The organism is Azoarcus sp. KH32C, assembly GCF_000349945.1.
In the GTDB taxonomy this organism is placed as follows: Bacteria; Pseudomonadota; Gammaproteobacteria; order Burkholderiales; family Rhodocyclaceae; genus Aromatoleum.
Window position 1 is genome coordinate 4,792,292 of sequence record NC_020516.1, and the last position, 112,568, is coordinate 4,904,859.

A 112,568-nucleotide genomic window follows, 5' to 3' on the forward strand; every position below is an offset into this window, starting at 1 on the left:
GTAGAAGGTCGGTCCGCCGCCGATGTCGGTCAGGGCCGGCGACGTGACGGCGTTGGCGTTTTCGCCGTCACCCGAAAGCTTACGCCACCAGACCGACGGACACACGACGAGTCCCAGGCGCACGCGATCGGTGACGACCGCCCGAGCGTGGAAGGCGCCGCGGTCGTTGTAGATGCGCAGCCGGTCGCCTGCCGCGATGCCGCGGCGGGCGGCGTCGTCCGGATGGATCTCCAGCTTCGGGCTGCCTTCCTGTTCGAGGAAGCGCGGCAGGTTCGCGAAGCTGGTGTTGAGGAAGTTGCGCGCGGGCGGCGAGATCATCGCGAGCGGATAGCGCGCGGCGAGCTCCGGATTGCTGACCGGGGACTCATGCGGCGGCACCCAGCGCGGCAGCGGGTCGAAGCCCTGGGCGGCGAGGCTCCCGGAATAGAACTCGCACTTGCCGGACGGCGTCAGGAAATCGCCGTGCGCGAAGGGCGTGAAGGGCCGCGGCAGGTTGAGCCGCGCCCAGCCGCGCGCGGCGAGCGTTTCCGGATCGACGCCGAGCGCGCGCAGGTCGCGGCGCTTGAAGGCCTGCGCGGCGATCTCGTCGTCGGACTCGAACAGCGGCGCATCGGTGAAGCCCAGCCGCGCCGCGAGCAGGCGGAACACCTCGCTGTTCGGCTTCGCTTCGCCGAGCGGCGCGATCGCCGGCTCATTCGTCAGCGCGTAGAGATGGCCGTAGGACTTGTGCACGTCCCGATGTTCGAGCTGACTCGTCGCCGGCAGCAGGATGTCGGCGTAGTCGGCCGTATCGGTCTGAAAGAGCTCGTGCACTACGCAGAAGAGATCCTCCCGCGCGAAGCCTTCGCGCACGCGCGCCCCGTTCGGCGCGACCGCGACCGGGTTCGAGTTGTAGACGTAGAGCGCGCGGATCGGCGGATCGTTGGCAGTCAGCAGATCCTCGCCGATCGTCGACATGTTGATCGTGCGGGTCGGGCGCGCGTGATGCGCGGTGTAGAGATCGGGGCGTTCGAGGGCTTGCTGGTCGACGGGGAAGTTGCCCGAGGTGGACAGCAGCGCCCCGCCCGCCGGATGGCGCCACGCACCGATGAGTGCCGGCAGGCACGCGATGTTGCGCACCGCCATGCCGCCGCCGGCGCAGCGGTTGAGGCCGTAGTTGAGGCGGATCGCCGCCGGCTTCACGCTGCCGTATTCGCGCGCGAGATCGCGGATCGTCTCCGCCGGCAGGCCGGTGAGTGGCGACGCCCACTCCGGCGTACAGGTGCGAACGCGCTCGGCGAGGGCGTCAAAGCCGAGCGTGTGGGCGTCGATGTAGTCGCGGTCGATGAGCCCGTCGGCGATCAGCACCTGCATCATCGCCAGCGCGAGCGCGCCGTCGGTGCCCGGCCAGGGCGCGAGGTGCAGGTCGCACTTCTCGGCGGTCTGCGAGCGCCACGGATCAATGCACACGAGCTTCGCGCCGCGCCGTTTGGCTTCCAGGATGTAGCGCCAGCCGTGCAGGTTCGACACGATCGGGTTGCCGCCCCAGATCAGGATCAGCTTCGCATCGACGATCGCCTCCGGATCCATGCCGACCGAGGCGCCGATCGTCGCCTTCCAGCCCGCGGCACCCGCCGACGCACAGATCGTGCGGTCGAGCAAGGAGGCGCCGAGCCGATGGAAGAAGCGGCAGTCCATGCTGCTACCCTGCACGAGGCCCATCGTGCCGGCGTAGCTGTAGGGCAGGATCGCGAGGGGGTCGTCGGCGGCGATGTCGCGGAACTTTGCCGCGATGGTGTCGAGCGCCTCGTCCCAGGAAATGCGCTCGAAGCGCCCCTCGCCCTTCCTGCCGACGCGTTTCATCGGGTACTGCAGGCGCTGCGGGGAATACACGCGGTCGAGGTAATGCGCGACCTTCGTGCACAACGCGCCGTTCGTGAAGGGCAGGTCGTCCGCGCCGCGGACCTTCACTGCGCGGCCATTCTCGACCGTGATCTCCATCGCGCAGGTGTCCGGGCAATCGTGGGGGCAGGCCGCGCGGATAACTTTGGGAGTGGGAGCGTTCATGGTCGTACCTGCCAGGGGTTACTACCGGCCGCAAGCTGCGCGGTCGCGCAGTGCGGCAACGAAGGCGACGCTCAGCGCGCGGCCGAGCGGCCGGACTTCAGTTCGATGAAACGGGCCCGGTCGGCCTCGAAGCGGGCGCGCAACGCGTCGATTTCGATCCGCTTGGAGGCGAAGATCGTGTCGTAGGACGCGAGTTCCTTGTCGATCGCCTTGATTGCGTTATCGAGGTCACGAGGCAAGGGCTTGCCTTTGTAGAATTCCGCGTCCTTCTGCAGACGCTCACGGCGCGCGCGCAGTTCCGTCTGGTGCTCACGCGTGGATTCGATCCCGCGCTCGATCTCGCCGATCTCGCGATCGCGGCGGCGGTCGATCTCCTCGACGCTCGTGTACGAGCTGAGCAGCGCGTCGTCAAGGCGGCGCTGCTTGACCTGTGCCTGCTCGTCGGCCTTGCGCTTTTCCTCGTCGGCCTTGCGGCGCGCGATTTCCTCGCGCGTGAGCGGTGCCGACACCTGGCGCCTGACCGTCCCGTCGTTGCCCATCTCACGATAGGACTGGCCGTAGCAGGCCGCCGGCAGGATGTCCCCGCAGACGCGCCGGCCACCGTCGTCGCAGCAGTAGATCGCCGCGGAGGCGGCTCCGCTGGCGAGCAGGAGGACAGCCACGATCAGCGCATCAAGCTTGCGTTGCAATCCCATAGGTATCCCGATAAGCACGCACGGCATCGAGGTTCGCCGCGAGTTGCGGGCTGTCGCCCAGGTAGCCGATCAGATCGTCCAGCGTTGCCACGGCGATCACCGGCATGTTGTAGGTCTCGCGCACTTCCTGCACGGCCGACTGCACGCACTTGCCGCGCTCCATGCGGTCGAGGGCGATCACGACGCCCGCCGGTTCCGCACCCGTGGCGCGGATCATCTCGACGGATTCGCGTACCGAGGTGCCGGCGGAGATCACGTCGTCGAGGATCAGCACGCGGCCGGCCAGCGGCGCACCGACGAGCGTGCCGCCTTCGCCGTGGTCCTTCGCTTCCTTGCGGTTGAAGGCGAAGGGCATGTTCACGCCGGATTCGGCGAGGCGGATCGCGACGCCGGCGACCAGCGGGATGCCCTTGTAGGCCGGCCCGAACAGCATGTCGCAGGGCACGCCCGCGGCCATAATCGCGCGCGCGTAGAAGCCGCAGAGCTCGCGGAAGGAAGTGCCGTCGTTGAACAGCCCGGCGTTGAAGAAATACGGCGAATTGCGGCCCGCCTTGGTCACGAAGGAACCGAAGCGCAGCACGCCCTTGTCGCAGGCCAATGCGATGAAATCCCGGCTAAAATCCACGTCCTTGCATCCGATCTTGGGTTAACCCGCCGCATGTTACGCGTCATCACCCTCAACCTCAACGGCATCCGCTCGGCCGCCAGCAAAGGCTTTTACGACTGGCTCGCTGCGCAGGACGCCGACGTCGTGTGCCTGCAGGAACTGAAGGCGCAACACCCCGACCTGACCGACGTCATGCGCGCGCCGGGCGACTTCGCCGGCTACTTCCACCCCGCCGAGAAGAAGGGCTACAGCGGCGTCGGGCTATACACGCGGCGCACGCCGGACCGCGTCGTCGAGGGGCTGGGCATCGCCGACATCGACGCCGAGGGGCGCTTCCTGCAGCTCGATTTCGGGCCGCTGTCGATTGTGTCGCTGTACCTGCCGTCGGGCTCGAGCTCGGAGGAGCGGCTGCAGATCAAGTTCGGCTTCATGGAGCGCTTCCTGCCCCACATGGCGGCGCTGCGTGCGAGCGGACGCGAGGTGATCGTGTGCGGCGACTGGAACATCGCGCACAAGGAAGTCGACCTCAAGAACTGGAAGTCGAACCAGAAGAACTCGGGTTTCCTGCCCGAGGAGCGCGCCTGGCTCACACGCGTGATCGACGAACAGGGCTGGGTGGACGTCTATCGCCGCCTCCACCCGGACACGACCGACGCGTGCTACACGTGGTGGTCCAACCGCGGGCAGGCCTGGGCGAAGAACGTCGGCTGGCGCCTCGATTACCAGATCGCGACACCGGGCGTCGCGCACACCGCACGCGAGGCGTCGATCTACAAGGACCAGCGCTTCTCCGACCACGCGCCGCTCATCGTCGATTACGACTACGCTCACGCCGGCGCCTGATCCGGTAGGCGCAACCCGAGATGCTCCCCGGCTGTCGAATTCGAGAGCAAGAGCCGGAGTGCGCCCGTCCCCCTCGGTCGATACAGTGGAATCGACACACGGGCGCAAGGAGCGGACATGGACAACGGTAAGGCATTGCAGGCAGCCGCGATCGAAGGCGATCCGCGCTGGTCGGCCGTCGTGGGCCGCGCGGCGGATGCCGACGGAAGCTTCGTCTATGCGGTGAAGACGACCGGCGTGTACTGCCGGCCGAGCTGCGCGTCGCGGCGGGCGCGCCCCGAGAACGTCGCGTTCTTCGCGACACCAGCCGAGGCCGAGCGGGCGGGATTTCGCGCGTGCCGGCGCTGCCGACCGGACGAGGCCTTGGCGCCGGCCGCTCAGCAGTCAGCCCGCATCGTCGAACTGTGCCGACTGATCGAGACCGCGGAGCACATCCCCAGCCTCTCCGAGCTCGCCGCGCACAGCGGCCTGAGCCCCTACCACCTGCATCGCGAGTTCAAGCGCGTCACGGGCCTCACGCCGCGCGCCTACGCGACGGCGCATCGCGCAAGACGTGTCCGCCGTGAGCTGAGGCGCAGCGACAGCGTCACGGATGCGATCTACGAGGCGGGCTACGGGTCGAACGGCCGCTTCTATGCAGAATCGGACGCCGTCCTCGGCATGACGCCGGCTGCCTACCGCAAGGGGGGCACGGATACGGAGATCCGCTTCGCCGTCGGCGACTGCTCGCTCGGGGCGATCCTCGTCGCCCAAAGCGAGCGCGGCATCTGCGCGATCCTGCTCGGCGATGATCCGCAGGCGCTCGTCGACGACCTGCAAACGCGCTTCCCGGCGGCCCGGCTCGTCGCCGGGGATGCGGACTTCGACAGCCTCGTCGCGCAGGTCGTCGGTTTCGTCGAAGCGCCCGCGACCGGGCTCGAACTGCCGCTCGACATCCGCGGCACGGCCTTCCAGCAGCGCGTCTGGCAGGCGCTGCAGAAGATTCCGCCGGGCGAGCGGATCAGCTACACGGAACTCGCGCAGCGCATCGGCGCGCCCGCCGCGGTGCGCGCGGTCGCCGGCGCGTGCGCTGCGAATGCGATCGCGGTCGCAATCCCCTGTCATCGCGTGGTACGCAACGACGGCGGTTTGGCGGGCTATCGCTGGGGCGTCGAGCGCAAGCGCAGCCTGCTCGAACGGGAGACTGAAGGACGATGAGCGGTGACCTGTTCCAGCTCGACGACGAGGCGCCATGGCCCGAGCGGCTGGGGCCGGGAACGGTACATCTGCACGCTTTTGCGCGCGCCGAGGCGCCGGCCGTCCTTGCCGCCATCGCCGCGGTCGAGGGGCGCGCGCCCTTCCGCCACATGGTCACGCCAGGCGGATTCACGATGTCGGTGGCGATGACCAACTGCGGCGCGCAAGGCTGGGTCAGCGATGCGAACGGCTACCGCTACTCGCCGGTCGATCCGCTAAGCGGCGAGCCTTGGCCGGCAATGCCGGCGATGCTGCAGGCGCTCGCGCGCGAAGCCGCGGCGCAGGCGGGATTTCCCGGCTTCGCGCCGGACGCCTGCCTGATCAACCGTTACGCGCCGGGCGCCCGGATGTCGCTGCACCAGGACCGCGACGAGCGCAATCTCGCCGCGCCGATCGTGTCGGTATCGCTGGGCCTGCCGGCGGTTTTCCTGCTCGGCGGCATGAGCCGGCGCGACCCGCAGCGGCGCATCCTGCTCGAGCACGGCGACGCAATCGTGTGGGGCGGAGAGGATCGTCTGCGCTATCACGGGGTCCAACCGGTCAAGGACGGCCGCCATGGGCTGCTCGGCGCGCTGCGCATCAATCTGACGTTCCGCTGCTCGGTTTGAGCCCTGCGGGACGCCCGCCCTGCCCGCCGCCGGAGCTCCAGATCGCCGTTAACGGTGGATAGGTATTTGCGTTCGAGCGGCGATGGGACTAGCCTTTAGCGGGTGGCGCAATTTCGCGCTTGTCATGACAGCTAACGGAGGACTCAAAAATGCCCAATGCAACCGAGGTATCGCGAGAAAAGCTGGTCGCTGATCTGAAGGTCATGATAAGCGACGCCGATGAACTGCTTCGCCTGACTGCCGGGCAGGCCGGCGAGAAGGTCAGCGAAGTCCGGGCGCGACTCGGGGAACGTCTGACCTCCGCACGCAGCCGGGTCGGCGAACTGGAAACGAGCGTGGTCGAGCAGACGAAGAAGGTCGCCAACGCCACCGACGACTACGTGCATAAGAACCCCTGGCAATCGGTCGGGGTCGCGGCGGGCGTCGCCTTCCTGCTCGGCCTGCTCGCCGGGCGCCGCTGAGTGGCAGCGGACGAACCGGGCAAGGGACCGCTCGCGAGGGGTTTGCGCGGCTTCATCGACGGGCTGCTCGAAACCGCACAGACGCGGCTGGAACTGTTCGTCGTCGAGGCGCAGGAAGAAAAACTGCGCCTCGCGAGCCTGCTCTTCAACACGCTGCTCGCGGCGGTTTTCCTGGGCTTCGGCGTGGTATTCCTGGCGATCTTCCTGACCGTACTGTTCTGGGACGGCTACCGCCTGGTCGCGCTCGGTGCCGGCACCGTGGTGCTGATCGTCTGCGGACTGCTCGCGGCGCGCAATGCCGCGAGTGATGCCCGCAGCAGCCTCTTCACCGCGACGCTCGGCGAACTCGCCCGCGACCGCGACGCGCTGCAGCCGCGAGAATGAATCCCCAGGCGGTCGCGCACACCGTCGAGTTCGCGCTCCGAAAGCAGCGCTTGCAATTGCGCGCCGAACAACAGCGCGCCCAGCTGCTCCAAGGACTTGAAAGGGTCGAATCGGTCCTCGACCTCGTCGATCGGGCACGCGAGGGCGTAGAAGGCCTCGGCCGCCGGGCCCCCCTGCTCACCGCCGGGGCCGTGCTGCTGATCGCGTTGAAGCCGCGCCTCGCGCTGCGGATCGTGCGGCGGGCGTGGATCGGATGGATGCTGTACCGGAAGATCGGGCGCGGCGTCGCGCCGCTGCTCGACATCCTCAAGCGCTTCGCGGTTTGACGCAGCCGCGCGCCCGAGCCCCACTATCGGGGCAGTCCGGTACAATGCCACTGCTAAACCAACGCGAGAGTTCCGCCATGCAGGCCAATCTGGACGAAATCATCCGCGCCCGCGAAGAAGCCGATTGCATCGCCGATGCCGCCGTCGTCGAAGCGGCCCTCGACCGCATGGCTGCGGACATCACGGCGCAACTCGCCGACCGGAATCCGCTGATCTACGTCGTGATGAATGGCGGCATGATCCTCGCCGGCCAGTTGCTGCCGCGCCTGCCCTTCCCGCTCGAAGTTGCCTACCTGCATGCGACGCGCTACGGCCATGCGCTCAAGGGCGCGCACCTCGACTGGCGCATGCGGCCGACGCAGGACCTGCGCGGGCGCACGGTGCTGGTCCTCGACGACATCCTCGACGAGGGCCACACGCTGCTCGCGATCCTCGACTACCTGAAGAGCGACGGCGCGGCGGACGTTCGCTCGGCGGTGCTCACGCACAAGATTCACGACCGCAAGGCCTACCCTGGCATGCGTGCCGACTTCACGGGGCTCGAAGTCCCGGACCGCTTCGTGTTCGGTTGCGGGATGGACTACAAGGGCTATTGGCGTAATGCGCCGGGGATCTACGCGGTCAAGGGACTATAAGGAGGCCATCATGCTGCTCACCTTCAAATCCGCGGCCGACGCCGACGTGATCATGTTCGGCGACGTCGCGAAGAAGCTCGTCGAAATCCTGGGCAAGGACCCGCAGGACGCCAAGGGCATCATCACGGTCGAACAATTGCCGGGCGCGATTGCACGCCTGCGCGCCGCGATCGAAGCGGAGAAGGCAGGCCAAGGTGGGCAGGCTCAAGACGACGACGAGGAGGAAGACCCCGAACGCCGCGGCATGGCGGCGCCGGTCAACCTCGCCCAACGCGCCTGGCCGCTGTTGTCGATGCTGGAGCTGTCGCAGAAGGAAGGCGTGCCGGTGACATGGGGCGTGTGAACGCCACTTACGAAGGCTGCGCCGCGCCCGCGCTCCGCACCCACATCCAATAGCTCGCGAGGCTCGCGACCGCGCCGACGGCGATGACCAGCGCCATCGGCACGACGGTGCTGCCGAGCGCGTGGCCGACGAAGATGCCGGCCAGCGCCGCGAGCCCCATCTGCGAGAAGCCCATCAGCGACGCGGCCGAACCCGCCATCTGCGGATAGGGCGCCATGCCGATCGCCGCGGCGTTGGGCATCACGAGCCCGATCGCGGCCGCCGAGAACCACATCGGGATCATCACCGCAAGCGGATGATGGACGCCTCCGAGCGCGAGCCCGAGCATCGTCAGGCCGGCGACGACGCCCACCAGCGTGCCGCGGTACAGCAGCCGTTCCGGGCCGAAGCGGCGCGACAGCCGCCCGGAAATCGTCGAGCCGCTCATGTAGCCCGATACCATCACGCCGAACGCGAGGCCCATGCCCTGCGGCGAAAAACCGAACATGTTGATGAAGACGAAGGGCGAGGCCGAGATGAAGGCGAAGAGGCCGGAATAGGCGAGCGCATTGCACAGCAGCACGCCACGATAGCGCCGGTCGCTCAACAAGGTGCCGAAATTCTTCAGCAGCCGCCCGGGTGAGGCGGCAGCAAGGTCGCGATGGCCGTTGGTTTCTCCCAGCATGCGCCACACGGCGAGCGTCAGGATCACCGAATACACGGTCAGGAACACGAAGGTCGCGCGCCAGCCCAACCAGACCGTGAGCCAGCCGCCGATGACCGGACCCGCGAGCGGCGCCAGCGCCATCGCGGTGCCGATGTAGGAGAGCATGCGCGCCGAGTCCTGCGGGCCGTAGACATCGCGAACGATCGCGCGCCCCAGCACCGGACCTGCGCACGCGCCGAGCGCCTGCAGAAACCGCGCCGCGATCAGCGCCTCGATCGAGGTCGCGACCGTGCACACCACCGACGCGAGCACGTAGAGCACGATCCCGACGAGCAGCACGGGCCGGCGCCCGTAGCGGTCCGACAGTGGGCCGTAGGCGAGCTGGCCGACCGCGAAACCGAAGAGGAACACCGACAGCGTGAGCTGGGTGCTGGCGACATCTGCGCTGAGCGCCGCACCGATCGCGGGCAGTGCGGGCAGGTAGAAATCCGTCGATAAAGGCCCGAGGGCGACCAGCGACGTGATCAGGATGGCGAGCGGGAGCGTGGCGGCAGTCATCGTTGGGGGGCGCGGATGCTGATAGACGATGCGGCTAGTATCGCCGCACTCTTCGTCCTCGCATCATCTATTTTTAATTAAATTGTTTGATATCTATCTTTCAAGGCGCGACGTCATTCGGCATCCGGCTGGTTCGCCGGTGCCGCCGCACGGAAGGCATCGAGCGCTTCGCAAGCCTCGGTGATGCGCAGCACGGTCGGCATCCCGTCGAGCTTGCAGTCGAAGCGGCGCGCATTGAAGACTTGCGGCACGAGGCAGCAATCGGCGAGGCCCGGCGTGTCGCCGTGACAGAAGCGGCCGGTGCGCGGATCGCTCGCGAGCATCGCCTCGACCGCGGCGAGGCCGACTTCGCACCAGTGGCGGTACCACGCGTCCTTCTGCGCGTCGTCGACGCCGAACTCGTGCTTGAGGTACTTCAGCACGCGCAGATTGTTGATCGGGTGGATGTCGCATGCGATCGCCTGCGCGAGCGCCCGGACGCGCGCCCGGCCCAGCGCGTCGGCGGGCAGCAGCGGCGGCGCGGGATGTGTCTCGTCGAGGTATTCGATGATCGCGAGCGACTGCGTCACCAACTGGCCGTCGTCGTCGAGCGCCGGCACGAGGCCGGCCGGGTTCAGCGCGAGGTATTCCGGCTTGCGCTGCTGGCCGCCCTCCTTCAGGAGATGGATCGCCACGGGCTGGTAGGCGATGCCCTTGAGGTTGAGCGCGATGCGGACGCGGTAGGCGGCGGAGCTGCGGAAGTAGGTGTAGAGCTTCATGCGTTTCCTTAATCGACGGCGGTGCGGCAGGCGAGCGGCACGACCTGCTGGTCGATCGTGCCGAAAATGTCCTCGCCGCGCTCGTTGGTCATCTCGATGCGCACGCGGTCGCCGAAGCGCATGAAGGGCGTCTTTGGCGCACCGGTCTCGATCGTCTCGTACATCCGGACTTCGGCAAGACAGCAGTAGCCAACGCCGCCATTGGCGATGCTGGAGCCGAAGAGCCCGTCCTGCTTGTTGGAGACGGTACCGGAGCCGATGATCGAACCCGCTTCGAGTTCGCGCGTGACGGCGACGTGGGCGACGAGGCGCGGGAAGTTGAAGGTCATGTCGACGCCCGCATTCGGGCGACCGAAGGCTTGGCCGTTGAGCGTCACCTGCAGCGGCAGATGCACGCGGCCGTCGCGCCACGCCGCGCCGAGCTCGTCGGGCGTCACCGCGACCGGGCTGAACGCGGAGGCGGGCTTGGACTGGAAGAAGCCGAAGCCTTTCGCGAGTTCATTCGGGATCAGGTTGCGCAGGGACACGTCGTTCACGAGCATCACGAGGCGGATCGCCCGTGCGCAGTCGTCGGGCGTCGCCCCCATCGGCACGTCGCCGGTGACGACTGCGACCTCGGCCTCGAAGTCGATGCCCCAGTCCTCGCTCGCCGCGACGATCGCATCGCGCGGCCCGACGAAGCTGTCCGAACCGCCCTGGTACATCAACGGGTCGGTGTGGAAGGACGCGGGCAACTCGGCGCCGCGTGCCTTGCGCACAAGCTCGACGTGGTTGATGTAGGCCGAACCGTCCGCCCACTGGTAGGCGCGCGGCAGCGGCGAATGGCAGTGCGCCGGATCGAAGGGGATCGCGTGCCGGGCGTGACCGTGGTTGAGCATGTCGTAGACGAGCTCGAGCTCGGGCGCGACCGTGTCCCAGTCGTCAAGCGCCGCCTGCAACGTCTTCGCAATGCCGCCGACGGTCTGGCAGCGTGCGAGGTCGCGGCTGACGACGACCAGCGTGCCGTCGCGCCCGCCGTGCTTCAAGGTCGCGAGCTTCACTTGAACATCTCCTTGTAGCGTCCGTCGTGCATCCAGGCGGCATGCTTCGGCGCCTTCTTGGTCTGCGCCCACTCCTCGAGCATGTCCCACTTCACGCGGTCGAGCGCCTCCAGCATCTTCGGCGAGCCGGTGTTCGCCGCAAGTTCGAGACGATGGCCGTTCGGGTCGAAGAAGTAGATCGAATGGAAGAGCGCGTGGTCGGTCGGGCCGATCACGTCGATGCCTTCCGACTCCAGGCGTGCCTTGGTCGCGAGCAGGACGTCCATCGACTCGACCTGCAGCGCGAGGTGCTGCGTCCAGGCCGGCGTGTTCGGGTCGCGACCCATCGCCGGGCGGGTCGGCAGCTCGAAGAAGGCGAGCACGTTGCCCATGCCTGCATCGAGGAAGATGTGCATGTAGGGGTCCGGCTCGCCGGTCGAGGGCACGGCATCCTCGGCGATCGACAGGATCAGTTTCATGCCGAGGTGCTTCTCGTACCAGCGCGCCGTCTCCAACGCGTCGTGGCAGCGGTAGGCCACGTGGTGGATCTTCTGGATCAGCATCGCAAGCCTCCTATGCCGTTCAGGCGCCTTCGCGCGCGATCTTCATCGCTTCGCGCAGCACGTCGATATCGCCGATGTGATTCGCGAGCAGCAGGATCAGGCGCGCATTGACCATCGCGCTTTGCTCGTCAGTGAGCTCGCGGTGCATGTCGATCAGCGACTCGTAGAAGTCGTCGCCGGGCGAAAAAGCGCGAAAGTAGCGCTTTCCGGGGGTGAAGAAGTTCGGATCGGTATTGAGGCTCATGTCGGCATCCCTCAAGCGTTGCAGGTGGCGCGGGCGAGCGCGGCGCGGACGAGTTCGACGTCGAAGGCGCGCCAGCGAGCCGCGACGTGCTGATCCGGACGGATCAGGTAGCAGCTGTCGGGGCGCAGGTCGTAGCGCTCGCGGATGCGGCCTCGCACGTCGTAGAGCGTGCGCAGCCCCGCCGCTGCGTTGCCGCGCTCGGCGACGACGAGCACTTCGACCGGGATCGTTGCGTCGGCGAGCGCCGTGAAGCCCTCGGCCGTCTTCGCGTCGAGATCGGCGGCGTCGGCGATGTAGTACAGCAGCTGGAAGCGGTTGCCGGCCGCCTGCAGTAGCCATTGCTCGCCGCTCGCGGTCTCGACTGGTGCGTCGTCCATCGGCGCACCGGGCACCATATTGCCGGCAAAGACCTCGCTGTCCGGGGTGTTGAGCCGGGACGACGTGAGGAAACTCGGCACCGACAGCCGCCCGGAATTCACGAGCGCGCGGGCGAACGGATGGTCTTTCGCGAGGCCGAGCACCGCGTTGCGGAAGGTCTTGCTGACGGCGCTCTTCGGCGTGATGAAGTCCGTCGAGCGCGTCGAATTCATGATGTTCTCATCAGCCGCGAAGACGCGCTCCTCGGAGTAGGTATCGAGCAGGCTCGCGGGCGCCTTGCCGTCCATCACGAGCTTCAGCTTCCAGACCAGGTTGTCCGTGTCCTGGATGCCGGAGTTCGCGCCGCGCGCACCGAAGGGCGAGACCTGGTGCGCGGCATCCCCCGTGAAGAGGAGCCTCCCGTGCCGGAACTCGTGCATGCGCCGGCACTGGAAGGTGTAGACGCTGACCCATTCGAGCTCGAACTCGCGCTCGTCGCCGAGCATCGCCTTGATGCGCGGGATCACCTTCTCGGGCTTCTTCTCCTCCTCCGGATCGACGTTCCAGCCCAGCTGGAAATCGATGCGCCACACGTTGTCGGCCTGACGGTGCAGCAGCACCGACTGGTTCGGATGGAAGGGCGGATCGAACCAGAACCAGCGCTCGGTCGGGTAGTCCGCCTTCATCACGACGTCGGCGATCAGGAAGCGGTCCATGAAGATCTTGCCTTCGATGTCCAGCCCCATCATGTGGCGGATCGGGCTGCGCGCGCCGTCCGCGACGATCAGCCAGTCGGCGTCGATGCTATACGCGCCGTCGGGCGTCTCGACGCGCAGGCTGACGTGATCGCCATGGTCAGTGACGGCGATCACGTTGTTCTTCCAGCGCAGATCGATGTTCTCAAGCGACTGCGCGCGCCGCACGAGATATTCCTCGAGATAGTACTGCTGCAGGTTGATCATGCCCGGGCGGTGGTGGTCCGGTTCGGGGCAGAGGTTGAAGTTGAAGACTTCCTGCTCGCGGAAGAAGGTCCGGCCGACGTTCCACGACACGCCCTTCTGCACCATCTCCTCGGCACAGCCGAGGCGGTCCATGATCTCGAGCGCGCGCTTCGCGTAGCACACGCCACGCGAGCCGATCGACACCGTGTCGTCGTTGTCGAGCAGCACCACCGGCTTGCCCTGGATCGCGAGATCGATCGCCGCGGCCAGGCCGACCGGCCCCGCGCCGACGATCACCACCGGATAGCGCCCGTCGCGCTGCTCGGCGATCTCGGGCGGGCGCCGATATTCGAACTTCGGGTAAGTGTACGTGCTGAGCACGATGTCTCCTCCTCTTGCCTGTCGGTCGGCGGCGCCGCCTTCTTGCGGGCGTATCGCCGGGCTCTCTGCGCGATCGGGCTGCGGCCTCACTCCTGCAGCGCGTGCCACATCTCCTGGTCGCGCTCGGCGGTCCAGATGCGCGGGTCGCGGATGCCGGAGGCCTCATCGAAGGCGCGCGTGACGTCGAAGGGCAGACAGTGCTCGTAGATGAAGACCTGGCCGAAGTGCGGATCCATGTGCTTGCGCGTATGCGCCATCGCCGCCCTGAGGTCCATGCCCTGCGCCACCGCCTCCTGCGCGCTTCGGTACAGCGTCGTCACGAAGGCCTTGGTGTAGGCGAGCCCCTGCTCCACCGCTTCCGGCGTCTTCAGCGCGGGACCACGCCCGGGCACAAGCTTCGCGGCACCGAACTGCGCAAGCCGGTCCAGCGTCGCCGGCCAATCCGCAAGATACGCGTCGCCCGTGTAGCACGCCGCGTCATATTCCACGAGGTCGCCCGAGAACAGCGCATTGTCCTGCGGCACCCACACGACCGCGTCGCCCTTGGTATGGCCACGCCCGCATTGCATGATCTTCACTTCGAGCTTGCCGAGCAACAAGCTCATCTCGCCGGTGAAGGTCAGCGTCGGCCAGGTCAGTCCCGGCACGCTCTCGACCGCGTCGAAGAGCCGCGGAAAGCGCCCGATCTCGGAATCCATGTCCTGGCGGCCGCGCTCGACGATCAGGTCGTAGGTGTCGCGGCTCGCGATGACCTGCTGCAGCCCCTCGTCCTTGTAGCCGGAGGCGCCGAGCACGCGCACCGCATGGTAGTGCGTCAGCACGACGTACTTGATCGGCTTGTCGGTGATCTCGCGCACTTTCGCGATCACGCCCTGCGCCATCACGGGCGTGGCGGTCGCGTCGATGACCATCACCGCGTCGTCACCGACGACGATGCCGGTATTCGGGTCGCCTTCGGCGGTGTACGCCCAGGCGTGGGCAGAGAGTTGCTCGAAACTGATCCGCTTCTCTTCCAGGTCGGCCTGCGATGCAAAAACCTTGGTGTTCATCGACAACTCCTCGACGAAAGGCTGCATGATTGAGCCCATGCTATCCGACGATTTGTTAACCGTCAATTGATTTGCTATGGTTGAACTACGCGCAGAAACGAAGATGCGGGAATCATCGCGTGCGCAGTCTCCGGAGATAAGACCTTGAACAACGAGCACAGTGCGGAGCGACCTGCAGAGAAATCCGGCGACCGCCGCGGCATCCAGTCCATCGAGGTCGGCGGCGCGCTACTGCAGGCGCTGGTGCGCCATGGCGGGCCAATGATCCTCAAGGACCTCGCGCGCGACGCCGGCATGCCGCCGGCGAAGGCCCACCCCTACCTCGTGAGCTTCGGCAAACTCGGCCTCATCGAGCAGGACCCCGTCACCGGCCGCTACGGCCTCGGCGCCTTCACGCTGCAGATGGGCCTGTCGGCGCTGCACGAGCTCAATCCGCTGCGCGTGGCGACGCCCGAAGCCGCCAAACTTTCAGACGAGATCCAGCAGAACGTCGCCATTGCCGTGTGGGGCAACCAGGGCCCGACCATCGTCAGCATCGAGGAATGCAGCCGCCAGGTGCACGTGAACATGCGGGTCGGCACGGTGATGGACCTCCTCACCTCCGCGACCGGCCGCGTCTTCGCCGCCTTCCTGCCTGCGCGCATGACCGCCGCGCTGATCGAAGAGGACTTGGCGCGCCTCAAAGCCGACCGCGGCGCCCTCTCGCGCGAAGGGCTCGAAGCCGAACTCGAAGAGGTGCGCCGCGAACGCCTCGCCCGCGCCGTCGGCAAACCGATTCCCGGCATCAACGCCTTCACCGCCCCGATCTTCGACCACACCGGCCACCTCGCGCTGGCGATCACCGCGATGGGTCCTAGTGGCAGCTTCGATCCGGACTGGAAAGGGCCGATTGCGAAGAAATTGCGCGCGTGCGCGGCAGCGATTTCGGGAAGGCTGGGGAATACCGGGAGCTGAGTTCCGCTGCCCTACTTCAGGCTGGCAAGATATTGCACGACCGCCTCGATGTTCGCGTCGCCCAGCTCGGCGACGGCTGCGCTCATGTCGGGGTAGACGCGCTCGCCGGTCTTGTTGAGGTAGCGCTTGAGGCTCAGGCGCAGGTACTCGGGCTGCTGGCCCGCCAGCCGCGGGATGCCTTCGTTACCATGCGCGTCGGCCTGATGACAACGCACGCAGACGCGCTTGAAGTGCGATTCGCCCTGGGCGGCGGCCGCACCGCCCTTGCCTGCCGGCGTCGCCGCGGCATCGGAGAAGTAGACGGCGATCGCGGCCTTCTCGCGGTCGCTCAGCACCTTCATCAGGCCCTGCATGAATTCGTTGCGCCGCTTGCCGCTGACGAAGGCGGAAATCTGGTTGGCGATGTAGACGGGATTCTGGCCGGCGAGGTTGGGCACCTCGGGGTAACGGCTGGCGCCGCTTTCGCCGTGGCAGTTGGCACAGAAGAAGCTGGCGCTGCGCCCTTCCTTGACGAGCGCGGCATGGGTCGGGGAATCGCTCGCTGCCTTGCGGATCAGATCCTGGACGGCATCACTGGCCAAAACATTGCTGCACATGGCCATGACGGCCGCGACGACGGCCAAGCGGCCTCCAAACCCCATCGTGCACTCCCCGCGAGCGAGCCGAACCCGATTCGTACCGCGGGCGGCGTATGAATCGCGCATTCTAGCACTGCAAATAAGGGTATTGCGCTATACGAAAACCGGTTCAGGCTCCAATTGCACCCCGAATTTCGCCAGCACATCGGCTTGGATCGCCCGGGCGATGCGCTCGACGTCCGCCCCGCGGGCACCGCCGCGATTGACGAGCACCAGCGCCTGGTTCTCGTAGGCGCCGACGGGGCCCAGGTCGCGCCCTTTCCATCCGCTGCGGTCGATCAGCCAGCCGGCCGCCAGCTTGAAGCGACCGTCGGGCTGTGCGTACGAGGGCAGTTCCGGATGGGCTGCGGCGAGGCGCGCCCGCGTCCCGGCATCGACGACGGGGTTCTTGAAGAAGCTGCCGGCATTGCCGATGCGCGCCGGGTCGGGCAGCTTGCGCTGGCGCACGGCGATGACGGCGTCGGAGACCTGCTTCGGCGTGGGCTCGACGATGCCGCACGCGGCCAGTTCGCGCGCCACGTCGGCGTACCCGAGGACGGGTTGCCAGCGCCGCGGCAGGCGGAAGGTCACGGAGATGATCAGCACGCGGCCCGCGAGTTCCTGCTTGAAGACGCTGTCGCGGTACGCGAAGCGGCAGGCTGCGTTGTCGAGCTCGATCAGCTCGCCGCTATCGAGCTCGACCGCCCGCAGCGAGTGGAAGCGCTCGGCCATCTCCAGGCCATAGGCGCCAATATTCTGCACTGGCGCCGCGCCGACCGTGCCGGGGATCAGCGAGAGGTTTTCCAGGCCGGGCCGGCCCTGGTCGAGCGTCCACCGGACGAAATCGTGCCAGTTCTCGCCGGCGCCCGCCTCGACGTACCAAGCGTCGCGATCCTCGCCGACGAGCTTGCGGCCGGCGACCTCAACTTTCAGTACGAGACCGGGGATATCGCGCGTGAGCACAAGATTGCTGCCGCCGCCGAGCACGAGACTCGGCCCCGAAGCCCAGTCGGGGTCGGCGCGCAGCGCCGCCACGTCTTTCGCCTGGCGCACCACGGCAAAGCGGCTCGCACGCGCCGGCAGGCCGAAGGTATTGAAGGGCGTCAGGTCGACGTCGCAGCGGATCTGCGGCACCGCCAGGCCTGCATCGACCCTAGTCTGCACAATGCACCGCGTCGCGCCGGACCGGCTGGATCGGGAAAAGCCGATCGTAGGCGAGATTGAAGGCGAAAGCGTAGACGACGTAGGCCGCAGCGAGCGCGAGGTCGGCGACCAGCGCCTCGGCCCAGCCGAGTCCGGTCCACAGCACGATGACCGGCAGCGTCAGCAGGAGCAGCCCGCCCTCGAAACCGATGGCGTGCAACGCACGCAGGCGAGCCGGGCGGCGATCGGCGGTGCGGCCGGTGAGACGGCCTTCGATCCAGTCGAAGCCGGTATTGAACAGGGTGTTCCAGACGGCGGCGATTAGCGCCATCACCGCCATCAGGGCGCCCGATTCGACGAGCGGCGCACCAGTGGCCCACGCAAAGGGGGGCGTGATCAGTAGCAGTCCGCCGACCTCGAAGAGGACGATCTGGCGGGCGCGATCACGAAACGAGCGCAGTTGGGGGGAATGGGCGGACACGGCAGAAAAGTTGCTGGGGGCGACCGGCTAAGATAGGACCTCGCCCCGCCAAATGCAACCGCTGCGCCGCACCATCGCGGGCAGCGGTCGTTCGGCCGGAGGGGCTCAGTTGTCCGGACGGTTCTGGTTGTTGTCGTTCGGATTGTTCTGGCGCCGGCGCTGTTGTTGTGCGTGCGATTGGTCTTCGTCGCCGCGCCCTTGACGTTGCTGAGGCTGCGCCTCGCGGCGCTCCGGCTGGGCTGCGCGCTCGCGCTGACGTTCGAACTGCTCGCGCAGCTGGGCGTCGCGGCGGCGATCCTGCTCCTGGTCCTGCATCTGTCGTTCGCGCTGGCGCTGCTGTTCGAACTCCATCCGCTGCTGGCGAACCTGATCGCGCTGTTGTTGTTCGGCCTGGTCGCGCTGCTGCTGCATCTGACGACGACGATCTTCCTGATCCTGCTGCTGTTGCTGGCGTTCACGCTGACGTTGCTCGAACTCGGCACGCCGCGCCTGGTCGCGTTGCTGCTCAGCCTGGTCGCGTTGCTGCTGCATCTGGCGACGCCGGTCTTCCTGATCCTGTTGCTGTTGCTGCTGGCGCTGCTGCTCGGCTTGTTCGCGCTGCTGGAACTGGCGTCGGCGCTCGTCCTGGTCCTGCTGCAGTTGTTGCTGCCGCTCGCGCTGCCGCTGCTCGGCCTCGGCTCGACGCGCCTGGTCGCGCTGCTGCTCGGCCTGTTCGCGCTGCTGGAACTTGCGCCGGAGATCGTCCTGCTCCTGCTGCGGTTGCTGCTGCCGCTCGCGTTGCCGTTGCTCGGTCTGCTCGCGCTCGGTTCGCTCCCGGATCGCGGGAGCGATCAGCGGTCCGCCGGCGGGAACGGGTTGACCGGACTGGTCGCGCAGGCCTTCGCGCCGACGGTCCCCGTCGCGCCTGTCGTCACGCCGCTCGGCGCGGCGGCGCTCCCAGTCGGCCATGCGCTGCTCGCGGCGGCGATCCGGGTCGATGTTGACGACGCGCGGTGTTTGCACGAAGCGCTCCGACGCGGGCGTCACGGCGAACTGTTCCTGGCGGTACACGTGACGGACACGGTCCGGCGCTTGGACGACGCGCGTGATCTCGGTGACGTTCGTGACATGCGTGATGTTCACCTGCTGCACGTAGGTCGGCGAGTAGCGGTAACGCGGCACGAACACTTCGCGCGGCGCGAGCGGATACCAGCTGACGTTGCGGGGAATGCCCGACGACAAGGTGATGCTGACGCCCGGCGCGCCGATCCAGGCGACGAGCGCCGGTGCGTAGACCGGACGGGCCACATAGCGCCCCGGCACCCAGGCCCAGCGGTTACTGATCAGCACCCAACGGCCGTAATGGAAGGGCGCGAAGCCCCAAGGCTGGTCGTCGACCCAGGTCCATCCCCAGGGCTGGACGAACACCCAGTGGCCGTAGCGGTACGGCGCCCAGCCGGCCGGCACGGCGCGCGGATACCACACCGTGCCATAGTCGCCATAGTCGCCCCAGTCGCCGTACTCGTAGAGATCCTCGTAGCCGGTCATCTCGGGCGAGACGTGCCGCGGGCGGCCGATGCGCTCGTCACGCTCGTCACGCGCCTGCACCCAGTCGGAGAAATCGTCGTCCTCGGGCGAGCTCCAGTTCACGTCGGTCCGCCCACCGGTGTAAATCTCCATCCGGCGGTCGTCGGAAATGCCGATATTCCGATCAGGGGCACGGAAGTCGATGTGGCCGCGGTAGTTGGTGACGACCGTGCTGCGGTCGAGCTGGTCGATCCGGTAGCGGCCGGGATCCGTCGTCATCGCGCGCCCATCGCGCGTCTCGACTTCGATCTGGTCTTCGCGGTCGGAGCTTCTCACTCGCAGCGAGACGCTGCCGTCGTCGAGGCGGACCCGGATGCGCTCGTCGTCGAGACGACGGATCTGCACCGTAGTGTCTTCGTCGAGCCGCAGCACACTCGAACCGATGCGGATCTCGGCGCGGCTGTTGCGCTCGGTGGCGAGCGAGTCGTCGGTCGTGATCGGCCAGTTGACGCCGGCACTTTCCCACTTGCCGCCATCGCGGCGGACAGCGAGTTCGCCGTCGATTACGGAAATACGTCCGACCCGGCTCGGCGGGTCTTCCGCCCACGCCGCAGCGGACGAGGCGAACAGCAGCACCAACGGGACCAGTAGCACGCGCTGAAAGATGCGCATCAGGTCGCGGATCATCGCAATGTCACTCCATACAAACCGACGGGTTCCTGTATATACAACGTTGGATTGCAGGGAGCGCTGACTATCAGAACAAATCCTTGCAAATGTCGCGGGCCGCTCAGCGGGCGGCGGGTGCGGCCGGAGCTTCCTGTTTGGGATCGGGCACGGGAAGCGGCGCCTCGTGGATCTTCCCTGCTGCATTGCGGCCCTTGTCCGGCGCGTCGTCATTCTTCTCCGGAGCGGGCGCATCGCCCTCCGCCGCGTCGCTCGGCGGCGCGTCGCGGACGACGAGGGGCTGCGCGGGCATCTCGGGGACCGGCGGCCGCGCGAGGAGCGGCAGCAGCGTCGGCGCCATCGACTTCAGGATTTGCACCGGCAGACCCGACGTGAAGTGGAACGCCGCGGCATCCTTTCCGATCACGTAAGCCGTCAGCGTGCCGAAGTAGCGCGGCCCGAGGTAGAAGACGAAGGTCGCCGTACGATTGAGCGAGTAGCCGCCGCGGACCCCGCCATGGGCGCCGGAAACGATCACGCGGTTGTCGCCGGTGCCGGTCTTGCCGCCGACCGCCATCGGCTTGCCGTCGGCACCGACGAAGGCACCGGCGAGCCGCCGCGCGGTGCCGCCTTCGACGACCTCGGACAAGGCCTCCTTCAGTGCGGAGGCGACTTCCGAGCGCATCACGCGCTCGCCTTCGCCCGGCTTGCGCACGAGCTCGGTTTCGTAGGGCGTGCCGGCGGCGAAATGCAGTCGATCGATGCGCGAGGTGGGCAGGCGCACGCCGTCGTTGACGATGATCCCCATCAGTTCGGCGAGCGCCGCGGGGCGGTCGCCGGAGCTGCCGAGCGCGGTCGCGAGCGAGGGCACGAGCGTGTTGAACGGGTAGCCGAAGCGCACCCAGCGGCGGTGGATGTCGAGGAAGGCCTCGACTTCGAGGATCGTGTAGATGCGCGAGTCCTGCGCGCTCTTGAAGCGGCTGCGGAAGAGCCAGCGGTACACCGCCTGACGCTCGGCCTTGCTGGCCTGGACGGCCTCGGCGAACGTCGCGTCCGGCTTGCGCGCGAGGTAGGCGGCAAGCCACAGCTCGAGCGGATGCACACGGGCGATGTAGCCCTGGTCGGGCAGGTCGAAGGTGCCGGGGGCATAGCGCTTGTAGAGCGCTGCCGCGCGGCCGTGGCCAAGGTCGGCCTCGGGCAGGCGGGCCGCGATGAAGGCGGTGAAGGCCTGCAGGTCGGCGTCCGGGTTCAGGTAGCGGTAGGCCGCGGCGAGCCGGTCGACGGTCGGCCGCAGGCCCTGCATGAACTCCTCGCGGATCTCGTCCGGCGTCTGCCCCTGGTACTTGCGCCAGAAGCGGCGCATGAAGACCTGGCCTTCGCGGTCGGCGAACTTGGCGAGATACTCCTCGCGCCGGGGGTCGCTGTCGTCCTCGAGGAGCTTGGCAGTGCTGCCGGGCACCTGGTACATGGTGTGGCGCACGATGTCGCGCATCAAGCGCACGAAAGGCAGGTTGATGGACGCCTGCAGCGCCTCGCGAACCGTCGGCGAGCGGCCGTTGTCTTCCTTGCGGAAGTTGTTGAAGGTGTGGAGCCCCCCGCCGGTGAAGAAGGCTTCGCCGGGACTCGCCGAGTAGTGGCGTTCGAGCGCGGCGTTGAGCATCGAGGGCAGACTGCGGTCATTCGCCGCGATCAGGTAGTCGAGCGCCCAGCGCGTCAACACGTCGTGACGATCGACCGGGGTCGCGCGCAGTTCCTGCACGGTCTTGTCGGAGAATCGCTGGTGCAGCTCGGCGACGATTTCGAGATAGGTCGACAGCACGCGCAGCTTGGCAGTCGAGCCCAGTTCGAGCTTGCTGCCCTCGTTGATGTCGAGCGGCTGGTCCGTCGTGTCGGTCTGCACGCGTACGCGGTTGCCGCGCTCGGTGCGCTCGAAGAGGGTGAAGCTGTAATAGACCTTGTCGAGCTGGGTCGGCGTCAGAAGCTTGTCGCCGATGATTCCCGCCTTGGTCCCGAAGTCGGGTTCGGCAAGGCGATCCAGGTACTTCGTGACGGTCTGCTGCAGGTTGCGGTCGAGGGTGGAAGTCGCGCGCAGGTCGAGGCGGTCGAGATCGTACAGCGAGACGTCGAGCATCCCGGCCAGACGCGTGCGGATCAGGATCGCGCCCTTGTCAGCGTCGACCGGCACACGGGCGGGCTCGACGGCCGCGTCGCGGAACTTAAGCTCGCGGCGCAGGGCGGCGTCGCGCAGCGCCGGCGTGATCACGCCCGACTCGGCGAGCAGGCGCAGGTGGGCGTCCGCGAGCTTCACCAGGTCCTCGCGCCCGCGGCCGAGGTAATACGAGGGGCGGCGGTGCGCGATCATCAGCGCGAGCACCTGGCGCAGCGCGAGCCCCTGGTCGGCGAGCGCCTCGCCCGACGCGTCGGGCGCCGACAGCAACTGGTTCACGTGGTCGAAGTTGGCGCCGAACCAGACCCACAGGCCGTCGCCCAGGCCGTGGACCTCGCCGTACACGGGCGCCGCGGACAGCGGCACGGTATTGAGGTAGTCGAGCACCAGTCGCTGGCGGATCGGGAACGTCTCCGGGCCGTCGTGGTAGGCGCGTACGGTCGCCGACACCATCTGCCGGATCTTCTCGCGCGGCGAATGCGTGACGCCGTCCGGCGAGTGGCGGTACTTCTCGATCTGCGTCGCGAGCGTGCTGCCGCCCGGCGAGTTGAGGTCCTCGTCGACGACCTTCGCGACCTGGCCGAACACCGCGCGGCCGAAGCGCGCCCAGTCGACCGCCGGGTTCATGTTCGGGCGGTCGGTCGCGAGGAGGTCGCGGTTCTCGATGAAGAGCAGGCTCTGCACGACGCGCGGCGGAATCTGCTCGAAGGTCAGATAGCTGCGGATCGGGTAGTGCGACTCGTAGAGCATTTCGCCCTGCGCGCCATGCACCTCCAGTCCGGAGCGGGTCTTCTCGTGGTAGGGCGGGAAGTAGCCGCGGCCGGCATAGTCGTACAGCTTGTTGGAGAAGCGGACCTGGCTCGCGACGGCGAAATCGCGCGCGAGGAGCCGCTCGACGAAGCCGGGCAGCAGCGTATAACCGAGGCGCTGGTCGAAGGGGCCGTGTTCCGGGAAGCGGATCGCGTCGCTCGGCCCGGTCTGGAGCTGATAGTCGAGCTTGCGCGCGTATCGCGAGACCTCACGCGCCTCGAGCCAGGACGTGCGGCTTTCGTAATACCCGGCCACACCCCCCACGATGATCGCCAAGACGATCAACCAGAAGATCCACCGCCGCAGCGTTCTGAACCACCCGCGACGCGGGGCCTTGGCATTCGAATTCTGTCCGGACACGTTGCCGCCCGAGTGTTGAGATAAGCGAAATTATCCAGCACTCCGGACCGGACAGACATGGAAACATGCGCTTTCGTTACCGCGAAACGTTGCGGACTGTGTCATTGAACACACGCTGCGGAAAACAGGGCTGCTCCGTGGGGAAACCGTCCGGGTAAACGAATCCGGCCGAGGCATCTTCGAAGATGCCCCGGCCGCGTTCGGGAAGGGTTCGTCACAGCGCGCCGAAGAAGCCGATCCCCACGAGGACGAGCAACAGCAGGCCGAAGCCGATCAGCACCAGGCCTAGGAGCTTCGACGCCCACGTCATCGGCGCCGACGGCGCATCGACGAGATGCTTCTCTAGTTCGCCGCTCGCGAGCAAGCGCTCGTACTGCTCGCGATGATGGCGACGGAAGTCGTCGAGCGAGAGGGTGCCCGTGAACATCACGATATCCGGCGGCGGCAGCTTGTCGGGCCGGAAGTGGTTGTTGAAGAAGTGCACCGTGAAGAGGAAGACCGCGGCAAGGAAGGCCTCTTCACCGTGCGCGATCACCGCGACGTTGAACACCCAGCCCGGCAGGTAGGTCGCCACCTGCGTCGGGAACCACATCATGAAACCGCTGACGCCGACGATCGTGACGCCCCAGAACGGCGCCCAGTAGTCGAATTTCTCCCAGTACGTCCAGCGCTCGAAGCTCGGCTTCTCGCCCTTGCCGAAGAACCAGCGGAACATGCCGATCACGTCCTGAAGATCCTTCAGGTTCGGCACCACGGATTCTGGACCGAAGATCCTGAACGTCTTCCAGTTGCGCACGAGGTAGCCGAACACCCACAACACATGGATCACGAACACCACCGTGAAGACGACGGCATTAACACGGTGGATGATTGCGGTGACCTGCGGTCCGCCGAGCGCCCGCACGACGACAGGAGCCCAGGCGGTCTCGGCGTACATCAGCGTCATGCCGGTGAGGGTCAGGATCATCAGGCTGACGGCGAACAGCAGGTGGCCGAGGCGTTCCCACGGGCCGAAGCGGCGGAAATGCTTGCCCGCCGGCACGCCCAGTTCGGCAACGTTGACGCGCGTCTCGACGCGGCCGGCCGCGCGCTCCTTGAACTCGCGATAGAGCCACAGCAGCAGATGGACCCAGAAGAAGGCGAAGGTGCCGATCAGCAGCCCCGCCATGCCCTTGGTCGCGAGCCAGATCTGCGGGTACTTGCCGAAGTCGCCGCCATGACCGTGCGGCGCGAAGCTCGTGAAGCCCGACGCGGCCAGCACCGCCTTCTTGCCGTCGTGGCACTTCTTGCAGGTATCGAGCCGGTTGGCCTCCGAGACCTTCGACTTCGGATCGTCGACCTTCACGATGCCATGGCTGCCGTGGCAGTCGAAGCACTTCGCGGTGTTGGCGTAGCCGAGGCTATGCACCTGGCCGTGGTAGGTCGCACGATAAGTCTTGTACTGATCCTCATGGCAACCGCCGCAGTTGCTCGTGATCAGCAGTTTGGTCGGGTCCTTCGAGGTGTTCTCGATCTCATGCGTCGTGTGGCAGTCCACGCACACCGCCGCGTCGGTCTTGCCCTTCTCCAGCACGGCCACACCATGGATGGACGCGGAATAGTCCTCGAGCTGGTCTTCGTGACAGCTCTCGCCGCACAGCGCGGGCGTCGTCTTGCGCCACTCGGCATGCTGCGCCGTCCCTTTTGCCGGCACGTTGAAGGAGTGCGTGTCGTGGCACTGGTCGCAGCTCGCCTTCGGGCGATCCGGGTGATCGGTATCGGGCCGAGCATGGAAGGAGTCGCGATAGGCAGCGAGGTTGCGCACGACGTTTTCGAGCCGCGGCTTCGACTTGGCCGTGCCGTCCTTTTGCGCCGCCTGCCACAACGCCTCGTGGCAGCTTCCGCAATCGAGCTTCAGCGGCGCGGTGAGTTGGTGCGCCTTGCTGTTGTCGGCGACGTTGGTGTGACAGTCGACGCAGTTCATGCGCCCGTGGACGCCGGCGCGGAATGCGGCCTCGTCGACGGCGCGCAGCGTACGCGGCTTGCCGTCCGGCACGGGCACCTTGATCGCATCCGCATCTGCGCCGTGGCACTGGACACAGGAGCTCACCGTCAGTTCCGCCTTGGCCGACGGCGCTTCGTCCGCGGCACGGACACTCGAACTGACGAGCGCGGGTACCGCCATCAGCAGGGCGGCAGCGAAATTCAATACCGAGGCGCGCCACGTCCGCGGCGTCGCCTCTTCGAGAGCGGGTCTTCTCTTATGCATGCAGTCCTTCCTGTCGGGCTGCGGACGGCCCCATGCCGTCCGCAGCCTCATCACGCGCCGGCGGGCGTGGCGCTCACTGGAACCTGACGATGTAGCGCATGCCGATGAAGTTCGCGTTCTCCTTCGGCTTGATCGACACGCTCGTGCGATCGACGGTCGTGCCGTAGGTGAAGGGCGACCCGTCGGCAAAGCTCCAGGTCCAGTCGTCGGTCTTCCACTGCTCGTGGATGAGGTCGAGCCGGACGTCCGCGTCCTTGGTGACGGCGTACTTCGCGAACATCGAGATCCGCACCAGCTTGTTCTCGATGTCGGGCAGCGGCACGGCCGTGACGCCGGCCGAGGTCGGATAGATCGCCTGCAAGCCGCCCAGGCCGGAAAGCGTCGCCGTTTCGTCGTAGAAGCTGCGTGTGCGCGTCCATTGCACGTCGGCGCCGACCTTGACCTTCTCGCCGAAGCCGCCGCGCAAGCCGAGGCCGACCGAATCGCCCTTGTCCTTGAGGACGGCATCCTTCTCCATTTCGAAGACCAGCGTCGTGCGGTCCCAACGGCCGGCAAGTTGGCGCGCGCGCGTCATGTCATGCGACAGCCAGCCGGTCAGCTGCCAGACGTCGCTGAGCGAGTAACGGGCATCGACCGACACCAGCGTCGCGCGGCCGTCGCGCAGCCCGTAGGGGCGCTCGTCCTTGTGGCCATACTCGTCCTGGGCGTCCTCGACATTGAACTGCAGGTTGAAGGCATTGACCGGCGCCCAGTCGAGCGACAGCCGCCACTTGTTGCGCGTGCGGTCCGCGAGGTGCAGCGGGTTGATCAGGTTGAAGATGTCGGCTTCCTGCGGCGGCACGTAGCTCGAACCGTCGCGCTTGCTGTACAGGTAGGTGACCGAGCCGTTGAGCGTGTCCGACATCGAACGCCGCAGTTGCAGCCGGTAGGTCGTCTCGTCGATCTGTTCGCGGTAGGGCACGTAGCGCTCGTTGATGAACTTGTTCACCGAGCGGTCCTGGTCCTTCACGTCGACGCCGGCGATCAGCTTGAAGCGCTCGGGCAACCGGTAGGAGGCCTCGAATTTGCCGCTCTTCGTCGTGTAGGAAAACGGCGTGTCATGCACGGTCGCGACGTGGGTCGTGTTGCTGCCGACGAAGCCGGCGATCGGCGTGCGGTCGTCAGAGTCGTAATAGCGCAGCATGCCGTTCAGCGTCAGGTCGCTCGTCGCGCGCGAGGTCAGCCCGAGCTCGACCAGCGAGTTCACGATCTTGCCGTCCAGGCTGCGCGGCGCATCGACGAAGCGGTTGTTCGGCGCCGCCAGATTCCAGGTCGGCAGGTTCTCGTCCTGCGTCGCGACGCTGCGCTGGAGCTTCAGCGTCGCGCGGGTCGAGGGCGTAAAGGAGTAGCCCGCGTTGATGAAGAACTGGTGCGCCTCGTTGTCGAGCGGCAGCGTCAGCGGCGTCGGATTCGGGCTGCTGACGCTGCCCGGCTGGGCCGCGCCCTTGATCGTCGCCATCACCAACGAGTCGTGATTGCCATACCAGCTGCCCGCGTAGCCACCCGCGAGCTGCAGGCGTTCGCCCGTGTATTCGACCGTGACGTCGAGCTGGCGCGTCGTGCTGTCGATCGGCTCGACGAGGAAATAGGGGTTGCTGCCCATGCCCCAGTTGCGCGTGCCGTCCTTCTCCTCGTTCTTGAAGCTGACCTTGAGGTCGACGTCGCGCATCAGGTTCTTGTAGAAGCCCGCCTGGAGCAGGTCACGTTGGACGCCGAGCCCGACGTTGCGCAAGGGCAGCGCATTGGCGCCAGAACCGCTGATCGTCATGTTCTCGTGGCCGATTCCCTGCAATCCGGTATGGATCTGCAGCGGATTGTCGCGGTCGATGCGCGAATAGCTCACCGAAGCCCCGATATTGCCCTGCTGCAGCACCTCGCCCCGGAACCGGCGGGTGTCGAGACCGAGGCGCTCGCCTTCGAAGGTGTACCAGGTGCCGCTCGCTTCGTCGCGCTTGCGGATGTCGGCATCGATCAGACCGTAGAAGCCGCGGCTGCGCATACCGTCGTAGATGCCTTGCTGGAAGCGGTCGTCGTTCCAGTGGCCGAGGCCGACCGAAACGCTGCTGTCGGGCTGCGACAACTGCCGGATCTCGGCGTCGTCGGCGGCGGCCGGTCCGTAGATGGCGAGCAGGGCCGTGGCCAGCGCGCTCAACCTGAATGCACTGTTGATGTTGTTCATCACGATCTCCCTGATCCCGTCAGCGACGGAAACGTCCGGCGGTGGCGTTGTTGATAGTGCTGTTGCCGCCGTGGATGTTGGTGTGGCAGTTCATGCAGCCGCGACCCGCGGTCCCGAGCAGCGCGGTGTTCGTGGTCGGCCCGGTGGGCACTCCCGCAAGCTGGCCCGGATGGCTCTCGTGGCTGTGGCATTCCTGACACAGGTAGGGAGGACGCGCCTTCAGCAGGTTCGGGATGTTCGTGCCGTGCGCGTTGTGGCAGATGCTGCAGTCCTCGGCGACCGGCTGGTGGTTATGCACAAAGGGACCGCGCTTTTCCATGTGGCAGGAGAAGCAGGTCTCGTTGACGCTCGCCTTGACGAGTTGCGAGGGGTTGTCGCCGTGGACGTTGTGGCAGGACGAGCAGCTGATCGCGCCTTCCGGCACCGGGTGGTGTGTCGGACGGAGGAATTGCGCGCGCTGTTCCTTGTGGCAGCCCATGCACACTTCGGGCTGGGTCGAGGCCTGCCGCACCTTGTCGTGGCCGTCGTGGATCTTGTGGCAGGAGGTACAGGTAACATCGCGCCGGCTGTGCGTGCTGTTCTGCCAGAAAATGCGGGTACTGCCCTGGTGACAGGCGAGGCAGGCCGCGTCGCGCGCTTCGGCGCTCGCGGGATTCTTGCTGCTGAAGCCGACATCGACCGGCGGGGCCGCCTTCGAGCCGCGCCCGGCCTCCTTGACGTGCCGCTCGCTCTCGCCGTGACAGGACACGCAGCTCGGCGTGCGCTTGTCGGCGACGGTGCCGTGCTTGGTCTTGCCGATCGCGAGCTGCTCGGGCGCGTCCGATTCGTCATGGCATTCGGTACAGCGCTTGTCGCCGCGCAGCACCAGCCCCTTGTCCTGATCCGCCGCCCGCTCGGGTGCCGCCGCCACGGGCGAGGCCAGCATGAAGATGCCGCCCAGCACGGCACACAGGGCGGCGAGCCGCCCCCATTCCCTTGGTCTCATTGCATCCTCCCTGGTATGTCGAGACGCGTAAAGAAACGGCCCCTTCAGGGGCCGTTGCTACTTGCCTAGCGAGCGAGAATCCATTTGATGAGCTCGCTCTTCTCTTGCGGGGAATCGGTCTTCAAGACCTTGTGTTCTTCTTCTGTGCCGTCCTCGAGCTTGACCTTCGGGGAATCGGTGAGATTGTGGTTGAGCTTTTCGACGGCGTCGGGCTTACCCTTGTACTTGGCGGCGATCTTCTCGTAGGACGGACCTTTCTTGGTTTTGTCGAGCGCGTGGCACTTGAAGCAGTCGTTGCTCTTGAGCAGCTTCTTGGCCGCGTCGTCGCTCATGCCGGCCGAGGCGCCGGCAGCAAAGGTCAGCAGGGCGGCACCGGCGAGGGCGGCGACGAGGCGGTGGCACGAGCGGTTTCCTGATTGCAGCACGATTGTTCCTCCTTTGCATCGAGGCACGCAGGGCCTTCAGTCACCCCGCGCAGGGTAGCTAGAGCTGATGCTGATACATTGACACACTTCGATACGCCGTCTCGAGTATTTTCTGGGCATATCTTGATGGCCGTCAAGCTGCATAGCAGCAAGCTGGACGGTCATTTCGGACCGTCAATGCGTGTTTCCCCATGATTTCTAGGGTTTTGCCCCAGTTAAAAATTTTGCAACTTCGACACATTACCGGCCCGCTTTGGCTCGCGGCGGAACTCTTTGCGGCGCCCGGGCCGGTCTCGGCAGATGCGGCCGAACCGGCGCTCGTCGCGATCGACGTCGGCCACAGCCTTGCGGCGCCCGGCGCGACGAGCGCCCGCGGGCGCCGGGAGTTCGAGTTCAACCGGGAGTTGGCGCAGGCGGTCGCGGCGGCACTGACGCGACTCGAGCTGCGTACCGTGATCGTCAATGAAGACGGGAAGATCGGCTCGCTCGCCGAGCGTCCGGCGCAGGTGCCGCACGCGGATCTGCTGATCTCGATCCACCACGACTCGGTGGGCGAGGAGGAATTGTCGGACTGGATGTGGGAAGGCCAGCCGCAGCGCTACAGCGACCGCTGGAAGGGGCACTCGCTATTCGTGTCGCGCCGCAATCCGGACCCGGAACGCAGCCTGCTGTGCGCCTCGGCGATCGGCGCACGGCTGCAGCGCGCGGGTTTCGAGCCGACGGACAAGAACGCGCGCCGGCGCGAATACGCGGACCCGCAGCACGCGGTGCATTACTACGACGACCTGGTTGTGCTGTACCGGGCGCAGCAGCCGGCGCTGCTGTTCGAAGCCGGCGTGATCCGGCATCGGGAAGAGGAACTGGCGCTGCGCGATCCGCAGCATCAGGCCGCGATGGCGAGCGAGATCGCCACCGGGGTCGCCGCCTGCCTGATGGCGGGGCGCTGAGCGGGGGCGGCCGGGCGCCGCGCCCCGCGCGGGCTCAGTCGACCCTCAGCTGACTTTTTGCCCGTGCTCGCGCGTCGCGTGGAAGGCGACCTTGGGCCACTTTTCCATCGTGACTTCGAGGTTGTAGCGGCTGGTCGCGAGGTACACGGGGTTGCCATCGACGTCCTTGCCGATGCGCATCGCCTGCTCGCGCTCGAAGTTGCGGCGCGTGACCTCGTCCGGGAAGGACAGCCAGCGCGCGGTGTGGATGTCGCAGGGCTCGAAGATCGCGTCGACCTTGTACTCGTCCTTCAGGCGCTGCGCGACGACTTCGAACTGCAGCTGGCCGACCGCACCGAGCAGCATGTTGCCGCCTTCCTGCTCGAAGACCTGGATCGCGCCTTCCTCGCCGAGCTCCTGCAGGCCCTTCTGCAGTTGCTTGGACTTCAGCGGGTCGCGCAGGCGCGCGGCACTGAAGAGTTCCGGCGAGAAGTAGGGGATGCCCTTGTAGCCGAGGTTCTCGCCTTCGGTGAGCGTATCGCCGATGTGGAGCTGGCCATGGTTGTGGATGCCGATGATGTCGCCGGCCACGCCGTCGTCCATCAACACGCGCTCGTTGGCCATGAAGGTCAGCGCATTGGCGAGTTTCATGTCGCGGCCCGCGCGCACGTGCTTGACCTTCATGCCCGAGCTGTAGCGGCCCGAGCAGATGCGGAAGAAGGCGATGCGGTCGCGGTGCTTCGGGTCCATGTTCGCCTGGATCTTGAACACGAAGCCGGTGAACGGCGCCTCGGCCGGCTGCACCTGGCGGCTGCCCGCGTCGCGCGGTTGCGGCGGCGGCGCCCAGTCGAGCAGCGCCTGCAGGATTTCCTGCACGCCGAAGTTGTTGATACCCGAGCCGAAGAACACCGGCGTCTGCTTGCCGGCGAGGAAGTCGCCGAGCGAGAACGGGGGCGAAGCGCCCTGGATCAGGTCGACTTCCTCGCGCAACTTGCCGACTTCGAGCGGAAAGAGCTCGTCGAGCTGAGCGTTGGCGATGCCCTTGATGACTTCGGCCTCGGTGCGCTTTTCCTCGCCGGCGGCGAAGCGCAGCACGCGGTCTTCGAGCAGGTGATAGACGCCGCGGAAAGTCTTGCCCATGCCGATCGGCCAGGTGATCGGCGCGCAATCGATCTTCAGCACGGACTCGATCTCCTGCAGCAGATCGAAGGTCTCGCGCACTTCGCGGTCCATCTTGTTCACGAAGGTGATGATCGGCGTGTTGCGCAGGCGGCACACTTCGAGCAGCTTGATCGTCTGCGCCTCGACGCCCTTCGCCGCGTCGATGACCATCACGGCGGCATCGACCGCGGTCAGCACGCGGTAGGTGTCTTCGGAGAAGTCCTGGTGGCCCGGCGTGTCGAGCAGGTTGATGGTGTGCCCCTGGTACTCGAACTGCATCACCGAGCTGGTCACCGAGATGCCGCGCTGCTTTTCGACTTCCATCCAGTCGGAAGTGGCGTGGCGGGCGCTCTTTCGCGCCTTGACGGTGCCGGCGAGCTGGATCGCGCCGCCGAACAGCAGCAGCTTTTCGGTCAGCGTGGTCTTGCCCGCGTCGGGGTGGGAGATGATGCCGAAGGTGCGGCGCTTCTCGACGTCGCGCAGCAGTTCGGGCGGATAGGGGATGTCGGCCATGATCGGATCGCAAAAAAACAAAGCCGCCAGCCGGTGCCGGCCTGGCGGGGACAATCGCAATTCTATCAAGGAATTAGGGGCGCTCGCAGGAGAATGGCGCGGAGCTGCGGGCAAGCGGCGCAAAATCTGCGATGATTCAGGAATATTTTTCCCGCTCACCAAGACTTCGACGACATGCCCCGAGCCACGCCCACGCTGCGCCAGCGCAAGATCTTCGCCCTCACCCGCATCCTCGGCGGCTTCGTCGCCGGCTGTTATCTCGCCTACGTCGTGGTCGCGAACCTCGTCGCCGGCGCGGCCTTCGACGGAACACTCAAATTCACGGCGCTGATCGCGATGGCAGGCTTCGCCTATGCGGCCTGGTATCTGCGCGACCTCAGCGCGATTGCGCGCGAGGAACAGCAAGGCGGCGACGCGGACAAGTCCTGATCGCGCGTGCCGGGTCGTCCCGGCCCGCTGCCATCGTTCAGCGCTTCGTCTCCGCGGCTTGATCGGCGACGTAGGGCTCGTGCAGCACGACCGGATGGGCGGCACGCTTGCGCATCCGGATGTTAAGCATCTCGACGGTGACCGAGAAGGCCATCGCGAAATAGATGTAACCCTTCGACACGTGCTGCCCGAAGCCTTCGGCGACCAGCACGACGCCGACGACCATTAGGAAGGACAGCGCGAGCATTTTCACGGTCGGGTGGTTCGACACGAAGTTGCCGATCGGCGCCGAGGCGACCATCATCAGGCCGACCGAGGCGACGACTGCGGACATCATCACGCCGAGGTTGCTGACCATGCCGATCGCCGTGATGATCGAGTCGAGCGAGAACACCAGGTCGATGACGATGATCTGCATGATCACCGCACTGAAGGTCGCCTTCACGGCGCTCGAGGCCTCACCCTCCTCGCCTTCGAGCAGTTGGTGGATCTCGCCGGTGCTCTTCCACAGCAGGAACAGACCGCCGCCGACCAGGATCAGGTCGCGCGCCGAGAAGCCGTGGCCGAACAGTCCAAACAGCGCCGAATCGAGTCCGGCGAGCCATGCGAGGACCGACAGCAGCCCGAGGCGCATGAACATCGCGAGGAAGAGGCCCAGCCGGCGCGCCATCGCGCGGCGCTCGGGCGGCAGCTTGTCGACCAGGATCGAAATGAAGATGATGTTGTCGATCCCCAGCACCAGCTCCAGCATCGTAAGGGTGAAGAACGCGATGATGAGCTGAGGATCGGTCAGGAATTCGGGCATGGCGGGACAGGTACAGGTGACGGGCGAAGCCCCCTGTATAGCATGCCAAGCGGGAAAACGCCGAATCGCGCAAGCTTAGAGACAGTTCCGAAATTCGTGATTGACGCCACAGGCCGCATCGAAAAGGCAGAAGCACGCGCCCGGATGACTATTACCAATGGGATAGAATGCGGGTATCCTCGCGTCTTTACGTTTTCTTACTTTTCTCGCATCCCAGCGCTCACGTCCTCGTCATTGCCGATGCGCCGCCTGCCCCGCCTCCCCCTGCTGCTGCTCGCCGCGACCTGTGCCGCGTGCGAGGCGCACGCCGGCGACGATCCCTATTTCGAGGAGCTGCCGCAGGTGCTCAGCGCCTCGCGCATGCCGCAAGCGTTGAACGAGGCGCCCGGCGCGGTCACGGTGATCGACCGCGAACTGATCGCCGCGACCGGCTACCGCGACCTCGCGCGCCTGCTGCGCCTGGTGCCCGGCATGCAAGTCGGGCAGGAGCGCGGGCATGCGCAATGGGTGACCTACCACGGCCTGTCGAACGATTTCCCGACCGAGATGCAGGTGCTGATCGACGGCCGCTCGGTGATCACGCCGAGCGCCTTCGGCGGCGTCGACTGGAGCGCGCTGCCGCTGACGCTGGACGAGATCGACCGCATCGAGGTCGTGCGCGGCACCAACGCGAGCGGCTTCGGCGCGAACGCCTTTCTCGGCGTGATCAACATCATCACGCGCGACAGTGCCGAAGACCAGGGCACGCGCGTGACGGTTCGCGCCGGTGACGACCGCCTGGCCGACGCCGAGGCGCGCTGGAGCGGCGGCAGCGGGCCCCTGACTTTGCGCATGAATGCGGCGAGCCGGCATGACCAGGGTTTCCGCGGCCTGCACGACACGCTCAACCGCGAGACGCTGGCCTTGCGCGGCGACCTGCAGGTGTCGCCGCAGGATGCGGTACTGCTTCGTATCGCGGCGACCGACGCCCGGCGGGGCGAAGGCTACGCGGACTCCGTTTTCGGCAACAACGCGCCGCGCACGACCGACAGCCGGGACCACACGCTGCACCTGCAATGGCAGCACACGCCGGGCGCCGACAGCGAGTGGCTGGTGAACTACTACCGCAACCACGAGCGCATCCGCGACGCGTGGTTCGCCTCCGCACCGCCGTTCTTCCCGGCCGTGCCGCTCGACCGCAACCGCAGCAGCATGCGCGACGACCTCGAGGTGCAGCACCGCCTCGCGCCGCATGACGACCTGCACTTCGTGTGGGGCGCCGAAGCCCGGCGCGACGAGGTCGACGCGCCCTTCCTGTTCTACGACGGCAACCCCGACCCGCAAAACCTCTTCCGCCTCTTCGGCAACGTCGAATGGCGCGTCCGCGAGACGCTGAGCTTCAACGCAGGCGGCGCACAGGAGAAGTATTCGGGGGCGCCATCGACCTTCAGCCCGCGCCTCTTCGCGAACTGGCAAGCGTCGCCGACCGACACGCTGCGCGCCGGCTACGCCCGCGCCTACCGCCAGCAGATTCCGTTCGAGCTTTTCGGCGACATCCGCGCGATCGATCCCGCGAGCGGGGCGGTGCTGGTGCGTCCCTTCCTGCCCAACCCGGATCTCGGCCAGACGCGCATCGACAGCCTCGAACTGGGCTACCTCGGCCGCTTCCCTTCGCTGCACATGACGCTCGACGTGCGTCTCTTCAGCGAGCGCATCCGCGACTTCATCGTGCGCGTGCCGCAGCCAGACCCGACGCCGGCGCCGCTGCTGTCGTCCTTCCTCGGTTCGACGCGCTACGAGAACCTCGATTCGCCGGTGATGGTCCGCGGCCTGGAGTACCAGCTCGTCGCGCAACCGCGCGTAGGGACAGAACTGCGGCTCGCGCACACGCTGCTCGCCCCGCGCAGCCACCAGTCCGCCATCGAGGACCGCAGCGCCCCCTATACTGCAAGCCTGAGCTGGCTGCAGGACTGGGCGCCGGGCTGGAAGAGCATGCTGAGCGTACTGCGCATCGGCTCGCTCGCGGGCGGCGACGGCTACGTGCCGCGCTTCCGCTACCTGTCTCGCCCCTACACGACGGTCGACGCCAATCTCAGCCATACGACCCGCGTCGGCCGCCACGACGTGCAATTCGCGCTGACCGCGCTGAACCTCGGTCCGCGCCATCAGGAAATTGCGGATCGTACCGAACAAGCGGCGAGCGGTGGCACGAAGCCCGTCAATCGCGCCAATCGCATCGTGTACGCGACGGCCACATTCGGATTCGACTGAAACCTTCCACCCATCGCCATGCAAGCATTCGTCCTACAACCCCACCCCGACACGCGAGACACGCCGGTCAAGGCCATCAGCGTGACGTTTTCGCGCGGGCGCGACGGCGCATTGACGCTGCGCTACCGCATCATCGGCGGGATCGACGGGATCCGCGTGCCCGCGGCGCGTTCACCCGCGCAGGCGGACGGGCTGTGGGCTCACACCTGCTGCGAGGCCTTCATCGGTGCTGCCGGCAGCACGGCCTACCGCGAATTCAACTTCTCGCCGTCCAGCGAATGGGCGGTCTACGACTTCGACGACTATCGGCTGCAGCGCGACAAGGCGCCTGGGCCGGTGGCGGCGCCCGGGATCACCTCGCGGAGCGAAGGCGGCGAGCTGCTGCTCGAAGCCGCGATCGAGGCCGCCGCGCTGCCCGCCGGCAACCTGCTGCAGCTCGGATTGTCGGCAGTCATCGAAACGACCGAGGGCGCGTTATCCTATTGGGCCCTGCGCCACCCCTCCGAGCGCCCCGACTTTCACCACCGCGACGCCTTCACCTTGACGCTGTCCCAGGCGTCGCGCTGATCGCGCCGCCAGCTGCCAGGACACAATGACTATCCGGTTCGGACTCGACCGCCTGCTCCAAGACCCCGCGCTGCGCCGCCCGCTCGCCGGCCGCCGCGTCGCGCTGCTCGCCCACCCCGCCTCCGTCACGCGCGAGCTCACGCACTCGCTCGACGCGCTCGCGGCGCTGCCCGAGCTCCAGCTCACCGCCGCCTTCGGCCCCCAGCACGGGCTGCGCGGCGACAAGCAGGACAACATGGTCGAGTCGCCGGACTTCACCGACCCGGTGCACGGCATCCCCGTCTTCAGCCTCTACGGCGAGGTGCGCCGGCCGACCGACGCGATGATGGATACCTTCGACGTGCTGCTCGTCGACCTGCAGGACTTGGGCTGCCGTATCTACACCTTCATCACGACGCTGCGCTACGTGCTCGAGGCCGCGGCGCACCACAAGAAGGCCGTGTGGGTGCTCGACCGTCCGAACCCGGCCGGCCGCCCGGTCGAAGGCCTGATGTTGCGCGAGGGCTGGGAGAGCTTCGTCGGCGCGGGCCAGATGCCGATGCGTCACGGGCTGACGATGGGCGAGCTCGCGCGCTGGTTCGTCGCGACACTCGGGCTCGACGTCGAGTGCGAGGTGATCGCGATGGAAGGCTGGCAGCCGGACGCCGCGCCGGGTTACGGTTGGCCGCTGGGCGAGCGGAGCTGGGTCAATCCGAGCCCGAACGCGCCGAACCTCTCGATGGCGCGCGCCTACGCCGGCACCGTGATGCTCGAAGGCACGACGCTGTCCGAGGGCCGCGGCACGACGCGCCCGCTGGAGCTCTTCGGCGCGCCCGACATCGACGCGCGCGCGATCCGCACCGAGATGCAGCGCCTCGCGCCCCACTGGCTCGCGGGCTGCGTGCTGCGCGAGTGCTGGTTCGAGCCGACCTTCCACAAGCATGCCGGCAAGCTCTGCAGCGGCCTGCAGATCCACGTCGAGGACCCGGCGCATTACGACCACGCCGCCTTCCGCCCATGGCGCCTGCAGGCGCTGGCGTTCAAGGCGCTGCGCCGGTTGCAGCCGGACTATGCGATCTGGCGCGATTTTACGTACGAATACGAACACGATCGGCTCGCCATCGACCTGATCAACGGCAGTCCGCTGCTGCGCACCTGGGTCGACGATCCGGCCGCGATGCCCGACGACCTCGATGCCCTGACCGCCCCCAACGAGGCGGCTTGGCTGGACGCGCGCGCACCCTTCCTGATTTATCCTTGAGCCGTCGGACGAAGGCCTACAATTCGTAACGCTGCCATTTGGCCACTGCCACCGGAGCCATCGCGATGAACGACGCCCTGCGCATCTTTGCATGCAATTCGAACCCCGCCTTGGCCAACGAAATCTGCGCGAAACTGGGGATCCCGCTCAGTCCGGTGGAGATCTCGCGCTTCTCGAACGACAACCTGCAGGTGCAGATCCGCGAGAACGTGCGCGAGCGCGACGTGTTCGTCGTGCAGGCCTTCACCGAGCCGGTCAGCGACCACATCATGGAACTGATGATCACGCTCGACGCGCTGCGCAGCGCCTCGGCGCGGCGCGTGACGGCGGTGATCCCGTACTATTCCTACGCCCGCTCGGACAAGAAGGACGCGCCGCGGATCTCGATCACCGGCCGGCTGATCGCCGACATGCTCATCACCGCGGGCGCGAACCGCGTGCTGACGATGGACTTGCATGCCGAGCAGGTGCACGGCTTCTTCAGCGTGCCGGTCGATCACCTGACGGCGATTCCCACCATTGCCGAGCATTTCCGCAGGAACCACGACCTCGCGAACATGGTGGCGGTGGCAACCGATGCGGGCGGCGCGAAGCGGGTCGGTCGCTTCTCGGAGCGGCTGGACATCCCGATGGCGATCATCGACAAGCGCCGCGTCGACGACACCTCGGTCAAGCAGGGCCACGTCGTCGGCGACGTGAAAGGGCGCGACGCGGTGATCTTCGAGGACGAAATCTCGACCGCCGGCACGCTCCTGTCGACGATCGAGACGCTGCGCGCCGCGGGCGCCCGCTCGGTCCACGCCGGCGCCGTGCACGGGGTGCTGTGCGGGCCCGCGATCGAACGGCTGCGCAACGCGCCGATCGAGTCGATCGTCGTCACGAACACCGTGCACATGCCGCCGGGCAAGCATCTCGACAAGATCACGCAGCTCACGGTGGCGCCGCTCTTCGCCGCGGCGATCGAGCGCATCCACAGCGGCGAGAGCGTCGGCGCGCTGTTCGAGTGATGCGTCGTCAGGTCTGGCCGTTCGCCGCGAGCCAGGCCTCGTAGCCGCCCTTGAGCGGCCGCACCGCCGTGTAACCCAGTTCCGTCAGCACGTGCGCGGCGCGCACGGCCGTGGCGTCGCCGGGGCAGGCACACATCGTGACAATCGGAGCCTGACGCGGCCAGTCGCCGACGGATTGCAGCAGGTTTTCGACGTCGGCCCGGGTCGCGAAGGCGATCGGCGCCGTCGATGCAATCATCGCCGGCCCGCGCAGGTCGAGGAAAAGCGGCGGCGCATCGGAGGCCATCGCCTCGATCAGTTCCAGCGGCGTCACGTGCGGGATCGCGGCGAGCTTCATGAAGCGGTAGCGCTGCCATAGCTTCCACGCAAGCCACAGCGCGAGCGCGAGGCCGCCCGCGACGGCCATCGTCCTGCCGTGGCGGCTCATCGTGAGGAGCGCGTCCTGCAGCTCGTCGCGCAGGAGCCAGCCGACGACGATCGCCCCGCCCGCCCACAACGCGGCCCCCGCGGCCGCGGCGAGCAGGAAGCCCGGCAGCCGCATGCGCAGCGAGCCGGCGATCGGTGGCGCGACGGTCGAAAATCCCGGCACGAACTTCGCAATGACGAGCGACCATAGGCCCCAGCGCTGGAACCGCGCCTCGGTCTGCGTGACGCAGGAATCCGGGTTGATCGACAGCCGGCACAAGCCGGTCAGCACGCGGTAACCGAAGAAGCGGCCGCCGGCGTACCACGCGGCGTCGGCGAGGAGCGAGGCCAGCACGGCCGCCGCGAGCATCGCAGCCGCCTGCGCCGGCGACGCGGCGAGGCTGCCCGCGACGAGCAAGGTGGGCACCGCCGGCACGGGCAGGCCCGCTTGCTGCAGCAGCACGTTCAGGAACACGACCCATACGGCGTCGCGCTGAAGCGCTTCGGTGATCTGGCTGAGGTCCATCGCTTGCGCGCCGTCCCGCGCAACAGGTGCGAAATGAAAGAACCCCGATTCTCGCCTGAAAACCGGGGTTCCGCATCGGCCGATGAAGGCGCGGTCAGTTTCGCTCGGGTTCGCCCTTCAGTCCTCGTACCAGGGCTTTCGAGCCGTCGCGGGCGGCATGGCCGATCGTAACGCCGGTGCGCTTCATCGCGTCCCAGGTCACGACCGCGGCATCGCGCGCGGTATGGCCGATCGTGCGGCCCGCGTTCGCGGCGCCGTGGCCGATCTCGCGGCCGGCATCGCGCGCGCCGGTGCCAATGTCGTGCATCGTCGAGCCGACGCCATGGCCGGCTTCCTCGGCCGTCGTCGAGCCGTTGCCGGACTCCTCGGCCGCAGCCGACAACGGGATCAGCGCAGCGAGTGCGATCGCACCTGCGGCGACGAAGCGGATGATTGAAGCCGGCTTGCGAGACCGGCTGGATCGAATGCGTGTATGCATGATCGGGTCTCTCCTGATGAGCGGCCGCGGGATTACGGCCTGCATAAATGAAAGACCGGCGTGGCGAAGAGACGTTCAGGCGGCGCCCGAGCAATCCCTGTTCCCGCTGGGCTATCTGCAGTTTACGTTGCCCGAAACCGGGGGACGGTAAGAAGGCGTAACCTCCGCCCGTCCCCTCCGACCTCTTACAGGATCGGCGCCAGCCAGCGCGCCGCCTCACCGACCGTCATGCCGGTGCGCTTGGCCCAGTCCTCGAGCTGGTCGCGGCCGATCTTCGGGATCGCGAAGTAGCGCGCCTCCGGGTGCGCGAGGTAGAAGCCGCTGACTGCGGCCGCCGGGCTCATCGCGAAGGATTCGGTCAGCGTCATGCCGGTGTTTTTGGTCGCATCAAGCAGCGCGAAGAGGCCGCCCTTCGCCGTGTGGTCCGGGCAAGCCGGGTAGCCCGGCGCCGGGCGGATGCCGCGGTATTCCTCGTGGATCAGCGCGTTGTTGTCGAGGGATTCGTCGGCCGCATAGGCCCAGAACTCCTTGCGGACGCGCCAGTGCAGCCACTCGGCGCAGGCTTCCGCCAAGCGGTCGGCGAGGCTCTTCAGCATGATGGCGTGGTAGTCGTCGTGCGTCGCCTCGAACTCGGCGAGCTTCTTCTCGATGCCGATTCCGGCGGTGACCGCGAACGCGCCAGCGTAGTCCGCGACGCCCGATTCCTTCGGTGCGACGAAGTCGGACAGGCAGTAATGCGGCTTGTCCGACGGGCGCTCGTGCTGCTGGCGCAGGCCATGCCAGTGCATCAGCGGCTCGCTCCGCGACTCGTCGGCGTAGAACGCGATGTCGTCGCCGACGCGGTTCGCCGGGAAGAGGCCGAACACGGCGCGCGCTTCGAGCCAGTCTTCGGCGACGATTCTTTCGAGCATCGCCTGGCCGTCCTTGAAGACGCCGCGCGCGGTCTCGCCGACGAGCTCGTCGTCGAGGATCTTCGGGAAGCTGCCGGCGAGGTCCCAGGTCTGGAAGAAGGGCGCCCAGTCGATGAACTCGAGGAGTTCCGCCAGCGGCACGGCGAGCGCCTGCACGCCGAGGGTTTTGGGCCTAGTCGGCACGTAGCCGGGGACGCTGTCCCAACGGAAGGCGTTCGCGCGCGCGGCCTCCAGGCTCACGAGCTGCACGCCCTTCTTGTTCGCGTGCTGGGCGCGGATCTTGTCGTAGTCGGCGGCGAGCTGGGCCTTGAAATCGGCCGCGCCACCTTCGGACAGGAGCGCCGTGACGACGCCGACCGCGCGCGACGCATCCGGCACATAGACGACCGGCTGGCCGTAATGCGGCGCGATCTTGATCGCGGTGTGCGCGCGGCTCGTCGTGGCGCCGCCGATCAGCAGCGGCACGTCGAAGCCCTGGCGCTGCATCTCGGCCGCGACGTGGCTCATTTCCTCGAGCGAGGGCGTGATCAGGCCCGACAGGCCGATCGCCTGCGCGCCATGCTCGCGCGCGGCGTTGAGGATCTTCTCCGCCGGCACCATCACGCCGAGGTCGATCACTTCATAGCCGTTGCAGCCCAACACGACGCCGACGATGTTCTTGCCGATGTCGTGCACGTCGCCCTTCACGGTCGCCATCACGATGCGGCCCTTGGAGGCCGCGCCGGTGCGGAGCTTCTCGGCCTCGATGAAGGGGATCAGGTGCGCAACCGCCTGCTTCATCACGCGTGCGGACTTCACGACCTGCGGCAGGAACATCTTGCCCGCGCCGAAGAGGTCGCCGACGACGCTCATGCCGGCCATCAGCGGCCCTTCGATCACCGCGAGCGGCGGCTTGCCTGCGGCTTCGAGCTTCGCGCGGACCTCTTCGGTGTCGGCGACAACGAACTCGGTGATGCCCTTCACGAGCGCATGCGACAGCCGCTCCTCGACCGACAGCGCGCGCCACGCGAGATCCGGCCCGGCGTTCTTGGCCTTGCCCTCCTTGACGCCCTGCGCGAACTCCACGAGCGCCTCGCCCGCACCGGCGTTGCGGTTCAGCACCACGTCCTCGACCTTCTCGCGCAACGCGGGATCGAGGTCGTCATAGACGCCGAGCATGCCGGCGTTGACGATGCCCATCGATAATCCGGCCTTGATCGCGTGGTACAGGAACACCGTGTGGATCGCCTCGCGCACCGGGTCGTTGCCGCGGAAGCTGAAGGAGACGTTCGACACGCCGCCCGAGGTCTTGGCAAAAGGCAGGTTGGCCTTGATCCACGCCACCGCGTTGATGAAATCGACGGCGTAGTTGTCGTGCTCCTCGATGCCGGTCGCGATCGCGAAGATGTTCGGGTCGAAGATGATGTCTTCGGGCGGAAAACCGATTCCGGTCAGCAGGTCGTAGGCGCGCTTGCAGATCTCGGTTTTGCGGGCGTAGGTGTCGGCCTGGCCCTTCTCGTCGAAGGCCATCACGATCACCGCCGCGCCGTACTGGCGGCACAGCCGCGCCTGACGCAGGAACTCGGCCTCGCCTTCCTTCATCGAGATCGAGTTGACGACGCCCTTGCCCTGGATGCACTTGAGGCCCGCTTCCATCACGCTCCACTTCGACGAGTCGAGCATGATCGGCACGCGCGAGATGTCCGGCTCGGACGCGATGAGCTTGAGGAAGCGCTCCATCGCGGCGAGCGAATCGAGCATCGCCTCATCCATGTTGATGTCGATGACCTGCGCGCCGTTCTCGACCTGCTGGCGTGCGACCGCCAGCGCGTCGTCGAAGCGGCCTTCGAGGATCATGCGTGCGAAGGCCTTGGAGCCGGTGACGTTGGTGCGCTCGCCGACGTTCACGAAGAGGCTGTCGGCGCCGACGTTGAAGGGTTCGAGGCCGGACAGGCGGAGCTTCTTCTCGACCTCCGGCACCTTGCGCGGCGCGATGTCCGCGACGGCCTCAGCGATCGCGGCGATATGCGCCGGCGTCGTGCCGCAGCAACCGCCGACGATGTTCACGAGGCCGGCTGCGGCCCATTCGCGGATCGCGGTCGCGAGCTGCTCGGGCGTCTCGTCATAGCCGGTCGGCGCGAGCGGGTTCGGCAAACCCGCGTTCGGGTGCGCGGAGACGTGCGTGTCGCAGACATTCGACAGGTCCTCGACGTACTGGCGCAATTCCTTCGCGCCGAGCGCGCAGTTGAGGCCGAAGGAGATCGGCCGCGCATGCGCGAGCGAGTTCCAGAAGGCTTCCGCGGTCTGGCCCGAGAGCGTGCGGCCGGAGGCGTCGGTGATCGTGCCCGAGATCATCACCGGCACGCGGCGATCCATTTCGGCAAAGAGCTTCTCGACCGCGAATACCGCGGCCTTGGCGTTCAGCGTGTCGAAGATCGTCTCGATCAGCAGCAGGTCCGCGCCGCCTTCGAGGAGGCCGCGCGCCGAATCGTAGTAGTCGTCGACGAGCGCATCGAAGCTGATGTTGCGGAAGCCCGGGTCGTTCACGTCAGGCGAGATCGACAGCGTGCGCGAGGTCGGTCCGAGCACGCCGGCGCAGTAGCGCGGCTTCGCCGGATCCTTCGCGGTGTATTCGTCGCACAGCTCGCGCACGAGACGGGCGCCGGCGACGTTGATCTCGTAGGCGACGTCAGCGAGCCCGTATTCGGCCTGCGACACGCGCGTGCCGTTGAAGGTGTTGGTCTCGATGATGTCCGCGCCGGCCTCGAGGTAGGCGCGGTGGATGCCGGCGACGACCTCGGGGCGGGTCAGCACCAGCAGGTCGTTGTTGCCCTTGAGGTCCTTCGGATGCGCACGGAAGCGTTCGCCGCGGTAGTCCGACTCGCCCAGCTTGTGCTGCTGGATCATCGTCCCCATCGCGCCGTCGAGGATCAGGATGCGGCGGGCGAGAAGGTCGCGGATTTCGTTGGAGCGGTCGGCTTGCATTGTCTACCTCGGTCGATTCAAGCACCGGGCGGAGGCCGCGAAAGCGCAAAAGCAAACGGCGCGGCAAACCCCGGTGGTGGTTTGCGAGCGCCGTTGTTCGGTTGCCGAGCCTGGCCCGCAGATATCGGGTCGCAACGCTCCTCGGCAAGGAGGCTGATTCTATGGAAATTTCGGACGCGTGCCAAGGCGGAAGAGAGTTGGAGCTGACGCGTCGATGAAATTCGGTTATACCTCGCGGCGCCCGTCATTCGAAAGGAATCCCGCTTGCGCCGTCCAGCCTTGTTTTGCGCCCCACTCTGCCGGAGCGCGCAATGAGCCTCGTCATCGGGCTCGTCGTCGGACTGGTACTGGGCCTGACCGGGGCCGGCGGGTCGATCTTCGCCGTGCCGCTGCTGATGGCGGGGCTCGGGTGGTCGATCACGGAGGCCGCGACCGTCTCGCTGCTCGCGGTCGCGATCTCGGCCGCAGTCGGCACCGCGATGGCGTGGAAGCACAGCTACGTGCGCTACCGCGCGGCGACGCTGATGGCGGTCGTCGGCATGCTCGTCGCGCCGATCGGCATCCGCGCCGCCGACGGGATGCCGCCGGCGAATCTGGCGCTGATCTTCTCGCTGGTGCTCGTCGTCGTTGCGATCCGCATGTTCCTCGGCGCGAGGGCGTCGAAGGAGGACGCAGCGGTCGTGCGTTCGGCGGTCGCGGGCGAGGGGCGGTCGTCGGCCGGACGGGTCGGGAGCGTGAATCCCGCCACCGGGCGCCTCGTCTGGTCGCGCGCGGTCGCCCTCACCGTCTCGCTGATCGGCGCCGCGACGGGCTTTTTGTCGGGCATGCTGGGTGTCGGCGGCGGCTTCGTGATCGTGCCCGCGCTGCGCGCAACCTTGCCGCTGTCGATGCACTCCGCGGTCGCGACTTCGCTGATGGCGATCGCGCTGACGAGCTCGATCACCTTCGTCACCTGCATCCTCCAGGGCCGAATCGTGCCCTTGCTCGCGGCAGTCCCCTTCGTCGCGGGGTCGGTGCTGGGCATGGTGCTGGGGCGCCGGGTCGCGCCGCGGATTTCCGGCCCGTATCTTCAGCAGGGATTCGCCATCGCCGCCGGGATCGTTGCGCTCGTCATGGCCTTCAAAGCCTGGAGCGCGATGTAAAACGACGGCGAGAGCGGCTGCCCTCCTGCGGCTTAGCTGTTCTCCCGCCAGTCGAAGTCCATCTGGCGCGCAGTCCGCTCCGCAAGCTCGCGGCCGGCGATGCGTTCGACGAGGTGCAGGCACATGTCGATGCCGGCCGAGATGCCCGCCGACGTCACGATTGCGTCTTCGTCGACCCAGCGCACGCCGATCCGGACGTCGAGTTGCGGGAACATTTCGCGCAGGTCGGCAACGTCCTCCCAGTGCGTCGTCGCCGACTTCCCATCGAGCAGCCCGGCCTGCGCGAGCAGGAAGGCGCCTGTGCACACGGACGCGGTCAGGCGCGTGCGACCGGCGGTAGCCCCGATCCAGGACGCGACGGCCGGCACCTCGAGTTCCTGCGTGACGACGCCGCCCGGCACGATGAGGATGTCGATCGGCGGATGGTCGACAAAGTCGTGGTCGGGATGGATCTCGAGCCCGGCGCGGGCGCGCACCGGGGCGCCCGTGCGGCCGATCGTGAATACCGAGAACAGCTCGGGCGCCGCCGGCGCGCCACGCCGGTGCATGCGCGAAGCGGTCGTGAAGACCTCGTAGGGTCCGGCAAAGTCGAGAACCTCGACGTCATCGAAAACGAAGATGCCAACGCTGGTCGTCACGGAATCTCCTGGCTGCAGAAAAAAGGGGACGCAATTAGTGGTGGTGATGCCCAGCCGCCTCGGGCTGGGGCGGCGCGTAACCGGGGCCGTCGCGGCAAGCAGCCGTCATGGTGCACCGTTCGGTCGGATGGCTCTGGGCTACGATTGGACTTGATCCCGCCGTCAGCGTGGATACCCGGCATCCCGGCAACCGTCTTACCCCTTGTGCAGCCTTCGTTCGAGGCGGGTCATCCAGTCCACGTGCCGGCGTGCCTGCTTGCCCGCCCGGTCGACGTGCTTCGCCACCGCCTTCTGCACCAGGGCGTAGAAGGCGACCAGATCCAGCTGCGGATAGTCGTCCAGGACCCCGTTGTCCTGGAAAAACTCGGCGATCCACCGTGAATCCAGTTCGTCACGCCCGGTCTCCCGAATGTACTCCGCCGCGGCAATTTCGACATAGTCGGTAAGTTTGGGCACTCGTCTCATGATCGACTCACGTGCTGGGGGCGATTCAGTCGGTGCGCTGGCCCATCACGACCACAAGCCGGCCGCTCGTGGACACCGTCAACCATGCGCCCGATTAGGACACGAGCCGGGATCCGAGGTTTCGCCCATGCCCGAATGCCGCTTCGCGACATTGACTATGATGAATCAAGCGTCTGTCCCCATATCCCGCAAGGAGAAGCCATCATGCAAAGCAGCGACGCGATCCTCGCCCGGATTCATGGCGCCTTGACGCACGAGACGCATCTCGACCCGGTCCGCCATCGGATCGAAGTGAATGTAGCCGGCCGCACCGTAACATTGTCCGGCGACGTGCCCGGCATTGCCAGCAAGCGGCTCGCCGTCGATGCCGTATCGGCCCTGGATGGTGTGGCCGAGGTCATCGATCGGCTCCGGCTCGCGTCCGCCTCGGCGGTGGGCGACGGGGCGATCCGGGACGCCGTCTCCAAGTGGTTGTCGCGCGACGTCGATTTCATCAACTGCACGCTACGCGTCCTCGCCACGGGTCGCCTGGAAGTGCTGCGCGAAGCGCGCGAGGATTCCTGCGGCGCCATGGATATCGCGGTGGACGACGGCGTGATCACGCTGAGCGGCCATGTGATCAGCCTGTCGCACAAGCGCCTGGCGGGCGTGCTCGCCTGGTGGGCGCGGGGCGGCCGCGACGTGGCGAACCTCCTCGAAGTCAGACCGGCGGAAGAGGACTCCGACGAGGAAGTCATCGACGCGCTGCGCCTTGCCCTGGAAACCGACCCGCTGGTCCACGCCGATCAGATCGTCATCGTCAGCCGCAACTTCATCGTCACGCTGAAGGGTTTCGTGGCCACCGAGGAGGAACGCCGCCACGCCGAGCTGGACGCCTGGTATCTGCACGGGGTCAGGCGAGTGCTCAACGAGATCGAGGTCCGGGCTTAGCGCTCGGCTCCTTGCCGGCGGCCGGAAACGGTTACCGACGCGCCGCCGGTTTCGGAAGAAGCGGCGGCGCACTGGCGTTTCCCAATGCAAGTGCTAGCGTGAAGCATCGGCGACCGCGCTGGCGGTCGCGACGGCCCGCCGCGTTCGCCTCGGCGGTTCATTCACCGGGGTCCGCCCGCCCCGACGGCGCGCAGCGAAGCCGACCGGGGACGACGAGCTCCCATTGGCAGCGGACATCATGGACACCCCTCAACTCGGATTGAAATCCGTCAAGGTCGTGGCGCTGGCCGTGCACGACATGGCGCGAGCGAAACGCTTCTATGGCCAGACGCTGGGCCTCGAACCGGCGGACGAAGGCGGCGACGAGGTCGGATTCAAGCTCGGCGGCATCGTGTTGATGCTCAAGGAGGGATGGTACGGCACGCCGACCGCCGAACCCAATCCGCGCATCACGCTCGAGTGCGCCAGTGCGCGCGCGACCGAGGAGGCGCTGAAGCGGCGCGACGTGAAGATCTCGAACCCGGTCGATCGCTACGACGAACGCTTCTTCATCGGCGCCTTCCTCGACAGCGAAGGCAACAAGCTCTGGTTCTGCTCGGCTGACTAGCGCCTACCCCGGTCTTCACCCGAGACCTCAGCCACCCGCACCCTCCCCTTCGACTGGGAGCAAGGCTTCGCGCCAGTTGCGGAATCCGCCGTCGAGGGCGACGGCGCGGCTGAAGCCGAGGCGGCGCAGCATCGCGGTGGCGAGCGTGGATATCTTGCCGTACTCGCAGTAGACGACGATGCGGCGCGTCGGATCGGGCAGGATGCCGTCGACGCGCAGTTCGAGCTGTCCGCGCGGGATGTGCAGCGCGCCGGGAATGTGGGCGCGGCGGTAGTCCTCGGTCTCGCGCACATCGAGGATCGTGATGCCGGGCTCGGGCGCGAGCGCGCGGGCGCTGACCTCGTCAATCGACATGAAGGCGATCCGGTCGGCAGCCTCGGCGATCAACTGGGCGACCGACTGCCCGCCGCTGCAATTGACGCGCAAGGCCTCGGTGAGATGATCGGGCGCCTTGAGGTCGAGGCTGTTCATCAGCGCGACGAAAGCGTCGCGATCGCCGACCTGCAGCCGCGGGTTGGTCGCGAGCTCGGTGCCGATGGTCGTGCTCTCCTGGTCGCGGTAGTTGTGCGCGGGGAAGACGCGCGTCCCCGGCGGCAACTTCAGCAGGCGGTCGAACAGGCTGTGGTACAGCGCCACCGGGTCGCCGGTCGGCAGGTCGGTGCGGCCGGTCGCGCCGATCAGCAGCGTATCGCCCGAGAAGAGGCAGTCCTCGACGCGCACGCAGGTCGAGTCCGCCGTGTGCCCGGGCGTGTGCAGGATCTGCAGGCGCAGGTTGCCGACGATCAGCGCCTCGCCGTCGTCGACGCGAATGTCGACGTAGGGGGCGGGGCTCAGGCGATGCATCACGACCGGCACTTCGAGGCGGCGCGCGAGCGTGCGGCTCGCCGAGAAGTGGTCGGCGTGGGTATGGGTGTCGTAGAGGTAATGGATCTGCAGTCCGTGGCGCGAGCAACTCGCGAGGTAGCGGTCGACGAGGCTGATCTCCGGGTCGATCAGCAGCGCGCCGCAGCGCTGCTCGCAGCCGACGAGATAGGACAGGCAACCGCCCGCGCGAAACTGTTCGAGAATCATGTCCGCCCCTCCCCATCGGGTCGCTGATGAGTGCAATATAGACCGGTCACGCGCGGGAGTTGCCATGAAGCCGCTGCCCCCAGACTGGTTGTTCCTGTTCCGACTCGCGCCCGGCGTGCGGATGCTCCGCGACTATCGGCGCGAGGACTTCCCGCACGACCTCGCCGCCGGGCTCTCGGTGACGGCGGTGGCGATCCCGGTGAGCGTCGCGTATGCGGAACTCGCCGGCTTCCCGCCTGCGTCCGGGCTGTACGCGTCGATGATCTCGATGATCGTCTATGCCTTCTTCGGCTCCTCACGCCAGCTCATCGTCGGCCCCGACGCACCGACCTGCGCGATGCTCGCGGCGGCACTCGCGCCGATCGCGGCCGTGGGCTCGCCGGAATATCGCGCCTGGTCGCTCGCGCTGACCTTCCTTGTCGGCCTGATGTGCCTCGTCGCGAGCCGCATGCGCCTCGGCGCCTTCGCCGACTTCCTGTCCAAACCGATCCTGATCGGCTTCCTCAACGGCATCGCGTTGTCGATCGTGCTCGGCCAGCTCGGCAAGCTGCTCGGCTTTCCGGTCGAGTCGCGCGACATCGTCGACAGCCTGCGCGAAGTCGCCGACAAGCTGCCGCAGGTGCACTTTCCGACGCTCGCCGTCGGGGCGCTCGCGTTCGCGACGCTCGGCTGGACGCGGCGGCGCCTGCCACGGCTGCCCGCGGCGCTGGTGGTGCTGGTGGCAACCGGCGCGCTGACGGCACTGCTCGGCCTCGCAAACTACGGCGTTGCGGTGATCGGACCGGTCCCGGCGGGCTTGCCCCAGCTCGCCCTCCCCCATCTCAGCGGCACTGCGGTGCACACGCTCTTCAGCGCCGGCGCCGGCATCACGCTGGTGAGCTTTTCGAGTGCGATGCTGACGGCGCGAAGCTTCGCCGCGCGCAACGGCTACGAGATCGACCCCGAGCGGGAGTTCGCGGCGCTGGGCGTCGCCAACGTCGCCTCGTCGATGCTGGGGGGCTTCGCGGTCAGCGGCGCGGGTTCGCGCACCGCGGTGAGCGAGGCCTCGGGCGGGCGCACGCAAATGGTGAGCCTGGTCGCCGCGGCGGGTGTCGCACTCGCGCTCGTCGTCCTGACGGGGCCGCTGCAGTATGTGCCCGTCGCCGCGCTGGGCGCCGTGCTGGTCTATACCGGCATCTACCTCTTCGATCTCACCGCGCTGCGCGCGCTGTGGGGGCTCGATCGCAACGAGTTCTGGCTCGCGCTGGCGGTACTCGTCGGGGTGATCGTCAGCGGCATGATCCAGGCGATCCTCGTCGCGGTGGCGATCGCACTGGTGCGCTTCGTGCGGCTCACCGCGCGGCCGCCGGTCGAGGTGCTGGGCGAAGTCGAAGGCCTGCCCGGCGTCCACGCGACACGCCACTACGTCGACGCACGGACGGTTGACGGCCTGACGCTGCTGCGCTTCAACGCGCCGCTGGTGTTCTTCAACGCCCCCTACTTCCGCCAGCAGGTGCTCGGCGCCGCCGTGCCCGTCGGCCCGGGACCGCGCTGGCTGGTGCTCGACCTGCTGCCGGTGAGCCGCATCGACGTGACCGGCTACTACATGCTCAAGGAAGTGCGCGACGCGCTCGCGCTGCGCGGAATCCAGCTGAAGTTCGCGGGACGGACGTCCGAAATCGCGACCTATCTGGAGGGGCGGGGCATCGACGTCGGCCCAATCCGCGATTCGACCTTCCCGACGCTGCGCGCGGCAATCAAGGCCTTCCGCCGACTGCAGCGCGAACTCCAACAGGGGGTCGATGCCGGCGCGGCCTGAGCCGACGCACGCCTCAGGCGCACATCGCGCAGCTCTCGTCGCACTCCGCGCCGACGAAACCGAGCACGTCGTGCAGGAAGCGCTCGGCCTGCCACAGGTGGGGTGCGTGGTCGACGCCGTCATAGACATGCATCTGCGCACCGGGGATCGCGTCCCGCACCCAGCGCGCGGTGTTCGACGTGTAGAAGTTGCTCTCTTCGCCGTAGATCAGCAGGGCCGGCACGTCGATGCGCCCGAGCACCTGCCGGTAGTCGGCGGCGGTGAGGCTCTTCCAGCAGGCGATCAGCGGCGCGGGGTCGAGGGCGCGCAGGCGTTCGCGGGCCATCTGCATGCCCGTGCCGTTCTCGATATACTTGCGGCGGCCGCGCTCGTTGAGGCCGTTGGCGACGAGGCGCAGTACGGTCTCGGCGAAATCCTGTTCGAGATCGCTAACAAAGGACGCGTTGCGCTCGCTGTCGAAATCGCCGTAGATGCCGTTCGACCAGTGCTCGTCGGTGAGAAGCCGCGGCGACTGGTCGATGAAGACGACGTGCGACAGGCGCTTGGTGCCGAAGTCGCGCAGGTACTGCCACAAGGTCAGCGCGCCCATCGAGTGGCCGATCACCACGGCATCCTGCAGATCCCAGTGCGCCATCAGGTTTTCGAGATCGCGCGCCATGCGCTCGACGGTCGGCGCCTGCCCGGTCGCCAGCGGGTGACCGCCGTGCCCGCGGGCGTCCCAGCGGAAGACGCGATGGCTCGCGCCGAAGGTCGAGACGAAGGGTTTCCAGTCGCGATGCGTCGCGGTCCAGCCGTGCAGCAGCACCATCGGCCGGCCGTCGCCGGTGATCGCTACGTGGAGGGCTTCTCTGTCGTCGGCAAGGAAGGACTGCATGATGCGCTCGCGGTGTTAATTGTGCGCTGCAGTATAAACCCTCAGGCTCAGCGTCGGTACCAGGCCCAGCCCTCCCAACGGTAGGGGAAACGCGCCCCGCGGTTGGGATAAGGCGCGTAGGCGGGGTAATGCGGATAGACGTCGGACAACACCACTCCATCATGCGGATAGACGAAACTGCGGCTCGTGCGCACGACCTTGCCGTCGATGAAGTGCACATTGAAGCGGGTTGCGACACCCGGACCGTCGTTGCGGATGTTCCAGTCCCACACTTCCTCGCCGCTGAGCACGAAGCGCTCCACCGAGCGATGGCGACCGAGGAGGCGCGAGACCTGCTCCTGCGTCATGCCGCGTTCGACGCGCGCGAGATTCGCCTCGGAGAGCGCATCCTCCTGGCGCAGCACCGTGCCCGTGCCGTCGACGGTGATCATCAGCGCCGTTTCGCCCATCGGCTGCGTCGAGTATTCGAGTGTCGTCGTGCCGTCGCCGTTGCTCCAGCGCTCCACCGGCTGGCCGAACACCGCCAGCGCCTCGGCCTCGGTCGCCACGTGCCGCGGCACCGGGAAAGTCGCGCAGCCTCCCGACAGCGCCAGCACCAGCACCGCGATGACTCGCCACGATGTCCTCACATCAGTTCCCCCGGTAGTCGGTCGTGCGGCCGCTGCGCTCGACACGCCCGTCGTCGTTGAAATGGACCGAGAAGAAAGTCCCCTCGCTCACGAAATCCGACTTGATGCGCCAGTTCCACACCGTTTCGTGGGCGAGCTCGAAGCGCTGTTGCGAGGCCGGCGTGCCGAGCAAGCGGCGCACTTCGTCGGCGCTCATGCCCCGTTGGATGCGGATGAAAGTGCCTTCGTTCAACACCTGGTCGATCTTGCGCAGCACACCGTCGGCGCCGATCGTAATCATGAAACACTCGGTTCCCTCGGGCTGACGCGTGTATTCCCAGGTCACCGAGCCGTCGGCATTGGGCCATTCCATGCCGGGCGTGCCGAAGCGCTCGCGCACGTCGGTCGCGGTCGACACGCCGGGCCTGAGCTCCTTCAGGTTCATGTAGTCGCAGCCGCCGACGCCGAGCGCCGTCAGCAGGCTGCACAGCAAGGCCAGGAATCGCTTCATGAGCGGGATGCCTCCTCGATCTCCGGGTGCGTGCCACGCACGTGGGCTAGAATCGCACCAGCCGGGCCGGCTGCGCAAGCCGCTCCGGTGACTGATTGCAAACACGAGGAGAATAGCAAATGCATAAAACCCTGATCGCCCTGGCGCTCGTCGGACTCACCGCGTCTGCGGCTCATGCCCAGACCGTAGTGAAGATCGGCCACGCCGGCCCGCTGACCGGCCCGATCGCCCATATCGGCAAGGACGGCGAGAACGGCGTGCGCCTGGCGCTCGAAGACGCCAACGCGAAGGGCCTGACCATCGGCGGCAAGAAGGTGCAGTTCGAACTGGTCAGCGAAGACGACCAGGCCGACCCGCGTACCGCCACCACCGTCGCCCAGCGCCTGAGCGACGCCGGCGTCAAGGGGGTGGTCGGCCACGTGACCTCCGGCGCTTCGATTCCCGCCTCGCGCATCTACGAACAGGCCGGCATCCCGGTCATCACGCCGTCCTCGACGAACCCCAAGCTGACCCAGCAAGGCTACAAGGTCACCTACCGCGTCATCGCCAACGACCTGCAGCAGGGCGCCGCGATGGCCAAGTACGCCACCCAGAACCTGCAGGCGAAGAAGATCGCGATCATCGACGACCGCACCGCCTACGGCCAGGGCCTCGCCGACGCCTTCGCCGAAAGCCTGAAGCAGCAGGGCGTGCAGATCGTCGGCCGCGAATTCACCAACGACAAGGCGACCGACTTCACCGCGATCCTCACCAAGATCAAGGCCCGTCAGCCCGACGCCGTGTTCTTCGGCGGCATGGACGCACAGTCCGCCCCGATGCTGCGCCAGATGAAGCAGCTCGGCATCGGCGCCAAGTTCCTCGGCGGCGACGGCACCTGCACCAGCGAGATGATCAAGCTCGCCGGCGACGCGATGAGCGGCGACACCTACTGCACCCAGGCCGGCATCCCGATGGACAAGATGCCTGGCGGCGCGCAGTTCAAGACCCGCTTCAAGGAGCACTTCAAGGCCGACGTGCAGCTCTACGCGCCCTACAGCTACGACGCGGCGATGGCGCTGATCGAAGCGATGAAGGCGGCCGACTCGGTCGAACCGGCGAAGTACCTGCCGGCGTTGCAGAAGCTCAGCTTCTCGGGCGTGACCGGCAAGATCGCCTTCGACAAGAACGGCGACATCCGCGACGGCGGCATCACGATGTACCGCTTCCAGAATGGCAAGTGGGATGCGTTGAACTGAATCGGCTGAGCCGAATATGCGACTCGCGCACGCACCGATCATGTGCGCAGGTCGCAGAACACGAACCACAAAGGGGCGCCGCGGTGCCCCTTTTTTTCGACTAGAGTCACGACAGGGGGATTTCCGGGGTTTCGAGGACCCTGCATTAGGGAAAACCACAATATGGCATGGTTTGTGCGGTGCGCAATGCGTCCGAATACTGCACCTTTCCCCGAAAAACCCCATGGATAATGGGTATACAAGAAATGCGTGTCACCGCGTGGCAATGCGGAAGGACGACGAGGCCGTTGCTTTGCTGCATCGCAGGACCTGCAATCTGCATGCAAGTCGACGGCATCACGCACCACCGCGCGGTTTTTGGGCAGAATACGCGCACTTTTCAGCCCCGCCGGTACTGACCTTGGTCATACCCCGGAGGAGCGAATCGAAAAGCGCTAACAAGAGCAGCATCCTGGCAGCGGCATCCGCAGCCCACACCCGGGCGGTGGCGGCGCGCTGGCAGGCAATCAAAATCGATTTCGCTGGAGGAACGCCATGAAGAAAACCGTCGTCGCACTGGCCATCATGGGCTTCGGCCTGTCGGCCGCCCAGGCCCAGGAAATGGTCGTCAAGATCGGCAGCGTCGCGCCGCTCACCGGCACCATCTCCCACCTCGGCAAGGACAATGAAAACGGCGCCCGCCTCGCCGTCGAGGATGCCAACGCCAAGGGCATCACGATCGGGGGCAAGAAGGTCAAGTTCGAACTGATGGGCGAGGACGACCAGGCCGACCCGCGTACCGGCACCACGGTCGCGCAACGCCTCGTCGATGCCGGCGTGAAGGGCGTCGTCGGCCACCTGAACTCGGGTACCACGATCCCCGCGTCGCGCATCTACAACCAGGCCGGCATCCCGGTGATCACCCCGTCGGCGACCAACCCGACGCTGACCAACCAGGGCTACAAGGCCGTGTTCCGCACGATCGCCAACGACGTGCAGCAGGGCAGCGTGCTCGGCAAGTTCATCTCCGGCCCGCTCGCCGCGAAGACCGTCGCGATCATCGACGACCGCACGGCCTACGGCCAGGGTCTCGCCGATGAAACCGAGAAGGCCGTCAAGGCCGGCGGCGGCAAGGTCGTCGCGCGTGAATTCACGACCGACAAGGCCACCGACTTCAACGCCATCCTGACCAAGATCCGCGGTGCCAAGCCGGACGTGATCTTCTTCGGCGGCATGGACGCCCAGGCCGGCCCGATGCTGCGCCAGCTCAAGCAGCTCGGCGTCGAAGCCAAATTCGTGACTGGCGACGGCGGCTGCAGCCCCGAGATGATCAAGCTCGCCGGCGACTCGATCGGCTCCAACGCCTATTGCTCGATGGCGGGCCTGCCGCTCGAGAAGATGCCCGGCGGCGCCGAGTTCCGCGACCGCTTCAAGAAGCGCTTCAACGCCGACGTGCAGATCTACTCGCCGTATGCCTATGACGCTGCGATGGCTCTGATCAACGCGATGGCCGCCGCCGGTTCGCCCGAACCGTCGAAGTACCTCGCTTCGCTGAAGAAGATCAGCTTCCAGGGCGTCACCGGCACGGTCGCCTTCGACGACAAGGGCGACATCAAGGACGGCGCCGTCACGGTGTACCAGTTCAAGAACGGCACCTGGGTTCCGATGTAATGCATCCGGCCGCCCTTCGGGGCGGCATCACGCGGGGGGTGGCGGCCGGCAGCAACGGCCGCGGCCCCTTTCGAGTTTTTCACCACTGCGACACCTGATCTGATGTACCTCCTTCAACACCCGGCCTCGGCTGCCTCACAGGTATCCGGCCTGCCGCGTGCGCAAACCATGCGCGCGGCGCTCGCGCCCCAGCAGCGGACGCTCTCCGCAACGGTCACCCCGTCCCACCCGCCGCTGAGCGGCTTCGACCCGATATCCCGAGGGTAAAAATGGAAATCTTTCTGCAACAAGTGGTCAATGGCCTCGTCGTCGGCAGCGTGTATGCGCTGGTGGCGCTGGGTTACACCATGGTTTACGGCATTCTCGGCCTGATCAACTTCGCTCACGGCGACCTCGTCATGGTCGGCGCGCTCACCGCGCTGCAAACCATGATGTTCCTGATGGGCGTGGCCCCCGGCATGTCGCCGATGGCGATGCTCGGGCTGTCGCTGCTCGTCGCAGTCGGCGTGTGCATGATCCTCGCGTTCCTGATGGAGCGCCTCGCGTATCGTCCCCTGCGCAATGCGCCGCGGCTGGCACCGCTGATCACGGCGATCGGCGTCTCCTTCCTGCTGCAGACGCTGGCGATGATCGTCTGGGGCCGCAACTACCACACCTTCCCGCAGCTGATCTCGACGACTCCGCTGCAGCCGGTCGAAGGTGTGTTCATCACCCCGATCCAGATCACCATCGTCGCCGTCTCGGCGCTGATGATGGCCGGACTGATCCTGCTCGTCACCAAGACCAAGCTCGGCCGCGCGATGCGCGCGACCGCCGAGAACCATCGCGTCGCGGCGCTGATGGGCGTCGACACCAACCTGATCATCGCCTCCACCTTCGTCATCGGCGCCGCGCTGGCCGCGGTCGCGGGCGTGATGTTCGCGAGCAACTACGGCATCGCCCACTACGGCATGGGCTTCATGCCCGGTCTGAAGGCCTTCACGGCCGCAGTGCTCGGCGGTATCGGCAACCTCGGCGGCGCGATGCTGGGCGGCATCGTCCTCGGCCTCGTCGAATCCTTCGGTGCCGGCTACATCGAGCAGGCGACCTTCGGCTTCCTCAATTCGTCCTACCAGGACATCTTCGCCTTCATCATTCTCGGCCTCGTGCTCATCTTCAAGCCTACCGGCCTGCTGGGTGAACGCGTCTCCGACCGGGCATAACGCGGGAGTACCAACCATGAATGAACTCGCACTGGCCGTTCCCTGGCTGGGCAAACGCAACCCGCTCGCCGCGCGCTGGGTCGTGGTCGCAATCGCGCTCGTCGCGCCGCTGATCGCGATCAGCTTCGGCCGCACCTGGGTGCGCGTGATCGATTTCGCGATGCTGTACATCCTGCTCGCGCTGGGCCTGAACCTCGTCGTCGGCTTCGCCGGCCTGCTCGACCTCGGCTACATCGCGTTTTACGCGGTGGGCGCGTATACGACGGCCTTCCTCGCATCGCCCCACTTCGACGTCCACCTGCCGATCTACATCGTGCTGCCGCTCGCGGCCTGCTTCGCGGCCATGGCCGGGATCACGCTGGGCTTCCCGGTGTTGCGATTGCGCGGCGATTATCTTGCGATCGTCACGCTCGGCTTCGGCGAGATCGTCCGGATCTTCATGAACAACCTGAACTATCCGGTCAATATCACCAACGGCCCGCAGGGCATCAACTCGCTCGATCCGGTGATCCTGTTCGGCTGGGACCTGTCGCAGAACCTCCAGGTGACGGAGGATTTGTCGATCAACTCGCTGTTCCTCTATTACTACCTGTTCCTCGGCTGCGTCGCAGGCGCGATCCTGTTCATCTCGCGCCTGCAGGTCTCGCGGGTCGGCCGCGCGTGGGCCGCGATGCGCGACGACGAGCTCGCCGCCAAGGCGATCGGCATCAACACGCGCAACCTGAAGCTGCTGGCGTTCTCGCTCGGCGCAACCTTCGGTGGCGTGTCGGGCGTGCTGTTCGGCACCTTCCAGGGTTTCGTGTCGCCCGAGTCGTTCTCGCTGATGGAGTCGATCGCCGTGCTGACGATGGTCGTGTTCGGCGGCATGGGCAACATCGCCGGCGCGATCGTCGGCGCGATCGTGCTGTCGGCCCTGCCCGAGATCCTCCGCCACATCGCCGCGCCGGTGCAGAACGCGCTGTTCGGCCATGTGATCCTCGACCCCGAAGTGCTGCGCATGCTGCTGCTGTCGCTCGCCATGATCCTGATGATGCTGCTCCGCCCCGCCGGCCTGATCCCGGCCGCCGCCCGCTACTCCCATATCAAGCACCTGAAGTCGAAGGGGGTGACGCAATGATCACCCTTCTCGAAGCCCGCAACATCGGCAAGCGCTTCGGCGGCCTGCAGGCGCTCTCGGACGTCTCGCTGACGATCCGCAAGGGCGAGGTCTACGGCTTGATCGGCCCGAACGGCGCCGGCAAGACGACCTTCTTCAACGTGCTGACCGGCGCCTATACGCCGGATGGCGGCGAGTTCACGTTCAACGCGACGCCGCTGCCCTCCGGCAAGCCGCACCTCGTCGTCGCGCAGGGCATCGCGCGGACCTTCCAGAACATCCGCCTGTTCCGCGAACTCTCCGCGCTGGAAAACGTGATGGCCGGCCACCACATCCGCACCACGGCGACGATCTGGGGCATCCTGACGCAGAACAAGCACACGCGCGAGGAAGAGCGCCTGACGACCGAACGCGCGTACGAGCTGCTCAAGTACGTCGGCATCGAACGCTTCGCCACCGCGCAGGCGAAGAACCTCTCCTACGGCGACCAGCGCCGCCTCGAGATCGCCCGCGCGCTCGCGACCGAGCCGCAACTGCTGGCGCTCGACGAACCCGCAGCCGGCATGAACGCGACCGAGACCGGTCAGCTCAAGGTGCTGATCGAGCAGATCCGCAGCGACGGCATCACCGTGATGCTGATCGAACACGACGTGAAACTGGTGATGGGCCTGTGCGACCGCGTCGCGGTGCTCGACTTCGGCCGCAAGATCGCCGAGGACGTCCCGGCGGAAGTCCAGAAGAACGATGCCGTCATCAGCGCCTACCTGGGCGGAGGCCAAAAGCATGCACACTAATCCCAGCTCCCCCCTGCTCCAGCTCGCCGGCCTGAAGGTCGCCTACGGCGGCATCCAGGCCGTCAAAGGCATCGACCTCGAACTCTATCGCGGCGAACTCGTGAGCCTGATCGGCGCGAACGGCGCCGGCAAGACGACGACGCTGAACGCGATCGCCGGCAGCCTGCGCATTGCCGGCGGCGAGATCCTCTACGCGGGCGAGAAGATCCACGTCTTCCCGGCGCACAAGCGGCTGCGGCGCGGCATCGCGCTGGTACCGGAAGGCCGCGGCATCTTCACGCGCCTGACGGTCGAAGAGAACCTGCGCATGGGCGCTTACTCGCGCAACGACAAGGCCGCGATCGAGCAGGACATGGAACGCGTCTATACGATGCTGCCGCGGGTCAAGGAACGCCTGCACCAGACCGCCGGCACCTTGTCGGGCGGCGAGCAGCAGATGGTCGCGATCGGCCGCGCGCTGCTGTCGCGTCCGAAGCTGCTGCTCCTCGACGAGCCGTCGATGGGGCTCGCGCCGCTGGTGGTCGAGAAGATCTTCGAGGTCGTGCAGTCGGTCGTGAAGGAAGGCGTGACGGTGCTGCTCGTCGAGCAGAACGCGAACCTCGCGCTGGAGTTCTCGCAGCGCGCCTACGTGATGGAATCGGGCAAGATCACGCTGACCGGCTCCGGCGCCGAGCTGCTGACGAACCCGAAGGTGCGTGCGGCGTATCTGGGGGAAGCGGCGTAAGCGGAAGCCTGGAGGAAGGAAACGGGCGCGGGACCTCGGGTTCCGCGCCCGTTGTCCGTCTACGGTCCTACAATCGCCGGTAACCCCCCCACGGCGATCGTACCGCCCCGATTCGAGGAAACGGACATGAGCTCCCATTCGCTCAACGGAGGCTGCCATTGCGGCGGCCTGCGTATCGAACTCGACCTGCCCCGCGCGCCCGCGAGCTATGCGCCGCGCGCCTGCGACTGCGATTTCTGCCGCAAGCACGGCGCGGCCTACCTCTCCGATCCCGAGGGGCGGCTACGCATCCGCGCCCGCCCCGAAGCGCTCGGCCGCTACCGGCAGGGCAGCGGGCGCGCCGAGTTCCTGTTCTGCAGGAACTGTGCGGTGCTGGTCGGCGTGGCTTACGAGGAGCAAGGGCGACTGTACGCGACGGTGAACAGCCGCGTCGTCGAGGGCGATGCGCCTTTCGCGGAACAGAGGAGCGTCTCTCCGCAGACGCTGAGCGCCGACGAGAAGGTCGCGCGGTGGAAGGAAGTGTGGTTTTCGGAAGTGCGGATCGACAGCGACGCTTCGGCCTAGCCTCCGGACACGACCCGCGAACGCTGCTCGCCGAGTCCGGCGATGCCCAGGCGCATCGTCTCGCCGTGACACAGGAAGCGCGGCGGCGCGCGCAAAAAACCGCTGCCGGGCGGGGTGCCGGTGAGAATCACGTCGCCGGGATGGAGCGTCATGAAGCGGCTGACGAAGGCGACGATCTCGGCGCAGGAAAAGAGCATGTCGGCAGTGTTGGCGCGCTGCATGGACTCGCCGTCGAGCGTGAGCCACAGGTCCAGCGCCTGCGGGTCGGGCACTTCGTCGCGCGTGACGAGCCAGGGGCCGAGCGGGCAGAAGGTGTCGCAGCTCTTGCCTTTGTCCCAGGTGGGGCCGCGGTCGAACTGGTAGCTGCGCTCGGAGACGTCGTTGGCGATGCAGTAGCCGGCGACGAAATCCAATGCACGCTCGGCGGATATGCGCCTCGCGCGCTTGCCGATCACCATCGCGAGTTCGACCTCCCAGTCGCCCTGAGTCGCGCCCGGCGGCAGGCGCACGGGCTCGCGCGGCCCGCACAGGGAACTCGTCGCTTTCAGAAAGAGGATGGGCTCGTCGGGCAGCGTGTGGCCGGCGGCGGCGTGGGCGCGATAGTTGAGGCCGATGGCGACGATCTTGCCGACGCCGGCGACAGGCACGCCGAGCCGCGGGCGGCCGGGCACGGTGGGCAGGTCCTTTGGTGCGAGGCGGCGCAGCCCAGCGAGACGCGCCGGGGCGAGCGCAGCGCCGTCGAGGTCGGAGACATGCGCGGAAAGGTCGTGCAGCACGCCGTCGGCGTCGATCAGGCCGGGCCGTTCACGGCCGCGCGGACCGTAGCGTACGAGCTTCATGGCGTCATGCCGGCCAGGTGTGACTGCCGCCGCCGTTCATCGCGAGGTTGCCGCCGTCGACCGGCAGCAGCACGCCGTTGACCGCGCGCGCCGCGTCGGAGGCGAGGAAGACCGCCGGGCCGACGTAGTCCTCGGGATCGAGCAGCCGCCCCTGCGGCAGGCCCGCGAGGATGCGCGGCAGCACGTGGTCACGGAAGCGAGGGGTCTCCAGGTGCGCGCGCAGCCCGGGGGTGAGTGTCTGCGCGGGCAGGATCGCATTGACGCGGATGCCGGCGCCGCCGTATTCGACCGCGAGCTCGCGCGTCATCTGGTGCACGGCGGCCTTGGTGCAGCTGTAGGGCAGCGCGCCGCGGCCGAGGGCGGTCTCGCCCGCGTTCGAGCCGATGTTGATGATGCAGCCCAGCCCCGCCGACAGCATGCGGCGGAGCGCCGCCTGGCAGCACAGGAAGTAGCCGGTGAGATTCACGGCGAGCATGCGCTCCCAGTCGGCCGCGGCGAGTTCGTGCGGACGCACGCGCGACGGGAAGGCGAAGGGGACGTTGACGAGGATGTCCAGGCGACCGAACTCGCGGTCGACCTCGGCGAAGAGCGCGTCGACGTCTTCGGCGACGGCGATATCGGCGATGCGCGCGAGCGGCGCGGGGCCGAAGTCGGCGAGTTCGCGGGCGGTCGTTGCGAGGCCCTCGGCGTCGATGTCGGCAATGGCGACACGGGCGCCGGCGCGCGCGAGGCCGAGTGCGAGGGCGTGGCCGATGCCGCCGTTCGCGCCGGCACCGGTGACGAGGGCGACGCGCCCGTCGAGGTCAAACCGTGGCGGTGGGCAGTTCGAGGCGGGACGCATGGGCGGACACTCCGGGTAGAGGATCGAGCAGGGCGATACGGCCGCTGCTGCCGTCGAGGGCGATCGGGGCGCCGTCGGCGATCAGGCGGGTTGCGTCGGGCAGCGCGACGGCGGGGATGCCCGCTTCGCGCGCCTGGCAGGCGCTGTGTGCGAGGAGCCCGCCGACTTCGACGACCAGGCCCGCAACGAGGCGGAAGAGCGGCGTGACGCCGAGGTTCGCGCCGCGCAGCACGAGGATTTCGTCACCGCGCCAGCCTTCGGCGGGGACACCATCGCCGGCCGCGAAGACGCGCGCGACGCCGCAGACCTTGCCGGCAGACAGCGGCTCGCCGCTCCAGGCGCGGTTGTTGCCGGCCGGACGCGCGGTCGGGATGCCGATCTCGTCCAGCCGCGAGCCGAACACGACGGCCGGCACGCAGCGCAGCCGCGCCGCAAGCCGCGCCATCGCGTGTTCGTCGGCCCGCCGCGCGGCGCGGCGTCGCAAGGCCGCCGGATCGCGCAGCATCGCGGCGAGCTCGCGCGGTTGCAGGTGAAAGATCAGGCCGTCCGGCCAGCCGAGCCGTGCAGACAGCCGCAGCACGGCGCGGCGGATCAGCGCGTGGACGACGGTGTAATGATGCTTGATCGTTTCCCGCAGCGGCAGGCAGTACTGGGCGAATCCGAGGGCTTCGAAGAAGTCGGCGCTTTCGGCTGCACTGAAGCCGGCCGCCATGAGGCGCCCCGCGAGCTCCGCTTCGGTGGCCCTCCTCTCGGCCTGCTGCCGCGCGAATTCGGCGGCCGGATGACGCCCGCTCGCAACGAGGTTCGCGAGCAGTGCCTCGAGCCGCTCGGGCTCCTCGGCAAGCCGCGGTTCGGCGAGCTCCAGTTCGTTGTCGGCGCAGTGGCCGTAGGCCGCGAGGTAGTCCGCGCGGCTGCGGTCGCCCTGTGCGACCTCCTCCAGCCACAGCGCCTGGCGCGTCACGAGGCTCGCGGGCAGGCCGGACAGCAGGCGCGCGCACAAGGCTTCGCCTTCGATGCCGAAGACTGCTTCGAGACGATTGCGGACTTCGGCAGCGAAGTGGAATCCAAGGCGCGCCGCGACGACGAACTCGACGCAGGGCCCGGTACGCAGGAAACGGATCAGGCCGGAGACGGCGCGCACAATCTGCTTCGGGTCGGACGCCTCGACCCCGGCCGCGAGCCCCGCCGGCACGGCCAACCCGGGAAGGATGCCGTCCTCGAAGCGGGCGCGAAGATCGCGTGCGGCGACGCGCATGCCCTGCCCGAAGCGTTCGCGCGCCGCGAGCGCCTGCGCCTCGGTCCGCTCGCGGCCGTAGAGCCGCACTTCCGGGTAGTTCGCGAGCGCGGGGTCGGCGGCGACCGCGGCGAGGTGCTCGTCGATGGGCACGTCGTTGCCAACGCCGAAAGTCGCAGCATCGACTTCGAGATTGAAGCAGGTCTGGCCCGCCACCCGCTCGTAGAGGTAATCGACGCAGCGCGCATCGAAGCGGTAGCCGAGGCGCTTGCGGCCCGCGACGATCGCACCGTGGCGGCCGGCGAAGATGTCGCGGAAGAGGCCGAAGCTCATCTCGGTCGGCGTCGGCAACAGTTCGCCGACGTTGCCGTTGCTCAACACCACGTCCGCGCCCTTCAATACGCCGCGTCGCCGCAGTTCGGCGAACTTCGCGGCGAGACGCCGCCGTTCGGCCGCGAGATAGCGCTCCAGCCCGGCCCCGCCGGCCGCCCGCGCGGCGACGAGCGGGCGCGCCTGCAGGATCCACAGGCCGCAGGCGTCGAGGGCGAATTCGACGTCCTGGGGCACACCGAAGAGGTTCTCCGCCCGCATTGCGAGCTGGGCGACCTCGCGCGCCTGCGCGGGCGTCAGGCAGGCCACGCGCGCGCGCTCGGGGCGCACCGGGTGAAAGCCATCGACGGCGAGCGCCTGCAGCTTGTTGCCGATGCGCCGGCGCAGCAGCCGGCCCTGGTGCGACAGCACGAAGCTGTCGCCGACATGTTGACCGGCGGCGAGCGGCTCGGCGAGGCCCCAGACGGCATCGACATGCACTTCGTGGCGGCTGTCGTCGAGCGGGGCACGCGTGTAGGCGATGCCCGCGGCGATCGCCGGGACGAGCTGCTGCACGAGGATCGCGAGCGCGGCGTCGTGGTGGCCGAGCTGCGCGCGGTAGTCGACCGCCGCGGGTTCGCTCCACGACGCGATGCAGCGCTCCAGCGCCGCGACGAGGGCCGCCTCGCCCTGCACGCCGAGCTCGGTCGCGTAGACGCCGGCGTAGCTCGCCGCGTCGCCGTCCTCCTCGATCGCGGAACTCCTCACGGCGACGCGACAGCCGAGCTTGCGGTAGGCCTCGACGAGCGCGCCCCGCACGGCCTCCCTTTCCGCCCCGCCCGCACGCCACGCCGCAATGGCATCGGCGGTCACGCAGAAACCGGGGCTCACGGGAAAGCCCGCGGCGAGCATGAGCCCCTGGCGCAGCGCCTTGTTGCCGACGGCGCGGGCGTCCGCCGCGGTCAGCTCGGCGAGATCGCGGATCCAGGCGCCGCCCGCCGACGCAGTCACGCGAGGGCCCCGACCCGGTTCGCGCGGCCGGCCCGTTCGGCGCCGAGGATGCGCGCGTCGTCGCGATTGTCGCGCTCGCCGCTCCAGCGTGCCTTCAGCTCCAGCCATTCGAGCGCGAAGCCGTCGACGGCGCCGCCGGCGAGCACGGCGTCGATCACGCGCCGGTAGAAGCCGACGATGTCCGCGACGAGCGGCGCGCTGCGTTCGCGCCCAGGGACCTTGAAGCGCTCGACGCCCATCGCGACGTATTCGGGCACCTCCCACAGCAAGAGTTCGGGGCTCGACTTCAGCCGCGGCGAGTCCGGGTGCGCCTGCCCGCCGGCGGTCAGCGACCACTGGCCGCGGCAGATGCGGTAGCAGCTCCCGCCGCGCGCCGCCGAGCCGAGGTAGAGATCCTTGTTGTCGTCGCCGCGCAGGTGCTTGACGTGGAAGTAGCTGCTCGAATAGCAGCGCCCCGGGCAGATACGGCCCCGGTGGGGGTTCTGGAACAGGAAGGCTTCGAGCTTCATCGGGCTCGCGATGCGGATCTGCGCGGCCTCCTCGACGCCCCAGCGGTAGGGCAGCACGACGTAGTCGGCGCCAAGTTCGTCGTAGAAGCGCACGTCCTCGATGTTGAACACGCCGGCGGTGACGCTGACGTGGATGTCGAGCGTCGGGAAAGCCTCACGCACGAGCGGAATCAGGCCGGGATCGCAGATCATCACGCCGGCCGCGCCGATCGCCGCAAAGGCCGCGACGCGGTCGAGGAAGATGCCGACCTCATCGGGCGCGGGCATCACGTTGATCGCGATGCGGACGTCCTTGCCGTCGCGCCCGGCGTCTGCGATCAGCTCGGCGATCGCGCCGTCGTCGAGTTCGTCGGTCGCAGGGCGCCGGCTCCAGCCGCGCGGACCGACGTAGACGGAATCCGCACCCCGTGCGAGCGAAGCCGTCGCCATCTCGAGCGTGCCGCCGGGAGCCATCAGGATCGTCATCATTCACCTCAAAGGAGTAAGCCGGCGGCGAGGCTGCCGGCGGACAGTTCATGTCTCGGGCCGCCGGGCGGCGCCATCAGGTCGGCGAGCTCCTGCAGCCGCTCCGCCATCTCGGGCACCCAGGGCAGGCCGACGCGCGCGAGCCACTTGCGCCGCAGGGCCGCGCTGCTCCAGGTTCCGGCCGGCGTGCCGCTGACGCGCGACCACAGGCCGGCGTCCGTGCGCAGCCGCGCCGCCGCGTCGCGCACGGAGCGGGCGAAACCCTGCGCGAGATCCGGCGCCGAACTCAGCAGGGCCTCGTGCAACACGAAGAAGCTCGTCGGGACAGGCGGCCGCCGCGAGGGAAAGCTCGCCAGCAGTTCGACGAGGTCGCAGACCTCGCGAAAGCCCCCCTCGGCGACGAGGGCCGGCACCTGATGCCAGTACGTCAGCGCGCCGTCGAGCTCGCCGCCGCGCAAGGCCTCGCGCAGCACGGTCTTCGAACCCGCAGCGACGCAGTCCGACACCTCCGCCGGATCGAAGCCATGGCGGCGCCGGCACGCGGCGCGCAGCAGCAGCCAGTTCTTGTCCTCGGCATGGACGACGCCGATGCGCTTGCCAGGGAGGTCGGCGAGACCGCGCAGGCTGCTGCCGCGCGGTGCGACGAGGCCGCCGAAGATCACCCCGTAGGGGGCCGCTGCGACCAACGGCAGGCCGGCGGCGCGGTGGCGCAGCAGCGACAGCCAGTCGGTGTCGATCACGTCCACCTCGCCGTCGATCAGCCGCGCCTCGGTCGCCTGCCGCTTGCCGCGCATGCGGTCGTCGCCGAGCTGCAGTTCGAGGCGGTAGCCGTTCGCGTGGTCCAGCCCGCAGGCGGTGATCGCCCGCATCAGCCAGGCGCCGCTGCCGGTCGCCTCGAAGGCCGCGCGCAGCACGGGCAACGCGTCGTGCTGCGCATCACGCAACATAGCTTGCCGCCCGATCCATCAGCGTATCGACGCGTTTCGACTTTTCCCTCACCCAGCGCAGGCGCAGTTCGGCGAGCTCCTCGGCGTGGTGATCGAGGCTGCGCGCACCGCCGACGACCTCGTCGATCGCCTTGCGATAGAAGCGCACCAGATCGCGGATCATGCCGACCGGGCGCTCGCGGCCGGACAGCTTGAAGCAGGTGACGCCCGCCGCGACGAAGCCCGGCAGCTGCGCGAGCATCAGACGCGCATCGCGGCGCAGCTTGAGTTCGACCGGCAGCTCGCCCGGCACGCCGAATTCCCAGTTCGCCTGGCACACGCGGTAGCACTCCTTCGCGCCGCGGTTCGCGCTGCCGTGGAAATCGCGGCTGCCCTCGACCGCCAGCCAGTCGCGAAAGCGCAGGTAGCTGCTCATGATGCATTTGCCGGGACACAGCTTGCCGGTCTGCACCGTCTCGAAGAGGAAGGTCTCCAGCCCGATGTCGCTCGCGCGGCGCAGCGCTTCGATCTCCGCGACGTCCCAGCGGTAGGGCAGGATGATCACGTCGGCGCCCGCGTCGCGGTAGAAGGCCGCATCGTCGAGGTTGCTGATGCCGCTGCCGATGCTCACGTGCAGCACCGTGCCCGGAATCTCCCGGCGCAGCGCGCGCAGCAGACCGACGTCGGTCACGATGAAGCCGGATGCGCCGTCGGCCGCGTACTGCAGCGCCTTGTCGAGGAAGCGGCCGAAGTCGTAGGGCGTCGGATAGGTGTTGAGCACGACGCGCAGCTCGGCCCCGCGGCCGGTCGCGTAGGCCGCGGCGTCGCGGATCGCCTCGTCGCTCATCTCCGATTCGTAGGGCCGGCGCGAGAAGCCGAGCGGGCCGACGTAGATGATGTCGGCACCCTCGTCGACCGCCGCGCGCGCCATCTCCAGCGATCCGGCCGGGGCGAGCAGCTTGGGCATGATCAGCTTCTCCCGACGTAGCGCTGACCCGCGCCCTCGAAGTAGTAGCCGTTGCACAGCCCTTCGCGCGCGAGCCCGGTCAGCGTCGCGAGGGAGGACGACGGGTCTGCGGCCGGCGCACCGGCGAAGGCTTGCGTCAGCGCCTCACGATAGATGCGCCCGACGGATTCCGCGTAACCCGCGGCCTCGCCCTTGTTGTGCACGTAGAAGTGCGACAGCCCCATCTCCGCGAGCTTCGTCGCGTGTTCGAGCATGCACAGGTCCTTGCCTGACAGCGTCATCCGGCCGGTGTCCTTCAGCGACCAGTCGGCACGGCTGCCGTCGCCGCGGCCACGCTTCAGCCAGTGTTCCTGCGTGCATTGGTAGGAGCAGGTGCCGTTACCGCACTCATTACCCGACTGAGCGCCGTCTTCGCTATGTTCGAGGATGAAGCAGGTCTCCGAGATCACGAGTGGGATCTTGCCGTGCACCGGCACCAGCACTTCGACGTCGGCATGCTCGGCGATGTAGCGCACCTCGGCGAGCGAGAGCTCGGGGTTCGGATACACGCGGGTCACGCCATAGTCCTTCAGCACCTTGGCGGTCTCGTGGGTATAGAGGTTGCCGAACACGCCGAGGTGGATCGGCAACCGGCAGCCCTTCTCGTTCAGCATCCGCAGCACGCCGAGGTTATGCACTTCGAGCGCATCGAAGGGCAACTCCAGCGCCGTGTCGATCAGGTCCTCGACCCAGCCGAGGTCGCTGTTGCCGGGCACCGCGTAGAGCCGCAGGTAGGCCTTCTGGCCATGCGACTTGACGATTTCGAGGCAGGCTTCGAGCAGCTCCGGATGCGAGCTGAAGTTGTTCGGATAGTCGGGGCAGGAGAAGTCGCCGAGGTAGAGCGCATCGTAGGCAGAGAAGTTGCCTTTGCGCAGCTCCTTGAGGTTGCCGACGTCGGTGGATAGTTCGAACATGTTCTGTCTCCTCAGATTGCGGTGGCGGCGGTGCGGCGCGATTCGTCGATCGCCTGGCGCAGCAGCCGGTTGTCGCGCTTGCTGCGCTCGGTCATCCAGCGCCCGCGCAGGGTTTCGAGTTCGGATGCGAAGGGGCTCAGGTCGGGGTGGTCGGAGCCGAGGATGGTGTCGACGGCACGCCGATAGACGCGCACGATGTCGCGCACGAGCACCGTCGAGCGATCGCGCCCCGGCACCTTCAGGCAATCGACGCCGGCGGCGAGGTAGTCCGGCAGCTCCTCCAGCCACAGCGCGGGGTTCGTCTTGATCGTCATCGGCAGGCGGTAATCGATGTCGTCGACGTTGAAGTTCCACTCCGTCTGGCACACCCGCAGACAGTCGCCGCCGCGCGAGGCCGAGCCGAAGAAGTGGTCCTTGCCCTGCGCGTCGAGCCAGCGGCGGAAGCTGAAGTAGCTGCTCATGTTGCATTTGCCCGGGCAGATCTTGCCGCCGGACGGGGTCTTGAACAGGAAGACCTCGATGCCGACGTCGCCCGCCTGCTTGATCTGGCGGATCTCCTCGACCGACAGCCGGTAGGGCAGCACGACGTAGTCCGCGCCCAGCTCGCGCAGGAAGCGCACGTCCTCGTAGTTCGTGATGCCGCAGCCGACGCTGGTATGCACATTGACGTGCGGCAGGCGCTCCTTCACGAGCCGCATCGCGCCGAGGTCGCTGATCATGAAGCCCTGCGCGCCCCAGCCCGCGTAGCGCTCGACGCGCTCGACGAACATCGGCAGCTCGGTCGAGCTTGGCAGCGTGTTGACGACGATCCGCACCTCCTTGCCGCGCGCCGCCGCGTAGTCGATCGTGCGGCGGATCTCGTCGTCGTCGAGCTCGTCCTGCGCGCCGCGCCGGCTCCAGCCGACCACGCCCACATACACCGCGTCGGCGCCTTCGTCGAGCACCGTCTGCGCCATCTCCAGCGTGCCGCCGGGGGCCATCATCATTGTCATTTAGGTCTCCTTCAGGCCGGGATCGCGTCCCGGCATTCGTGGTCTTCGCGCAGCAGTGCGCCCAGCGCGACGAGGAAGCGCGCGTTGTCGGCCGGCAGACCGACGCTGACGCGGATGTGTCCGGGCAGGCCGTAGCGCGCCATGCATTTCACGGCGATGCTGCGGGCGGCCAGGCGCGCAACCGCGTCGCGCGGGCCGCGCAGCAGCACGAAGTTCGCCGCCGACGGCACGAATTCGACGCCCAGGCGCGCGAGGCCCGTCATCAACAGCTCGCGCTCGCGCGCGTTCGTGGCGATGCTGTCGCGGCGGTGCTCCTCGTCGGCCAATGCCGCGAGCGCCGCCGCCTGCGCCAGCGAGCCGACGTGGTACTGCGGACACAGCCCGCCAAGCCGCTGCACAAGTGCCTCGGGCGCGAAGCCGTAGCCGATGCGCAGTCCCGCGAGCCCCTCGACCTTGGAGAGCGAACGCAGCGCGAGGACGGACGCACCGCGCCGCACATCCGCCGCCGCGTCGATCAGCGGCTGCCCCGCGACGTAATCGCGATAGGCCTCGTCGAGCAGCAGCACCGCGCCGGCGGGCAAGGCGTCGCGCAACCGGGCCCAGGCTTCCGGGCTCATCAGCGTCCCGGTCGGGTTGTGCGGCGAGGCGACGACGACGAGGCGCGTTGCTGGACTCAGACGCGCGAGATAGGCCTCGATGGAGTATTCGCTGCCGGCGAGCGGCACCGTCACGATCTCGGCGCCGACCCGCCGGGCGGCCGAACGGTAGGCCGGGAAGGCGGGGTCGGGGATCAGCACTTCGCCGCCCGCCCCGACCAGCGCCCGCATCGCGAGATCGATCAGGTCGCAGGCGCCGTTGCCGACCAGGATTTGCCCGGAAGGCAGGTCGAGCCGGTCGGCGAGCGCGCCGCGCAGTTCGGAGGCATCGGACGCCGGATAGCGGTGCAGCCGCGGCAGCGCCTGCGCGATCGCTTCACGCGCCCGCGGCGAGGGCCCGAAGGGGTTTTCGTTGCCGGAAAGCTCCGCGACCGCCTCGCCTCCCGCCGCGTAATGCATGTGGATCGACTCGACAAGCACCGCGTGCGGCTCGGCCACCGGGCGCGCCGCGGCGACGCGGGCAAAGGCCAGGTCCAGCGGCAGCCCGAGGCCTTCGTGGAGATAGCACGCCGCGAGCGCCGGCGAACGCGAGATCCCCATTTCGCAGTGCATCAGCACGCGGTGACCGGCGGCAATCCGGGCGGACAGGAAATCCACCGTTTCGCGGATCGTCGCCGCCGGCAAGGGCACCCGGTCGGCCACCGCGAGGCTCAACTGCAGCGGGACCGCCGCCGGCCGCGGAAGCGGCGCGAGCGACAGCAGCGTGTCGATGCCGGCCGCCTGCAGCGCGGCGCCATCCGCGGCTTCGGCGCGACTGCCCACGGCCAGCTGCGGCGTCACGAAATCCATCCCACGCTCCCTCCGTCGTTGTGCGTTTCCGAGATGTCGCTATCGTGGCGACATGCGGAGGCGCGCAACACGGCCGGATCATGAAGCGGGCATCATGATTTTCTGCAAAACCATACCAACGATATGGGTATAAGAAGCCACGGACGCGTCCTGCGGCGGCGCAGCAGGGTCGCTAGCTAGGCCGCGGCGCCGTGGCGACGGCGCCAGTTCAGGAAGGCGAGGCCGCCGAGCGCAAGGAAGCCGGCCATGCCGGCCGCGAGCATCAGCGGCGTCGACCAGCACAGCGGCGCGAGGCCACCGGCAGTGACCGAATTGACGCCGACCTGCAGAAAGCTCTGGCAACTCGACGCGAGGCCGCGCCGCGCCGGGAAGAGATCCAGCGCGAGCAGCGTCAGGCTGGGCATCGCGAGCGCCATGCCGAAGGTGTAGATCACGATCGGCACGACCGACCACGGCAGGCCGGGCACCAGCAGGCCGGACACGAGCAGGTTGAGCACCGCGGCGGTCGCCATGACCGTGAAGCCCGTTACGATCGTGCGCCGCGGATGCCAGCGTTCGGCCACCCGGCCCGACAAGGCCGAGCCGCTCATCATGCCCGCCACCGCCGGCATGAAGAGCCAGCCGAACTGCTGCGCACCGAGCCCCAGGTGCTTCATCAGGAAGACCGGCGCGGACAGCACGTAGAGGAAGAATCCGTTGAAGTTGAAGGCCGCCGCACCCGCCAGCAGCACGAACGCGGCGCTACCCAGCACGCGCGCGTAGGCGCGCCCGAGCGTCACCGGGTGCAGCGGATGACGCGCCGCGACGGGCAGCGTCTCGGGCAGGAAGCGCCAGGTCATGAACGCGAGCAGCGCACCGAAGGCCGCGAGGAAGACGAAGACCGCGCGCCAGCCGGCCAGGGCGAGCAGCGCCCCGCCGATCACCGGTGCCACCGCCGGCGCCACCGCGAAGATCAACATCACGCGCGACATCAGGCGCTGGGCCTCGGCGCCGTCAAAGAGGTCGCGTACCACCGCCCGCCCGACGACCATGCCGGCGCCTGCGGACATGCCCTGCAGCCCGCGCCCGGCCCACAGCCAGCTGATGGACGGCGCCGCCGCGCACACGAGGGAGGCCAGCGCGAACATCAGCATCGCGACGATGATCACGCGCCGCCGCCCGAAACGGTCGGAGAGCGCCCCGTGCCACAGCACCATGAAGGCAAAGGTCGCCATGTAGGCGGTCAGCGTCTGCTGGATTTCGATCGAGGTCACCGACAGCGATTCGCCGATCGCCGGAAAGGCCGGCAGGTAGGTATCGATCGAAAACGGGCCGATGGCGGCCAGCGCGGCAAGGACGAACGCCAGCCAGGGAGACGATGCGGGCATTGGGGGCTCGGGGGGAATTCTTGTATTGTTCGCGGCGATACCGGCATGGCGCCCCGTCCGCGTGCGGACAGGCGCGCAACTGCGGGCCGCCTTCATCCCGTCATGATACCGTGCGCCGCCCTCATCGCCCGTTGCCCGTCACCTCGTTCAGGCGCGACGACAGCTCCCTGTTCTGGCAGTCGATCTCGTGCAGGCGGAAAGCATCCTCCAGGCATTCGAGCAGCGCCGCGTCGTCCCAGGGTTTGGTCATGAACTTGAAGATCGCGCCGCGATTGACGGCGTCGATAACCGAAGCGAGGTCGGTATAGCCGGACAGCACGATCCTCACCACGCCCGGATAAAGATCGCGCACCCGGCGCAGGAACTCGGTCCCGGTCATCTCCGTCATGCGCTGGTCGCACAACACGACCCCGACCGGATGGCTCGCGAGGCGCTCGAAGCCTTCCAGTGCCCCCGTCGCGGTGAGGACGCGGAAATCCGAGTGCCGCAGGGAGCGGCGCAGCGCCGACAGCACATGCGCTTCGTCGTCCACCACCAGCAGCACGCGCTCACGCTGCGGCGCCGGCAGCGCGGGCGGAATGCAGCGGTTTTCGCGCAACAGCGCCGCGAACTCGTCGCCCGGCAGCGGGCGGCTGAAGTAGTAGCCTTGTATCTCCTCGCAGCCGAGGCCGCGCAGGAAGGCCAGTTGCCCCTCGGTTTCGACGCCCTCGGCGATCACCGTCAGCTTCAGGCTATGCGCCATGCCCACGACAGCCCGCACGATCGCCGCGCTCTGCGGATTGGAGGTCACGCCGGCGACGAAGCTCTGGTCGATCTTGATCCGGCTCACAGGCAGGCGCTGCAGATAGCTCAGCGACGAATACCCGGTCCCGAAGTCGTCCAGCGCATGGCTCACGCCCCGCGACTTCAACTCGTTGAGCGTCCGGATCACCGCGTCGGCGTTGAGCAGCACGGCGCTCTCGGTGACCTCGAGCTCCAGCCAGCGGTGCTCGAGGCCGGTGTCGGCCAGGGCGCGCCGCACCAGTTCTCCGACGTCTCCGCTCTGGAACTGGCGGGCGGACAGGTTGACTGCCATGCGCAAGGGCGGCAGGCCCTCGGCCTGCCAGCGTTTCGCGCTGGCGCAGGCCTCGGCGATCACCCATTCGCCGACCGGCACGATCAGGCCGGTCGCCTCCAGCATCGGCACGAACTGCGACGGCAGCACGAGGCCGTGGCCAGGCCGCTGCCAGCGCAGCAGCGCCTCCGCACCGACGATGCGCCCGCTCGCGACGTCGACCTGGGGCTGGTAGTGCAGTTCCAGTTCGCCGCGCTCGAGCGCCCGACGCAACGCCGCCTCCATGTCCAGCTGATGGCGCGAGCCGCCGTCCATGCCCGCGACGAAGAAGCGGCAGCAGCCCGTCGCCCCCTTCGCGCCCGTGCCGGCCGCCAACACCGCCGCGTCGATGGCGTCGGCCGCATTGCCGTCGTGCGGATGCATGGCGATGCCGATGAAGGGATCGAGGAAGACCTCGCTGTCGTCGATCAGGAAGGGCTCGGCCAGCCCCTGGTGCAGTTGCCACACAATCTCCTCGACCGCGTGCAGCCCCTCCGGCGGCTGCAGCAGGCAACCGAACTCCGAAGGATTGAAGCGCCCGACCACCGCCGTCGGGAGCAGGGTTTCCAGCCGTGCCGCCACCGTCCGCGCGAGTTGCACGCCAGCCGCCTGCCCGAGGGCCTGCAGGATCGCGTGATAGCGGCGCAGGCTCACGGCCAACACCACCCGCTCGCCCGCCGCCGCCAGCCGTTCCGCGAGCAGCGCGCGGCCCGGCAGGCCGGTCTCGGCATCGTAGTAGGCGAGATACTGGATCTTGGTTTCCGCTGCGAGCCGCTCCTCTTCCCGGCGCATCATGCGCAGCGCAAAGGAGATGTCCTCGGCGACCTCGTTCAGCAACTGCAATTCCCCGTCGAGGAAGCAGGCGGTCTTGTCCGCCCCCACCACCAGCACGCCGGCGACCGCGTTCTCCATCATCAGCGGCAATGCCGCCGCGGAACGCGCGCCGACGTCCCGCAGGATGCCCTTCCAGGCCGACGCCGGACTCAGTTCCGCCTCGACGTCATTGGCGATGCAGGGTCGCCCCTCGCGGATCGCCGTGCCGGATGGGCTCCAGCCATCGGTGCTCTCGACCGCGCCGCCACGCACCCGCGCGAAATCGGCCGGCGCGCCGGCACGCGCCACCGCCTGCATCCGGGTGCCCCCCGGTTCCAACAGTCCGATCCACGCGAACAGGAAGCCGCCCTCCTCGACGGCGATGCGGCATGCGTTCTCGTAGAGCTCGTAGGGATCGTCGAGACGTACGATGCTGCGGTTGATTCGGCTCAGCATCGCGTAGAGCTGCGCCAGCCGCTCCAGCTTGTCCCTCGCCGAGGCGAGGTCTTCGATCGTTTTCTTGTCGGTCATGGCTACTCCAGTCCGAGGAGCTCCGCCATCAGCGCCTTCAGTTGCCAGCGATCCACCGGTTTCACCAGCACCCGCTCGACGCCGGCCGCGGCCAAGCGTGCACGCGAGGCGGAGTCGTCGAGCGCCGTAACCATTACGATCGGCACGCGGTTCGCGGCGGGGTCGGCCTTCAGGCGCCGCACCACCTCGAAACCGTCCATGTCGGGCATCATCAAGTCGAGCAGGATGAGATCGGGCAGCTCGGCGGCCACCGCAGCCAGCGCGGCGGCGCCCGAGTCCGCGCTCTTGACCTCGAAGCCGTCGACGCGCAGCAGGGTTTCGATCAGTTTGCGATTGCGCGGATCGTCGTCGACGATCAGCACGCTGGCCGGAGAACTCGTGGGCATGCTCTTATTTCCCTTCCAGCAACCTCGCCACCTCGACGAGGAATTCCTTGTACTGGATCGGCTTGGCGATATACGCGTCGCAGCCCGCGTGCAGCATCCGCCGGTCGTCCCCCTTCATCGCGAAGGCCGTCAGGGCGACGATCTTGATGTCCTGCGTCACCGGGTCCGACTTCAGCACACGCGTCGCCTCGAGGCCGTCCATGTCCGGCAGCTGCATGTCCATCAGGATCAGCTGCGGATGGTGCTCCCGCGCCAGCGCGATACCGGCAGCCGCGTCGGTTGCCTGCAGGACCGCGTAACCCACATGGTCCAGCAGCATGGTCACCAGCTTCATGTTCGCGGCCGTGTCCTCGATGACGAGCACCGTCGTGGTCATGACATCTCCTGTTGCGACACCGCCAGCGCACGACGCACCTCGGCGGCGAACTGGTGCTGCTCGAAGACGGCCTTTTCGACGATCGCCGTCACACGGCCGTTGAGCGCGGCGCGATCGGCCGCCGCCAGCTGCTTCGCCGTGACGACAATGATCGGAATCGCCTCCGTCGCCGGATCGCGCTTGAGGGCCTCGACCACTTCGAAGCCGCTCATTCCCGGCATCATTAGATCGAGCACCAGCAGATCGGGCCGCTCCCGTCGTGCTGCCGTGACGCCCTCTTCGCCACTGTAGGCGCGCGAGACGGTATAGCCTGGCTCGGCAAGATAGGCAGCCATCAGGTCCACGGCGCGGATATCGTCATCGACGATCAGCACACTGGCCGGCGAACCCGCCGATGCATGCAGGCCGAGACTTGCGAGCGCCGCCCCCAAGTCCTCGCGGCTCACCGGCTTCTGCAGCACCTGCGCCGCCCCGAGCGAAAAGCCGCGCCGGAAGTCGTCCAGGATGGAGCAGATCACGACCGGCGTCTCCGCCCACGGCGAGCCCTCCTGCTTGATCCGCTCGATGAACTCCCACCCGTCCGCGCCCGGCAGCAGGATGTCCAGCACGATCACGACCGGGCGCTCGGTCTCGATGAGCTCCAGTGCCGCCTCCGCACTGCCGACGCGCAGCACGTCCAGATCCTCGGCTTCGAGTTGCACCCGCAGCAGCGCTGCGGCCTCGTCGTTGTCCTCCAGCACCAGCGCAAGACGCCTGCCCTTGCGTGGCGTTGCGCTCGCCGGCGACACCTCGCCCACCCCTTCGGGCACGCGCCACGGCAACCACACGGTAAAGCCGCTGCCTTCGCCCGGCCGGCTCGTCACGGCCACGGTCCCCCCGTGCAAGAGAGCCAACTTCACCACCAGCGCCAGACCCAGCCCCGTGCCCTCGAAGCGGCGCGCAAGCGAGGAGTCGAGCTGGCTGAACGGCTGGAACAGGCGCGGCGCATCTTCGGCCTTGATGCCAATGCCCGAATCCTCCACCGTGACCTCAAGGAAGTCCGCGAAACCGTCCGGAGGCAAGGGAAGACGCACGTGCAGCGGCCGGTCGGTGGTCCAGTTCTCGATCTCGGCACGACCGACGCGACGCGCCCGCAGCGTCACGCGCCCCTGCTCCGGCGTGAACTTCACCGCGTTCGACAGCAGGTTGTAGAGGATCTGCTTGACCTTGCGCGCATCGATGCAGATCGGCGGCAAGCCCTCCGGCACCTCGTTGCGTAGCATCACGACATGCGCCGCCGCCTTCTCCTTGACCACCGACAGGCTGTCCGTCAGCAGCGTACCGACCTCGACGCGCTCGAGATCGAGCTCCATTTTGCCCGCCTCGACCTTCGACAGGTCGAGGATGTCGTTGATCAGGGACAGCAGATGACGCCCGCTGTTGAAGATGTCCGCGACGAACTCGCGTTGGCGCGGCGGCATCTCGCCCATCAGGCCGTCCTTCAGCACTTCCGAGAAACCGATGATCGCGTTGAGCGGCGTGCGCAACTCGTGCGACATGTTGGCGAGGAACTCCGATTTGCGCTTGCTCGCTTCCTGCAGCTGCTGGTTCGTCTCTTCCAGGGCGGCGTTCACCACTTCCAGCGCCTGGCCGAGCCGCGCCAGCTCGGCGGACTTCTCGCGTTCGCGGACGTGCGTTTCGACGAGCCGCGTGTAGAGCACGCCGCTTTCGAGCAGCAACATCATGAGCACAAAGCTCGCCGCGACGAGCCCGTAGATCCGGCCGGCGTAGAAACCGAGGTCAAAACGCCCCGCGTTGAGCACCGCGGCAAGCGCGATGTCGAGCATCCACACGAAAGCCACCACCATCAGCCACAGGTCGAGGACCGAATGCGGGCGCCGCCGCCATAGCACGATCAAGGCCATCAGGCTGAACGTCCATGTGCAGGAGACGACCACGATCATCGTCGGCGTATAGCGGTTGCCGGTCATGATCGCGGGTATCCATTCGTGCCCCGATGTTGCCAACGCGCCCAGCGCTGCCGCCAGTGCCACGACCGCGGCGACGCTGCCGCCGATCACCGCCCTCGAACCACGCACACCGGCGTCGAAAACCGGTATCTTGCCCTTCAACTCCGCATACGCGATCACGAACAGCGGGAAACCGCCGTGCCAGAACATGTACAACCATGCGGTCGTCTGCGGCCCCGCGCCGAGCAGGCCCTGGTCCGCGAAGAGACCGGGAAAGCTCAAGGCGTGCAGGATCGCCATCAAGGCCGTGTAGAGATAACCCGCCGCCAGCACTGCCAAGCCCGTGGAACGCAGGATGTAGTACTGGCCGAAAAGCAGGCCCGCCGTGATCAGGTCGCAGACGACGAAAGCGGCCTGATAGACCGGGATGAAGGCCCACACCTTCGGCAGCTGCACCTGGGCGAAAGGCACGGCGGCAGCGAAGAAGGCCAGGGATATGCCGATGACCACGAGCGCCAGCCGGCGCTGGCCGCGATCGGGCTGCGCGGTGGCTAAGAAGGCCGGTCGCTCGCTACCAAACCCTTGCTCCATGTCACCTCTGCTCGACCGACGACACGTGCTTCCTCCACGTGTCGTCCGGTCACCGGAAAGAAATGGTCCATTGCCGACGGAAAACCATGATGCGGCATTGCTGGAAACCCCCTTCCGGCACTTGCCGCCCACACGGTATTTCCATTCCCCCTCGGCAGTACCGGACGATTCCGATTTCCACTAGGAGGATAGCCATTGGCAATGCCATTAGCAATGCCACCCGTCAAACAAATGGGGCATATTCCCCACACAAACGACATTGCCAGAGAATTACAAGTCGATGATTTGGCAATGACATTGACAAGCCTACGGCGATATCCCGGCCTGTTCCGCAGATGTGCGCTGCCGCCAATCCCGCACAAGAGGCAATCGGCTAGCCGAGTAGTTCCCGAAACTCGAAGGCATTGCGAACACCGTCGTCGCCGTGACAGTTGTTGAACAGTACGTGGACACGCCGGGCACGCTGTGCGAGGGCGCGAACCGGCCCGACGAGTTCGCGCAACTCGGCCTGGCTGTAGTAATAGTCGAAGCGGTCCGCCGCCGACCGCATGCCCTTCGCCTGCCACGCCTCCACGTTGCGCCCGTGCAGCCGCAGGATCGCCGCCGCGGGAGAAGTCACCTCCCACACCTGGGGAATGCTCGCCGCCCCCGCCTGGGGCTCATCGACGACGACGTGCACGAGACCCTGCTCGCGCAGAAACGCGAGGACAGTATCACGATGCTTGTCGTCGAACCACGAACGATGCCGGAACTCCACCGCCGCGGCGTAAGGCGCAAGCTCCGCGACGCAATGCAGGATGTGCTCCAGGTTCGACGGCCGATAGACATACCACGGCGGAAACTGCAGCAGGACGGTGCCGAGCTTGCCCGCCGCGTCGAGCGGACGCAGTGCCAGCGTGAAACGCTGCCACAGCTCCTCCGTCAGCTCGCGCGGCACGTCGGCGCCATACGCCCGCTCCTTCGGTACCGCACCGAGCGCCTGGCGGATGTCCGGCGGCAGCGCCGACAGAGGCGTCGGGTGTCCGGTAAAGAGCCGGTAGGCCTTGATGTCGAAGACGAAGCCCTCGGGCGTGCGCTCGGCCCACAAGGTCGCGTTGTGCGCGGTCGGCAACGCATAGAAGGCGCTATCCACCTCGACGACAGGAAATTGCGACGCATAGTACTTCAGCCGGCCCTCGGCCCCCTTGGCGTCCTCGGGGTACCAGCCGGATTCGATCAGCGTGGGGTCGGTCCACGAGGCCGTCCCCACCAGGATGGAGTCCATGATCTGCGCCCTCCTGCCCACATCCGGTCATCATGCCGCCGACCGCGCCCGAATCGAAGCCCGGATGTGTGAGCCGAGGTTGCAAAGCGCCGCCAGAGGCGCCGTCCGCGTCAGCGTGCGTCGAGCCCGCGGCGATACTGGATCGCCTCCGCGAGGTGCGACGCCCCGACGCGCTCGGCGCCGGCAAGGTCCGCAATCGTCCGCGCGACCTTGAGAATGCGGTGGTACCCGCGCGCCGACAGGTTCAGCCGCCGGACCGCCTGGTCGAGCAAGCCCTGCCCGGCGCTGTCGGGCGCGCACAACGCATCGACGCGGCCCGTGGCGAGCTGGCTGTTCGGCACGCCCTGGCGTTCGCGCTGGATCGCCCACGCGCGCCCGACGCGTTCGCGGACCGTCCCGCTCGCTTCGCCGGCGGGTTGCGCGACGAGCTCCGCATGATCGAGCAGCGGCACTTCGATCGTGATGTCCATGCGGTCGAGCAAGGGCCCGGAGAGCCGCCCGCGGTAGCGCGCCACCTGATCCGGCGTACAGCGGCACTGCCCGCGCGGATTACCCGCGTGACCGCAGGGGCAGGGGTTCATCGCCGCGACGAGCTGGAAGCGCGCCGGGAATTCCGCCCGCTGGCGCGCACGCGACACCGTCACGACGCCGGTCTCCAGCGGTTCGCGCAGCGCCTCGAGCACGCGGCGATTGAACTCCGGCAGCTCGTCGAGGAACAGGACGCCATGGTGCGCGAGACTGATTTCGCCGGGCCGCGGCGTCGAACCGCCGCCGACCAGCGCCGGCGCCGACGCCGAGTGATGCGGAGCCCGATACGCACGACGGCGCCAGCGCGAGGCGTCGAAGCCCCCCTCGACGGACTGGATCGCCGCGCTTTCGAGCGCCTCGGCATCGTCCATCGGCGGCAGCAGGCCCGGCAGGCGACGCGCGAGCATCGACTTGCCGGTGCCCGGCGGGCCGAACATCAATAATGAATGCTGTCCTGCCGCCGCGACTTCGAGCGCCCGGCGCGCCTGCAGCTGTCCCTTGACGTCGGCGAGATCGGCATCGGCATCCGTCGCGCCCGCCACCTGCGGCGCGGGATGCGGTTCCAGCTTGCTGTGGCCATTGAGATGTGCGCACACCGCGAGAAGGCTCGCGGCGGGCAGGATCTCGGCGCCGGTCGCGAGCGCCGCCTCGTCGGCATTGACGGCCGGCAGGACCAGCGCACGGCCCGCACGCGCGTTCGCGAGCGCCATCGACAGCGCGCCGCGCACCGGGCGCAGGCTGCCGTCGAGCGACAGTTCGCCGACGAACTCGTGGCGCGCGAGCGCCGCCGCCTCGACCTGGCCCGACGCGACGAGGATGCCCAGCGCAATCGGCAGGTCGAAGCGTCCGCCCTCCTTGGGCAGGTCGGCCGGCGCCAAATTCACGGTGATGCGGCGTTGTGGGAATTCGAACTGCGACGTGACGATCGCGGCGCGCACACGGTCGCGTGCCTCGCGCACCTCGGTATCGGGGAGCCCGACCAGGCTGAATGCGGGCAGACCGTTGGCGAGATGGACTTCGACCGTGACCTCGGGCGCGCCGAGACCGGCGAGCGCCCGGGTACGGATCAGGGCGAGCGACATTGTGACCTCCGGAAGACTTGCGCCAGTCTACCGGAGGTCACGATAATGACAAGAAGTTATTCCAGAATGCTGAAACGCGGCCCGTCGACCGCAGCGGATCAGGCCTCGTCGCGGGCGCGTGCGAGTTCGCGCTCGAGCCCGGCCACACGGTCTTCGAGTTCGGCGAGCTTCTGGCGAGTGTGGGCGAGCAGTTCGCGCTGCACGTCGAATTCCTCGCGCGTGACGAGGTCAAGGCGGCCGAACATGCTGCCCAGCAGTGCCTTGGCGTTCTTTTCGAAATCCCGCGCAGGGTTGCTCGCGGCAAGTTCCGAGAGCTTGGAGCCGATTTCGTCGAGGATGCGCGGACCAGCCATGAGGAGCCTCAGATGCGTTTCGGAAAGGCAAGAAGTCTAGCATGCCAGTCGGCACGCCGAGCCTCTGCACACTGACGGTGCCTGGTTTGTGGCAAGCAAGGCCGCAACGCACTGTTTTCGCACCATGACGGCACATGAATGCACTGCTATGGTGCAATCACCGGCGGCACCGTGTGCAACTGCACAAAAGTCGTATTCGCTCGCACGTCGTTATCAACTGATTATTCTTTTTGTATCAATGGCTTGCACAACCGATTCCTCAACTGGCACGGCGCATGCATAGCAGTCCTTGCCAAAAAATCATCTCGTCAAGGAGTCCAATATGAACAAGCGCATCCTCGCGACCGCAGTCCTTGCAGCGCTCCCGCTGCTCTCCACCGGCTCCGCCTTCGCCGAAGAGGCCGCGGACAACCCGGTCACGGCCAACGTTTCGCTGGTGTCCGACTACGCCTACCGCGGTATCAGCCAGACCGACGAGAAGATGGCGCTGCAGGGCGGTTTCGATTACGCGCATTCGAGCGGCCTGTACGTCGGCGTGTGGGGCTCGAACGTGTCCTGGATCCGTGACGGCGAAGATGCCGCGCGCGACGCCGGCGCCACCTTCAAGTCCTCGCACAACAGCCTCGAAGTCGACGTCTATGGCGGCTACAAGGGCACCGTCGGCGACTTCGGCTACGACGTCGGCCTGCTGCAATACGTCTACCCGGGCCGCTACACCCAGACCTGGCGCACCTCGGTCGCCAAGCGCCCGGACACCCTCGAAGGCTACGTCGGCCTGTCGTACAAGTTCCTGACCTTCAAATACTCGCACGCCTTCACGAACCTGTTCGGCGCGCCGGATTCGGAAAACAGCAAGTATCTCGACCTGTCGGCGGCCTATGAGATCGCTGACGGCTGGACCCTTAACGCCCACTTCGGCCGCCAGGTCATCGCCGGCCCGGCCGAGTCGTACAACGACTGGAAGATCGGCGTAACCAAGGCGATTGCGGGCGTCACCCTCGGCCTGCACTACGTCGACACCGACATCAACCATGTCGATATCGCCGAGCCGCGCGTGATCTTCAGCGTCGCCAAGTCGTTCTGATTGCGCTCCGCCGCGGGGCCACTGCCCCGCATGATTGAAAGGAAACCAACATGAAATTCGTCACAGCCATCATCAAGCCGTTCAAGCTCGACGAAGTGCGCGAAGCGCTCTCGGCGATCGGCGTGCAGGGCATCACGGTGACCGAGGTCAAGGGCTTCGGTCGTCAGAAGGGTCACACCGAGCTGTACCGCGGTGCCGAATACGTCGTCGACTTCCTGCCGAAAGTGAAGATCGAAGCCGCCGTACGCAGCGAACTGCTCGACCAGGTCATCGAAGCCATCGAGAAGGCGGCCGCCACCGGCAAGATCGGCGACGGCAAGATCTTCGTCTTCGACCTCGAGCAGGCCATCCGCATCCGGACCGGCGAAACCGGCACCGACGCGCTGTAAGGGAGATAGCTCACCATGAAAAAACTGTTCGCAATCCTGCTGACCATACTGGCGGTCGGCTTCACCGGCCTCGCGTTTGCCGATGACGCACCGGCTGCGGGTGCTGCCGTCGCCGAAGCCGCCAAGGCTGCGACCGAGGCTGCCGCTGCCGCAGCCCCGGCCGCCGCGACGGTCAACAAGGGCGACACCGCCTGGATGCTGATCTCCACCGCGCTGGTCGCCTTCATGTCGATCCCGGGCCTCGCGCTGTTCTACGGCGGCCTCGTGCGCTCGAAGAACATGCTGTCGGTGCTGATGCAGGTCTTCGTGATCTTCTCGCTGATGATCGTGCTGTGGTTCGTCTATGGCTACAGCGTCGCCTTCACCGAGGGGAACGCGTTCTTCGGCGGCCTATCGAAGGTCTTCCTGAAGGGCATCACCGTCGATTCCGTCGCGGCCACCTTCACCAAGGGCGTGGGCATCCCCGAATTCGTCTATGTGGTGTTCCAGGCGACTTTCGCGGCGATCACCCCGGCCCTGATCATCGGCGCCTTCGCCGAGCGGATGAAATTCACCGCCGTGCTGCTCTTCATGGTGCTGTGGTTCACCTTCTCCTACCTGCCGATGGCCCACATGGTCTGGTACTGGGCGGGTCCGGATGCCTACATCGACGCAGCCGCGGGTGAAGCCGCCGGCGCGACCGCAGGCTTCCTGTTCCAGAAGGGTGCGCTCGACTTCGCCGGCGGTACGGTCGTGCATATCAACGCCGCGATGGCGGGTCTGGTCGGTGCCTTCATGATCGGCAAGCGCGTCGGCTACGGCCGCGAATCGATGGCCCCGCACTCGCTGACGATGACCATGATCGGTGCCTCGATGCTGTGGGTGGGCTGGTTCGGCTTCAACGCCGGTTCAAACCTCGAAGCCAACGGCCTGACCGCGATGGCCTTCCTGAACACGATGGTCGCGACCGCCGCTGCCACCCTGTCCTGGATGTTCGCCGAATGGATGATGAAGGGTAAGCCCTCGCTGCTGGGCGCCGCTTCGGGTGCCGTCGCCGGCCTCGTGGCGATCACCCCGGCCTGCGGCTGGGTCGGCCCGATGGGCGGTCTCGTGATCGGCCTGCTCGCCGGCGTGGTCTGCCTGTGGGGTGTGAATGGCCTCAAGCGCATGCTCGGTGCCGATGACGCGCTCGACGTGTTCGGCGTGCATGGCGTGGGCGGCATCCTCGGTGCGATGCTGACCGGTGTGTTCGTCGATCCGGACCTCGGCGGCACCGGGGTCTACGACTACGTCGCGAACGCAGTCGGCTCCTTCGACCTCGCCGCTCAGGTCACCAGCCAGGCCTGGGGCGTCGGCGTCGCGATCGTCTGGTCGGGCGTCGTGGCAGCCATCTGCTACAAGATCGTCGATCTGCTGATCGGTCTGCGCGTGCCGGAAGACCAGGAACGCGAAGGCCTCGACATCACGTCGCACGGCGAAACCGCCTACCACCTGTAAGCTGAGCATCAAGGCGCGCCGGGCTGCTCCACCCGGCACGCAGGAGCGGGCACCCTTCGGGGTGCCCGTTTTCGTTTGGGCACTCGCTAGTCGTTTGAACACGAGCGCTAGCACGCCATGGCAGGAAGGTATGTGACCTGAGTTCCAAAGATATTACTAACGATCTAATAGGCTTCGGTGCTTCCGCTTTCCCGACCATCTTCACCAAGGGGTATACATGAGTCGCCAATGCCTTTCCCGCGTCACCGCCACCGTCGTGCTGAGCCTTGTTATGGGGGCCGCAAGCGCCGTCGACAATCCGACGAACCTCGCCGGGGCGATCGTCGTATCAGCGGAGCAGGCGCGCGAGCTGCAGGCGAAGGGAGTGATCGTGGTGGATGCCAGATCGGCCGCGGAATATGCCGAAGCGCATATCGACGGCGCGATCAACGTGCCTTACAAGGAAAAGAGCGCGAAGGCGCCCGACTTCGATGCGGCGCAGGACGCCGTGGACCTCACGAAGCTGCCGTCCGACAAGTCCGCCGGGTTCGTCACGTACTGCAACGGCCATGACTGCTGGAAGAGTTACAAGCTCTCGACGGTGGCGATCAAAGCCGGTCACAGCAAGGTCTATTGGCTGCGCGATGGTCTTCCCGGGTGGAAGGCCAAGGGTTTCCCGATCAAGTAATCCGGCACGGCGGTCCCGGGGCCGCGCGAGGCGCGCCGCCCCCTTCACTCTGCAGGCACATCCATGCGGCTTCAGCTATCCCTCAGGGCCAAACTCCACGCGCTCGCCGGCCTTGCCATGGCAATCATCGTGGCGCTCTCGGCGCTGATTTTTCATGGCAACGCGACATCCACCGAAGCGCTTCGCGAAGTCTACGAAGAGAACGTCATCCCGCTGCAGCACATTCGCGAGATCCACGATCTGCTCGGTGAAATACGCTTCCGCATTGCCGGAGTCATTACCGATCAGATGCCGGCCCCTGGCTCCCGACGGCACCTCGCGGAGGCCAGCGAAGCACTGCCGAAACTCTGGACGGCCTACCGGCAGCAAAGCATGGCGGCACCCGACGGCAGCGAAGAGCACGAACTGACGGGAACCTTGGAAGCGGGCATCGCGAAATTACCTGCGCTGTTCCGGAAACTGGATGAGTCATATGCTGCAGCGAACGACAAGGAGCTGCTCACGGGCATCCTCGAAGAGGATTGGCCGGTCGTGATCACCGGCGTATCAAAGCCGCTGGCCGCGCTAATCGACCTGCGCACTCAGCAGGTCGAGAAGGTCTATCGCCACGCCGAGCTCAAGGAACAACACTTCAACCGCATCGCGATCGGCCTGGTCGTAGCTGCGGTCACCCTGCTGACAATGTTCACGGCCTGGATCATCCGTTCGATCACGGCCTCACTAGGCGAGATCCGGCATGCACTCGACTGCGTCGCGCGGGGCGACTTGACGGCCAAGGCGACGGCACGAGGCAGCGACGAATTGGGAGAAATGGCGGGAGCCATCAACCACACGCTGGCAACCCTTTGCGAGACGATGTCGCACGTGCGCGAGAGCTCGGACCGGGTGGCGGGTGCGTCCGGGCACGTCCGCCAGAGCGCGGCCGACATCCGAACCCGGGCCGAGACACAATCCGGCGAAGTGATGAAGCTGACCGCCGCGATGCAGCAGCTGACGGTTTCGGTAGCCGAGATCTCCTCCGGCTCAACCCAAGTCTCGGATGCAGCGGCACGCGCACAGCGGGCGGCGGAAAGCGGCGAGCAGCTCATGCGCGAGAGCCGCGCAACCACCGACCGCGCACAGCTGGCGGCAGCGCGTTCCTCCGATGCCGTGAGCGCACTATCCGCCTCGATCCAACAGATCAGTGCGATCTCCACAGTGATCCGCGAGATCGCCGATCAAACCAATCTCTTGGCGCTCAATGCGGCAATCGAGGCGGCGCGTGCGGGTGAGGCCGGACGAGGCTTCGCGGTGGTCGCCGACGAGGTGCGTAAGCTCGCCGAGCGCACCGGTCATAGCACCGCGGAGATCGGAGCGATCATCCACGCCGTGGAAGAGCAGGCCGACAGCGCCGTATCGGCGATGCGCGAGGTTGATTCCGACGTTGAGGAGGATATGCGCACCATCGTGCGCCTGGAGACGGCCTTTGGCGAAATCCTCGCGGCGGCACGGCAAGTGTCGACCCTTGCGGGCGGGATTGCACATTCGACGCGGGAACAGCAGCTCGTCGCCGACCAGACCGCCAGCGGGATGGAAACGATCTCGCAGGCGGTCGAGCATACCAGCACGACCATCGGCATGATGGCGGGGGCTGCCGACGAATCCGCCAAGAGCGCGGATATCCTGCGCCAGGTCGTCGGGCGCTTCCGCACCGCGTGAACGCATGGACCGGGGTGGCGCCGTAGCCGCCCCGCGGCATGCTCAGCGGAACACGATGGTCTTGTTGCCGTGCAGCAACACACGGCCTTCGAGGTGATAGCGCAGGCCGCGCGCGAGCACCGTCTTCTCGATGTCCTTGCCGTAGCGGACCATGTCGTCGACGGAATCCGAGTGGTCGATGCGGATCACGTCCTGCTCGATGATCGGGCCCTGGTCGAGTTCGGCCGTGACGTAGTGGCAGGTCGCGCCAATCAGCTTTACGCCCTTCGCCCAGGCCTGGTGGTAGGGCTTGGCGCCGACGAAGCTCGGCAGGAAGCTGTGGTGGATGTTGATGATGCGCCCCGGGTAGGCGGCGCACAGGTCGGGCGCGAGAATCTGCATGTAGCGCGCGAGCACCATCGTGTCGCCACGCACTTCCTCGAAGATGCGGCGCACTTCGGCGTAGGCCGAGGCCTTGTTGTCCGCCGTGACCGGCACATGGTGGAAGGGGATGCCGTGCCACTCGACGAAACCGCGGAAGGTGTCGTGGTTCGAGATCACGCAGGCGATCTCGATATCGAGTTCCTTCGACTGCCAGCGCGCGAGCAGATCGTAGAGGCAGTGCTCCTGCTTCGACACGAGCACGACCACGCGCTTCTTGACTGCCGAGTCGGTGATCGTCCATTCCATCTCGAGCTCTTCCGCGAGCGGACGGAAGCGCTCGCGGAACTCGGCGAGGTGGAAGGGTAGCGAGGAGGCCTTGATCTCGATGCGCATGAAGTAGCGCCCGACCGCTTCATTCTCGCGCGGAGGTTCGGCGTGCAGCGAGGTCTCGAGGATCCAGCCGTTGTGCTCGGCGACGAAGCCCGACACGCGGGCGACGATGCCGACGCGGTCGGGGCAGGACGCCGACAGGGTGTAGAAGCGTTCGCGGTGCATCGCGGGAGCCCGTCAGGCGACGCGCGCGAAGGCCTTGTCGATCTCGCGGCGCAGTTCGGGGTAGCTGCGGGTGACCGGGAATTGCGGGAATTCGCGGATCACGTTTTCCGGCGGATGGAACAGGATGCCGCCGTGGGCTTCGCCCAGCATCGCCGTGTCGTTGTAGGAGTCACCCGCGGCAACGACGGTGAGCTTCAGCTCCTTGAAGCGCTTGACGGCTTCGCGCTTCTGGTCCGGCATGCGCAGGCGGTAGTCGACGAGCATGCCCTGCTCGTCGGCGACGAGCGAGTGGCACAGCAGCGTCGGCCAGCCGAGCTGCTTCATCAGCGGCTTGGCGAATTCCTGGAAGGTGTCCGACAGGATCACGACCTGGTAGCTCGCGCGCAGGTCGTCGAGGAAGTCGCGCGCGCCGGGCATCGGGCCCATGCTGGCGATGACGTCCTGGATGTCGGGCAGGCCGAGCTTCCTTTCCGCCAGGATGTTCAGGCGGTACTTCATCAACGTGTCGTAGTTCGGCTCGTCGCGCGTCGTGCGGCGCAGTTCGGGGATGCCGGTACGCTCGGCGAATTCGATCCAGATTTCGGGAACCAGCACACCTTCGAGGTCGAGACAGACGATCTGCACGGCAATATTCCTGTAGCGGCGATGGGCAAAGACCGGATTCTAACAGTCGGGGAGCGGCACGTGCCGGCTTGCCGTCGAGCGGCGTCCGACGGGGGTCACGACAAGGGCATCGGAGGCCCGTCGACCATGTAACAAAAATTTATTTCTTGTATCCGGGAACTGGGAATATCGCACGCGGTCTTTGACATTAGGCCCTATAATGAGGGCAATGGTGTAACCCTTTGGCCCCGATGGAGCCAATTTTCGGGGCTGCTTCGGCAGCCCCGTTTTTCTGTCCACGGCCAGCGTTTCGTTACACACTTACACGAGGAGATTGCGCACCCGCAGTCCCTGCGTCGCAAGCTGCGTCAGCAGCGCACGCTGATGGTCGGCGTCACGCGTCTCCATCTGCAGGATCACCTCGGTCATGCCCACCGCGACGTGCAGCTCGCCGCGCCGGTGTTCGACATGGCGCACGTTCATGCCGAGTTCCGCAACCGTCTTCAAGAGCCCCAGCAACTGTCCCGGGGCGTCCGAGATCGTCACCGCGACGCACATCAGCCGGCCGCTCGACGCGAGGCCGTAGTCGATCGAGCGCCCGACGAGCGTCATGTCCACGTTGCCGCCCGAAATCACGACCACCGCACGGTCGTCCGGGGCCAGCACGATCTTCTTCTGCATCAGCGCCGCGAGCCCGACCACGCCCGCGCCCTCCCCGATCGTGCGGGTGCGTTCAAGCAAAGTGACGATGGCTTCGGCGATTGCGTTGTCGTCGACGGTGACGATCTCGTCGACGTAGCGCGCGATGACCTGGCGCGTCAGCAGCCCGGGCCGCTTGACCTTGATGCCGTCGGCGATGGTGTGGGCACCCGGCAGCACCTCCTCCAGCGAACCGTCGCGCAGGAAGTTGCGCCACGGGGCGACGGTCTCGGTCTGCACCCCGATCACCCGGATCGCCGGGTTCTGCAGCTTGAGCGCGAGCGCGATGCCGGAGATCAGACCGCCGCCGCCGAGCGGCACGATCGCGACCGTCATGTCGGGTGCGTCTTCGAGCATTTCGAGGCCGCAGCTCGCCTGGCCGGCGATCACGTCCCAGTCGTCGTAGGGATGCAGGAAGGCGAGATCTTCCTCCTTCGCGAGCCGGCGCGCTTCGTCGGCGGCGACTTCGAGGTTGTCGCCGACGAGGCGCACGTCGGCACCGAGTTTGCGGCAGGACTGGATCTTCGTCAGCGGCGCATTGGTGGGCATCACGACCACCGCGCGCAGGCCGCACTGCGCCGCCGCGCGCGCGACGCCTTGCGCGTGGTTGCCGGCCGAGGCCGCGACGACACCGGTGGGCGGCGTGTCCGAATCGAGCAGCCGGCCAATCTTGTGCGTCGCGCCGCGCAGCTTGAAGGAGCCCGTGCGCTGCAGGTTCTCGAGCTTGAGCCGCAGCGGCACGCCGAGCTCTTCGGACAGGGGGTCGTTCTGCCACTGGACGGTGCGGATCACGGCGTCGCGGATGCGATCCTGGGCAAGACGCAGGGCCGCAAGATCGAGCGGCACGGAAGATGGTGACATTGTGGGTCCTTGATCGAGCGCTTGTGGCGCAAGAGGGCTAATTTACCCGCAAACCGCCAGCAAGCGCCCGCTGCAGCGCCGCACGAACCAGCGCGACACCAATTCCGATATACACTGAAACAATCTAAGCGCAGACATCGCCCCAGATGATCAAACTGATCCGCATCGAACAGCTCGCACCGGGCATGTTCATCCATGACCTGAATTGCGACTGGACCGATCACGATTTCATCCGCAACCAGTTCCTCGTCGCCGACGCGGAAACGGTCGCCCGCGTGGGCGAGATCGGGGTGCATGAAATCTATATTGACACCTCGCGCGGCGGCGATGTGGCGGATGCCCCGACGGAGGACGACCGGCGTAGCGAACTCGATGCGACGCTCGGCCACATCGCAGCGGCGCCGCAGCCGCGGCTGGAAAGCGTCTCGCGCGATGCCGAACTCCAACGGGCGCGCCGCCTGCAGGGCGAGGCGGAACAGATCGTGCGGGGCGTCATGGGCGACGTGCGCATCGGCAAGCAGATCGAGCTGGAGAAGGTCGAGCCGCTCGTCGAGAAGATCGTCGCCTCGATCTTCCGCCAGCCCGACGCGCTGCTGCCGCTGCTGCACCTGAAGGACCATGACGACTACACTTTCATGCACTCGGTGTCGGTGTGCGCATTGCTGACGAGCTTCGCGCGCACGCTCGAGCTGCCGCGCGAAGTCATCAAGGAGATCTCGATCGGCGCGCTGCTGCACGACGTCGGCAAGGCGAAGGTGCCCGACGGCATCCTCAACAAGCCCGCGAAGCTGACCGACGCCGAGTTCGACAAGATGAAGTCACACGTCGTGCAGAGCAAGATCATCCTGCAGCATACGCCGGGCATCAGCGAGATCGCGCTCGACGTCGCCGCCGAGCACCATGAGCGTTTCGACGGCACGGGATACCCGAACAAGCTCAAGGGCAGCGAGATCAGTCTGTACGGTCAGATGGGGGCGATCGTCGACGTCTATGACGCGATCACGTCGAACCGCGTGTACCACAAGGGCATGCCGCCGACGCAGGCACTGAGGAAGCTCCTCGAATGGAGCAAGTACCACTTCGACCCCAAGCTCGTGCACGCCTTCATCCGCTCGGTCGGCATCTATCCGAGCGGATCGCTGGTGCGCCTCGAAAGTGGCAAGCTCGCCGTCGTGCAGGCGCAGAACATGGAACACCTGCTGCAGCCGACGGTGCTCGTGATGTTCGACGCGATCAGACGCTGCTACCTGACGCCCCAGGTCCTCGACCTGGCGAAGTCGAAGGACGTGATCATCGAACACGAAGACTTCGACAAGTGGCAGATCGATCCGGCGCGGTGGATCGCGGCGGGCTGAGCGGCAACCGCGTTCAGTCGGCGGGCAGCGACTCCAGCGTTTCGGAGATTTCCAGCCAGCGCAGTTCCGCGGTCTCGATCCATTCGGCGAGCTCGGCCTGGCGCTTGAGCAGCGTCTGCAGCTGACTGGTATCGCCGGAGGAATACAGTGCCGGATCGGCGAGACGCGCATCCAGCAACTTCTTCTCGCCCTGCCAGCCGGCCATCTTCTTTTCGAGCTGATCGAGTTCCTTGACGAGCGGGCGCCGTGTCGCGAGCCGCGCCTGGCGCTCGGCGGCGGATTGCTCGCGTTCGGCCTTGCGCGCGGCCTTGTCGGCGGCACGGTCGGGGCACTTCGCAGCTTCGGTCGCCTGCGCGCGGCGCTCGGCGAGCCAGTCGCGGTAGTCGTCGAGGTCGCCGTCGAAGGGCTGGATGCGGCCGTCGTCGACGAGCAGGAAGCGGTCGCAGGTCGCCCGCAAGAGCGCCCGGTCGTGCGACACGAGCACCATGCCGCCTTCGTAGTCCTGCATCGCGAGCGTCAGCGCGTGGCGCATTTCGAGATCGAGGTGGTTCGTCGGCTCGTCCAGCAACAGCAGGTTCGGCCGCTGCCAGATCATCAGCGCGAGCGCGAGGCGCGACTTCTCGCCGCCGGAGAACGGCCCGCAGGGGGTCGTCGCGGGCGTCGAGGTGCCGCCGACGCCGTCGCCGCGGAAGTCGAAACCGCCGAGATAGTCGCGCAGTTCCTGTTCGCGCGCCGCGGGGTCTAGGCGCGCGAGGTGCTGCAGCGGCGACTCGTCGGGACGCAGGGTTTCGAGCTGATGCTGCGCGAAGTAGCCGATCGCGAGGCCCTTGCCTTCGGTGCGCGTACCGTCGGCGAGTGGCAGACCGCCCGCAAGCAGCTTGATCAGCGTCGACTTGCCGGCGCCGTTGCGGCCGAGGAGACCCACCCGCTCGCCCGGGCGCAGCGTCAGGCGCACGCGGTCGAGCACCGTGCGCTCGCCGTAGGCGACGGCGCCATCCTCGATCTGCAGCAAGGGGTCCGGCGCAGGCGGGGCGTCGCGGAAGGTGAAGCCGAAGGGCGTGTCGATGTGCGCGGCGGCGATGCGCTCCATGCGCTCCAACGCCTTGATGCGGCTCTGCGCCTGGCGGGCCTTGGTGGCCTTCGCACGGAAACGGCGGATGTAGTCCTCGATGTGCGCGATCTCGCGCTGCTGCTTCTCGAACATCGACTGCTGCTGCGCGAGGCGCTCGGCGCGCTGGCGCTCGAAGTCGGAGTAGCCGCCGGTGTAGAGCGTCAGGCGCTGCTGTTCGATGTGGGCGATGTGGGTGACGCAGGCGTCGAGGAATTCCCGGTCGTGCGAGATCAGGATCAGCGTGCCGCGGTAGTCGCGCAGCCACTGCTCTAGCCACAGCACGGCGTCGAGGTCGAGGTGGTTCGTCGGTTCGTCGAGGAGCAGGAGATCCGAACGGCACATCAGCGCCTGCGCGAGGTTGAGCCGCATCCGCCAGCCGCCGGAGAAGTCCGACACCGGCCGCTCCGCGTCGTTGCCGACGAAGCCGAGGCCATCGAGGAGCGCCGCTGCGCGGGCACGCGCCGCGTAGCCGCCGATCTCGTGCAGCCGTGCGTGCAGTTCTCCGATGTGTGCGCCATCGTGGGCCGCCTCGGCCGCCGCGAGCCTCGCCTCGACGTCGCGCAGTTCGGCGTCGCCGTCGAGCACGTATTCGATCGCCGCCTTCGCGAGCGCCGGCGTCTCCTGCGCGACGTGGGCGATCTGCCAGCCGGAGGGGATGTCGAGATCTCCCTGGTCCTGGTGCAGGCCGCCGCGCAGCAGTGCGAAGAGGCTGGACTTGCCGGTGCCGTTGGCGCCGGTCAGGCCGACGCGCCAGCCGGGGTGGATCTGCAGCGAGACGTTATCGACGAGGACTTTCGCGCCGCGCGCGAGGCGGAGGTTACGAAACTGGATCACGACGATGCTTCGAAAGGCAAAGGCGACATTCTACGCAAGGGATCGCTCGGCCTCATATCGTATCCGGCTGCAACCGCGGTCAGCGAATCCGGCGGCAAAGGCGTTATCCTAGCCATCCCTGTCTTCAATCGCTCCACGACATCGTGCCCCGCCTTCCGCTCCTGCTGCTCGCCTTCGCATGCGCCCTGCCCCTTTCCGCCAACGCGACCGATGATGCCGCCGCGGACGCGGACGCCGCCGAACTTGCCCGCGCCGCGGCGCTGCGCGACGACGCCAAATCATTGCGCGGCAAGGCCGACGCTGAACTCGAGGCGCAGCAGATCGCGTGTCGCAAGGCAGTGCTGGTCAATCGCTGCGTCACGAAGGCGAAGGAAGCGCGGCTTGTGACCGTTCGCAAGGCGCGTGAGATGGAAATCGAAGCAAGCAAGATCGAGACGGGGCAGAAACGCCGTGCAGCGGCCGAATCCGGACGCAGCGCGGGCACCAACGCGCCGACCCGTCCCGCTCCCGAAACCGATCCCGCGGCGCAAGTCCTGCCACCCGACCCGTCAGTGGCGGAGACGCAGCGCGAACGGCAGGAAAACGCCGTCAAGGCCGTCGAGCAGCAGAAAGCCGCCCAAAAGGTGAAGGATGCCGCCAAGGCCCGCGAGCGGGCGAAGGCTAACGCGGATGCGGCCGAGCGCGCCGCGGCCGCCCGTGGCGATAAGGAGCGCTACGACCGCAAGCTGCGCAAGTATCAGGAAGACAAGGCACAGAAGGAACAGGAGAGTGCCCAGGGCGCAAGCGGCAAGTAGGAGTCTCTAGCCCTTGCGATGCGCCCATTCGAGGGCGTCTTCGAGCCGGTCGTTCCCCCAGAAGAGCTCCTCGCCGACGCGGAAGCTGGGCGCTCCGAACAGTCCCAGCTCGCTCGCCCTTTCGGTCTGGCGGCGCAAGGCAAGCTTGTTGTCGTCCGTGACCGCCTCGTCGAGCAGGCGCTTCGCCGGCAGATTCAGCTCGGACAGGATCCCGCCGACCACTTCGGCCTCGCCGATGTCGCGGTCCTCGGCGAAGTTCGCGCGCATCACCGCACGCGAGAAGGGAGCGACCCAGTCTTCCTTCGCACCGAGCAGCGCGACCCGCGCGGCAAGCATGCCGTTGCGCGGAAAGCGGCTCGGCACCTGGAACGGTAGCTCGTACTTCGCCGCCAGCCGCGCCAGGTCGCGCCACATGTAGCGCCCCTTGGGCGGGTAGATGTTGAAGGGCGAATCGTTCCACCCCATCGCGAGGAACACCGGCCCGAGCAGGAAGGGCCGCCAATCGACCTCGACACCGGCCCGCTCGGCCAGCCCCTCGATGCGCATCACCGAAAGATACGAGTAGGAACTCGCAAATTCGTACCAGAATTCGATGCGGGGGCGGGACATCGCTGGGCTCCGGGTAGGCAAATTTCTATCACTCTAGACCACCGGGGCGCAGCCTGCCCTGTTAGGCGGCGCGGCGCGCGCGCCCCGCGTTGGCGGGCTGGACGTGCAACAGGCTCGCCATGCGTTCGAGCCAGCCGCTCGGGTGGCCTTGGCGCGCGGCGACGGGCTTTTGAATGACGACTTCGGCATTGCCGACCCCGGTCATCAGCACGCCGCTGTCGAAGGACAGCGTAAAGGACTGGCCGGTCTTCAGCACGATGTCGCGGCTGTCGCCTTGCTGCGTGAGCCAGATGCAGCCCTTGCGCACCGTGACTTCGGCGCCTTTCGTGTGATCGAGAACCATCGACTCCCGCGACGACAGCGTGACGCGGGTGAATTCGCTACGGATATCCATGATTTATTACTCCTCGTCGGGCTCGCAGCGCGCCGTCGTACGCGGCGCTACCGCTCTTGCCACGCGTGAAGTATCGTCATTCATAAATGCCGGAACAAACGGAAAAACCGCATCTGTCGCATGCGTAAATCTCATGCATAAGCCGCTTGGAAAAGTTCCTCCGCTGGACCCGCTGCGCGGTTTCGTCGCCGCGGCGCGCCACCTGAGCTTCACCCATGCGGCCGAAGAGCTCTTCCTCACCCAGTCGGCAATCAGCCGCCAGGTGCAGACGCTGGAGGCGGCCCTCGGCGTGCCGCTGTTCGTGCGCGGGGTGCGCAGCCTCACGCTGACCGACGAGGGCGAACGCCTCGCGCGTGCGGCGGAAGGCTGGCTGCAGGAGTATGCGGCCCTCGCCGCGACACTCGCGCGCACCGGACCGCGCCCGGTGACGGTCACCGCCAGTATCGGGATTTCGGCGCTGTGGCTCGTGCCACGGTTGTCGCGCTTCCAGCAGCGGCATCCGGATATCGACGTGCGGGTCGCCGCGAGCAACCGGATGCTGGATCTCGCGCACGACGACGTCGACATCGCGATCCGTTACTGCGCGAACCGCGACGCCCCGCCGGGGGCGGAGCGCCTCTTCGGCGAAACGGTGATCCCGGTCGCGACGCCGGCGATCGCGGCGCGCCCGCTCGACGCGCGGACCTTGCCGGAGACGACGCTGCTCGACTTCGACGATCCGCACTATCCCTGGCTGCGCTGGACGGACTGGCTTGCGGCGATGAAGCTCGAGAACGAGCGCCCGCGCGCAGTGCTCGTCTTCAATCACTACGACCAGCTGATCCAGGCCGCGGTCGCCGGCCAGGGCATTGCGATCGGGCGCGAACGGCTGGTCGATCATCTGATCGCCGAGGGGCGCCTCGCGGTGGTCGGCGACGGCCGCATGGAGATGACCGATCGCGGCTACTGGCTGGTGCTCGGGCCAGCAACGCCGCGACGCGAAGTCATCTGCTTCGCCGATTGGCTGCGCGAGGAGGCGGGTGCCGGCTGAAGGCGAATCGGCGGACGCAGCTCAGTCGACGACCGTGACCGGACCGACGCCCTCCATGAACTGCAGCCGTGCGCGCAATTCGCGCGTCACTTCGATGTGGCCGTCGGCCGCGACGCGTAGCGCGTGCTCGATGCCGTAGCGGCGCGTGTATTCGCGCCAGCCGTCGCCGGCGATGAAGGGGGCCTTGCTCGCCGCATCGGACAGCGTCCCGGCATTCGGGCGCGGCGTGACCAGCACCGTCATCGACTGCGTCGCGGTGGCGGGCGCACCGGTACGCGGGTCGATCAGGTGCGAGTAACGCACACCGTCGAGCTCGAAGTAGCGCTGGTAGTCGCCCGAGGTCCCGATCGCCTCGCCGTCATAGAGCGGCAACGTCGCCATCGGCTCGGGCTTGCGCGGATGCTGCAGGCCCAGCCGCCAGGGTGCGTCGCCCTTCTTGCCGAGCGCCATGACGTTGCCGCCGATGTTGATCAGCGCGTTGTGGATGCCACGCGCGCGCAGGATCGCCGCCGCACGGTCGAGCGCGTAGCCCTTGGCGTAGCCACCGAGGTCGAGGCGCACCGAGGGGTTCCGGCTGCTGACGCGATTGCCTTCGATCACGAGATCGCTCATCCGCGGCCGCGCGTCGAGCACCGTCCGTATTCCGTCCGGATCGGGCAGGCGCGCGACGAATTCGTCGGCCTGGAAGCCCCAGAGTGCGATCAGCTCGCCGAGCGCCGGGTTGAACAGCGAATCGCCCAGTTCGGACAAGCGGGCCGCATCCTTCAGCATGCCCGCGAGCTCGTCGGACACCGTCGCGACTTGGCCGCGCCCGATCGACTCGTTCAGCGCGGTCAGTTCGGAGGGCTGCCACGCGTGGTAGCTGCGGTGCAGACGATCGAATTCGCTCAGCACCTCGTTCATCGCCGCGGCGGAATCCTCGGCCGACTCGCCGTAGACCGTCAGATCGACGCGCGTGCCGAAGACGTAGCCTTCCTGGCGATGCACTTCCGGCGGCTTCGCGCAGGATGCGAGCAGCGCCGCGACGACCAGAGCCGCGAACGCCGCGCGCACGCGGCGCAGAATCGCCGCCCCCGCCATCAGCTGCAGACCTGCTCGAGCTTGTCGACGAAGAGCCCAGCGACCGGGAAGCCGGTCTGCGAGGCGATCTCGACGAAGCACGTGGGACTGGTGACGTTGATTTCGGTGAGATGTCCGCCGATCACGTCGAGGCCCACGATCAGCAGGCCGCGCGCGGTCAAGATCGGCGCCAACGTCTCGGCGATCTCGCGCTCGCGCTCGGTGAGCGGCATCGCGACGCCGCGCCCCCCCACGGCAAGGTTGCCGCGCGTCTCGCCGGCTTTCGGGATGCGCGCGAGCGAATACGGCACGACTTCGCCGCCGACGATCAGCACCCGCTTGTCGCCTTCGGCGATCTCCGGCAGGAAGCGCTGCGCCATGATCGTCCGACGGCCTTCGTGCGTCAGCGTCTCGATGATCACGTTGCGGTTCGGGTCGTCCTTGCGTACGCGGAAGATCTGGCTGCCGCCCATGCCGTCGAGCGGCTTCAGGATCACGTCGCCGAGTTCGTCGATGAAGGCCTGCACGTCGGCGGCGTCGCGGGCGACGAGCGTGGTCGGCGCGAGCTGCGGGAACTCGCAGATCGCGAGCTTCTCGGAGTGGTCGCGGATCGCGCGCGGATCGTTGAAGATGCGTGCGCCGCCAGCGACGGCATGCTCCAGCATCCAAGTCGCCGTGACATACTCGAAGTTGAAGGGTGGATCCTGGCGCATGATCACCGCATCGTAGGCGGTGAGCGGCAGCACCGTCTCCTCGCCCGGCTCATACCATGCGTGATCGTCAGGCATCGGACGGATCGCGAGCGCGCGCGCGGCGACGACACCGTCGCGCCAGGTCAGCGCCTCGCGCCGGATCGTGAACACCGCATGGCCGCGCGCTGCGGCCGCGCGCATCATCGCGATACTGGAATCCTTGTAGGCCTTGAGCTTGTCGAGCGGATCGACGATGAAGGCGATCTTCAGGCTACGCGACATCGGGCTCGCCATCCTCCATCAGGCCGCGAAGTCGGCTTCGGCCGGCGCGGTTTCCTCGATCTCGACCGAGGCGGCCAGCAGCGCGAGGCGCGCGACCACGCCGTAGGCGTAGAAGCGGTTCGGCGCGGCATCCGGCGACTGGCGGCAGTCCGGCAGCGAGCAGCAGGTCTGGAACGCGAGCGGCTTGAAGTGCATGCCCGGCGCGTTGAGGTTCTCGTCGCGGCCGCGCTCGGTGTGCACGCGGTAGAAACCGCCGACGACGAAGCGATCCATCATGTAGACGACCGGCTCGGCGACCGCTTCATCCACCGTCTCGAAGGTGTGCACGCCTTCCTGGATGATGACCTCGTGCACCTGCAGGCCTTCCTTCACGACGCTCATCTTGTTGCGCTGGCGACGGTTGAGGCCCGTCACCTCGGACGCGTCGCGCACCGTCATCACGCCCATCCCGTACGTGCCGGCATCGGCCTTCACGACGACGAAAGGCGTCTCGTCGACCTCGTATTCCTTGTACTTCTCGCGGATGCGGCGCAGCAGGCTGTCGACCTGTGCGGCGAGGCATTCCTCGCCGGTGCGCTCCTGGAAGTTGATCTGGCCGCAGACGCCGAACTCGGGGTTGATGCGCCACGGGTCGATGCCGATCACCTCGGCGAACTCGCGCGCGACGCGGTCGTAGGCCGCGGCATGGATCGACTTGCGGCGGCGGTGCCAGCCGGCGTGCAGCGGCGGGATCACCCACTGCTCGTCGAGATCCTTGAGGATGGCCGGGATGCCGCCCGAGAGGTCGTTGTTGAGCAGGATCGCGCAGGGGTCGAAGTTCGCGAGCCCGAGACGGCCGCCGTGGCGTTCCAGCGGTTCGAGCGTGAGCGTGCCGCCGTTGGCGAGTTCCAGCGTCGTCGGCGCGGTGATCTCGGGCAAGAGCGAGCCGACGCGCACGTCGAGGCCGGTGAGCTGCAGCACGGACACGAGCTTCGAGACGTTCTGCAGGTAGAACTGGTTGCGCGTGTGGTTCTCGGGCACCAGCAGCAGCTGGCGCGCGTCCGGACAGAGACGTTCGATCGCGTCCTGGGCGGCCTGCACGCACAAGGGCATGAAGACATCGTTGATATTGTTCCAGCCGCCGGGGAAGAGGTTCAGGTCGACCGGCGCGAGCTTGAAGCCCGAATTGCGCAGGTCGGTCGACGCATAGAACGGGGGCATGTGATCCTGCCACTGCGTGCGCATCCAGCGCTCGATTTCGGTGGCGTGGTCGAGAAAACGCTTTTCCAGTTCCAGCAGCGGACCGGTCAGCGCGGTCGTCAGATGAGGGACCATTGGGGGATTTCCCGAAAAAAGCGCCGCAGGCGGGCGCACTGCGGCGGATAGTTTGCGGCCAATATTACAGTAGATCGCGCCCGTGTCGTTCAGACCGCGGCAAACGCGCGAAAGTGCTCGGGCAGCGGCGCATTTTCCAGGCTGCGCTGCGTGAAGATGTAACGACCGTCGCAGACGAAGCCCAGATCGGCCCAGTCGACGGTATTCAGGGCGTCGCGGAAGGCGGCGAGATCGACGTCCGCCCGGCGCGGAAACACCGCCAGCACGGCGCCGTCGTAATGCGGACAGTCGTGCAGGAAGAAGGGCCGCGCCTGCCGGGTACGGCCGTTCACATAGACGCGCGGCAGCCCGGACTGGAAGTAACCGCGCCCCCAGTGCCACCAGTTGCGCTCGTCGAAGGGCTGCACGCGGCGCGCGATCAGCCGGTCCTTGTGCGGCACGAGCGCCGGCGGCGGCGGATCGTTCGGCTCGACCCACAACATGCGCCGCGTATGGCCGGTCTTGACTGTCGAGGAGCAGACGAAGTCGCGATTGCCGACGCGCTCGTCGGCGTAGAGGTCGTCCGCGCCCGACACCGCCCCGACCTTGACGAAGGCGACGTCGGACAGGCGCAGCGGATAGTCGCCGCGGGCGAACATCAGGTGACCGCCGCATTCGAGCAGATGGCGCGTCTGCCAGCACGGCGCCGCGAGCGCCCCGGCGAGGTCGTCGGCGCTGCCGATCTCCGCGTAGCGCATCGTGCGCTCGAAATTGCCCTTCTCGAAGCGCCAGATCAGGCAGTTCGGCACCGCGTCGTCGAACACGCGCGCGTCGCCCAGTTCGATCGCGTCGGTGATCGTGCCCGTCGCGAGCATCAGGCGGTTGAGCTTCACCGCGGAGGTCACCTTCAGGAAGTCGCGCGGCGTGATGAAGATCAGCTCGCCGCCCGGCGCGAGGTGGCGCAGGCATTTCTCGATGAAGAAGAGGTAGAGGTTCGAGCGCCCGTCGAAATGCTCGGCCTGCAGCAGCTCGCGCGTCGCCGCCGGGATGTCCTGGAAGCGGACGTAGGGCGGGTTGCCGATGATCGTGTCGAAGCGCTCCGTCTCCGGATAAGCGAAGAAGTCGACGTTGAGCGCCCCCGGCGGGCAATGGGCCGCATCGAATTCGATGCCGACCGCCCCCGGCAGATGCTGCAGGAAGGCGCCGTCGCCGCAGGACGGTTCCAGCACGCGTCCGCGGTTCTTCCGCAGCGCCAGCATCGCGCGGACCACGGGCTCCGGCGTGAACACCTGGCCGAGCACCTCGACGTCGCGCGGGCCCTTCAAGCCGGGCTCCCGACGACCGAAGTCATGCACGGTGCAACACAGCAGGGTGGGCGGGAGACGGGCATGACGAAGTCTTGGCGCGAGGTCGGGTTAGGGTTTCGGCCCGCGGAAGATAAACCGGGCGCGGGCTTCGCGCAAATCGCGAGACGCGCAGCCGCGGCGACCCTGCGAGGGAATCACGTCGGATTTATTTACACTCGACGGGGTACATATGTGTCGACGAGAACGAAAATCGTTACCAAACAAACAGCTACAATTTCGGCACAAAATCTGCATCTCGTCTTGAGCATCACCTTCTCGGTCCTCTTTACACCGACAAGCGCAGGCCGATCATGCCAACTCATCCAAATAAATGGCGGGCGGCAATCGTGGCGACACTTGCCGCCACCCTACCACTGCTCGCACACGCGCTGCCGCTCACCGACGACAGCAATCTCGATGACGCTGCCGGACTCGCCACGCTGACCATCACGCGCAGCGGGCCGACGCCTTCCTCCACCAGCGCCGGGACTGCCGCAGCGATCAGCGGCACGACGACCTTCGTCATGGCGTGGAACGGCGACGACGAAAGCTACGCCTATGCGGTCGGCGACTCGCAGTTCGCGGTCGACTTCGGGCCGCTGCTCGCCGGACGGGCACCGGTGAGCCTGGGACGATACGTGTTCGATCTGTCGCTCGCCCCCGTCGTCATGGATCTTGGCAGCATCGATTTCAGCGGACCATCGCTCGGCGACGTATCCCAAGTGCTCGCGCTGGCCGAAAGCGGCGGCGCGTCCTCGGGCTGGACGGCCAGCGCCACCCGCGGCATTTTCAGCGCGAGCTACCGCCTGTTCCTGTTCGACACCACCACGGAAACTGCATCCTCCGCTGCAGGCCCGTCGGCGCTCGCGATACCGGAACCGGAGGTGCTCGCGCTGATCGGAATCGGACTCGTCATCCTCGCCGCGACCCGTCGCATCAGGAAGCAGTAATCGCCGGTTCCCGCCCCGGAGGCGGACCCGAACCTTTGCCCCTCGCCGCGCGTCGAAATGCCAAGACGATGCAATGACGAGGCACGGGCGAATGGAACTGTCATCGACGGAAATCGCGGAACTGGAACTCGCGTGGCGTCTGCTGGAAAACCCCGGCCTCGCGGCGCGGATCAGCGCGGTCGTGGGCTCACCGATCGAACGCGGCTTCGAACTGCTGCCGAAGCGGTGGAACGCCGCCGTGATGGGGGCGACGCACAAGGCCATCGCAACCGCGCTCGACGTCGCCTTGCGCACCCTCGATCACGAGGCGGTCGAGGCGCCGTCGAACCGCTGGCACAAGCTCGCGGTTGGGACGACGGGCGCGGCGGGCGGCGCGTTCGGCCTCCCGGCGCTCGCGATCGAGCTGCCGCTATCGACGACGATCATGCTGCGATCGATCGCCGACATCGCGCGCAGCGAAGGCGAAGACCTGCGCGACGTCGAGGCGCGCCTGCAATGCATGCAGGTGCTGGCCCTCGGCGGCCGGTCGGCGAGCGACGATGCGGCGGAAACCGCGTACTTCGCCGCTCGCGCCGCGATGGCCAAGGCGGTATCGGAAGCCGCACGCCACATCGCGCAGCAAGGCGCCGTCCAGCAAGGGGCACCGGTGATCCTGCAGCTCATCGCGCAGATCGCGTCGCGTTTTTCGATCAATGTGTCGCAAAAAGTCGCCGCGCAGGCCGTGCCGGTGGTCGGCGCGATCGGCGGGGCCGTCATCAACACCGTCTTCATCGACCACTTCCAGGGCATGGCGCGCGGCCATTTCATCATCCGCCGGCTGGAACGCTGGCATGGATCGGAGACGGTGCAGCGGGTGTATAAGGGCTTCTCCAAGGCGGCGTGACGAAGTCGCCGTCACCCGCCGAACAACCATCAGGGAGAACGCACATGGTCTTGCGCATCGTCCGCCTGGGCACGCCGCGGGCCGCCGACGAAGGCCTGCGCATCGGCACCGTGCGCCGCCCTCCGCGGGGCGTGCCGAAAACCGAGTTCGCGTCGCAGAACTGGTACGACGTCTGGTATCCGAACCTCGCACCCAGCGTCGAGACGATGAAGATGGCCCAACAGGCGAGCACGCCCGCCGAATGGCAGGCCTTCGTCAAACGCTATCGCGCCGAAATGGGGACGCCGGACGCGAGCCGCAGCCTCGATGTGCTCGCGGCGCTGTCGCATCAGACGAACTTCTCGGTCGGCTGCTACTGCGAGGACGAATCGCACTGCCACCGCTCGATCCTGCGCGAGCTGTTGCGCGAAAAGGGCGCGAAGCTGGAGTAGCTCCGCCCTTGCGGGACATGCGGTGTCACACGTGGCCTTGCCGGGCGACCTACCGTCCCGCCGCCGAAGTGCTACGCTCTTGGTTCCCAAGCATCCAGACGTATTGCTCACGGAGGTCCCATGCTGCTCATCGGAATGCTCGATTCGCCCTACGTCCGCCGCGTGGCGGTGTCCCTGCAACTGCTCGGCCTGCCCTTCGAACACCGCTCGCTGTCGGTCTTCCGCAGCTTCGACGAGTTCCGCGAGTACAACCCGGTGGTCAAGGCACCGACGCTCGTCTGCGACGATGGCACGGTGCTGATGGACTCGACGCTGATCCTCGACTACGCGGAAGCGCTCGCCGCGCCGCGCCGCTCGCTGATGCCGACGGCGATCCCCGAGCGCCTGCATGCGCTGCGCATCATCGGCCTCGTCCTCGCGGCGTGCGAAAAGAGCGTGCAGCTCGTCTACGAGCGCCAGCTGCGGCCCACCGAGAAGCAACACGAACCCTGGGCGACGCGCATCACCGGACAATTGCTGGCCGCCTACGATGCGCTGGAAAGCGAGATTTCGCGCCAGCCGCTCGCTGTCGAGCGCGATACCATCGACCAGGCGGGCGTGAGCGCGGCGGTCGCATGGCAATTCACGCAGCAACTGCTGCCGGGCCTGATTCCTCCCACGCGCTGTCCGTCGCTGACGCGCTTTTCCTTCATCGCCGAAACCTTGCCGGAGTTCCTCGCCGCACCGCACGGCGCGGGCGTCGTCAATGAGAAGGCGCCCGAGGAGGCGACCGCACAGACGCGGCACTGAGCATGAGTGATCCGGCATTCGCGACCACCCCCGAACCGCCCTACTACGCGGTGATCTTCAGTTCGCGGCGCACCGTCGGCGATGAGGGCTACGCCCGCATGGCCGAGCGCATGGCGGAGCTCGCGGCGCAGCAGCCGGGCTACCTCGGCGCCGAGAGCGCGCGCGACGCCGACGGTTTCGGCATCACGGTGTCCTACTGGAGCTCGCCCGAGGCGATCGCCGACTGGAAGGCCCACGCCGAGCATGCCGTCGCGCGGGAATTGGGTCGGCGCGTGTGGTACGAGCATTTCGAACTCCGCGTGGCGCGGGTCGAACGCGCCTACGGCAAGGGCTGAGGCAGCGGCCGGCCTGCTCCCGCTATTGCGCCTGCATCAGCGGCAGGTCGGCCCCCTTGCGGCCCTCCGCCGCCCAGGACAGCTGCGGCACCCGCCCGGCATCGTCACGGGACGGCCCCAGCGTCAGACGGCGGGCGAGGCGCGGCCGGACGAACCACAAGGCAGCCGCAACCCCGACCGTCAGCGAAACGCCGTACAGCCCCAGAAAGCCGCCGTAACCGAGCAGCGCGGCGGCAGGCTTCGCAAGGCCGACGAAAGCCGCATGCAGCCAGGTCACGACGCTGATCGCCCCCAGCACGGCAGGCAGTCGCGCGGCACGGCGCGCATCGTCCTGCGGTTCGCACAGGCGCCTGAAGGCTACCCGGTGCAGCGCGAGACCGTTGAGCGATAGCAGCACGACCACGGTGAGCTTGGCGAGCAGCTTGGGCTTGGTCATCAGCGCGGCCAACTCGAAGCGGGTATCCAGCCAGATCATCGTCAGGCCCGTCACCCACAGCACCAGCAAGGCGGCCGTGACGGCGCCGGCCGCCTTGCGCAGCAGGGTCGTATCGATACGCTGGCGCGCGAAGATCGCATAGTCTCCGAAGGCGATGCCCGCCCCCGCTGCGACCATGGCCAGAAGATGCAACAGGACGAAGCCCATGCGCACGATGGAAACGACATCGACGATCGGCGCCTCCATCAGCTCACCCCGTCGCGGGGATGCGAACCGCGATGCGCGGCCCTGCTGAACAGTGTTGCCTCCACACGGCATTTCGCGGGCACGGCATGAACAAGACGGACATCCTTCCCCGCCTCGGGAGCAGCGGCACGGATTGCCCGCGCCGGCGCGACCGGGGTCATACGCAGCATAGTGCTTTCCTTTTATTGGTTTGGCACTGGCTGGCTTTGGACCGTTGTGGCTGGCTGGTGCGGTGTCTCTCGATTGGTATTTGCCGGATCGGGAACCTTGTCCGGCGGCTGGATCCGCCTTTCCAACCCAGCGCTGCACTTTAAATGCGAATCATTTGCATTGCAAGCCCCGCTGCCAGCGAGCTTCAACCTCGCGACCAGCTCGTTCCGGACGCCGCTGTCCGCTCGCGGCGAACGAAGGTCGGCACGCGGTGGCGCCCCGGTACGCCGATCGCGCCCTCTACATACCGCCAAGCAGCAGGGCCGCAACCGTCTGGCCAACGCACCCTGCAAACCTGGGTGCAGGGCGCGGTGGGATCTCACTCGATGTTCTGCACCTGCTCGCGCATCTGCTCGATCAGCACCTTCATCTCCATCGCAACGCCGGTGATGTCGGTCGCGGCGGACTTCGACGCGAGGGTGTTCGCTTCGCGGTTGAGTTCCTGCATCAGGAAATCCAGGCGCTTGCCGGCCGCGCCGCCGGCCTTGAGGATGCGGGCGACTTCCTCGAGGTGGGCCGTCAGGCGCGACAGTTCCTCGGCGACGTCGATGCGCTGCGCGAAGAGCGCGACCTCCTGGCGGATACGGTCCTCGTCGAGCGAGGCGACCGCTTCGCGCAGGCGCGCCGACAGGCGTTCCTGGTAGTCGGCGACGATCTCGGGCACGCGCGGCTGCGCCAACGCGACGAGTTCGCGCATGCGCACGAGTCGCTCGGTGATCATCGCGGCGAGCTTCTCGCCTTCACGGCGGCGCGTCGCGACGAATTCGTCGAGCGCGGCGCGGGCCATTTCGAGCAGCGCCGGCTGCAGCTCGTCGAAGCCGATACCGTCGTCGGCGAGCATGCCGGGCCAGCGCAGCACTTCCGATACGCTCAGGGGGGAGGCTTCGGGCAGGCTCGCGCGCACCCGCGCCTGCGCTTCGCGCAGCTGGTCGAGCAGCCCGGCATTGAGCGCCAGGTTGCGCGGCGCCGCGCCGTTCGTGTGCAGGTTGAGGCGGCATTCGACCTTGCCGCGCGTGAGGCGCCCGGTGATCAGCTCGCGCAGCGCCGGTTCGGCTTGGCGCAGTTCGTCGCCGATGCGGAAAAAGAGGTCGAGATAGCGCGAATTGACGCTGCGCAGCTCGAGATTGAGGCTCACCTGCCCAAGGTCGCGGGTCTGGACCGCGAAACCGGTCATGCTGTGGATCATGTCTGCTCTACTCCGGGAACCCGCCATGTTCCTGTACACTGCGGGCACCAATGAATTTGTCGTGGAAAGCCGAAGATTCGCCTTCCCCCATAATGCCGTCGCAAACCAACTGCCCTCTTCCCGCCGGTTATCAGCTGGATCAGTACCGAATCGAGCGGCAGCTGTCTCTCGGCGGCTTCTCGATCGTGTATCTGGCACACGATCCGGAAGGCACGCCGGTTGCGATCAAGGAATATCTGCCCAATTCGCTGGCGCTGCGCAAGGAAGGGGAGTTCGAGCCGCAGGTCACCGAGGAACACCTGCCGGCCTTCCGCTACGGCATGAAGTGCTTTTTCGAGGAAGGCCGCTCGCTTGCGAAGCTGATGCACCCGAACGTCGTGCAGGTGCTCAACTTTTTCCGTGCCAACGCCACAGTTTACATGGTCATGCGTTTCGAGCGCGGCCGCACACTTCACGACTATATCCAGAAATACCGTGGACAGGTGCGCGAGATCTTCATTCGCGCCGTGTTCACACGCATGCTCAACGGCTTGCGCGAAGTGCATGCGCACAAACTGCTGCACCTGGACATCAAGCCCTCGAACATCTACCTGCGCAACGACGGCACGCCGGTGCTGCTCGACTTCGGCGCGGCGCGGCAGACGCTGATGAGCGATCAGCCGATCCTCAAGCCGATGTACACGCCGGGCTTCGCCTCGCCCGAGCAATACGAGAACCGCGACGCGCTGGGCCCCTGGAGCGACATCTACAGCGTCGGCGCGAGCCTCTATGCCTGCGTCACGGGCTCGGCGCCGCCGCGCGCCGATGAGCGCGTGAAGCGCGACACGCTGACGCCCACCGTCAAATCGAACGCAGGCAAGTACTCCGAGCAGTTGCTGCAGACCATCGACTGGTGCCTGAAGCTCGATCCGCTGGCGCGCCCGCAGAGCGTGTATTCGCTGCAGAAGGCGCTGCTGCGCAAGGCCGAGGGCGACCCCGTCCACGCGGGCCTCTTCGGCGACCTGGGCGCCAGACTGAAGTCCTTTATCGGACGCACATAAGGAAGCGACCGTGAAGTTCACCATTTACCAGGACAGCCGCATCGGCAAGCGCAGTTCGAACCAGGACCGCCTGGCGTACTGCTATTCGCGCGAGGCGCTGCTGATGCTCGTCGCCGACGGCATGGGCGGACACCTGCACGGCGATGTCGCGTCGCACATCTGCGTGCAGTTCATCACCGAGGCCTTCCAGCGCGAAGCCCGTCCGGTGCTGCCTGACCCGTCGATGTTCCTGTCGCGGGCGCTGACCAATGCGCACAACGCGATCCTCGACTATGCCTTCGACAAGAACCTCGCCGAGGCGCCGCGCACGACGGTCGTGGCCTGTGTCGTGCAGGAGGGCTTCGCGCAGTGGGCGCATGCCGGCGACTCGCGGCTCTATGTGCTGCGCCGCGGCCAGGTCGCGATGCACACCAAGGACCATTCGCGCGTGCAGATGATGATGGACCAGGGCCTGATCAACGCCGAGGAAGCCGCCCGCCACCCGAGCCGCAACCGCGTCTACAGCTGCCTCGGCGGCCACCATGCGCCGCAGGTCGAGTTCTCGAAGCGTCTGCCGCTGCGCGATGGCGACGTGCTCGCGCTGTGCTCGGACGGCGTATGGGGCCCGGTCGGCGACGAGCTGCTCGCCACGGAGCTCAATGGCGGCGACGTCATGACCCAGGTCCCGAAAGTCATGGACAAGGCCGAGGAGCTTGCCGGCGCGTCGTGTGACAACCTGTCAATGGTCGCGATGCAATGGCACGACGACACGACGCTGCCCCACGGCGACGCGGTCTCGACGCAGACCATGGCACTCGACAACTTCACGACCCAGCTCGAAGCCTTCGAGCGCACGACCCAGTCGCCGACCGCCCGCTACGACATCACCGACGACGAGATCGAGAAGGCCATCGCCGAGATCAACTCCGCCATCCAGAAATACAGCAAATAGGAAAGTCTTCATGCGCCCCAGCCAACGCCGCGCCGACGAACTGCGCCCGGTCCGCATCACCCGCAACTTCACCTGCCACGCCGAAGGCTCGGTGCTGATCGAATTCGGCGCGACGCGCGTGCTGTGCACCGCAACCGTCGAGGACTCCCTGCCGCCCTTCCTGCGCGGCAAGGGCCAGGGCTGGCTCACCGCCGAATACGGCATGCTGCCGCGCTCGACCCACACGCGCAGCGCACGCGAAGCCGCGAAGGGCAAGCAGAGCGGGCGCACGCAGGAGATCCAGCGCCTGATCGGCCGCAGCCTACGCGCGGTGGTCGACCTCGCCGCACTCGGCGAGCGCCAGATCATCATCGACTGCGACGTGCTGCAGGCCGACGGCGGCACGCGCACGGCGTCGATTACCGGCGCCTGCGTCGCCGTCCATGATGCAATCACCAAGCTCGTCGCCGCGGGCAAGCTCGCCAAGAACCCGATGCGCGACTTCGTCGCCGCGGTCTCGGTCGGCATCCATCAGGGCACCCCGGTGCTCGATCTGGATTACCTGGAGGATTCCGACTGCGACACCGACATGAACGTCGTGATGACCGGCGCCGGCGGTTTCGTCGAAGTCCAGGGCACGGCCGAAGGCAGCCCCTTCTCGCGCGAGGAACTCAACGCGCTGCTGGCACTCGCAGAAGGAGGCATCCGCGAGCTCGTCGCCTTACAGAAGGCGGCGCTCGCGCAATAGTGAGATCCTCATGAGCAAACGACTCGTCCTCGCCAGCAACAACGCCAAGAAGGCGGCCGAACTGGCCGCGCTGCTCGCGCCGCTCGGCATCGAAGTGGTGCCGCAGGCGACGCTCGGCATTCCGGAAGCGGAAGAGCCGCACAACACTTTCGTCGAAAATGCGCTCGCGAAGGCACGCCACGCGTCGGCACTGTCCGGGCTGCCGGCGATCGCCGACGACTCCGGCCTGTGCGTGAACGCGCTCGGCAACGCGCCGGGAGTGCAGTCCGCGCGTTATGCGGGCGAGCCGAAGTCGGACGCGCGCAACAACGCGCTGCTGCTCGAACGCCTCGAAGGCGTTGCGGACCGGCGTGCCTACTTCTACTCCGTCGTCGTGCTGGTGCGCCACGCCGAAGACCCCCGCCCGCAGATCGCCGACGGCGAATGGCACGGCGAGATTCTACAGGCCCCGCGCGGCGAGGCCGGTTTCGGCTACGACCCGCTGTTCTTCGTGCCCGAGATGAACCAGACCGCCGCCGAACTGGACGCCAAGCTGAAGAACACGCTGAGCCACCGCGGCGCGGCGATGCGGCATCTCCTCGCGCGGCTGGAGACGGATCCGCTGTGAGCAGTCGCCGCGTCATTCCGCTGACCGTCGCCCCGGCCGTCGGCACGAGTCCCCTCGCCGTGCCCGAACGCCCGCAGCTCACGGCCTCGCCGCCGCTCGCGCTGTACGTGCATTACCCGTGGTGCGTGAAGAAGTGCCCCTACTGCGACTTCAACTCGCACGCCCAGCGCGGCGGGGAGATCCCGGAAGCGGCCTACATCGATGCGCTGCTCGCGGACCTCGAATCGGCGCTGCCACAGGTGTGGGGCCGGCGTGTGCATTCGATCTTCATCGGCGGGGGCACGCCCAGCCTGATCTCGTCCGAGGGTCTCGACCGGCTGCTGACCGGTATCCGCATGCTGCTGATGCTCGATCCGATGGCGGAGATCACGCTGGAGGCGAATCCTGGCACGGTCGAGGCGCAGCGCTTCCGCGACTACCGCGCGGCCGGGGTCAATCGCCTGTCGCTCGGCATCCAGAGCTTCGACGACCGCCAGCTCGAACGGCTCGGCCGCATCCACGGGGGCGACGAGGCGCGCCGCGCGATCGACACGGCGCTCGCGCACTTCGAGCGCGTCAATCTCGACCTGATGTACGCGCTGCCCGAGCAGACGCTCGCCGAAGCGCTTGCCGACCTCGAGACCGGCCTCGCCTTCGGCGTCACGCACCTCTCGTGCTATCACCTGACGCTCGAACCGAACACGCCTTTCGCGCACTCGCCGCCACCGCTGCCCGACGACGACCTCTCCGCCGACATGCAGGACGCGATCGAGACGCGGCTTGCCGAAGCCGGTTTCCTCCATTACGAGACCTCGGCCTTCGCGAAACCCGGCCAGCAGTGCCGGCACAACCTCAACTACTGGACCTTCGGCGACTACCTCGGCATCGGCGCGGGCGCGCATGGCAAGCTGTCGAGCCATGAGGGGATCGTGCGCGAGATGCGCCACAAGCATCCGTCGCACTATCTCGAAGGCGCGGCGCGGCGCGATTTCGTGCAGGAGCGGCGCGAGGTCGGCGTCGCCGAGCTGCCTTTCGAATTCATGATGAACGCGCTGCGCCTGACCGGTGGCTTCCCGCGCCGGCTCTTCGCCGAACGCACGGGCCTGCCCTTCGCGGCGATCGAGGCGGAGCTCGCGGAAGCACGCCGGCGCGGTCTCGTCGAAATCGACGCCGAGGACATCCGCCCCACTGAACAGGGGCGGCACTTCCTCAACGACTTGCTGACGATGTTCCTGCGGGACTAAGCCTTAGGGCGCTTCGCACAGGCAGTGCAGGTAGATGTGCTGCGGATCGTTCCAGTGCAGCAGTTCCACCGCCTCCGCGCGCAGACCATTCAGCACGCGCTGCAGCGGCGAATCGACGGCCGGAGCGGCCGGCATCGCTGCGTCGATCATGCGGCGCATCAGCAGCTGCAGCGGATGGATGTCCGGCGTCTGCCACACGGTTTCGTAACGCTCGATCCCCGCCCGCTTCGCCGCCGCCGCGATCGCGCCATCGACGCCGCCGAGCTGGTCGACGAGCCCGAGCTTGCTGGCGGTCTCGCCCGTCCACACGCGGCCCCGAGCGATCGGATCGACCTCGGCGACCGGCATCGAGCGGGCGGTTGAAACGGTCTGCAGGAAGCGCTGGTAGCTGTGATCGACGCCGAGCTGGATCGCCTTTGCGAGGCCGGGATCCAGCGGCCGCCGCGGGTCGAGCGCGCCCGCGAGGGGGCCGGTGGAGACGCCATCGGTGGTCACGCCGAGCTTTTCAAGCGGCTCGGCGAGCTCGGGGAACAGCGCGAATACGCCGATCGAGCCGGTGAGCGTTTCGGGACGCGCCCAGATCTCGTCGGCGCCGGCGGCGATCCAGTACCCGCCCGACGCGGCGACCGAACTCATCGACGCGACGACCGGCTTGCCCGCGCGACGCGTCAGCTCGAGTTCGCGCCGGATCACTTCCGAGGCCCACGCGCTGCCGCCGGGGCTGTCGATGCGCAGCACGACGGCCTTCACGCGGTCATCCTCGCGCGCATTGCGAATCTCGTCCGCCAGGCTGTCGCCGCCGACCGATTCGCCGTCGTTGCCGCCGTCGACGATCGCGCCCTGAGCAACCAACACGGTGATTCGGGCCGATTCGTGCGGGCGTGCCGCGCGCACCGCGGCGACGTAGTCCGAGACGTCGACGTGGCGGTAATCCTTGCCGTCGTCGGCCGTGCCGACGCGCGACTTCAGCATTTCGCGCCACTCGTCGCGCTGGCTCATGCCGTCGACGAGACCTGCGTCGTGCGCCGCCCGCGCCGTATCGCCGCCAGCCTCGGCGAGCACGCCCGGGAAGTCCGCGACGTAGCGTTCGAGCTTCTCCGGCGCGAGCTTGCGCGAACCGGCGACACCGCTGCGCATGCCGTCCCACAGCGCCTGCAGCAGGTCGCGCGTCGCAGCCCGGTCCTCGTCGGACATGTCTGCGCGCGTGAAGGGTTCGGCGAAGGACTTGTACTCGCCGACACGGAACACATGGACCCTCACACCGAGCTTGTCGAGCGCGCCTTTGTAATAGTTCGAATAGCGGGAGAGTCCGGTCAGCAGCACGAAGCCGTCGGGCGCGATATGGACGACGTCGGCGACGCTCGCCAGGTAGTACTGCGCCTGCGTGAAGCGTTCGCCGCGCGCGAACACCGGCTTGCCGGTCGCCTTGAACGCAACGATCGCGTCGCGCAACTCGGCGAGCTTGGACAGGCCGGAGCTGCCCATGCCGTCGGTGTCGATCACAATCGCCTTGATGCGCGAATCCTCGCGTGCGGCCTGGATCGCCTCCAGCAGGTCGCGCAGCGGCGTGCGCGCGACCGGCACGCCCCCCGAGCGCACGAGCCCGAGCGGATCATCGAGGGTCATCTGCTCGACGAGCGTCCCCATCGGGCGCACAAGCAGCGCCGCCCCGTCGGGCACGCCGGGCGCCGGGCGCAGCGCCACGACGACGATCGCCGCGACGATGGCGACGAAGACGAGATTGAGGACGAAGCGGCGCAAGAGATCGATCGCGCGCCCGAGTCCCGCCAAGAACCTCCCCACCGAACCCATCTTCCCTGCTCTCCCTCAGCGCGGGCTCAGGCGCCGCGGCGCCGGAACACCAGATCCCATACCCCGTGACCGAGCTTCAGGCCCCGGTTCTCGAACTTCGTCAGCGGCCGGTAGTCCGGACGCGGCGCAAAACCGTCGGCGGTGTTTTCCAGCAACGCTTCGCCGGAGAGCACCTCCATCATCCAGTGAGCATACTCTTCCCAGTCGGTCGCGCAATGCAGATATCCACCGGGCGCAAGACGCGAAGCGATCAGCGCGACGAAATCGGGTTGGATGATGCGGCGCTTGTGGTGACGCTTCTTGCGCCACGGGTCGGGGAAGAAGACGTGCACGCCGGCGAGCGAGCCTTCCGGGATCATGTCGCGCAGCACCTCGACGGCGTCGTGCTGCATGATGCGCAGGTTCGTGAGCCCGCCTTCGGCGATCAGCTTGCACAGGCTGCCGACGCCGGGTCCGTGCACCTCGATGCCGAGGAAATCCTTGTCGGGCGCGGCCGCGGCGATCTTCGCGGTGGTCTCGCCCATGCCGAATCCGATCTCAACGATCTTCGGCGCGGCGCGGCCGAAGGCGGCGTCGAGGTCGAGCGGTGCGATGCGGTAGGGGATCGCGACTTTCGGCAGCGTCTCGTCGAGATGGCGCTGCTGCGCGACCGACATGCGGCCCTGGCGCAGCACGAAGCTGCGGATCGAACGGCTCGAAAAGCGCGCTTCAGGATCGCGCCCCTCCTCGTTGTCGATGGGGGCAGTGTCGGGCATATCGGGGCGGGGGCTGGTCATGAGGCGAAAAAGCGAACGGGGCCCCGCCGCGGCGCGGACCGCCGGCGGAGCCCGGTGAAGGGAAAGAATCAGGAACCGATCAGGCCTTGGGTCGGCGAACTCGGGTCGGCGGAGTACAGCTTGCGCGGCATGCGGCCGGCGAGGAAGGCTTCGCGGCCGGCTTCGACCGCCTTCTTCATCGCGCTCGCCATCAGCACGGGCTTTTTCGCGTGCGCGATGGCGGTATTCATCAGCACGCCGTCGCAGCCGAGCTCCATCGCGATCGCGGCGTCCGAAGCGGTGCCGACGCCCGCGTCGACGAGGACCGGCACCTTGGCCTGGTCGATGATGAGGCGCAGGTTCCACGGGTTGAGGATGCCCATGCCGGAGCCGATCAGGGACGCGAGCGGCATCACCGCGACGCAGCCGATCTCTTCGAGCATCTTGGCCTGGATCGGATCGTCGGCGCAGTAGACCATCACGTCGAAGCCGTCCTTGACGAGGATCTCGGCCGCCTTCAGCGTTTCGGGCATGTTCGGGAACAGCGTCGTCGGATCGCCGAGCACTTCAAGCTTGCACAGCGGATGCCCGTCGAGGAGCTCGCGCCCGAGGCGCAAG

The 112,568-nt window shown here is 67.3% G+C and carries 106 protein-coding genes and 1 riboswitch (2 of these 107 running past the window's edge); of the genes, 44 read left to right on the plus strand and 62 right to left on the minus strand.

All coding sequences use genetic code 11. The features are described from left to right. The 3 genes from AZKH_RS21550 to pyrE all read right to left on the minus strand — a co-directional run. Positions 1–2,046, minus strand: the 5' portion of a protein-coding gene (locus AZKH_RS21550; RefSeq protein ID WP_015437924.1) for a molybdopterin-dependent oxidoreductase. Its footprint begins 36 nt before the window's first position; 2,046 of the gene's 2,082 nt are visible here — the first part of the coding sequence; it begins with the start codon at positions 2,044–2,046; the stop codon falls past the left edge of the window. Between the two features lie 71 nt (positions 2,047–2,117). Further along, complete coding sequence (locus tag AZKH_RS21555; RefSeq protein ID WP_015437925.1) at positions 2,118–2,741, minus strand: DUF4124 domain-containing protein; 624 nt, start codon at positions 2,739–2,741, stop codon at positions 2,118–2,120. Beyond that, the gene (pyrE, locus tag AZKH_RS21560) at positions 2,719–3,366 is read right to left on the minus strand and encodes an orotate phosphoribosyltransferase (RefSeq protein WP_015437926.1); all 648 of its coding nucleotides are present in this window, start codon (positions 3,364–3,366) and stop codon (positions 2,719–2,721) included. The genes AZKH_RS21555 and pyrE overlap by 23 nt, the downstream gene beginning before the upstream one ends. A 33-nt stretch (positions 3,367–3,399) precedes the next feature. Here pyrE and AZKH_RS21565 point away from each other — a divergent pair, with 33 nt between their 5' ends. From AZKH_RS21565 to AZKH_RS21600, 8 genes are all read left to right on the plus strand, one after another. After that, on the plus strand, positions 3,400–4,191 hold the full coding sequence (locus tag AZKH_RS21565) for an exodeoxyribonuclease III (RefSeq protein WP_015437927.1): 792 nt from the start codon (positions 3,400–3,402) through the stop codon (positions 4,189–4,191). 117 nt (positions 4,192–4,308) lie between these two features. Beyond that, complete coding sequence (gene ada, locus AZKH_RS21570) at positions 4,309–5,388, plus strand: bifunctional DNA-binding transcriptional regulator/O6-methylguanine-DNA methyltransferase Ada (RefSeq protein WP_015437928.1); 1,080 nt, start codon at positions 4,309–4,311, stop codon at positions 5,386–5,388. Further along, on the plus strand, positions 5,385–6,035 hold the full coding sequence (alkB, locus tag AZKH_RS21575) for a DNA oxidative demethylase AlkB (RefSeq protein ID WP_015437929.1): 651 nt from the start codon (positions 5,385–5,387) through the stop codon (positions 6,033–6,035). The genes ada and alkB overlap by 4 nt, the downstream gene beginning before the upstream one ends. 149 nt (positions 6,036–6,184) lie before the next feature. Then, positions 6,185–6,496 carry a YqjD family protein gene (locus AZKH_RS21580; protein WP_015437930.1) on the plus strand — a complete coding sequence of 104 codons (312 nt, stop codon included), beginning with the start codon at positions 6,185–6,187 and terminating at the stop codon, positions 6,494–6,496. Further along, a complete protein-coding gene (locus AZKH_RS21585) occupies positions 6,497–6,880 on the plus strand; it encodes a phage holin family protein (protein ID WP_015437931.1) in 384 nt (127 codons plus the stop codon). Then, entirely contained in the window at positions 6,877–7,206 is a 330-nt protein-coding gene (locus AZKH_RS21590; RefSeq protein ID WP_015437932.1) for a YqjK-like family protein, read from the plus strand. The genes AZKH_RS21585 and AZKH_RS21590 overlap by 4 nt, the downstream gene beginning before the upstream one ends. A gap of 77 nt (positions 7,207–7,283) precedes the next feature. Further along, complete coding sequence (locus AZKH_RS21595) at positions 7,284–7,841, plus strand: hypoxanthine-guanine phosphoribosyltransferase (protein ID WP_015437933.1); 558 nt, start codon at positions 7,284–7,286, stop codon at positions 7,839–7,841. Between the two features lie 10 nt (positions 7,842–7,851). Then, positions 7,852–8,184, plus strand: coding sequence for a DUF1840 domain-containing protein (locus AZKH_RS21600; RefSeq protein ID WP_015437934.1), 333 nt, complete (start codon positions 7,852–7,854; stop codon positions 8,182–8,184). 7 nt (positions 8,185–8,191) lie between these two features. On the opposite strand, the gene AZKH_RS21605 is transcribed toward AZKH_RS21600, so the two are convergent. From AZKH_RS21605 to AZKH_RS21635, 7 genes are all read right to left on the minus strand, one after another. Further along, positions 8,192–9,388, minus strand: coding sequence for a multidrug effflux MFS transporter (locus tag AZKH_RS21605; RefSeq protein ID WP_015437935.1), 1,197 nt, complete (start codon positions 9,386–9,388; stop codon positions 8,192–8,194). Positions 9,389–9,501: 113 nt separating this feature from the next. Continuing rightward, positions 9,502–10,146: a maleylacetoacetate isomerase gene (gene maiA, locus AZKH_RS21610; RefSeq protein ID WP_015437936.1), complete on the minus strand. Its 645-nt coding sequence runs from the start codon at positions 10,144–10,146 to the stop codon at positions 9,502–9,504. A gap of 8 nt (positions 10,147–10,154) precedes the next feature. Next, positions 10,155–11,186 (minus strand): fumarylacetoacetate hydrolase family protein, encoded by a 1,032-nt coding sequence (locus AZKH_RS21615; RefSeq protein ID WP_015437937.1) that lies wholly within the window; start codon positions 11,184–11,186, stop codon positions 10,155–10,157. Then, complete coding sequence (locus AZKH_RS21620) at positions 11,183–11,728, minus strand: VOC family protein (protein WP_015437938.1); 546 nt, start codon at positions 11,726–11,728, stop codon at positions 11,183–11,185. Before AZKH_RS21620 ends, AZKH_RS21615 begins: the two co-directional genes overlap by 4 nt. Before the next feature lie 19 nt (positions 11,729–11,747). Then, a complete protein-coding gene (locus tag AZKH_RS21625) occupies positions 11,748–11,972 on the minus strand; it encodes a DUF2783 domain-containing protein (RefSeq protein WP_015437939.1) in 225 nt (74 codons plus the stop codon). 11 nt (positions 11,973–11,983) lie between these two features. After that, a complete protein-coding gene (locus AZKH_RS21630; protein ID WP_015437940.1) occupies positions 11,984–13,651 on the minus strand; it encodes an FAD-dependent oxidoreductase in 1,668 nt (555 codons plus the stop codon). 86 nt (positions 13,652–13,737) lie between these two features. Further along, complete coding sequence (locus AZKH_RS21635; protein ID WP_041657675.1) at positions 13,738–14,700, minus strand: MBL fold metallo-hydrolase; 963 nt, start codon at positions 14,698–14,700, stop codon at positions 13,738–13,740. A gap of 144 nt (positions 14,701–14,844) precedes the next feature. Between AZKH_RS21635 and AZKH_RS21640 the strand changes: the two genes are divergently transcribed. Continuing rightward, the gene (locus tag AZKH_RS21640; protein ID WP_015437942.1) at positions 14,845–15,654 is read left to right on the plus strand and encodes an IclR family transcriptional regulator; all 810 of its coding nucleotides are present in this window, start codon (positions 14,845–14,847) and stop codon (positions 15,652–15,654) included. An 11-nt stretch (positions 15,655–15,665) separates the two neighbouring features. Here the strand turns inward: AZKH_RS21640 and AZKH_RS21645 are convergent, their stop codons facing one another. The 9 genes from AZKH_RS21645 to AZKH_RS21685 form a co-directional block, all read right to left on the minus strand. After that, positions 15,666–16,295: a c-type cytochrome gene (locus AZKH_RS21645; RefSeq protein WP_041656481.1), complete on the minus strand. Its 630-nt coding sequence runs from the start codon at positions 16,293–16,295 to the stop codon at positions 15,666–15,668. A gap of 90 nt (positions 16,296–16,385) precedes the next feature. Further along, the gene (murB, locus tag AZKH_RS21650) at positions 16,386–17,435 is read right to left on the minus strand and encodes a UDP-N-acetylmuramate dehydrogenase (protein ID WP_015437944.1); all 1,050 of its coding nucleotides are present in this window, start codon (positions 17,433–17,435) and stop codon (positions 16,386–16,388) included. Further along, positions 17,425–17,895 carry a PACE efflux transporter gene (locus AZKH_RS21655; protein WP_015437945.1) on the minus strand — a complete coding sequence of 157 codons (471 nt, stop codon included), beginning with the start codon at positions 17,893–17,895 and terminating at the stop codon, positions 17,425–17,427. The genes murB and AZKH_RS21655 overlap by 11 nt, the downstream gene beginning before the upstream one ends. Positions 17,896–18,000: 105 nt before the next feature. Next, positions 18,001–20,088: a DUF6600 domain-containing protein gene (locus AZKH_RS27355; protein ID WP_015437946.1), complete on the minus strand. Its 2,088-nt coding sequence runs from the start codon at positions 20,086–20,088 to the stop codon at positions 18,001–18,003. Between the two features lie 103 nt (positions 20,089–20,191). Next, a complete protein-coding gene (locus AZKH_RS21665; RefSeq protein WP_015437947.1) occupies positions 20,192–23,320 on the minus strand; it encodes a transglycosylase domain-containing protein in 3,129 nt (1,042 codons plus the stop codon). Between the two features lie 298 nt (positions 23,321–23,618). Next, on the minus strand, positions 23,619–25,652 hold the full coding sequence (locus AZKH_RS21670; RefSeq protein WP_015437948.1) for a cytochrome b/b6 domain-containing protein: 2,034 nt from the start codon (positions 25,650–25,652) through the stop codon (positions 23,619–23,621). A gap of 73 nt (positions 25,653–25,725) precedes the next feature. After that, positions 25,726–27,870: an MtrB/PioB family decaheme-associated outer membrane protein gene (locus AZKH_RS21675; protein WP_015437949.1), complete on the minus strand. Its 2,145-nt coding sequence runs from the start codon at positions 27,868–27,870 to the stop codon at positions 25,726–25,728. A gap of 19 nt (positions 27,871–27,889) precedes the next feature. After that, positions 27,890–28,855, minus strand: coding sequence for a DmsE family decaheme c-type cytochrome (locus AZKH_RS21680; protein WP_015437950.1), 966 nt, complete (start codon positions 28,853–28,855; stop codon positions 27,890–27,892). Between the two features lie 65 nt (positions 28,856–28,920). Continuing rightward, entirely contained in the window at positions 28,921–29,280 is a 360-nt protein-coding gene (locus AZKH_RS21685) for a c-type cytochrome (protein ID WP_015437951.1), read from the minus strand. Between the two features lie 224 nt (positions 29,281–29,504). Between AZKH_RS21685 and AZKH_RS21690 the strand changes: the two genes are divergently transcribed. Continuing rightward, positions 29,505–30,227: an N-acetylmuramoyl-L-alanine amidase gene (locus AZKH_RS21690; RefSeq protein WP_015437952.1), complete on the plus strand. Its 723-nt coding sequence runs from the start codon at positions 29,505–29,507 to the stop codon at positions 30,225–30,227. 45 nt (positions 30,228–30,272) lie between these two features. On the opposite strand, the gene AZKH_RS21695 is transcribed toward AZKH_RS21690, so the two are convergent. Next, positions 30,273–31,880: a peptide chain release factor 3 gene (locus AZKH_RS21695; protein ID WP_015437953.1), complete on the minus strand. Its 1,608-nt coding sequence runs from the start codon at positions 31,878–31,880 to the stop codon at positions 30,273–30,275. Between the two features lie 174 nt (positions 31,881–32,054). Between AZKH_RS21695 and AZKH_RS21700 the strand changes: the two genes are divergently transcribed. Further along, on the plus strand, positions 32,055–32,309 hold the full coding sequence (locus AZKH_RS21700) for a hypothetical protein (RefSeq protein WP_015437954.1): 255 nt from the start codon (positions 32,055–32,057) through the stop codon (positions 32,307–32,309). Positions 32,310–32,346: 37 nt separating this feature from the next. Here AZKH_RS21700 and AZKH_RS21705 read toward each other — a convergent pair whose 3' ends face one another. Further along, the gene (locus AZKH_RS21705; protein ID WP_015437955.1) at positions 32,347–33,114 is read right to left on the minus strand and encodes a TerC family protein; all 768 of its coding nucleotides are present in this window, start codon (positions 33,112–33,114) and stop codon (positions 32,347–32,349) included. 240 nt (positions 33,115–33,354) lie between these two features. Between AZKH_RS21705 and AZKH_RS21710 the strand changes: the two genes are divergently transcribed. The 4 genes from AZKH_RS21710 to AZKH_RS21725 all read left to right on the plus strand — a co-directional run bounded on the left by AZKH_RS21710 (position 33,355) and on the right by AZKH_RS21725 (position 38,178). Beyond that, positions 33,355–35,364 (plus strand): TonB-dependent siderophore receptor, encoded by a 2,010-nt coding sequence (locus AZKH_RS21710; protein WP_015437956.1) that lies wholly within the window; start codon positions 33,355–33,357, stop codon positions 35,362–35,364. An 18-nt stretch (positions 35,365–35,382) separates the two neighbouring features. Next, a complete protein-coding gene (locus AZKH_RS21715) occupies positions 35,383–35,931 on the plus strand; it encodes a DOMON-like domain-containing protein (protein ID WP_015437957.1) in 549 nt (182 codons plus the stop codon). 25 nt (positions 35,932–35,956) lie between these two features. Further along, entirely contained in the window at positions 35,957–37,171 is a 1,215-nt protein-coding gene (locus AZKH_RS21720) for an exo-beta-N-acetylmuramidase NamZ domain-containing protein (protein WP_015437958.1), read from the plus strand. 65 nt (positions 37,172–37,236) lie between these two features. Next, positions 37,237–38,178: a ribose-phosphate pyrophosphokinase gene (locus tag AZKH_RS21725; protein WP_015437959.1), complete on the plus strand. Its 942-nt coding sequence runs from the start codon at positions 37,237–37,239 to the stop codon at positions 38,176–38,178. Positions 38,179–38,185: 7 nt separating this feature from the next. On the opposite strand, the gene AZKH_RS21730 is transcribed toward AZKH_RS21725, so the two are convergent. The 3 genes from AZKH_RS21730 to metH all read right to left on the minus strand — a co-directional run bounded on the left by AZKH_RS21730 (position 38,186) and on the right by metH (position 43,462). Then, positions 38,186–39,109: a VTT domain-containing protein gene (locus tag AZKH_RS21730; protein WP_015437960.1), complete on the minus strand. Its 924-nt coding sequence runs from the start codon at positions 39,107–39,109 to the stop codon at positions 38,186–38,188. A 94-nt stretch (positions 39,110–39,203) separates the two neighbouring features. Then, on the minus strand, positions 39,204–39,587 hold the full coding sequence (locus tag AZKH_RS21735) for a hypothetical protein (protein ID WP_197538739.1): 384 nt from the start codon (positions 39,585–39,587) through the stop codon (positions 39,204–39,206). Between the two features lie 185 nt (positions 39,588–39,772). After that, complete coding sequence (gene metH / locus AZKH_RS21740) at positions 39,773–43,462, minus strand: methionine synthase (RefSeq protein ID WP_015437962.1); 3,690 nt, start codon at positions 43,460–43,462, stop codon at positions 39,773–39,775. Positions 43,463–43,540: 78 nt separating this feature from the next. Then, a riboswitch (S-adenosyl-L-homocysteine riboswitch) is annotated at positions 43,541–43,611 on the minus strand. A gap of 162 nt (positions 43,612–43,773) precedes the next feature. On the opposite strand from metH, the gene AZKH_RS21745 reads away from it, so the two are divergent. Continuing rightward, positions 43,774–44,604, plus strand: a complete 831-nt coding sequence (locus AZKH_RS21745) for a sulfite exporter TauE/SafE family protein (RefSeq protein ID WP_015437963.1) — start codon at positions 43,774–43,776, stop codon at positions 44,602–44,604. A 32-nt stretch (positions 44,605–44,636) separates the two neighbouring features. Here AZKH_RS21745 and AZKH_RS21750 read toward each other — a convergent pair whose 3' ends face one another. After that, positions 44,637–45,242, minus strand: a complete 606-nt coding sequence (locus tag AZKH_RS21750; protein WP_015437964.1) for a DJ-1/PfpI family protein — start codon at positions 45,240–45,242, stop codon at positions 44,637–44,639. 195 nt (positions 45,243–45,437) lie between these two features. Next, positions 45,438–45,707, minus strand: coding sequence for a hypothetical protein (locus AZKH_RS21755; protein WP_197538740.1), 270 nt, complete (start codon positions 45,705–45,707; stop codon positions 45,438–45,440). A gap of 204 nt (positions 45,708–45,911) precedes the next feature. Here AZKH_RS21755 and AZKH_RS21760 point away from each other — a divergent pair, with 204 nt between their 5' ends. Together AZKH_RS21760 and AZKH_RS21765 are read left to right on the plus strand one after the other, a co-directional pair. After that, positions 45,912–46,637: a BON domain-containing protein gene (locus AZKH_RS21760; protein WP_041656486.1), complete on the plus strand. Its 726-nt coding sequence runs from the start codon at positions 45,912–45,914 to the stop codon at positions 46,635–46,637. 238 nt (positions 46,638–46,875) lie between these two features. Continuing rightward, positions 46,876–47,244, plus strand: coding sequence for a VOC family protein (locus AZKH_RS21765; RefSeq protein WP_041657679.1), 369 nt, complete (start codon positions 46,876–46,878; stop codon positions 47,242–47,244). A gap of 27 nt (positions 47,245–47,271) precedes the next feature. Here the strand turns inward: AZKH_RS21765 and AZKH_RS21770 are convergent, their stop codons facing one another. Further along, positions 47,272–48,315, minus strand: a complete 1,044-nt coding sequence (locus AZKH_RS21770) for a rhodanese-like domain-containing protein (protein WP_015437968.1) — start codon at positions 48,313–48,315, stop codon at positions 47,272–47,274. Positions 48,316–48,379: 64 nt separating this feature from the next. On the opposite strand from AZKH_RS21770, the gene AZKH_RS21775 reads away from it, so the two are divergent. Beyond that, a complete protein-coding gene (locus AZKH_RS21775) occupies positions 48,380–50,113 on the plus strand; it encodes a SulP family inorganic anion transporter (protein WP_015437969.1) in 1,734 nt (577 codons plus the stop codon). Positions 50,114–50,126: 13 nt separating this feature from the next. Here the strand turns inward: AZKH_RS21775 and AZKH_RS21780 are convergent, their stop codons facing one another. The 3 genes from AZKH_RS21780 to AZKH_RS21790 are packed head-to-tail and all read right to left on the minus strand — an operon-like array spanning position 50,127 to position 52,106. Next, positions 50,127–50,987, minus strand: a complete 861-nt coding sequence (locus AZKH_RS21780) for an alpha/beta fold hydrolase (RefSeq protein ID WP_015437970.1) — start codon at positions 50,985–50,987, stop codon at positions 50,127–50,129. Between the two features lie 47 nt (positions 50,988–51,034). Continuing rightward, a complete protein-coding gene (locus AZKH_RS21785; protein ID WP_197538741.1) occupies positions 51,035–51,616 on the minus strand; it encodes an outer membrane protein assembly factor BamE in 582 nt (193 codons plus the stop codon). A gap of 1 nt (position 51,617) precedes the next feature. Then, a complete protein-coding gene (locus AZKH_RS21790; protein WP_015437972.1) occupies positions 51,618–52,106 on the minus strand; it encodes an outer membrane protein assembly factor BamE in 489 nt (162 codons plus the stop codon). Positions 52,107–52,225: 119 nt separating this feature from the next. On the opposite strand from AZKH_RS21790, the gene AZKH_RS21795 reads away from it, so the two are divergent. The 7 genes from AZKH_RS21795 (at position 52,226) to AZKH_RS21825 (ending at position 59,371) form a co-directional block, all read left to right on the plus strand. Further along, positions 52,226–53,341 (plus strand): branched-chain amino acid ABC transporter substrate-binding protein, encoded by a 1,116-nt coding sequence (locus AZKH_RS21795; protein ID WP_015437973.1) that lies wholly within the window; start codon positions 52,226–52,228, stop codon positions 53,339–53,341. Positions 53,342–53,875: 534 nt separating this feature from the next. Next, positions 53,876–54,991, plus strand: coding sequence for a branched-chain amino acid ABC transporter substrate-binding protein (locus AZKH_RS21800; protein ID WP_015437974.1), 1,116 nt, complete (start codon positions 53,876–53,878; stop codon positions 54,989–54,991). A 269-nt stretch (positions 54,992–55,260) separates the two neighbouring features. Then, complete coding sequence (locus AZKH_RS21805; protein WP_015437976.1) at positions 55,261–56,193, plus strand: branched-chain amino acid ABC transporter permease; 933 nt, start codon at positions 55,261–55,263, stop codon at positions 56,191–56,193. 16 nt (positions 56,194–56,209) lie between these two features. After that, on the plus strand, positions 56,210–57,310 hold the full coding sequence (locus tag AZKH_RS21810; protein ID WP_015437977.1) for a branched-chain amino acid ABC transporter system, permease: 1,101 nt from the start codon (positions 56,210–56,212) through the stop codon (positions 57,308–57,310). Then, positions 57,307–58,083 carry an ABC transporter ATP-binding protein gene (locus AZKH_RS21815; RefSeq protein WP_015437978.1) on the plus strand — a complete coding sequence of 259 codons (777 nt, stop codon included), beginning with the start codon at positions 57,307–57,309 and terminating at the stop codon, positions 58,081–58,083. Before AZKH_RS21810 ends, AZKH_RS21815 begins: the two co-directional genes overlap by 4 nt. Further along, positions 58,073–58,807: an ABC transporter ATP-binding protein gene (locus AZKH_RS21820; protein ID WP_015437979.1), complete on the plus strand. Its 735-nt coding sequence runs from the start codon at positions 58,073–58,075 to the stop codon at positions 58,805–58,807. Before AZKH_RS21815 ends, AZKH_RS21820 begins: the two co-directional genes overlap by 11 nt. A gap of 126 nt (positions 58,808–58,933) precedes the next feature. Continuing rightward, positions 58,934–59,371 carry a GFA family protein gene (locus tag AZKH_RS21825; RefSeq protein ID WP_015437980.1) on the plus strand — a complete coding sequence of 146 codons (438 nt, stop codon included), beginning with the start codon at positions 58,934–58,936 and terminating at the stop codon, positions 59,369–59,371. Here the strand turns inward: AZKH_RS21825 and AZKH_RS21830 are convergent. The 17 genes from AZKH_RS21830 to AZKH_RS21910 all read right to left on the minus strand — a co-directional run bounded on the left by AZKH_RS21830 (position 59,368) and on the right by AZKH_RS21910 (position 80,195). Next, on the minus strand, positions 59,368–60,210 hold the full coding sequence (locus tag AZKH_RS21830) for a fumarylacetoacetate hydrolase family protein (protein ID WP_015437981.1): 843 nt from the start codon (positions 60,208–60,210) through the stop codon (positions 59,368–59,370). The genes AZKH_RS21825 and AZKH_RS21830 overlap by 4 nt on opposite strands. Before the next feature lie 4 nt (positions 60,211–60,214). Then, positions 60,215–61,051, minus strand: a complete 837-nt coding sequence (locus AZKH_RS21835; protein ID WP_015437982.1) for an SDR family NAD(P)-dependent oxidoreductase — start codon at positions 61,049–61,051, stop codon at positions 60,215–60,217. Continuing rightward, positions 61,014–63,605 carry a PEP/pyruvate-binding domain-containing protein gene (locus AZKH_RS21840; RefSeq protein WP_041656489.1) on the minus strand — a complete coding sequence of 864 codons (2,592 nt, stop codon included), beginning with the start codon at positions 63,603–63,605 and terminating at the stop codon, positions 61,014–61,016. Before AZKH_RS21840 ends, AZKH_RS21835 begins: the two co-directional genes overlap by 38 nt. Next, complete coding sequence (locus AZKH_RS21845; protein ID WP_015437984.1) at positions 63,602–64,582, minus strand: peptidase U32 family protein; 981 nt, start codon at positions 64,580–64,582, stop codon at positions 63,602–63,604. Before AZKH_RS21845 ends, AZKH_RS21840 begins: the two co-directional genes overlap by 4 nt. A gap of 5 nt (positions 64,583–64,587) precedes the next feature. Beyond that, complete coding sequence (locus AZKH_RS21850) at positions 64,588–65,526, minus strand: ABC transporter substrate-binding protein (RefSeq protein ID WP_015437985.1); 939 nt, start codon at positions 65,524–65,526, stop codon at positions 64,588–64,590. Continuing rightward, the gene (locus AZKH_RS21855) at positions 65,516–66,472 is read right to left on the minus strand and encodes a peptidase U32 family protein (protein WP_015437986.1); all 957 of its coding nucleotides are present in this window, start codon (positions 66,470–66,472) and stop codon (positions 65,516–65,518) included. The genes AZKH_RS21850 and AZKH_RS21855 overlap by 11 nt, the downstream gene beginning before the upstream one ends. 2 nt (positions 66,473–66,474) lie before the next feature. Beyond that, positions 66,475–67,425, minus strand: a complete 951-nt coding sequence (locus AZKH_RS21860; RefSeq protein WP_015437987.1) for a peptidase U32 family protein — start codon at positions 67,423–67,425, stop codon at positions 66,475–66,477. Positions 67,426–67,436: 11 nt separating this feature from the next. Continuing rightward, complete coding sequence (locus tag AZKH_RS21865) at positions 67,437–68,417, minus strand: peptidase U32 family protein (RefSeq protein WP_015437988.1); 981 nt, start codon at positions 68,415–68,417, stop codon at positions 67,437–67,439. 11 nt (positions 68,418–68,428) lie between these two features. Next, positions 68,429–69,862, minus strand: coding sequence for an aminotransferase class I/II-fold pyridoxal phosphate-dependent enzyme (locus tag AZKH_RS21870; RefSeq protein ID WP_015437989.1), 1,434 nt, complete (start codon positions 69,860–69,862; stop codon positions 68,429–68,431). Positions 69,863–70,038: 176 nt separating this feature from the next. Beyond that, positions 70,039–71,229, minus strand: a complete 1,191-nt coding sequence (locus AZKH_RS21875) for a multidrug effflux MFS transporter (RefSeq protein WP_015437990.1) — start codon at positions 71,227–71,229, stop codon at positions 70,039–70,041. A 121-nt stretch (positions 71,230–71,350) separates the two neighbouring features. Then, positions 71,351–73,666, minus strand: a complete 2,316-nt coding sequence (locus tag AZKH_RS21880) for an EAL domain-containing protein (protein ID WP_015437991.1) — start codon at positions 73,664–73,666, stop codon at positions 71,351–71,353. A 2-nt stretch (positions 73,667–73,668) separates the two neighbouring features. Further along, entirely contained in the window at positions 73,669–74,052 is a 384-nt protein-coding gene (locus AZKH_RS21885; RefSeq protein WP_015437992.1) for a two-component system response regulator, read from the minus strand. Between the two features lie 4 nt (positions 74,053–74,056). Continuing rightward, on the minus strand, positions 74,057–74,428 hold the full coding sequence (locus AZKH_RS21890; protein ID WP_015437993.1) for a response regulator: 372 nt from the start codon (positions 74,426–74,428) through the stop codon (positions 74,057–74,059). Next, a complete protein-coding gene (locus AZKH_RS21895; RefSeq protein WP_015437994.1) occupies positions 74,425–76,968 on the minus strand; it encodes a response regulator in 2,544 nt (847 codons plus the stop codon). The genes AZKH_RS21890 and AZKH_RS21895 overlap by 4 nt, the downstream gene beginning before the upstream one ends. Positions 76,969–77,341: 373 nt before the next feature. Further along, positions 77,342–78,232, minus strand: coding sequence for a DUF72 domain-containing protein (locus AZKH_RS21900; protein WP_015437995.1), 891 nt, complete (start codon positions 78,230–78,232; stop codon positions 77,342–77,344). 110 nt (positions 78,233–78,342) lie between these two features. Continuing rightward, entirely contained in the window at positions 78,343–79,842 is a 1,500-nt protein-coding gene (locus tag AZKH_RS21905) for a YifB family Mg chelatase-like AAA ATPase (RefSeq protein WP_015437996.1), read from the minus strand. A gap of 98 nt (positions 79,843–79,940) precedes the next feature. Then, positions 79,941–80,195, minus strand: a complete 255-nt coding sequence (locus AZKH_RS21910) for an accessory factor UbiK family protein (protein ID WP_015437997.1) — start codon at positions 80,193–80,195, stop codon at positions 79,941–79,943. A gap of 322 nt (positions 80,196–80,517) precedes the next feature. Between AZKH_RS21910 and AZKH_RS21915 the strand changes: the two genes are divergently transcribed. The 5 genes from AZKH_RS21915 to AZKH_RS21935 all read left to right on the plus strand — a co-directional run bounded on the left by AZKH_RS21915 (position 80,518) and on the right by AZKH_RS21935 (position 85,509). Continuing rightward, positions 80,518–81,279, plus strand: a complete 762-nt coding sequence (locus tag AZKH_RS21915) for a TorF family putative porin (protein WP_015437998.1) — start codon at positions 80,518–80,520, stop codon at positions 81,277–81,279. Between the two features lie 50 nt (positions 81,280–81,329). After that, complete coding sequence (gene glnK, locus AZKH_RS21920) at positions 81,330–81,668, plus strand: P-II family nitrogen regulator (RefSeq protein ID WP_015437999.1); 339 nt, start codon at positions 81,330–81,332, stop codon at positions 81,666–81,668. Positions 81,669–81,683: 15 nt separating this feature from the next. Then, complete coding sequence (locus AZKH_RS21925) at positions 81,684–83,144, plus strand: ammonium transporter (protein ID WP_015438000.1); 1,461 nt, start codon at positions 81,684–81,686, stop codon at positions 83,142–83,144. A 217-nt stretch (positions 83,145–83,361) separates the two neighbouring features. Beyond that, the gene (locus tag AZKH_RS21930; protein ID WP_015438001.1) at positions 83,362–83,811 is read left to right on the plus strand and encodes a rhodanese-like domain-containing protein; all 450 of its coding nucleotides are present in this window, start codon (positions 83,362–83,364) and stop codon (positions 83,809–83,811) included. A gap of 63 nt (positions 83,812–83,874) precedes the next feature. Then, positions 83,875–85,509, plus strand: coding sequence for a methyl-accepting chemotaxis protein (locus AZKH_RS21935; RefSeq protein ID WP_015438002.1), 1,635 nt, complete (start codon positions 83,875–83,877; stop codon positions 85,507–85,509). A 42-nt stretch (positions 85,510–85,551) separates the two neighbouring features. Here AZKH_RS21935 and purU read toward each other — a convergent pair whose 3' ends face one another. The 3 genes from purU to ilvA form a co-directional block, all read right to left on the minus strand. Then, positions 85,552–86,427 carry a formyltetrahydrofolate deformylase gene (gene purU / locus AZKH_RS21940; RefSeq protein ID WP_015438003.1) on the minus strand — a complete coding sequence of 292 codons (876 nt, stop codon included), beginning with the start codon at positions 86,425–86,427 and terminating at the stop codon, positions 85,552–85,554. Between the two features lie 12 nt (positions 86,428–86,439). Beyond that, complete coding sequence (thrH, locus tag AZKH_RS21945; protein WP_015438004.1) at positions 86,440–87,051, minus strand: bifunctional phosphoserine phosphatase/homoserine phosphotransferase ThrH; 612 nt, start codon at positions 87,049–87,051, stop codon at positions 86,440–86,442. 300 nt (positions 87,052–87,351) lie between these two features. Then, a complete protein-coding gene (gene ilvA / locus AZKH_RS21950) occupies positions 87,352–88,590 on the minus strand; it encodes a threonine ammonia-lyase (protein WP_015438005.1) in 1,239 nt (412 codons plus the stop codon). A 146-nt stretch (positions 88,591–88,736) separates the two neighbouring features. Between ilvA and AZKH_RS21955 the strand changes: the two genes are divergently transcribed. After that, on the plus strand, positions 88,737–89,945 hold the full coding sequence (locus tag AZKH_RS21955) for an HD-GYP domain-containing protein (RefSeq protein WP_015438006.1): 1,209 nt from the start codon (positions 88,737–88,739) through the stop codon (positions 89,943–89,945). A 13-nt stretch (positions 89,946–89,958) separates the two neighbouring features. On the opposite strand, the gene AZKH_RS21960 is transcribed toward AZKH_RS21955, so the two are convergent. Further along, positions 89,959–91,890 carry an ATP-binding cassette domain-containing protein gene (locus tag AZKH_RS21960; RefSeq protein WP_015438007.1) on the minus strand — a complete coding sequence of 644 codons (1,932 nt, stop codon included), beginning with the start codon at positions 91,888–91,890 and terminating at the stop codon, positions 89,959–89,961. 143 nt (positions 91,891–92,033) lie between these two features. On the opposite strand from AZKH_RS21960, the gene AZKH_RS21965 reads away from it, so the two are divergent. Continuing rightward, on the plus strand, positions 92,034–92,684 hold the full coding sequence (locus AZKH_RS21965; RefSeq protein ID WP_015438008.1) for a hypothetical protein: 651 nt from the start codon (positions 92,034–92,036) through the stop codon (positions 92,682–92,684). A gap of 6 nt (positions 92,685–92,690) precedes the next feature. Here the strand turns inward: AZKH_RS21965 and AZKH_RS21970 are convergent, their stop codons facing one another. Both AZKH_RS21970 and AZKH_RS21975 read right to left on the minus strand, forming a co-directional pair. After that, a complete protein-coding gene (locus AZKH_RS21970) occupies positions 92,691–93,293 on the minus strand; it encodes a 2-hydroxychromene-2-carboxylate isomerase (protein ID WP_015438009.1) in 603 nt (200 codons plus the stop codon). 61 nt (positions 93,294–93,354) lie between these two features. Then, complete coding sequence (locus tag AZKH_RS21975) at positions 93,355–93,687, minus strand: DUF2917 domain-containing protein (protein WP_015438010.1); 333 nt, start codon at positions 93,685–93,687, stop codon at positions 93,355–93,357. A 133-nt stretch (positions 93,688–93,820) separates the two neighbouring features. On the opposite strand from AZKH_RS21975, the gene AZKH_RS21980 reads away from it, so the two are divergent. After that, entirely contained in the window at positions 93,821–94,717 is an 897-nt protein-coding gene (locus AZKH_RS21980) for a LysR substrate-binding domain-containing protein (protein ID WP_015438011.1), read from the plus strand. Between the two features lie 21 nt (positions 94,718–94,738). Here the strand turns inward: AZKH_RS21980 and AZKH_RS21985 are convergent, their stop codons facing one another. The 4 genes from AZKH_RS21985 to AZKH_RS22000 form a co-directional block, all read right to left on the minus strand. Further along, positions 94,739–95,797, minus strand: coding sequence for an FAD:protein FMN transferase (locus tag AZKH_RS21985; RefSeq protein ID WP_015438012.1), 1,059 nt, complete (start codon positions 95,795–95,797; stop codon positions 94,739–94,741). Then, positions 95,797–96,750: a glutathione synthase gene (gene gshB / locus AZKH_RS21990; protein WP_041657684.1), complete on the minus strand. Its 954-nt coding sequence runs from the start codon at positions 96,748–96,750 to the stop codon at positions 95,797–95,799. Before gshB ends, AZKH_RS21985 begins: the two co-directional genes overlap by 1 nt. Before the next feature lie 18 nt (positions 96,751–96,768). After that, entirely contained in the window at positions 96,769–98,064 is a 1,296-nt protein-coding gene (gene gshA / locus AZKH_RS21995; protein ID WP_015438014.1) for a glutamate--cysteine ligase, read from the minus strand. 89 nt (positions 98,065–98,153) lie between these two features. Next, complete coding sequence (locus AZKH_RS22000) at positions 98,154–99,368, minus strand: class I SAM-dependent methyltransferase (RefSeq protein ID WP_015438015.1); 1,215 nt, start codon at positions 99,366–99,368, stop codon at positions 98,154–98,156. Positions 99,369–99,700: 332 nt separating this feature from the next. On the opposite strand from AZKH_RS22000, the gene AZKH_RS22005 reads away from it, so the two are divergent. The 5 genes from AZKH_RS22005 (at position 99,701) to AZKH_RS22025 (ending at position 102,777) form a co-directional block, all read left to right on the plus strand. Further along, positions 99,701–100,339: a PEP-CTERM sorting domain-containing protein gene (locus tag AZKH_RS22005; RefSeq protein WP_156822145.1), complete on the plus strand. Its 639-nt coding sequence runs from the start codon at positions 99,701–99,703 to the stop codon at positions 100,337–100,339. Positions 100,340–100,430: 91 nt separating this feature from the next. Then, a complete protein-coding gene (locus AZKH_RS22010) occupies positions 100,431–101,222 on the plus strand; it encodes an EcsC family protein (protein WP_015438017.1) in 792 nt (263 codons plus the stop codon). Positions 101,223–101,266: 44 nt separating this feature from the next. Next, positions 101,267–101,653, plus strand: coding sequence for a DUF488 domain-containing protein (locus AZKH_RS22015; RefSeq protein ID WP_015438018.1), 387 nt, complete (start codon positions 101,267–101,269; stop codon positions 101,651–101,653). Between the two features lie 120 nt (positions 101,654–101,773). Beyond that, on the plus strand, positions 101,774–102,442 hold the full coding sequence (locus AZKH_RS22020; protein WP_015438019.1) for a glutathione S-transferase: 669 nt from the start codon (positions 101,774–101,776) through the stop codon (positions 102,440–102,442). 2 nt (positions 102,443–102,444) lie between these two features. Continuing rightward, positions 102,445–102,777, plus strand: a complete 333-nt coding sequence (locus tag AZKH_RS22025) for an antibiotic biosynthesis monooxygenase (RefSeq protein WP_015438020.1) — start codon at positions 102,445–102,447, stop codon at positions 102,775–102,777. Positions 102,778–102,799: 22 nt separating this feature from the next. On the opposite strand, the gene AZKH_RS26445 is transcribed toward AZKH_RS22025, so the two are convergent. Further along, positions 102,800–103,459, minus strand: coding sequence for a hypothetical protein (locus AZKH_RS26445; protein WP_015438021.1), 660 nt, complete (start codon positions 103,457–103,459; stop codon positions 102,800–102,802). A gap of 529 nt (positions 103,460–103,988) precedes the next feature. Beyond that, positions 103,989–104,855 (minus strand): YicC/YloC family endoribonuclease, encoded by an 867-nt coding sequence (locus tag AZKH_RS22035; protein ID WP_015438023.1) that lies wholly within the window; start codon positions 104,853–104,855, stop codon positions 103,989–103,991. Between the two features lie 92 nt (positions 104,856–104,947). Between AZKH_RS22035 and AZKH_RS22040 the strand changes: the two genes are divergently transcribed. From AZKH_RS22040 to hemW, 5 genes are read left to right on the plus strand one after another with little or no spacing between them, the layout of a single operon-like run. Further along, the gene (locus AZKH_RS22040) at positions 104,948–105,895 is read left to right on the plus strand and encodes a serine/threonine-protein kinase (protein ID WP_015438024.1); all 948 of its coding nucleotides are present in this window, start codon (positions 104,948–104,950) and stop codon (positions 105,893–105,895) included. A gap of 10 nt (positions 105,896–105,905) precedes the next feature. Next, positions 105,906–106,826, plus strand: coding sequence for a PP2C family serine/threonine-protein phosphatase (locus AZKH_RS22045; protein WP_015438025.1), 921 nt, complete (start codon positions 105,906–105,908; stop codon positions 106,824–106,826). A gap of 10 nt (positions 106,827–106,836) precedes the next feature. Continuing rightward, positions 106,837–107,553 (plus strand): ribonuclease PH, encoded by a 717-nt coding sequence (gene rph / locus AZKH_RS22050; protein WP_015438026.1) that lies wholly within the window; start codon positions 106,837–106,839, stop codon positions 107,551–107,553. Between the two features lie 10 nt (positions 107,554–107,563). Further along, positions 107,564–108,160: an RdgB/HAM1 family non-canonical purine NTP pyrophosphatase gene (gene rdgB / locus AZKH_RS22055; protein ID WP_015438027.1), complete on the plus strand. Its 597-nt coding sequence runs from the start codon at positions 107,564–107,566 to the stop codon at positions 108,158–108,160. Continuing rightward, positions 108,157–109,383 carry a radical SAM family heme chaperone HemW gene (gene hemW / locus AZKH_RS22060; protein WP_015438028.1) on the plus strand — a complete coding sequence of 409 codons (1,227 nt, stop codon included), beginning with the start codon at positions 108,157–108,159 and terminating at the stop codon, positions 109,381–109,383. Before rdgB ends, hemW begins: the two co-directional genes overlap by 4 nt. 3 nt (positions 109,384–109,386) lie before the next feature. Here hemW and sppA read toward each other — a convergent pair whose 3' ends face one another. From sppA to AZKH_RS22075, 3 genes are all read right to left on the minus strand, one after another. Then, positions 109,387–111,195 (minus strand): signal peptide peptidase SppA, encoded by a 1,809-nt coding sequence (gene sppA / locus AZKH_RS22065; RefSeq protein WP_015438029.1) that lies wholly within the window; start codon positions 111,193–111,195, stop codon positions 109,387–109,389. Positions 111,196–111,221: 26 nt separating this feature from the next. Then, positions 111,222–111,971 (minus strand): tRNA (guanosine(46)-N7)-methyltransferase TrmB, encoded by a 750-nt coding sequence (gene trmB, locus AZKH_RS22070; RefSeq protein ID WP_172642476.1) that lies wholly within the window; start codon positions 111,969–111,971, stop codon positions 111,222–111,224. Positions 111,972–112,039: 68 nt separating this feature from the next. After that, positions 112,040–112,568, minus strand: the 3' portion of a protein-coding gene (locus AZKH_RS22075) for a thiazole synthase (protein WP_041657687.1). 257 nt of this gene lie beyond the right edge of the window; only the last 529 of its 786 coding nucleotides appear in the window; its start codon lies off the right edge, out of view — the gene reads right to left on this strand; the stop codon is at positions 112,040–112,042.

Excerpts from the sequence above, each read along its gene's own strand:
- AZKH_RS21710 (WP_015437956.1), top strand. The coding sequence starts at position 33,355 with ATGCGCCGCCTGCCCCGCCTCCCCCTGCTGCTGCTCGCCGCGACCTGT.
- AZKH_RS21825 (WP_015437980.1), top strand. The coding sequence starts at position 58,934 with ATGAGCTCCCATTCGCTCAACGGAGGCTGCCATTGCGGCGGCCTGCGT.
- AZKH_RS21870 (WP_015437989.1), bottom strand. The coding sequence starts at position 69,862 with ATGGATTTCGTGACGCCGCAGCTGGCCGTGGGCAGTCGCGCCGAAGCC.
- AZKH_RS21970 (WP_015438009.1), bottom strand. The coding sequence starts at position 93,293 with ATGTCCCGCCCCCGCATCGAATTCTGGTACGAATTTGCGAGTTCCTAC.
- AZKH_RS21925 (WP_015438000.1), top strand. The coding sequence starts at position 81,684 with ATGAAAAAACTGTTCGCAATCCTGCTGACCATACTGGCGGTCGGCTTC.
- metH (WP_015437962.1), bottom strand. The coding sequence starts at position 43,462 with ATGCAAGCCGACCGCTCCAACGAAATCCGCGACCTTCTCGCCCGCCGC.
- AZKH_RS21760 (WP_041656486.1), top strand. The coding sequence starts at position 45,912 with ATGCAAAGCAGCGACGCGATCCTCGCCCGGATTCATGGCGCCTTGACG.
- AZKH_RS21910 (WP_015437997.1), bottom strand. The coding sequence starts at position 80,195 with ATGGCTGGTCCGCGCATCCTCGACGAAATCGGCTCCAAGCTCTCGGAA.
- AZKH_RS21795 (WP_015437973.1), top strand. The coding sequence starts at position 52,226 with ATGCATAAAACCCTGATCGCCCTGGCGCTCGTCGGACTCACCGCGTCT.
- AZKH_RS21595 (WP_015437933.1), top strand. The coding sequence starts at position 7,284 with ATGCAGGCCAATCTGGACGAAATCATCCGCGCCCGCGAAGAAGCCGAT.
- AZKH_RS21800 (WP_015437974.1), top strand. The coding sequence starts at position 53,876 with ATGAAGAAAACCGTCGTCGCACTGGCCATCATGGGCTTCGGCCTGTCG.
- gshB (WP_041657684.1), bottom strand. The coding sequence starts at position 96,750 with ATGTCGCGTAGCCTGAAGATCGCCTTCATCGTCGATCCGCTCGACAAG.
- AZKH_RS21835 (WP_015437982.1), bottom strand. The coding sequence starts at position 61,051 with ATGCGTCCCGCCTCGAACTGCCCACCGCCACGGTTTGACCTCGACGGG.
- AZKH_RS21705 (WP_015437955.1), bottom strand. The coding sequence starts at position 33,114 with ATGCCCGAATTCCTGACCGATCCTCAGCTCATCATCGCGTTCTTCACC.
- AZKH_RS26445 (WP_015438021.1), bottom strand. The coding sequence starts at position 103,459 with ATGGAGGCGCCGATCGTCGATGTCGTTTCCATCGTGCGCATGGGCTTC.
- AZKH_RS21770 (WP_015437968.1), bottom strand. The coding sequence starts at position 48,315 with ATGATTCTCGAACAGTTTCGCGCGGGCGGTTGCCTGTCCTATCTCGTC.
- AZKH_RS21865 (WP_015437988.1), bottom strand. The coding sequence starts at position 68,417 with ATGACAATGATGATGGCCCCCGGCGGCACGCTGGAGATGGCGCAGACG.
- AZKH_RS21895 (WP_015437994.1), bottom strand. The coding sequence starts at position 76,968 with ATGGAGCAAGGGTTTGGTAGCGAGCGACCGGCCTTCTTAGCCACCGCG.
- AZKH_RS21935 (WP_015438002.1), top strand. The coding sequence starts at position 83,875 with ATGCGGCTTCAGCTATCCCTCAGGGCCAAACTCCACGCGCTCGCCGGC.
- AZKH_RS21730 (WP_015437960.1), bottom strand. The coding sequence starts at position 39,109 with ATGGACCTCAGCCAGATCACCGAAGCGCTTCAGCGCGACGCCGTATGG.
- AZKH_RS22015 (WP_015438018.1), top strand. The coding sequence starts at position 101,267 with ATGGTCTTGCGCATCGTCCGCCTGGGCACGCCGCGGGCCGCCGACGAA.
- glnK (WP_015437999.1), top strand. The coding sequence starts at position 81,330 with ATGAAATTCGTCACAGCCATCATCAAGCCGTTCAAGCTCGACGAAGTG.
- AZKH_RS21775 (WP_015437969.1), top strand. The coding sequence starts at position 48,380 with ATGAAGCCGCTGCCCCCAGACTGGTTGTTCCTGTTCCGACTCGCGCCC.
- AZKH_RS21915 (WP_015437998.1), top strand. The coding sequence starts at position 80,518 with ATGAACAAGCGCATCCTCGCGACCGCAGTCCTTGCAGCGCTCCCGCTG.
- trmB (WP_172642476.1), bottom strand. The coding sequence starts at position 111,971 with ATGACCAGCCCCCGCCCCGATATGCCCGACACTGCCCCCATCGACAAC.
- purU (WP_015438003.1), bottom strand. The coding sequence starts at position 86,427 with ATGCACCGCGAACGCTTCTACACCCTGTCGGCGTCCTGCCCCGACCGC.
- AZKH_RS22020 (WP_015438019.1), top strand. The coding sequence starts at position 101,774 with ATGCTGCTCATCGGAATGCTCGATTCGCCCTACGTCCGCCGCGTGGCG.
- AZKH_RS21635 (WP_041657675.1), bottom strand. The coding sequence starts at position 14,700 with ATGAACACCAAGGTTTTTGCATCGCAGGCCGACCTGGAAGAGAAGCGG.
- AZKH_RS21930 (WP_015438001.1), top strand. The coding sequence starts at position 83,362 with ATGAGTCGCCAATGCCTTTCCCGCGTCACCGCCACCGTCGTGCTGAGC.
- alkB (WP_015437929.1), top strand. The coding sequence starts at position 5,385 with ATGAGCGGTGACCTGTTCCAGCTCGACGACGAGGCGCCATGGCCCGAG.
- AZKH_RS21790 (WP_015437972.1), bottom strand. The coding sequence starts at position 52,106 with ATGAAGCGATTCCTGGCCTTGCTGTGCAGCCTGCTGACGGCGCTCGGC.
- AZKH_RS21900 (WP_015437995.1), bottom strand. The coding sequence starts at position 78,232 with ATGGACTCCATCCTGGTGGGGACGGCCTCGTGGACCGACCCCACGCTG.
- AZKH_RS21820 (WP_015437979.1), top strand. The coding sequence starts at position 58,073 with ATGCACACTAATCCCAGCTCCCCCCTGCTCCAGCTCGCCGGCCTGAAG.
- AZKH_RS21830 (WP_015437981.1), bottom strand. The coding sequence starts at position 60,210 with ATGAAGCTCGTACGCTACGGTCCGCGCGGCCGTGAACGGCCCGGCCTG.
- AZKH_RS21735 (WP_197538739.1), bottom strand. The coding sequence starts at position 39,587 with ATGCATACACGCATTCGATCCAGCCGGTCTCGCAAGCCGGCTTCAATC.
- AZKH_RS21885 (WP_015437992.1), bottom strand. The coding sequence starts at position 74,052 with ATGCCCACGAGTTCTCCGGCCAGCGTGCTGATCGTCGACGACGATCCG.
- maiA (WP_015437936.1), bottom strand. The coding sequence starts at position 10,146 with ATGAAGCTCTACACCTACTTCCGCAGCTCCGCCGCCTACCGCGTCCGC.
- AZKH_RS21810 (WP_015437977.1), top strand. The coding sequence starts at position 56,210 with ATGAATGAACTCGCACTGGCCGTTCCCTGGCTGGGCAAACGCAACCCG.
- gshA (WP_015438014.1), bottom strand. The coding sequence starts at position 98,064 with ATGGTCCCTCATCTGACGACCGCGCTGACCGGTCCGCTGCTGGAACTG.
- AZKH_RS22025 (WP_015438020.1), top strand. The coding sequence starts at position 102,445 with ATGAGTGATCCGGCATTCGCGACCACCCCCGAACCGCCCTACTACGCG.
- AZKH_RS21565 (WP_015437927.1), top strand. The coding sequence starts at position 3,400 with ATGTTACGCGTCATCACCCTCAACCTCAACGGCATCCGCTCGGCCGCC.
- AZKH_RS21905 (WP_015437996.1), bottom strand. The coding sequence starts at position 79,842 with ATGTCGCTCGCCCTGATCCGTACCCGGGCGCTCGCCGGTCTCGGCGCG.
- AZKH_RS21600 (WP_015437934.1), top strand. The coding sequence starts at position 7,852 with ATGCTGCTCACCTTCAAATCCGCGGCCGACGCCGACGTGATCATGTTC.
- AZKH_RS21590 (WP_015437932.1), top strand. The coding sequence starts at position 6,877 with ATGAATCCCCAGGCGGTCGCGCACACCGTCGAGTTCGCGCTCCGAAAG.
- AZKH_RS21715 (WP_015437957.1), top strand. The coding sequence starts at position 35,383 with ATGCAAGCATTCGTCCTACAACCCCACCCCGACACGCGAGACACGCCG.
- AZKH_RS21985 (WP_015438012.1), bottom strand. The coding sequence starts at position 95,797 with ATGGCGGGGGCGGCGATTCTGCGCCGCGTGCGCGCGGCGTTCGCGGCT.
- AZKH_RS21875 (WP_015437990.1), bottom strand. The coding sequence starts at position 71,229 with ATGCCCGCATCGTCTCCCTGGCTGGCGTTCGTCCTTGCCGCGCTGGCC.
- AZKH_RS21780 (WP_015437970.1), bottom strand. The coding sequence starts at position 50,987 with ATGCAGTCCTTCCTTGCCGACGACAGAGAAGCCCTCCACGTAGCGATC.
- ilvA (WP_015438005.1), bottom strand. The coding sequence starts at position 88,590 with ATGTCACCATCTTCCGTGCCGCTCGATCTTGCGGCCCTGCGTCTTGCC.
- AZKH_RS21815 (WP_015437978.1), top strand. The coding sequence starts at position 57,307 with ATGATCACCCTTCTCGAAGCCCGCAACATCGGCAAGCGCTTCGGCGGC.
- AZKH_RS21625 (WP_015437939.1), bottom strand. The coding sequence starts at position 11,972 with ATGAGCCTCAATACCGATCCGAACTTCTTCACCCCCGGAAAGCGCTAC.
- AZKH_RS21975 (WP_015438010.1), bottom strand. The coding sequence starts at position 93,687 with ATGGATATCCGTAGCGAATTCACCCGCGTCACGCTGTCGTCGCGGGAG.
- AZKH_RS21720 (WP_015437958.1), top strand. The coding sequence starts at position 35,957 with ATGACTATCCGGTTCGGACTCGACCGCCTGCTCCAAGACCCCGCGCTG.
- AZKH_RS21695 (WP_015437953.1), bottom strand. The coding sequence starts at position 31,880 with ATGGCCGACATCCCCTATCCGCCCGAACTGCTGCGCGACGTCGAGAAG.
- AZKH_RS21805 (WP_015437976.1), top strand. The coding sequence starts at position 55,261 with ATGGAAATCTTTCTGCAACAAGTGGTCAATGGCCTCGTCGTCGGCAGC.
- AZKH_RS21580 (WP_015437930.1), top strand. The coding sequence starts at position 6,185 with ATGCCCAATGCAACCGAGGTATCGCGAGAAAAGCTGGTCGCTGATCTG.
- AZKH_RS21725 (WP_015437959.1), top strand. The coding sequence starts at position 37,237 with ATGAACGACGCCCTGCGCATCTTTGCATGCAATTCGAACCCCGCCTTG.
- AZKH_RS21850 (WP_015437985.1), bottom strand. The coding sequence starts at position 65,526 with ATGTTGCGTGATGCGCAGCACGACGCGTTGCCCGTGCTGCGCGCGGCC.
- AZKH_RS22035 (WP_015438023.1), bottom strand. The coding sequence starts at position 104,855 with ATGATCCACAGCATGACCGGTTTCGCGGTCCAGACCCGCGACCTTGGG.
- AZKH_RS21855 (WP_015437986.1), bottom strand. The coding sequence starts at position 66,472 with ATGCCCAAGCTGCTCGCCCCGGCCGGATCGCTGGAGATGGCGCGCGCG.
- AZKH_RS21675 (WP_015437949.1), bottom strand. The coding sequence starts at position 27,870 with ATGAACAACATCAACAGTGCATTCAGGTTGAGCGCGCTGGCCACGGCC.
- AZKH_RS21755 (WP_197538740.1), bottom strand. The coding sequence starts at position 45,707 with ATGAGACGAGTGCCCAAACTTACCGACTATGTCGAAATTGCCGCGGCG.
- AZKH_RS21620 (WP_015437938.1), bottom strand. The coding sequence starts at position 11,728 with ATGCTGATCCAGAAGATCCACCACGTGGCCTACCGCTGCCACGACGCG.
- rph (WP_015438026.1), top strand. The coding sequence starts at position 106,837 with ATGCGCCCCAGCCAACGCCGCGCCGACGAACTGCGCCCGGTCCGCATC.
- AZKH_RS21765 (WP_041657679.1), top strand. The coding sequence starts at position 46,876 with ATGGACACCCCTCAACTCGGATTGAAATCCGTCAAGGTCGTGGCGCTG.
- AZKH_RS21555 (WP_015437925.1), bottom strand. The coding sequence starts at position 2,741 with ATGGGATTGCAACGCAAGCTTGATGCGCTGATCGTGGCTGTCCTCCTG.
- AZKH_RS21645 (WP_041656481.1), bottom strand. The coding sequence starts at position 16,295 with ATGGGGTTTGGAGGCCGCTTGGCCGTCGTCGCGGCCGTCATGGCCATG.
- rdgB (WP_015438027.1), top strand. The coding sequence starts at position 107,564 with ATGAGCAAACGACTCGTCCTCGCCAGCAACAACGCCAAGAAGGCGGCC.
- AZKH_RS21880 (WP_015437991.1), bottom strand. The coding sequence starts at position 73,666 with ATGACCGACAAGAAAACGATCGAAGACCTCGCCTCGGCGAGGGACAAG.
- AZKH_RS21890 (WP_015437993.1), bottom strand. The coding sequence starts at position 74,428 with ATGACCACGACGGTGCTCGTCATCGAGGACACGGCCGCGAACATGAAG.
- ada (WP_015437928.1), top strand. The coding sequence starts at position 4,309 with ATGGACAACGGTAAGGCATTGCAGGCAGCCGCGATCGAAGGCGATCCG.
- AZKH_RS22010 (WP_015438017.1), top strand. The coding sequence starts at position 100,431 with ATGGAACTGTCATCGACGGAAATCGCGGAACTGGAACTCGCGTGGCGT.
- AZKH_RS21700 (WP_015437954.1), top strand. The coding sequence starts at position 32,055 with ATGCCCCGAGCCACGCCCACGCTGCGCCAGCGCAAGATCTTCGCCCTC.
- AZKH_RS21955 (WP_015438006.1), top strand. The coding sequence starts at position 88,737 with ATGATCAAACTGATCCGCATCGAACAGCTCGCACCGGGCATGTTCATC.
- AZKH_RS22005 (WP_156822145.1), top strand. The coding sequence starts at position 99,701 with ATGCCAACTCATCCAAATAAATGGCGGGCGGCAATCGTGGCGACACTT.
- sppA (WP_015438029.1), bottom strand. The coding sequence starts at position 111,195 with ATGGGTTCGGTGGGGAGGTTCTTGGCGGGACTCGGGCGCGCGATCGAT.
- AZKH_RS27355 (WP_015437946.1), bottom strand. The coding sequence starts at position 20,088 with ATGATCCGCGACCTGATGCGCATCTTTCAGCGCGTGCTACTGGTCCCG.
- AZKH_RS21605 (WP_015437935.1), bottom strand. The coding sequence starts at position 9,388 with ATGACTGCCGCCACGCTCCCGCTCGCCATCCTGATCACGTCGCTGGTC.
- AZKH_RS21860 (WP_015437987.1), bottom strand. The coding sequence starts at position 67,425 with ATGTTCGAACTATCCACCGACGTCGGCAACCTCAAGGAGCTGCGCAAA.
- AZKH_RS21680 (WP_015437950.1), bottom strand. The coding sequence starts at position 28,855 with ATGAGACCAAGGGAATGGGGGCGGCTCGCCGCCCTGTGTGCCGTGCTG.
- AZKH_RS21845 (WP_015437984.1), bottom strand. The coding sequence starts at position 64,582 with ATGATGACGATCCTGATGGCTCCCGGCGGCACGCTCGAGATGGCGACG.
- AZKH_RS21745 (WP_015437963.1), top strand. The coding sequence starts at position 43,774 with ATGAGCCTCGTCATCGGGCTCGTCGTCGGACTGGTACTGGGCCTGACC.
- AZKH_RS21980 (WP_015438011.1), top strand. The coding sequence starts at position 93,821 with ATGCATAAGCCGCTTGGAAAAGTTCCTCCGCTGGACCCGCTGCGCGGT.
- AZKH_RS21670 (WP_015437948.1), bottom strand. The coding sequence starts at position 25,652 with ATGCATAAGAGAAGACCCGCTCTCGAAGAGGCGACGCCGCGGACGTGG.
- AZKH_RS22040 (WP_015438024.1), top strand. The coding sequence starts at position 104,948 with ATGCCGTCGCAAACCAACTGCCCTCTTCCCGCCGGTTATCAGCTGGAT.